Raw genomic sequence first — 109,036 nt, forward strand, 5'->3', positions numbered from 1 at the left:
GACGGCGGACGCGCCCGCGGCCTTCGACGAGACCGTCACGGCCGGCGTCTCCGCGGATCTGTGCAACGCGCTCAGCGTGCTCTCCGGTTCCGACCGGAGAGAGCCCTTCGAGATCGGCTTCCGGTGGGCACGCTCGCAGCCACTCGATGTGCCGTCACGCGTGGTCGCGTTCCCCGAGACCTCGGGGTCGCTGCTGCACGCCGCGTCGATGCGGCTTCGCGACCTCAACGCCTCCGGTGCCGCGGCGGTCACCGGCGCCGCGACGGTCACCGGCGTGATCGAGGGACTGCACGACGACTCCTCGGGCAACGACCGGTGGCGGATCAAGATCCGCGGCGAGTTCCGCACCGAGCACACCGACAGGAGTCGGCGCGTCGTCTGGGTGCGGCTCCCGGACCAGGCCGCGTACGACCGTGCGATCACCGCGCATCGGGAACGGCAAGTGGTCACCGTCATGGGCGAGTTGGCCAGCGTGACAGGCGGGCGGGTGGAACTGGTGCCCGAGCGGGGGTTCGACATCTGACCGGAGTTCGGCTCATCGAGGAGGGGGCATTGTGCCGACGGAGTTGACTGTACGGGATCACGCATCGCTGTTCGCCCTGATGGTGGTCGCACGTCCGGTGACCAACCGTGAACTGCGCGAACTCGCCGGGCTTGAGATCACCGCGGCGGTGCGACGGCGGGTGAACCAGGATGTCGAGCGGATCGTGAGCAGGAAGCCCGGTGCAGTCCACACGCACCAGCTCACTCCGGCGGGCCGGAGCTGGTGCGAGTCCGCTCTGGTGGCCGGACGCCCGGACGGAGCGAGGTTTCCGGCCGGGGTGCTCTACGCGGTGCTGGACAACGTCGGACAGTACCTGGCCCGCTCCGGCACCAAGTTCGGCGAGTTCTTCCAGCCCGACGTCGAGGCCTGGATCCGCGCGGTCTACACGGAACTCACCGCCCGCCGGAAACCGGGCAGTTGGGTCAGACTGTCGGCGCTGCGCCCCTGGCTCGAGGGTCTGCCGCGAGGGGCCGTCGACGCCGAACTCGACCGGATGATCGAGCAGCCCGACGTACAGCTGATGGGCGAGCTCAACCGGCGCACGCTCAGCGACGAGGACCGCGGGGCCGCCGTCGACATCGGCGGCGAACCCCGCCACCTGCTGCGGATCGGGCCGGCGTGAACGGGGAGCTCGCCGCCCTGGAGGCGGTGTACTTCACCACCGCGCTGACGCCGGAAGAGATCTGGACGCCGGTGACTTCGTACCACGTCGACGGCCTTCATCCCGAGGTGTTCCGGCGGCTGGGGAGGACGATGAGCGCCCTCGAGCGTGCCCACTCGCCGGTCGCGACCGTGGTGCGTGGCGAGAGCGGCTCGGGCAAGACGCATCTGCTCGGCTGGACCCGCCACGAGATCCAGGAGCGCGGCGGCTCCTTCTTCTACATCAAGCTCGTCACCGGCCGGAACTTCTGGGAGAGCGCCGCCGACAGTCTGGTCGACAGTCTGTACCGGCAGGACGAGGGCGGCCAGGAACAACTGATCCGCCTGCTCGACGAGCTGTCGCGCCAGGCTCGTCTCGACGCGGACACCCATGCCGCCGTCACCGGCCGCCGCGCGTTGACCCGCGCCCATGTCGATGCGTTCGTCCGGGGGATCCGGAGCATCGACCGGCAGGTGGGCAACGAGGCCGCGGACACGGCCCGCGCGCTGGCGCTCCTCGCCTCATCCGGCGATCCCGTGGAGATCGGCAGGGCCTACTTCGCGCTCAACGACGACGAAGAGGACAAGCGCGCCGCCTGGGGGATGTCGCCGGGCGGGCCGCCGGCTCAACGCGTCGTGCGCGATCTGACGCGCCTGTTCGCCCTGGCCGGACCGCTGGTGTTCGCCTTCGACCAGCTCGACACCCTGGTGTCCGCCGCGGAGACGTCGTCGCTGACGTCGCCCGCCTCCGGCGAGGGCCGGGCCGCGAAACGGCTGAGCGGTGAGATCGCCACCGGCCTGATGGAACTGCGGGAAGAGACCCGTCGGACTCTGATGGTCGTGGCGTGCCACGAGGACACCTGGGAGCAGATCTCCCGGGCGGCGGTCCGGTCCGCCCTGGACCGGTTCGAGGTGCTGCCGACGCTCGGCGCGATACCGGACGAGGCCACCGCCGCCGCCATCGTCAGCAGTCGCTTCCGTGCCTCCTACGAGGAGGTGGGGTTCACCCCGCCGTATCCCACCTGGCCGGTCACCTCGACGGCGCTGGCCGAAGCCCCGCACCGGTACACCGCACGACGGCTGCTCATCCGCATCCAGAAGCACATCGAGGCGTGTCTCCAGAGCGGCACGGCGGCCGAACTGACCTCCCTGACCGGTGCGGAGCCGACGCCGGCCGCATCACCCGCACCGGCGAAGGCCGTCAACCTGAGCACCCTCACGGAGTCCTTCGACAAGCTCCGGGCCGACGCGGACGACCGCGGGCCGATCGACCCCACGACCGAGGACGGGTTGATGCCCGCTCTGCTCGGCGCCGGGCTGCGGAGTCTGGTCAGGGAGCTGGGTGCCGACGAGACGCGGTTCTCCATCGAGACCGACTTCGGCCGCAAGGCGGCGTTGCACGCCCGGTTGCGCTATGTCGTGGACGAGGCCAGCGAGAACGAATTCCACTGGTCCTTCCGTGCGATCGCCGCGACCAACGCCATCGCCGCCCAGAGCCGGATCCGCAACGCGGCAGTGGAGGCCGGCCTGACCGCCGGCCTGGCGAGCCGCCGACTGATCCTGCTGCGGAACATGCCCTACCCGAGCGGCCCCAGGACCAAGGAGACCAAGGACGACTTCGAGGCGCGGGGCGGGGTGTCGTTACCGATCGGCGCCGCCGACCTGCGGACTCTGGCCGCCCTCCGGGGCATGCTCGACGACCGTGTGTCGGGCCTGGACGAATGGCTGCGACAGGAGCGCCCCGCCTCCCGCATCGAGATCTTCGCGTCGGTGCTGGGGGACCTGCGGCAGCAGCTCGGCATCGCGACCACGGAAGTCGGTTCCACGGCGGCGCTGGAGGCGGCGGGCGCACCGGAGGCCGCCGAGCCCGCTCGTACCGAGATCGTCGTCGGAACCACGGTCCGGGGCGGCCGTTCGTTCGCGGTACCCATGGAACACCTCCGGATGCACACCGCCGTGGTGGGTGCGTCGGGGTCGGGCAAGACGGTCCTGATCAAGCGACTCGTGGAGCAGTGCTCTCTGCGCGGCGTCTCAGCGATCGTGCTGGATCCGAACGGCGACCTCGCACGTCTCGGCGACCCCTGGCCGCGCCCGCCGAAGTACTGGACGGACGACCATGAGCGCGACGCCCGGCGCTATTTCGCGGATGTCGAAGTGGTGGTGTGGACTCCGGGGCTCAACCGCGGACGCCCGATCTCCTTCCACCCGATTCCCGACTTCGGCCCCGTCCTCGACGACATGGACGACTTCCCGCGGCTGGTCAGGTCGACGGTGTCCTCACTCGCGCCCCATGCCGGTGTACGGGGCAGCAGTGCGCGCGCGATCCAACAGCTGGGGGTCCTCAAACGCGCCCTCGAACGGTACGCGCGCGACGGCGGCAAGGACCTGGCCGGCTTCGTCGAGCTGCTCGCCGAGCCCCCGAACGACATCGTGAACAGCAGGACCATTCGCTTCGCCGTGCAGATGGCGGACACGCTGGAAGCCGCGATGGAGACCGACCCGCTCTTCGGGGAGACCGGCGCGCCAGCCGATCCCGGCATGCTCCTGATGGCGTCGCCCGGGAAGACCGCCCGTATCTCGGTGATCAGCTTCGTCGGCCTGTCCGGCGCCGGACCGGCCCAATTCGTCAGCCGTCTCCAGGCGACCTTGTTCTCATGGTTCAGGGCACACCCGGTCGGTGATCGTCCGCTGGGCGGACTCCTCGTGATGGACGAGGCGCAGAACTTCGTGCCCTCCGGTGCTTCGAATGCGAGTACGGAGAGCACGGTCGAACTCATCCGCCAGATACGCAAGTACGGACTCGGGATGGTCCTCGCCTCGCAGGCCCCCAGGGGGATCCACAGTCAGGCGCTGGGCAACACCGCGAACCAATTCTTCGGCCGACTCACAGTGAACGCCCACATCGAGGCGGTCACGAGCATGGCTCAGGCGCGGAACGCGGTCCTCGACAACCCCGCCGGTCTTGGGCGCGGCATGTTCAACGCCGCAAGCGAGGGGACCGGATTCAGCAGGATCGAGGTGCCGATCTGCCTCAGTCACCACGACGAGCCGCTCACGGAGGACGAGATCGTCGAGCGGGCACGCCGAGGTACGGGTACCTGAGCGGTCTCGTCCCCACATGCCGAAGTGTGTGTTCTGCCCCAGGCTGGATACGCGGGGTCGTGGACCGGACCACGCTTCGGACGGCGGACGAGGGAGCAGAGCGACCATGGCAAGCGGTGGCATCCACTCGGCAGTGTCACTGACCGTGAACGGCAAGGGCTGCGAGCTCACCGTCGACCACCGGGTCACACTGCTGGACGTCCTGCGTGAGCGGTTGGATCTGACCGGTGCGAAGAAGGGGTGCGATCACGGGCAGTGCGGCGCCTGCACCGTGCTCGTCGACGGGCGTCGCGCCAACAGCTGCCTGCTGCTGGCCGTCGCCCAGGACGGATGCGACATCACCACGATCGAAGGTCTGTGCGACGGCGACGGTGACGGCGGCGACAGCGACGGTGAAGAGCGTCTGCACCCGCTCCAGCGCGCCTTCCTCGCCCGGGACGCCTTTCAATGCGGCTACTGCACACCCGGCCAGCTCTGCTCCGCCGTCGGTGCCATCGCCGAGGCCGAAGCCGGGCATCCCTCGTACGTGACGGATCCCGGCGTGGAACCGGGCGAACCCGTCGCGCTGAGCAGGGACGAGATCCGCGAGAGGCTCAGCGGCAATCTGTGTCGCTGCGGGGCCTACCCACACATCGTCGAGGCCGTCGAGGACGTGACCCGATGAAGGAGTTCCAGTACGTACGCGCCCGCAGCGTCGACGAGGCGACCGCTGCCCACGCGAGTCACCCAGGCGCCCGCTACCTGGGTGGTGGCACCAACCTCGTCGACCTGATGAAGCTGGGCGTGGAGGCGCCCGGGACGTTGGTCGACGTCAGTGGGCTTCCGCTGGACGAGGTCGAGGAGCTCGCGGATGGGTCCGTGCGTGTCGGGGCGACCGTGCGCAACAGCGATCTCGCCGCTCACCCCGCCGTACGCACCCGCTATCCCGTGCTGTCGCAGGCGCTGCTCGCCGGGGCCTCGGGGCAGCTGCGGAACATGGCCACGACCGGCGGCAATCTGTTGCAGCGCACCCGCTGTCCGTACTTCCAGGACCTGGGCAAACCCTGCAACAAGCGCGAGCCGGGCACCGGCTGCGGGGCGCGCGACGGCATCCACCGCGACCACGCGGTCCTGGGGCACTCGCCGCAGTGCATCGCCACCCACCCCTCGGACATGGCGGTCGCGCTCGCCGCGCTCGACGCCCAGGTGGAGCTGCACGGCCCGGAAGGCCGGCGCACCGTGCCCGCCTCCGAGTTCCACCGGCTGCCCGGAGACCGTCCCGACCTGGACACCGAGATCGCGCCCGGGGAACTCGTCACCGGCGTGCTGCTCCCGGCCGCCACCGCCGGGCTGCCCTCCGCCTACCGCAAGGCCCGCGACCGCGCCTCGTACGCCTTCGCGCTCGCCTCTGTGGCGGTCGCCCTGAAGGTGGAGGACGGCGTGGTGGGCGAGGTCCGCATCGCGTTCGGGGGGCTTGCGCACCGGCCCTGGCGGGCCCTGCGCGCCGAGCGCGCGCTGACGGGCCAGGCTGCGGATGATGGGTCGTTCGAGCGGGCCGTCGACGCGGAACTCGAAGCCGCGGAACCGTTGCGCGACAACGCGTTCAAGGTGCGCCTCGCCCGCAATCTGGCCTGCGACATGCTGCGCCGCCTGACGCCGCCGCCCGGAGTCTCCTGACACGGCACACTGCCTCGCCCGACCCGCTCTTCAGGGAGAAGAACCATGCCGGACACCACCAGCGCTCTCGGGTCGCCTGCCGCGCGCAGGGAAGGCCCGGCCAAGGTGACCGGGGCCGCCCGTTACGCGGCCGAACACACCCCCGAGGGGTGTGCCTACGCCTGGCCGGTGCCGGCCGAGGTGGCACGGGGCGAGGTCACCGCCATCGATGACACGGCGGCGCGGGCGCTGCCCGGTGTCGTCACGGTCCTCACCCACCTCAACGCTCCGCGTCTGGCCGAACCGGACGACGCGACGCTCGCCGTGCTCCAGAACGCCCGGGTCCCGCACCGCGGCTGGTACGTCGCGCTCGTCGTCGCCGACAGCCTGGAGGCCGCACGCGAAGGCGCCGCCGCCGTCCGTGTCACCTACGCCGAGGAACCCCACGACGTCACCCTGACCGCCGACCACCCCGACGCCTACGTTCCCGAGGACACCGACGGCACATCGGGCGAGCACACACGCGGCGACGCCGACGCCGCGTACGCCCGCGCCGACGCACGGGTCGACGTCACCTACCGGGTGCCGCCGCTGCACAACCACCCGATGGAACCGCACGCGGCGACCGCCCGCTGGGAGGACGGCCGGCTCATCGCCTACGACTCCAGCCAGGGCGCCAGCACCGTACGCGACGTCCTGGCCGGCCTGTTCGAGCTGCCGAAGGAGCAGGTGACGGTCCTCTCCGAACACGTCGGCGGCGGCTTCGGCTCCAAGGGCACACCACGGCCGCACGTGGTGCTCGCCGCCATGGCTGCCCGTGTCACCGGGCGGCCGGTCAAACTCGCGCTGCACCGAAGGGAGTTGGCGGCCGTCGTCGGCCACCGCTCGCCGACCGTGCAACGGGTGCGGCTCGCGGCTGAGGCCGACGGCACGCTCACCTCCGTGGTGCACGAGGTGACGTCGCACACCTCCCGTATCAAGGAGTTCGTCGAGACGGCGGCCGCCGTCACACGCGTCATGTACCCCTCGCCGCACGCCCGCACCACCCACCGGGTGCTCCCGCTCGACGTGCCCAGCCCCTCCTGGATGCGCGCACCGGGGGAGGCCCCGGGCATGTACGCCCTGGAGTCGGCGATGGACGAACTCGCGGAGACCCTCGGCATCGACCCCGTCGAACTGCGGCTGCGCAACGACACCCGGAACGAACCCGACAGCGCCCGCCCCTTCAGCAGCCGCCACCTCGCCGAATGCCTGCGCGAGGGAGCCCGCCGCTTCGGCTGGTCCGCACGCGACCCGCGCCCCCGCTCGCGCGCCGAAGGGCCCGTCCTGGTCGGCTCCGGCGTGGCGGCCGCGACGTACCCCGTGAATGTGGCGCCCTCGCGCGCGAGCGCCCACGCCGACCCGGACGGCAGCTTCGTCGTCCGGATCAACGCCACCGACATCGGGACCGGCGCGCGCACCGTCCTGGCCCAGGTCGCCGCCGACGCACTCGGCGTCCCGGCGGACCGTGTGCGCACCGAAGTCGGCAACAGCGACCTCCCCACCGCCTCCCTCGCGGGCGGCTCCTCCGGCACGGCCTCCTGGGGCTGGGCCGTCCACGAGGCCTGTACGCGACTGGCGGCGGACCTCGCCGACCGCAAGGGACAGGAGCTCCCGGCGGAGGGGCTCGATGCCACGGCCGACACGGCGGGCCGCGCCGACGCCGACAGCGACTACGCCCGACACGCCTTCGGCGCGCACTTCGCCGAGGTCGGTGTCGACACGGTGACCGGCGAGGTCCGCGTGCGACGACTGCTCGGTGTCTACGCGGCGGGCCGCATCCTCAACTCCCGTACCGCGCGCTCCCAGTTCATCGGCGGCATGACGATGGGCCTGGGGATGGCCCTCACCGAGGGCAGCACGCTGGACCCCGCCTTCGGTGACTTCGTGGAACGCGACCTCGCCGCCTACCACGTACCCGCGAACGCCGACGTGCCCGCGATCGAGGCGCACTGGATCGACGAGGACGACCCCCACCTCAACCCCATGGGCAGCAAGGGCATCGGCGAGATCGGCATCGTCGGAACGGCCGCCGCCATCGGCAACGCCGTGCACCACGCGACCGGCGTGCGGCAGCGCGAACTGCCCATCACGCCGGACCGGGTGCTGGCGGACGGCCGCTGAGGGCTGTCCCCGACGTGCCTACTCCTCGACCTGCTCGGGGTCGATCGGGATCTCGGGTGCCGTGTTCTCGGCGCGCATCTCGGCGCTCAACTCCCGCGCCACGGTCCCGCAGCAGCGGTTGAACTGGTTCTGCCAGTCGTTCATGAACATGTCGTAGCTGGACTGGCCGACCAGCTTCAGGTCCGACTCGTCGTTGTGCCAGACGCCGTTGCTCGTCCAGTTCGAGGAGCCGACGAACACGACTCGGGCGTTGGACGAGCTCGCGTAACCGCCGCTGACCATCATGTACTTGTCGTGCGTGTAGTGCAGGGCGTTGCCGTTCGCGTCGGTGCCGCGGGAGGTGTCGTGCACCTCGATGTTCGCCCGGTCCTTCAGGTAGTCCTCCACGCTGCCGTCGACCTGACCGGCGGTGAAGAGTATCCGTATCTTCACGCCGCTCTTCCCCAGGCTCACCAGCTTCTTCGGCAGCTCCAGATAGTTCCGGTCGCCCGGCTTCCCGTGGGAGGTCCACTGGAACATGGCGATGTTGATCGTGGCCGGCGCCTTGACGTTGTTCAGGAAGTCGACCCAGGTGTCGCTCTTGGAGCGCGCCTTGGGCCACTGGTACGAGGGCGGGGACAGGGTCGTCCTGGCGTCCGTGCCGCTGGTGGTGTTGTAGTAGTCGGGCACCAGCGGGCCAGAGCCGTTGAGCGCGCCCTTCGACATGGCCGTGAAGTAGCGGACGTAGGAGTTGTACAGGTCGACGTTGCCCTTGACGGTGGCGGCGCTGTTCCACGCCGTTCTGGCCTGGGCTGAGGTGGGGTTGGCGCTGCTGACGGTCACCGTCCTGTTCGCGTCGCTCCCGCCGCTGAGCATGTAGTACTTCGCGTGCAGGGCGGACCCGGAGTAGTGGGTCAGGCAGCCGCCCGGGCACAGCGCGGCGAAGCTGGAGGCCTTCGGGTCGTTGCCCAGCTCGGTGACCAGAGACTGCCAGACCGCGTTGTCGCTGTGAGAGTCCATCAGCGCCTTGACGATGACGCCGCGTTGGTGCGCGGCGATCAGGGCGTTGGCGAATTCCGGCCCCGGGTGCGTGCTGCCGATCGAGTACATGGCGACGCGTATGGTCTGCCCGCAACTGGCGCTGTTGATCGAATCGATGATCGGGCCCATGACGTTCATCTGGGCGTCGGGGTCCTCGGGGTCGCTGAAGCTCGGGCCCGGTCTCGAGGTGAACGTCCGGTTCTCGCACGTCAGTGGCGTCTTGGCCTTCTTGACCGCCGCGTGCGCCGTGGTGGGCGACAGCGCGGTGACGGCGAGCGCGGTGATCAGCGTGAGCGTGCGCTTCATGGGCGGGCCTTTCGCAGGGTGGCTGAGATGAGGAGGCGGGTGACCCACCTTTCGGCACACAGGAGACTCGTAAGGGCGCCCGAGGGTTGCACGAGAAACCTGGGGAGTGGGACACGACGGTGCGCACTTGAGGACCCCCGTTTTGATCTCCTCCCGACAAGATCCATAAGATCCGCCGATGATCATCAAAAAACGGCTGGCGGCGGGCCTGTGCGCCCTGCTCGCCGCCCTCGCCGTCGGCGGGCCGGCGCCCACGCAGGCGTACGCCGACGAAGCCGACGAAAGACCGACGCCCCAGGTCGAACTCGTCCTGGACGTGAGCGGGTCCATGCGCGCCCGCGACATCGACGGCGGCTCCCGGATGGCCGCGGCGAAGCAGGCGTTCAACGAGGTGCTCGACGCGACGCCCGACGATGTGGAGCTCGGGATCAGGACGCTCGGGGCCAACTACCCCGGGGACGACCGGAAGACGGGCTGCAAGGACACCGAGCGCCTCTACCCGGTCGGCCCGCTGGACCGCACCGAGGCCAAGACCGCCGTGGCCACGCTCCAGCCCACCGGCTGGACGCCGATCGGCCCGGCCCTGCTCAAGTCCGCGGACGACTTCGCGTCCGGCACCGGCGCGAAGCGCATCGTCCTCATCAGCGACGGCGAGGACACCTGCCAGCCGCTCGACCCGTGCGAGGTGGCTCGCGAGATAGCCGCCAAGGGCATCGGTCTGACCATCGACACGCTCGGGCTCGTCGCCGACGCGAAGACGCGTGAGCAGCTGTCCTGCATCGCGGACGCGACCGGCGGCACCTACACCGCCGTGCACCACAAGGAACAGCTCTCCGACAAGGTCGGCCAGTTGGTCGACCGGGCGGCCGACCCGGTGGCCACGCCCGTGGCCGTCGACGGCGCCGCGCAGTGCGCCGACGCGCCGCAGCTCAAGGCCGGCCTCTACACCGACCGCGAGAAGTTCGGCGAGCACCGCTTCTACCGCGTCGACGTCGAACCGGGGCAGGAGCTGCGCGCCTCGGTGAGCGTCGCGGCCGACCGTGCGGTCAACCGGGACTACGGCGTGCTGCTGCGCGCCGTCACCACGCACGGCCGGGAGATCGTGCGCGGGCAGGAAGCGGGGGACGGACGTACCGACGTCCTCTCCACGGGCCTGCGTTACCCGAAGCCCGAGGGCGACGACGACGCGGACGAGACGCAGGCGGAGCCGGTCTGCCTCCAGGTCTCGAACTCCTTCTCCGCGCCCGCCTCGGTGAAGACGACCCCCGGCCTGCCGGTCGAGCTGTCCGTCGACGTCGTGGACGGCCCGGACCGGGCGTCCGACGTGGCCGCGTTCGGGCTCGGCCACGGCTGGTGGCTGCTGGCCGCCCTGGTCGTGGTCGGCTTCCTCGCGGGTGTCATCTGGGGCTGGCTCTCGCGCTGGCGCGTCTCTGTCTGGAGGACGAACTGATGAGATTCGCGACGCAGTTGACGCGTACGAGGCGGCCGGTCGCGGGGGTGCTGGGCGCCGCTGTCGCAGTGCTGACACTGGCCGGGCCCGTCGCCGCGGACGAGGGCGACGACACCGCCGCCAGGAAGGCCCCGACGGAGGCGGGCACGTCGTTCCGTGCGGCGGCGCGGATGCAGCAGGACCAGAAGGCGACGGCGAGCGCGTCGACGGGCGACTACCTGTACTGGTCGTTCCCGGCCGACGCCGGTCAGCGCCCGACGGTGAAGGCGACCGTCGAGCTGCCCGATCCGCAGGCCCGGCACGGCGCGCAGACCTGGCGCATCGACGTCTACGACGGGCTGAGGCGCCGCCAGCCCTGCCAGTACGGCATGCAGGAACGTGCCGCTGAGGCCGGGGCGAAGCGCGTGGAGCTCGCCTGCACGGTGCGTACGGTGCACGCCTCGGCGGACGCCTGGAGCAACGACCCGCTGCCCGGCACCTACTACGTGCGTCTCACGGCGACCTCGCTCGCCGACGCCGACCTGGGCCAGCCGGTGACGGCGTCGGTGGAGGCCCACTCGAAGGACATGGGCGGCGCGGCTGCGGTCGACGGCAGCCTGTCCACCCCGCTGGTCCCGGGCACGACCGCCTCCGCCGAGCAGTCCGCACCGGCGGACGGCTGGGCCTCGGCCTGGTGGACGAACCGCTGGCTGTGGACGGCGGCGGGCGCGGTGCTCGCGGCGCTGGCGGGTATCGGAGGCTACGCGCTGACGCGAGGGGGAGGCCGCCCGGCGGGAGCCTGACAGGCCGCGGAAACTCCTCGCCCCGCGTCAACGCGGGGCGAGGACTCGTGGTCGTAAGCCGTTCAACGGCATCAAGTCAGCGGGCCTGCCCGGTTCTTGCTCGACCGGTAGACGCCCAGGCCGATGAACCCGACCCAGACCAGCGTGATCAGCCCGACGAGGGCATCCGCGCCCCACCCGTTGATCGCGTAGAAGTGGGTGGCGTCCATGCCGAAGTAGAGCGACGGGACGGCCAGCAGGTTGATGACTCCGACGATGACCGTTCCGCGCAAGGCCCACCCTGGAGCCATCGGCGACGTGGCGGTCGTGAACTGCCGTGCGGCGCGGGCGAATCCGAGCAGGAACATCGCGATCCAGAGGTGCGCGATCGGCCCGTGGGCCAGTGCCATGGCGGCCGCCAGTGGGCCGTCCGTGGTCGGGTCCATCCCCCGGTCCGGGTAGGCCAGGGGAGTGCCGGCCTCGAGCGAGGTGGCGAAGAGGATCACGGCGACGTAGATGAGCAGCGACACGAGGGCGAGCTGACCGGCGATGGTGCGCCGTCCCGTGTCGTCCCTGGGCAGCAGGCGTGCCAGGGCGACGCCGAACGCCGTCAGCACGGCCATGGTCACGAGCGTCAGCAGGCTGCGCGTCAGGACGTTCCACTCCGGAGGTGGCCCGGAGTAGACGAAGTACAGGGCCACCATCGGCACCGCGAGGGCACCCACCGCCATCCCCGCCCGGCCGGTGAAGTGCGGCGTGGTCACAGTGACTCCCGCCCGGTGCGTGACCACTGGTGGCGGACGTGGTCCACGGACAGCAGCGCGGCGTCGACGAGGAGGGCGCTCGCGGGCGTCCACAGCCACCACGGGCCGTCGAGCCGAGCGCTGAAGATGCCGATCAGCAGCCAGACGATGAGCTGTACGGCGGTCGCGAAGGCGGCGATCGTGGTGATGACGAAGCGGGCCCGTGAGGTGGAGCGCCGATCGGTCGGGTCGAGCCCGAGCAGCGTCATCAGGTATCGGCGGTGAGGATGTGTGGTGTTGTCCATGTCCTCAACGGTGTCGGTCCGGCAGCCCGTCGGACGTCTGCCGATCGGGCCTGATGGGGTCCACCAACGGCCAATGGCTCCTACGACTTTCGTTGACTGCCTCGCCGAGGCGGGCGGTCTAGGGTGGTCCGGTGCCGATTCCTCCCCGCGCCGTCGTCGACGGTCGCAGCGACGACGAGCCCCCGGTGCGTCGAGGGCCGTGGATCGCGCGCGGCCGGTCGGCGTTGCTCGTACTCGCGTCGTTCGCCGGTGGACTGGCCATGCTGTTCCTGGTGCTCGAGCAGCGGCCGGGCGGAGGGTGGCGCGTCCTCGACATCGCCGTGGGCGCCGCCGCGAGTCTCGTGCTGCTATTACGTCACCGTGCTCCGGTCGCGATCGGCCTGATGCTGGCGGTTGTCGGGGCGTTCAGTGCCACCGCCGGAGTGGCCAACTACGTAGCCCTGTTCGCCGTGGCGCGCAGCCGACGGATGGAGTTGGCGTTCGTCGTGGCGTTCGCCGACATCGTCGGAGCCCTCGTCTTCTGGCTGCTGTATCCGGCCAACTCCGCGCTGAGCCTCACCGTCGCGGTCAACGCCGCGATCGCGCTCGCCGTCGTGGCCTGGGGCGCGCTGCAGCAGAAGCAGCAGGACCTGGTCGCGGTCTACCGGGACAGGGCGGCCCGTATCGAGCGCGAGCGCGAGCAGCGCGCGGAACAGATCCAGATGGCCGAACGCGCCCGAATCGCCCGGGACATGCACGACTCGGTGGCGCACTACATCTCGCTGATCGCCCTCTACGCGGGCGGGCTCGCGGTCGCCGGGGACAACGTCAAGAACGTCGGCACCACGGCCGCGACGATCCGCACGACCGCGATCAGCGCACTCGACGAGCTGCGCACGGTGATCGGCATGCTGCGCGACGGCACCGTCGTGACACCCCGGGCCTCCGACCACGAGCACACCGTCGCCGGTCTGATCGACGAAGCCAGACAGGCAGGCCAGATGATCGTCGCGCACCTTGATCCGACCGCTGGCGGTGACAGTGCATCGGCGGTGCAGGAACCCGCGAACACCGAGCACATCTACCGAGTCGTACAAGAGGGACTGACCAACGCACGCAAGCACGCCCCTGGCGCCTTGGTGACAGTGAATGTCCGCCGCGAGGGCCGTGACACCCTCGTCACGATCACCAACCCGATCGAGGCGTCCGCGTCGGCGTTGCCCGGGAGCGGTGCCGGCCTGCGCGGTCTCGCCGAACGGATCGCCGCCGTGGGAGGCGTCGCCGAACACGAGGTCGTCGACCGCGGTGAGGACACCCACGAGTTCCGACTGTCTGCGCGGGTGCCCCTGCGATGACCGGCTCCCCGTCCTCCAACAGCGCCCCGGGCGACCCGACTTCGGTGCTCATCGTCGACGACGACGCGATGGTCCGCACCGGTCTGTCGATGGTCCTGTCGATGGACCCCACCATCACGGTCATCGCCGAGGCACCCGGCGGAGCCGAGGCCGTCAGCGAGGCAACCCGGCACCGGCCCGATGTCGTACTGATGGACCTTCAAATGCCGGAGATGGACGGCGTCGAGGCCACCCGCCGAGTCCTCGCTGCGGCACCGTCGGTCGCGGTGCTGATGCTGACCACCTTCCACCTGGACACACACGTCCTCGACGCACTGGAGGCCGGCGCGAGCGGATACCTGCTCAAAGACGTCGCGCCGCAAGAGCTCTGCCACGCGATTCACCTCGCCGCCTCGGGGGAGTCCGCGTTCTCGGCGACGATCACCCGCCAACTCGTGGCACGCCACACCCGCACGGCCAACGACGCAGCCGGCGCCAGAGCCCGGCAGGCATTGGAAGCTCTCACCGACCGCGAGCGCGCCGTGGCCGAGGCCGTCGCCGAAGGCGCGTCCAACGCGACCATCGCGAAGGCCCTCTTCATGAGCGAAGGCACGGTCAAGACCCACATCTCCCGCGCGCTCACCAAGACGGGCCTGGACAACCGGGTCCAGCTGGCACTTCTGGTCTTCCAGACGCAGCGGTACTTCTAGCTGTTGCGGGGGCCAGGTGCGGGCGTCGCCGAGAGTGAAGCCCAGGGCTGAACTCCTGTCCGCCGTCAACTCGCGCCGCAGTATGGCGAGTTGGAGCATGCCGCCACTTCGCCGCCTTGGACCGGGTCCCGCGTTTGTGCACCGCATCGTCGGGCAGGCGAATCAGCCACACCCCCGATGGGCGTACGCGCCGAAGGAGAATCTGTCTATGCCGCAGCGCGAACCGGTCACCAGGAACCCGGACAAGGGCTACGTAGCGCTTCTTGGCTGGAGTCTCAACGCAGTGGAGGCCCTCGACCGGTTCGATCGGAGATATGTCGTGGTGGCCCCGGAGTGGGCCGAGGAGTACTGCGTCGAGCACGACATCCCGTACGTGCCATGGAACTTCGAACGGCTCAACGACCGCTCCATGGAGATCGCCGAGACGCTTCAGAACGAGGGCGTCGACGTCGCGATCCCGCTGTACGAGGAGACGGTCGAATGGGCGGGAGCGATCAACTCGGTCCTTCTCGGCAACCCGCGTCTGTACGGTCAGGCCATGCTGCTGCGGGACAAGGCGCTGATGAAGCGCCGCGCGCAGCTCGGCGGCATCCGGGTCGGTATCTTCGAGGAGGCCCACGACAGGGACGACGTGATCCGCTTCCTCAAGCGCGTCAACCAGACCCTGCTCAAGCTGGACGGCGACCCGAACGACCCGATCCACCTCAAGGCCTTCGACAAGGCGGGCTGCCTCGGCCACCGCGTCATCCGCACCCCGGACGAGATCGACTCGATCCCGGACGAGGAGTTCCCCGTCCTCATGGAATCCCACCTCGACGGCTGGGAGTTCGCGGTCGAGGCGTGGGTGCACAACGGGAAGATCAAGTTCCTGAACATCTCCGAGTACGTCACGCTGGGGTACTCGGTGTTCGTGCCGGCGACCCCCGAGCTGGAGCGCTACCGCCCGCAGATCACGGCGCAGATCGAGAAGCTCATCAAGACGTTCGACATCGAGTTCGGCTTCGTGCACCCGGAGTACTTCGTCACCAGTGACGGAGAGATGTACTTCGGCGAGGTCGCCTACCGGCCGCCCGGCTTCAAGGTGTTCGAACTGCTCGAGCGGGCCTACGGCTTCAACGCCTACCAGGCGCTGGTCCTCGCGTTCGACCCGAAGACGACCGAGGAGGAGATCGACGCCTTCTTCCCGCGCGAGGTCGTCGACGCGTCCGGGGTGGCAGGCTGCTTCGGTGTCTACCCGCGCCGCCGTGTCGTCAGCGACCTCGAGATCCCCGAGGAGACCGAGGACGACGACTACTACGAGTCGCACGACCTCTCGACACCGCTCGAGGAGACCGTCACCAAGAGGACCGCGTTCGGCAACCACTGGGGTCTGGTGTACTTCTTCGGTGACGACCCCTACCGCATGCGCGATCTGTTGAAGAAGCAGGAAGAGCTCGACTTCTACGTCTGACGACCCGTCGACGCAGGAGGCCAACCCGAGGGAAACCCTTTGAAACCGACCGTCGACGTCAACGGTGAGGCCACGACGCTGCACAAGCGCGTGGCCTCGCTCGACGACGCCATCCAGGCCATGGCCGACACCCGCGACTTCGGCAAGCACACGAAGCTGCGGCGGGTCCTGGAAGCACTGCGGCGGGTGCTCAAGCAGCCGGGCGGCGCCGCGGCGATCCAGGAGAGGGCGCAGGCCATCGAGGACGCCGGGCTCTTCCAGGGGACGGACTGGGCGTCGCCGGAGATCCTCCTCCCGGCCCTGGCAGGACCGGGACTGCACAGTGCCGACGCGGACACCGTCGTCATGGAGGCGACCAGCGAGCTGCGGATGCTCGCGGTCGCCCGCGGAGACTACGCGCACCCGACGCTGCCGGCCGAGGACGCCCGCCAGTTCCTCTCCCAGGTGCTGGCGGCCAACCTGGAGCTGTTGTTCGGCGCGCCCAGCGAGGCGGAGCGGGTCCAGCAGGGCCGCACCGCGGAGCTGATCCGCGACCTGTTCCGGCACATCGCCGAGGAGATCGGTTACGACAGCGTCCTGGACGACCTGGTCGACGAGATCTGGCGGATCCTGCGCCAGCGCCCGATCCAGGTCGAGTCGGTACAGGCCCTGATCACCCGGATCGCGGTCTACCGCAACGACCCGGACGTCGCTCTCGGCCCGTCGTCGGGGCAGGGCATCGACCGGCTCATCACGAGCCTGTTCGGGACCACCGAGGCATGCCGCGACGATCCGGGCATCGACGTCTTCCACTCCCGGCTCGAAGCGATGGACGCCGGCGCCCTGCAGTACGAGGCGACCGGATTCGCGCGGGCCATGCACGACACCGGCCTGGTGTCGCCGTACCACGCGGAACTGCTCCGGTTCCTGCTGCGCGAGAGCGACTACCTCCTCGGCGAGGCGCTCGGCCTCTCCGACACCGGCCGCAACTGCCTGCTGCGCTACAGCGACCTGGTGCACCGGCTGATCGAGGTGGCCGTGCACCCGCAGACCGCGCAGTGCGTCTACGGTCTCGCGCTGCTGCTCGACCGAGGCATCCTGTACGAACCACCGGTGGTGCCCGCGCTGTGGCGGCAGCTGTCGCTCGAACTCTCCCCGGTCGCGCGCGAGCGACTGATCGCGGCCTTCGGCGAGACACCTGAGCCGCGGGCGCGCCTGGTCGCCGGAGTGCTCTCGATGTTGGGGCTGCCGCTCGGTGTCGGCCAGGGCGACAACCCCACCTGCCAGTCGGCCCGCGCGCTGTCGATGTGGGCCTACAACGACCCGGACTACCTGCTGCAAGTGGTGGTCTGGGCCGCCCGCGACGACGAGATCCTCATGCACTTCGAGGGCCAGCCGATCTCGTCGAAGGGCAGCGGGGCAGGAGTCGCGAGCACGCTGCCGACGGACCTGGACCCGGTGTCGCTGCTCGTGGTGCCCCACCTGGACCGGATCTACGCCGAAATGGGGCGGCGCTGCGTCGGGCGACCGGGGGACCCGCACCGGTGGGTCAACCCCGAGTTCCACGGCTGGTGGGCGGCCCGCGGGTTCCACATCAACGTCGATGTCGCGACCGGGAACCTGGTCGACCTCGACGACTTCCTGCGGCAGTTCCACGTGAGCTACCACCCGACCTACAACGGCGAGCAGCCGCTGATCCACCCGCAGCCGGCCGGCGTCGCCGTCACCGACAGCGCGGCCCGCTACGTCGGCTGGCACGCCATCACGATCCTGCGGGTGGCGCCGGACCCGCAGGACGTCATGCGGGTGTACTTCTTCAACCCGAACAACGACAGCGGCCAGGACTGGGGCGACGGCGTCGTCGTCTCCACCGCGGGCAACGGCGAGCGGTTCGGCGAGGCCTCCCTGCCGTTCGACCAGTTCGCCTCGCGGCTCTACATCTTCCACGCCGACCCGCTCGAGCACGGCGTACCGGAGCGGGTGCCCGCCGAGGACATCGCACGCATCATCGGCTACATCGAGCGCAGCTGGGGCAACGACCGGCTGCCCGCGGGCACCCTGCAGGCCCAGGAAGGACCGGCGGGCCTGGCGGGGAGCTGACGGAGGCCGTGGCGGGGCGGGGCAGGGTGGCGACAGGCGCGCCCGCACCGGGCTCACCTTCGCTCAGGCGTGCCGGGCCAACAGCGCTCTCGCCGTCGCCGCCATCGCCTCGTCGACCATCTCGCCCTCGAACGTCACCGCGCCCACGCCCCGCGCCTGCGCCGCCTCCACGGCCTCGATCAGACGGGCCGCGTGGGCGAGTTCCTCGGCGCTCGGGGCGAACACCTCGTTGAGGACCGGGACATGGGACGGATGGATGGCCATCATGCCCGTGTAGCCGAGCGCCCGGTTCTGCTCGGCGAAGCCGCGCAGGCCGTCGAGATCGCCGATCCGTGTCCACAGTCCGGCCACCGGGTGCGGCGCCCCCGCGGCCCGGACGTCGAGCAGGACGCGGGCCCGCAGGGCGTACGTCTCGTGGCCCGCGGGGCTCCAGCGGTATCCGACGGCGCGCTCGACGTCCCCGCCTGCCCCCGTGACGGCGCCGAGGTGTGCGACGCGGTCGGCGGCTGCCGTCGCGCAGCCGTAGGCGTCGCGGAGGGCTTCAGCGGTCTCCAGGAGGGGGACGAGCGCCAACGTGCTGTGTGCCAGGCCGTGTTCGTGCTCGCACCAGGTCAGGAGCCGGTCGGCGAAGCGGATGTCGTCGGGCCCCGACACCTTGGGCAGCACGACGCCGCTCAGGCCTGGCCCGCACACCGCGCGCAGTTCCTCGACCGCGGCCCAGCCGTCCAGCGGCCTGACCCGGACGAAGAGCGCGGGGCCGGAGCCCGCGACGGCCCGCGCTGCCAACGCCCCGGCCACCTGACGCACGGCCGCCGCCCGGTCGGTATCGGGCAGCGCGTCCTCCAGGTCGAGGATGACCGCGTCGGCGCCGGCCGCACGGGCCTTCGGCAGCCAGGACGCCGTCCTGTTGCCCGGTACGAACAGCATCGAGCGCAGCGGGGGCCGGTGGTGCGCGGGCCGGGCGCGTGGGGTCCCGGACGGTGACACCGCGCGCGCCGGGGCCGGGTCGGACCGCGAGGACACCTCAGACGACACCGTGCTTCTCCAGATCGGTGAGTTCCGCCTCGCCCACACCCAGCCACTCCCGGTAGACGAGCGCGTTGTCCTGGCCGAGGGCAGGTCCGGTCCGCCACACCGCTCCGGGCCGCTGCCGGAAGTGCGGGATGACCGACTGCATGCGTACCGGTCCGAGGTCGGCGTCGTCGACCGTGACGATGTCCTCGCGCTCCGCGTAGACGGGGTCCGCGGCGATGTCGGCAGCGCTGAACACCCGTGACGCGACGACCTCGGCCCGCGCGAAGGCCTCCAGACACTCGGCGGCCGTGCGCCCGGCCACCCACGCCCGCAGGCCCTCGTCCAGTTCGGCCCGGCGCGCGAACTGCTGCTCCGTGGTGGCGAATTCGGCCTCGGCGTGGCCGAGGAGCGCGGCGACGTTGCGGACCGAGCGGAGGGTCGCCGACGTCACGGTGATCCATTCGCCGTCGTGCGACCGGTAGGTGTTGATGACGGCGGCCGGTGCGACCGCGAGCTGGTTCCCGGTGCGCTCCGGCACCGTGCCGAGCTGATCGTGCACGATGACCTGCCATTCGACGAGCCGGAACAGGGGCTCGAAGAGGGCCAGGTCGATCCACTCGCCGTCGAAGTCCGGGTCGTGGTCGCGACGGTGCAGGGCGGCCAGTACCGCGTAGGCGCCCATCAGACCGGTCACGGCGTCGCCGTGGGAGAAGCCGGTGTGCACGGGCGGGGTGTCCGCGAAGCCGGTCAGGTGCACCACGCCGCTGCGGGCCTCGCCGACCTTGCCGAACCCCGGCTCGTCGGCGCGGGAGGACGTGGCGCCGAAGCCGGAGATCTGCAACAGCACGGCCTTCGGGTTGACGCGGTGCACGGACTCCCAGTCCAGGCCCCACGAGCGCAGCCGGCCGTTTCGCAGCGTGACGATGACGACGTCGGCCCAGGCCACGAGCCGCGCGGCGAGCTCGCGCCCCGACTCCTGGTGGAGGTCGAGCGTCACGGAGCGCTTGTTGCGCCCGGCGACCTTGAACCAGAGGGGCTGCCCGTCCTTCCTCGGCCCCATGGCCCGCGCCGCGTCACCGGCGCCCGGCGGCTCCACGTGCACCACGTCGGCGCCCTGGTCGGCGAGCATGGAACCGGCCAGCGGGCCCGCCACCACATGCGCGAACTCGACCACCTTGAGGCCCTGGAGCTGGCCCCGGCCGCCGGATCCCTGATCGTTGACAGTCACCACGCGCTTCCCCACTCCCGGATGTGTCCGCCGGATCGCGGCACACCTCAGCCTGCCGAGTCGACGGCATGAGCGTCCAGCATGAAAGGGCGATCAATCCTTGCGTTCTACGCATGAATTGCCGGGGTGGGAGTCCCAGGTCAGGCCCACGTGACACCTGGCGGCAGGTCGTGCCGCCGCGCCCGGAACTCCTGCAGCGTCTCCAGGAACCGGTCGGCCGCCCGGGGGAGCGGCCGGCGTGCGCGGACGGCGATGTCGAGCCCGCGGTGCACGACCGGCTCGACCAGCGGCCGGTGCACGAACGGGCCCGTGCCGAGGAGTGGCAGGACCAGCGCGGGCATCGCGGTCACCCCGAGGCCCGCCGCCACGAGCCCGCCGACGGTGGCGACATTGCCCGCCTCCGCTGCCGGCGCCGACCCCGAGCCGAGCTGGGCGAACGCGGCGTCGGTGAGGCGCCGCACGCTGGAGTCGGGGCCGACCGCGAGGAACGGCTCGCGGGCCAGGTCGTCCCACGTGGTCTCCGCGCGCTCGGCCAGGGGATGTTCCCGCGGCAGCACCGCCACGAACCGGTCGCGCACCAGGGGGTGGTGCTCCAGCTGCCCGGACGGCTCGCCCGTGGTGATCGCGAAGTCGGCGTCCCCGGAGAGCACCCGGCTGAGCACGGACTGCTCCAGGCCGTCCATGAGCTGCACCGCCACCTGCGGCCGCTGCCGGCGGAAGTCGAGGATCACCTGGGGCAGCAGCACCGCGGCGACGGACGGGAGGGTGGCCACGGCGACCGTGCCCGACTCGCCGAGCAGGAAGCGTTCCAGCTCCTTCATGCCCGACCGGTGGGCGTTGACTATCTGCTCCGCGATGCGCAGCGCCTCGACGCCCGCGGCGGTCAACTCCACATTGCGGGTGTCACGTTCGAGGAGCCGGGCCCCCAACTGCCGCTCCAGGTCCGCCACCGCGCGGCTGAGCGAGGACTGGGAGACCCGCAGGTGTGTCGCCGCCGCCGTGAAACTGCCCGCCCGGGCCACGGCCGCGTAGGCCGTGAGCTGACGCAGAGTGCTGTCCATGGCGAGGGACCCTACGCGCCCGCCCGGCCTTTGATGCGAGAACCGCATGGATAGATCTCGGTTTGATGCTGGACGCCGATACGTCGCCGCTTCGACACTCATCCGCGAGAACACGCCGACGGAGAAGGTGAGCGACAACCATGCTGGCAGCGCTGGGATTTACCACGATCGGCCTGTTCCTCGTGCTCACCATGACCAAACGGGTCTCCGTCCTGGTGGCGCTCGTGCTGCTGCCGGTCCTCGCCGCCCTCGTCGGCGGATTCGCCGGGGACATGGGCGACATGATCCTGGAAGGCCTTGAGACGGTGGCGCCCACCGGCATCATGATCGCCTTCGCCGTCCTGTACTTCACGTTGATGGTCGACGCCGGACTCTTCGACCCTCTGATCAACGGCATCCTGCGGCTCGCGCGCAACGACCCGGCGCGGATCGCCATCGGCACGGCGGTGCTCACCATGTGCGTGGCACTCGACGGCGACGGGGCGTCCACCTTCCTCATCACCGTCTCCGCGCTGCTGCCCGTGTACAAACGCCTGGGCATGAGCCCACTGGTGCTGTCGGGTGTGGTGTGCCTCGGGGCGGGTGTGATGAACATGGTCCCGTGGGGTGGGCCCACGGTGCGGGCCATGGCCGCGCTGAAGCTGGACGGTTCGGATGTCTTCACGCCGGTGCTGCCCGCGATGGCCTGCGGGATCGTGTGGGTGCTGCTCGCCGCGTACTGGATCGGCCGAAGGGAGCGGCGACGTCTCGGGACGGTGCCGGACCAGCGCGAGGAACGTCAGGAGGCCCCCTCCCACACGGTGGGAGACGGCCCCGGCACCCCCCTCATGTCCTCGGCCGGCCGCCCGCCGCTCCCGCTCACCGTGTTCAACGCGCTGCTGACCGTCGTCCTGATCGTGACGCTTGTCCTCCAACTCATGCCCCTGCCCGTGCTGTTCGCGGTCGCGTTCGCCCTCGCCCTCGTCGTCAACCACCCGCGCTGGGAGCAGCAGCAGGCGCTCCTGGAGAAGCACGCCAAGAGCGTCGTCCTCGTCACGACGATGATCTTCGCCGCCGGTGTCTTCACCGGAGTACTCACCGGCACCAAGATGATCGAGGAGATGGCCGGGGCGCTCGTCTCCGTCGTACCGGACTCCCTCGGCGGCCATCTCGCGCCGATCGTGGCCGTCACGGGCATGCCGTTGAGCCTGGCGTTCACCCCGGACGCCTACTACTTCGGGGTGCTGCCGGTACTCGCCCACACGGCGTCCGGGTTCGGCGCCGATCAGGCGGAGATCGCGCGGGCCGCCGTCCTCGGCCAGATGACCACCGGCTTCCCGCTCAGCCCGCTCACGGCCTCCACGTTCATCCTCGTCAGCATGAGCGGCGTCCAGCTCGGCGAGCACCAGCGGTTCATCTTCCGCTGGGCGTTCGGCACGACGCTCGTGATGACGGCGGCGGCGCTCGTCACGGGCGCGATATCCCTCTGACCGGCCCCACCCGCCCCGCTCTCCCGGCAAGGAGCCCTCACGCATGAAGACCACGCATTCCAGCCCCAGCCGCCGTACAGTGTGCGCCCTCGCAGGGGCCGGCGTGCTGACCGCGGCCCTCGGCCCGGCACGTGCGGCAGCGGCCGCCGGGCCCACCCCCCTCACCGACCCCTTCTTCTCGTACGACAGACCGGCACGCTACGGCGTCGTACGCGAGGACGTGCGGGTGCCGCTGCGCGACGGCGGACATCTCGCGGCCCAGCTGTACCGGCCCGCCGCCCCGGACGGGAAGGCGGCCACGGGCCACTTCCCCGGTATCGTCCACGAGTTCACCGCCTACGCCGCCAACCTGGAACAATTCGGTGCCGCCGCCGCGTACTTCGTCCGGCGCGGTTACAACGCGCTGGTGTGCCAGACCCGCGGCTCCGGCGCGTCACCCGGCACCGTCGACCCGTTCAGCCCCCAGGAGCAGCGCGACAACTACGATGCGATCGAGTGGCTCGCCCGGCATCCCGGCTGCACCGGCGACATCGGACAGATGGGCGTCAGCTACGGCGGTCACACGAGCCTCCTCGTCGCCGTCAACCGGCCCCCGCACCTGAAGGCCGTCATCCCCACCAACGCCCTGCACGACTGGTACGAGAACACCATCTACCGCGGCGGGATCTACTCCCCGCGCATCCGCGCCTGGCAGGAGACCACCGCGCCCGCCACCCTGCGGACCTACGCCGAGCATCCGCTCTACGACGACTTCTGGCGCGGCCGCAGCGTGATGACCCGCTGGGACCGCCTCACCGTCCCCACCCTCGAGATCAACGGCTGGTACGACCGCTACCGCGACGGCATGGTCAAGAACCACCTGGCCCGGCCGGAGAACGTGTGGCTCGTCTCCGGCCCCTGGGACCACGGGGACCCGGCGACCCAGTACGCGGGCATCGGCCCGGGCGCGTATCTGGCTTGGTGGGACCGATGGCTCGGCGGTGACCCGCGGGCGCCGCTGCCGGCCGCACGGGTCACGTCGTACGAGATCCCGGGGCCGGGGGCCGGCGGGGGCTGGCAGCAGTTCGAGCAGTGGCCGCCGCGTGACTCCCGTGCCGTGACGCTGGCCCTGCGCGGGGACGGCTCACTGTCGGCCGCGCCCGGCCCGGCGGGGGAGGCCGTGTTCGAGGTCAACACGGGAACCGACGCACCGCGAGACGACCAGCAACTCCTCTTCGGCACGGCCGCGTTCACGCGTGACGTGGTGCTCGCCGGGGACGCCACCGCGACGGTCCGTGCCGCGTTCACCGCCTCCGACGGCAATGTCGCCGCCGTGCTGTACGACGTGGCGCCGGACGGCACCCGCACCAGGATCACCGCCGGCTGGCTCAAGGCGAGCCACCGCCTGGGGCACTCGGCGCTCGCCCCCGTGACACCGGGCGTCCGCCACGACCTGGCGGTGCACATCTGGCCGACCCACTACCGCATCGCCGCGGGACACCGGCTGGTGCTCCGCGTGTCGAGCGACGACCACCCGGAGATCGCCTCGGACGTTCCGGCGGGACGGGTGGCGCTGGCCGTGGGCGCCCGGGGATCGAGCCTGCGCCTCACGGTGCGGGCGCCGAACCGGTGGTGAGCGCGGCGACGGGGCTGCGTGCCCCCTCAGGACTTCTCGATCTCCCCCGCGAAGACGATGATCTGGTCGATGAGGCTGCGCTGCAGATGCACGACGTCCGTCCCCGCCAGGCGAGGACCTCCGTCCGGTGTGGTGAAGACCCACTGGTAGCGGGCCCATTCGCTGGGCATGTCCACCGCCGAACAGCGCACCATCGTGCCGGACCCCGCCGGGTGGTGCCGGATGTCCAGCACGAACCGCTCGACCGCCGCGATGCCTTCGCTGCGTCCCAACGGCCCCCAGAAGACCACGTCCGTGGTCAGGGCCTGAGAGAGCAGGTCGGCCACGTACGTGTCGTCCGAGGTGTTGAACGCGGAGATGAAGGTGTCGATCGCGGTGCGTGCCGTCTCTTCCTGCATACCCCAGTAATACCAGCCGCCGCGCGTGCGCCTGTATCGCCGGGCGTCGTCTGATCGCGGTGGGCGACCCCGGCCGCAGAGTCGGCTGTTGCGGGGCAGAGCCTTCTCGACGCGTCGGCGGCCGGCGGCGGTCCGCACCGGTCGCGGTCGGCGGTGTGTGTCGGCGGACACTACTGTCGGAGCCATGACTGACAACGACGCGCTGCGCTCCGTGTCCATCGAACGTGCCGGCCCGGGACGGTTCACCGCGACCAACGCCCGTGGGGGCACTGTCACCTTCGGCACCGGGTCGGACGACGACTTCACTCCGGTCGAGCTCCTGCTCGCCGCGCTCGGCGGATGCACCGCGGTCGACGTGGAGGCCGCCACGACCCGGCACGCCGAGCCGACCGGGTTCACCGTCACGGCGTCCGGGGACAAGGTCGAGGACGAGGGCGGCAACCGCATGACGAACCTCGCGGTCACCTTCCATGTCACGTTCCCCGAAGGCCCGGAGGGCGACCGGCCTCGCGCGATCCTGCCGCGCGCCGTCAAGAGCTCGCACGACCGCCTGTGCACGGTGAGCCGCACCGTGGAGGCCGGCACCCCGGTCACAGCGACCGTGTCGCCGGATGCCTAGGGCACGACCCGTGAGCACCTCCGGCGGCGAGGGATCCGCGCCGTGATCCCGTAGCCCGCCGACCCGGGTGGCCGCGCCGCGGTTCGCGGAGGCGGGCACCTCGTCAGTCCATGACCGGTCCGCCCCGGGTGCCGGTCGTGTCGTGGAGGAGGAACTGTCCGCCTGCCTGCTCGGCGAGGTCGGCGCCGAACAGGGCGCCGGGCGTGTAGGCGCCCGGCCGGCCCTCGCCGCGGGCGAGGTGGGCGGCCACCGTGGCGGCCACCGATGCGGTGTAGTCCATGCCGTCGTCGGCGCGCAGCCAGCCCTCCCGGCGGGTGCCGTCCGCCCAGGTGACCACGGCATGCCCCCACGAGTGACGGCGAGGGGCCGGGGATTCCTTCATCTTGGCCTTGGCCATCCCGCTGAGGGCGAAGCGTCGCAGCGGCTCGATGGACAGCAGCTTTCCGACGAGTGGGGCCACGGCCCGCACGGCGCGCGAGGTGGGAGCCATCCCGGTGGTCACCGTGACGGACGGTGCGTTGCTGGCCCGGTGGGCGGCGAGGAGTTCGGCGGTGGGAGCGCCCGCGGACTTCGCCTGTTCCCCGTCGGGGAGGGTGAGTTGTTGGAGATCGGCGCCGAGGCGTGAGGTGACCATGCGTCCGTCGGTGTATCGACGTCCACCGGTGGCGAACATGTCGATCATGGAGGCGGCGAAGGCGGCGCCGACGACTCCGGCACTGAGGGACACCGAGGCCAGCGCGTCGACGCGCACGGTGGCGGGGGTCGGGCGGTCCTCGCACAGCTTGATCACGACGGCTTCGGTGGCCAGTACGACGAAGCCCGATCCGGTCACCAGCGTGCTGCCCGCCTCTTCGGCCTCCCGGCCCAGGTCGAGCAGGCGGGGGACGGCGGTCAGATCCGCGGCCAGGTCGAGGTAGTGCCCACCGGGCATGCACGCCCGGGCGATGACCGGGGCCGTCTCTGCGTAGTTCCCGATGCCGTTGAAGACCACGGCGGGCCGCTGTCGGGTGATCTCGGCCGCGATGCCGTCGACGCCGTTCGCGATGACGACTCGGCTCCCGAGGTCCGCGGCGGTCCTGCGCAGCCGGTCGCCGCCGCTTTCGCGTCCCACCAGTACGGGCTTGAACCCCTGGGCGGCAAGGTTCGCGGTGACGGCGCTTCCGATGCGCCCGCCCGCGCCGAGGATCCAGATCTCCTCGCGTCGCGCGCTCCGGGTGGTGTCGGTCATGAGCCTGCTCCTGTCCTGCCATGAATGAGGCGGTCGCCCGCCTCGTCGAATACAGGGGGCACCCCGCACAGTGATGTCTCACTGTGTCATCACCAACTCTAGCACTGATGACACAGTGAGACATCACTTGCTATCGTTCGACCATGGCCAGATGGGATCCCGGAACCGCGGAGCGCCTCACGCAAGCGGCGCTCGAGCTCTACACGGAGCATGGGTACGACAACGTGACCGTGACGCAGATTGCCGAGCGGGCCGGGATCACCCGCCGCTCGTACTTCCGCTACTTCGCCGACAAGCGCGAGGTCCTGTTCGCCGGCTCGGAGCGGCTGCCCGCCGCCGTGCGTGCGGCAGTCCTGGACGCCGACCCGGCTGCTTCTCCTCTGTCGGCAGCTCTCGAAGCTCTCACTCAGGTCGGCGCCGCCCTCGCCGAGCACATCGACCGCGCCTCTGAACGCCGCGCTGTGATCGCCTCCAGTCCCGAGCTTCAGGAGCGGGAGCGCACCAAGCTCGCTGCAGTCACGAGCGCGATCCAGGACGCGCTCCTGCAGCGGGGCGTCGACGACGACAGCGCGAAACTGGTGGCGCAGATCGCCACCATCGCATCCCAGAACGCCCTCGACCGCTGGGCTGAGGAGTACGGCGACAAGGACTTCGCAACCTGCCTCCACGCAGCCACCGTGTCGCTCCGGGACGTGCTCACCGAGGGCATCGACAGCAGCCGCTCGGAGTGAGGACTCCACCCACTACCGCCTGCCATCGGACTCGCACGCCTGTCGTCAAACCACCCTCAAAGCCGGATGCCCCGCAGCTTCTCCTGAGGGTCCAGGAAGGCGAGCGTCCGGCCCGCGGCCACCGGGGCGCTGTTCCGGACGGTCGCCGCTGCCCTCGGGGGTGACGGCCGTGCCCACGTCGTGCACGGTCACGATGTGCGGATGTTGCAGCGCGGCGGTGATCCGCGCCTCGCGCAGAAGGCGGGCGCGGGCCTCGTCGGCGGCGCTGCCGCCACCGGCGAGCATGGAGATCACCTTGACGGCGACCGGGCGCCCCAGGACCTCGTCGCGGGCCTCCCACACCTCGCCCATCCGGCCTCAAGTCCCCCAGATTGCACCGTGGTTCCAGCGAAGTGACCGCAGCGTAGTCACTGGGAGCTGCTCCACCCGGACGTCCGCGAGTACGCGTCGAGCAGGTCCACCACGAAGACGAGGGTCGAGCCCGGCGGGATCGCCGGGGTCGGAGACTCCTTGCCGTAGCCGAGGCGCGGGGGAATGACGAGCTCGCGGCGGCCGCCGACCCGCATTCCCCGCACCCCGCGGTCCCAGCCCTTGATGACCCTGCCGCTGCCCAGGCCGAACTTGAACGGTTCGCCCCGGTCCCAGGAGGAGTCGAACTCCTTGCCGGTCGCGAAGGTCACCCCGACGTAGTGGACCCTGACCACCATGCCGGGCTTCACCTCGGGGCCGTCCCCGACGACGAGGTCCCGGACGGTCAGCTCGGTGGGAGCGTCACCCTCCGGAACGTCGACCTCGGGCTTCGTCGGTTCCGTAGGTTCTGTCGGTTCGATCCGGTCCGTCGGTTCAGTGCGGTCCGTGGGTTCAGTCATCGCCGTCTCAGTACTCTCCGTCGGGGGCCTTTGGGCGTCCACGCTACCGAGGGCGCGCTCAGGAGAAGACGACGAGCGCGTACAGCAGGAACGCCATCAGGTGTGCGGCGCCGTGCACCGCGGTGACCTTCTTGCCGAAGAAGGAGGTCACCGTCAGGATCAGGGTGACGCCGAGCAGGACGAGGTTCGCGGGGGTCTCGGCGAGGTGGACGGTCTGTCCGGTGAGCAGGCCGATGGTGAGTACGGCCGGGATGGTCAGGCCGACGGTGGAGACCAGGGCGCCGTGGCACAGGTTGCTCACGCGCTGGATCTCGCCCGTGTGGGCGGCGCGGATCGTGGTGATCGTCTCCGGAAGGAAGACGATCATCGCGATGAGGATGCCCGACAGTTCCACCGGGGCGCCGATGCGGCCGAGGCCCTCGTCGAGGAGGGTGGCCATGTCGTGCGAGAGGAGGACGACCGGGATGACGGTGAGGACCAGCACCACGGCGCGCGAGATCACCTCGATGCGGTGGGCCGACAGGACGTCCTTGATGCCGGGCCGCTCCTCCTGGTTCTCCTCGGACGCGGCGGGCACCGACGTGACCTCCTGGAAGTCCGCGCTCTGCGGACCCATCTGGCGCCAGAGGAAGAACGCGTACAGCGCCAGGGTGGCGACGAGGATCGGCACCTCCTGGCCCGCCGTGTACGCGCCGTCGGAACCGATCAGGCCCGGCAGGGCGAAGGCCGTCGCGAGGAGGACCACCAGCAGGGACACGTACGAGGACACACCGGCGCGGTTGGGGCGCAGGCTGCCGTGGCGGATGCCGGCGACGAGCAGGGCGACGCCGATGACGAGGTTGAGGATGATCATCGACACGGCCATCACCGAGTCACGGGCGATCGTCGCGTGTTCCCCGGGGCCGAGCATCACGGACGAGATCAGGATGACCTCGATCACCACGATGGACAGGGTGAGGACCAGGGTTCCGTACGGATCTCCCAGCCGGTGGGAGAGGCGTTCGGCCTGCGTGACCACGCCGAAGGCGCAGGCCACGATCACGAGGACGATCACCGCGAGCAGCCCGAAGAGCACCGGTGTGGAGAGGGGGCCTTCGAGTGCGGGGCCCGCGACGAGCAGTGCGCCGAAGGCGATCCAGCCGAGCAGCAGCTGCGCGAGCGCGCGGGGAGTCAGGACTTTTCGGATGCCAGAGACGACCGACACGGGTCAGATCTCCCAATCTGCGGGCCGTCCCAGCGCGTGTCTCCGCCGTTCGGGTCGTCCCGAACGCACCTACTGCCTCACAGGATACCGGAATGGTGTGCGCCGCGACGGCGACGGCCCGGTACGGGAGCGGTGTCCGTACCGGGCCGCCGCCCGCTCACAGCATCAGCAGCGTGCGGTTCGCCGCCCGGCCCGTGGCCCGCAGCGGGCGGACCGCGAGGCGCATCAGGACCAGGGCGTTGTCGTCGCCCGCGACACGGTTCGTGGACAGCTCGCCGCACGCGAGGCACTCGTGGACGATCAGCCACTCACCGTCCGGGCGGCAGGACACCGTCAGGGCGTCCATCCGGCCCCGGCAGTCCGACGCGCGGTCGCCCGGTATCCGGGCGTCCACGTGCAGGCTGGTCAGGCAGTTCGGGCAGTGGTTGCGGTGACCGCTGCCCGGGGCGTCCAGGGACACGTCGAGCCGGCAGCCCGCGCAGCGGAAGTCGTGTCCGCGATGGCCTTCCCGCTGGTCGTGGAGGACGTCCTTGGTCCGTTGACGGCGCCGCCGGGCGGCGGGCCCTTCGGTCGTCGTCCGGTTACGGCGTGGCATGCCTGGCCTCCCCGCTCACAGCGTTCCGAACGTTTCGAGGGGGAAGGGTGGCTGCGCCAGCGGCCGCACCGCCATCCGCATCAGCACCAGCTGGTTGTCGTCGGGGCTCACCGGGTTCGAGGTGAGCTCGTCGCACCGTACGCAGCGGTGGACGATCATCCAGTCGCCGGTCCGCAGGACGGCGATGGCGATCGGGGACATTCGGCCGTGGCACTCGGAGCGGCCACCGTGGACGTGGTCCACGACGTGCCGCGAGTGCAGGCACGAAGGGCAGTGGTTACGGCCGCGGCCGTCGGGATCGGCGAGGGTCACGGTGAGACCGCACCAGGCGCAGACGAACGTACTGACCTTGAGGGTGGGGCTGGAATTCGGGTTGGGGGTGGTGTGCTCGGACACCTGTGCTCCTTGCTGGGGAGATGGTCATCGACAGCAAGAGCAGGCCGAGCGGCCTCGACGGCTGGTTCGGTCGGTTACCCGCTGTGTGTACGTGCGTTGGATGTCGGCAGTACGTCGCGGTGAGGCGCGCTCGGCGCGGGCCGGGTCATCAAGACACCCTCTCGGTGGGCGCGGGGCCCGGTCGTTCGGAAGCAGCAGGGAAAGGGTAGGCGGGCCGGAGGCGGGCGGGCGAGCGATTATTTCCGGCGTACGCCACGGGCATGCCAAGGCCGGTCACGCCGTCGGCGACGGCAGCTCGGCGGCCGCCCTGATGATCCCGTCGAGGACGGTCGCCACCTCCTTGCGCGGTTCCGCGCGGCTGGTGCGGTGCCGGGCGATCAGGCGGCGCGTGCCGAGACCCGGCACGGACACCGCCTTGACCCCGTCGGGCGGCAGTCCGTGCACGGCCAGGGACGGCAGCACCGCGATGCCGAGCCCGCCCGCGACCAGCGCCAGCGCGGCGTTGTAGTCGTAGTAGCTGTGGGCGGTACGGGCGGCGGTCATGCCGCGGCGTACGTGTTCGGTGGCGCCGTGGGCGGCGGCGTCCGCGTCGACGCCGAGCCACGTGAGGTGTTCGAGGTCGGCGAGGGTGGTGGGCGTCGGGGTCCCGGCAGGCGTGACGACCACCCACGGCTCCTCGAGGATCGGCACGTCCCGCGTCCCCCGCGCCGACCTGCGGCCGATGGGGGTCTCGGCCTCCACGATCAGCAGGTCGACCGTCCCTGCCCGCAGCTCCTGCTGTGCCTTCTCGCCGTCCATCTCGTGGATCTGCAGCTCCAACCCCGGGTATTCGTCGCGTAGTTGATGCACCAGCGGGACGAGCAGGGCCCGGATCACGGTCTGGAACGCGGCGATGACGACGGTGCCGGAGACCTCATCGCGCAGGGCCGCCAACGACCGTGTGACATCGGTCAGTTCCGACTCGATGCGCTCGGCCGCCTCGGTGAGCATCCGGCCCGCGGCCGTGACGACGGCGCCGTGCGGCTGACGGTCGAGCACCGGGGCGCCGACCTCGGCCTCGAGGCGGCTGATCTGCTGCGACACGGCGGAGGGCGTCAGGTGCAGTACGTCGGCGGCCGCGAGGATCCCGCCCGCCCGGTGAACGGCGAGCAGGACGGCCAGTTTCCGCGGGTCCACATCCATTCAATTCAGCTTAACCCCCGGCGTAGCGAACTTCGATTGATCTGTATGCGGTAGGTGTCCACCATGGGGGACATGCAGGCAATCGCGACCTACGCGGCGACGGCGGCGGGGTGGGTGGGCGCCCTGTCCACGGCCGCCGCCTATCTCTTGGTCTCGCGTCGTGTCATCCAGCCGGACGCGCAGACGTTTCAGCTGATCAACATGCTCGGCGGGGCTCTCCTGGCGGTCTCCGCCGCCGCCAGCGGGGCGTGGCCCTCGGTGACGTCGAACTTCGTGTGGGTCCTCATCGGCGTACAGGCGCTGGTCGGGGCGCGCAGCGGCGCACGCGCCGTCGCCGGCCGGGTGACGGCCCGCTTCCCGCGCCGCCGCGGAGCCGAACGGGCGTGGAGTCGCGCACCCGGCAGCTGAACCGTGCCGGGTGCGCGGGGTCAGTCGCCGAACACCGCCTGTACGAGCCGGTCCTGAGCCTTCATGAACGGTTCCGCGAGCGTCATCGCGGCGTCGTCCACGTAGTTTCGGCCGTGGAGTACATCAGGGCCGCGTGGCCGCTGTGGCCGCCGTTGTGGAACAGGAGCGTGCCCGTGTCGGTGTCGCCGGTCTTCTGGATGCGCAGGCCGAGGCCGAATCCGCTGGCCGGGTGCGGCGTGGTCATCTCGGCGAGGAGCGGGGCGGGCACGAGTTCGCCGCGGGCCAGCGCGGAGATGAAGGTGTGCAGGTCCCGGGTGGTGGAGATCATGTCGCCGCCCGCGTCGACCCACGACGGGTTCTGGCGGCTGACGTCGACCGTGTGTTGTCGGCCGGCGTCCTCGTAGCGGTAGTAGGCGTGGGCGTACGGCTCGGGGATGTCCTGCGAAGTGCCGGGCACCACTGTGCCGGTCAGGCCCAGCGGGTCCAGGATCCGCTCGCGTGTCACCTCGGCGCACGACCGGCCGGTGACGTTCTCGACGAGCAGTCTGGCCAGCACGTAGTTGGTGTTGGAGTAGCTCCAGCCCGCGCCCGGCTCGAACCGCGGCGGCTTCGAGAGCGACAGTCGGGCCAGGTCGCGTGGGTGGTGGGTGTGGAAGCGGTTGTCGACCCACTCCTTGCCCGCGATCGTCGAGGTGATCCCGGGGACCACGGTCCCGTCAGGGTCGAACTCGCCGGTGTGGTTGAACACTCCGCTGGTGTGCTGCAGCAGCATGCGCACCGTGATCCGGCGGTCGAGGTCGAACCCGGGGAGGTGGTCGACGGCCGGTGCGTCGAGGTCGACCCTGCCCTCGGCGACCAGTTGCAGCACCAGGGTCGCGGTGAACGTCTTGGTGTTGCTGCCGATGCGGACGTGTCCGTCGGCCGGTGGCGGGCCGCTGCGGTCCAGCTGCGCCGCGCCTGCGGTGGCGACCCATTCGCCCTTCTCGTCGTTCACCCGGAGCTGGATTCCGGTGATGCCGGAGTCCACGATCTCCTGGAGGACGCCGCGCAGGTGCGGGCGGTCCGGGGCGGCGGGGGAGTCGGACGCGGTGTACGGGGCCTGGCTCATGGTCGTCTCCTCTGGTCGGTGCGCGTCTGCCGGAAGGGTCTCCGGAAGGGGTGTCCGGAAGGGGCAGTACGGCGAGCCTGGTCCCTGCCCTAAGGTCAAGGTCAAGCCTCTTCGGGGGAGTTGGGGAAGGGGAGTGGGCGAAGATGCGCGCCAAGGGCGGGCTCACCATCGGTCAGGCGGCGGCGTACGTCGGTGTCACCATCAAGACCGTGCGGCACTATCACCGGCTCGGCCTGGTCGCCGAGCCGGAGCGGGACACGTCGGGCTACCGGCGCTACGGCTCGGCCGAACTGCTCCGTCTCGTACAGGCGCGGACCCTGGCCGCGGCCGGAGTGCCGCTCGCCGAGGTCGGTGACCTGCTCGACGCGGACCCCGAGCGGTTCACCGCCGCCCTGGACGACGTCCACCGCCGGCTCACCGACCAGATCGAGGACCTCGTCGTACGCCGTGACACCCTGCACCGGATCTCCCACGGCGACCGGGCCCTGCTGCCCGACCGGGCCTGCGCGGTCCTGGACCGCATGGCCGAACTCGGCGTCACCACCGCCTACTTGGAGACGCAGCGGGAGGCGCTCGTGCTCACCCGGGCCCTCGTACCGGAGATGCTCGACGCCTTCCTGACCCGCCTTGAGCACCTTCTCGACGACCCCGCGCACGTCGAGCTGACCAAGCGCGCCTGGGACGCGGCGTCCTGGTCGCCCGACGACCCCCGGCTCGACGAACTCGCCGCGGCGCTCGCCGAGAAGGTGCTGGCCGACCGCGCCCTGCTGGCGGCGGGCACCGGGCTCGGCGGAAGCTCCGACGACGCGGCCCGCTACGCGTTGGTCAACCGCCACCGGGAGGACGACGCGCCCGCCGTCGCGCGGCTAAACGCGATGGTCGAGGCCCGACTGCGCGCGGCCGGCGTCGACTTCCCGCGCGGATAGGAGGAGGTTCCGCCGGTTCCCGCCCGACCGGGAATGTTGCGCCGCGCCGAGCCGTTGGGGGTTGGTGTGCGCCGCGTGTGCGCGCCGTTCTCCCGCTGCCACCGCGGTGAGCGCCCGACTCTTGCGAGGTACAGCCCCACATGAGCCAGCCAACCAACGTCGAGAACGTGGACGCGCCCGGGGAGGGCGGCAGACCAGCCGACCCGCCCGCGGGCGGGACCTCGGCGCGCGCAGGCGTCCTCATCGCGGTCCTGGTCGCGTCCGCGTTCGTGATGATCCTGAACGAGACGATCCTGAGCGTCGCCCTGCGCGACCTCACCGTCGACCTGGGGGTCTCCACGACGACCGTGCAGTGGCTGACCAGCGGCTTCCTGCTGACGATGGCCGTGGTCATCCCGATCACCGGCTTCCTCCTGGAACGCTTCTCCGCGCGCCAGATCTTCCTGGCCTCGCTGACGGCGTTCAGCACCGGCACCCTGATCAGCGCCCTCGCGCCAGGCTTCGGCGTGCTGCTCACCGGGCGTGTGGTGCAGGCGTTCGGCACCGCCGTCATGATCCCGATGCTGATGACGACGGTCATGCGCCTGGTCCCCGCGGAGCGCCGCGGCGCGATGATGGGCACCATCACGATCGTCATCGCGGTCGCCCCGGCCATCGGCCCGACGGTCGGCGGCGCGGTACTGTCCTCGCTGGGCTGGCGCTGGATGTTCTGGATCGTCCTGCCGCTGGCGCTGGCGGCGCTGGTGATCGGCGCGATATGGCTGCGCCTGGACAGCGAGACACGGAAGGTGCCGCTGGACGTCCTCTCGGTGGTGCTCTCGGCCGTCGGCTTCGGCGGTGTCCTCTACGGTCTGGCCTCCATCGGCGAGTCCGGTGGCGGGGAGCACACCGTCGAGCCGTGGATGCCGATCGTCGTCGGCCTGCTGTCCCTCGCCGTGTTCGTCGTACGGCAACTGCGCCTCCAGCGCCAGGACCGGGCGCTGCTGGACCTGCGCCCGCTGGCGAACCCCACCTTCTCCATCGCCCTGCTGCTGTCCGCGCTGCTGTTCATGTGCATGCTGGGCGCGGCCGCGATCCTGCTGCCGCTCTACCTTCAGACGGTCATGGGGACGACCACCTTCGTCAGCGGCCTCGCCGTCCTCCCCGGCGGACTGCTCCTCGGCCTCCTCGGCCGCCCCGTGGGCCGGCTCTTCGACCGCGTGGGCGCGCGTCCGCTGGTGATCCCCGGCGCGGCGGCCCTGGCCGCCTCCCTCTGGCTGTTCTCACTGCTCGGCCCGGACTCCTCGCTGACGGCGGTCATCGGCATCCACCTGTTGCTCATGGGCGGGCTCGGCCTGATGATGACGCCGCTGATGACGGCGTCCCTGAGCGCGCTCTCGGACCATCTGCACTCCCACGGCAGCGCGATCCTCGCGACGATGCAGCAGGTCGCGGGTGCCTTCGGCACGGCGGTCTTCGTCACCGTGGCGTCCCGCGCGTCCGACGCCGCGTCCGGCGCGCCCGACGCGAGCGGCCTGAGCGCGGCGTTCGTCCTCGCGGGTGTCATCGGCCTGGCGGCGTTCGCGGCGTCGCTGTTCTTCGGACGCCGCGGCACGGCGGCACAGGCGGAGTAGCAGGAGTAACGGGATCGGGGTCAGCCGCCCGCGCGCTCGTCGACCTTGAAGTCCATGCTGACCCGTCCGCCGAGGAGCGATTTCGCGGTGACGGTCACCCCGTACTGCTTGCCCTCCGAGGTCAGTCGGCAGCGGACGACGGCGCCGACCTCGGCCGGGAGATCCTCGGGGCACGAGAAGGCGTCGGGCTCCTTGCCGACCTGCTCCGTCAGGGCGGCCTTGCCCTGCCGGGCCACCTCGACCCTGCTCACGGCCCCGGCGCTCGGGGCGTCGGTGGCCTCCGGGGCGTCGTCGACCTTGAAGTCCATGTTGACCTTGCCACCGTCGACGGACTTCGCGGTGACCGTCATGCCCAGCTTCCCGCCACCGTCGGTGAGTTGACACCGCACGGTCGCCCCCACCTCGGCCTTGAGATCGTCCTCGCAGACAATGCGGTCGGGCTCACGCCCGATCTTCTTGCCGAGCGCCGCCGACGCCTTCTCGGCGACCTCCTCCTTGCCCACATTCCTCGCCCCCACGCTCGCCGAACACCCCACGGCGAACACGACCACCACCGTCGCTACTGCCGCTCGCAGGGCGATCCGTCGTTGGGGTGTCTGGTGCATGGGGGCTCCTCGTGCGTCAAAGAACGGCTCGGGTGAACGGTGCGGCTCAAGCTCCGGGACGCGCACAGCCGTTGTGCCGGTTCCGGCGGGCACAGTCTGCACCTGCCGTGGGCCATGAACGCCCGCCCGCATGCCGGGAGCGCTCCCGTTGACCGCGGCCCACGGCGCTGTTCCTGCCGGACACATGGATTTCTCGCGCAGCAGATGTCCACCGAGCGACGCGGCGAGAATCACTCGGAACGAGTGCTGGTGCGCTGCGAAAGTGCCGCGCCCAGGAGGATGACCACCGCGCCGACCGGCTGGTGCCACTTCAGGTCTTCGCCGAGGATCGCGACGCCGGCCACGGTGGAGATGACGGGGACGAGGTAGGTGACCATCGAGGCCACGGTCGCCCCGGCGTCGCGGACGAGGCCGTACTGGATGAGGAACGCGATGCCCGTGCCCATCGCCCCGAGGACGACGAGCGAGGCGGTCTCCGCGACGCGCCCAGGGCGAGACCGGCGCCGAGCGGGTAACCCGCGCTGACGCCGTTCCAGATGCCGAAGACGACGAGCACGCCCAGGAAGCCGCAGCCCATACCGGCCAGACGGTTGCGATCGGGGCGCTCGCCCGGCAGTACGCTCACGGCCACCAGCAGCGTGAACAGGGAGCGGAACCCCGCATCGTGCACTCGGTGACCGAGCACCCCACCCAACTCGCCCTGGTCTCCGCCGGATGACGCGCCGCATCTACGCGATATGGCGACCCGAGAGCTCCCGGCGCCCCTCGGTACGGGTCACGGTGCGTGCCCTGGCAGAGGCGGCGCGGGGTGCGTCGGAAGTGGGGACACGGGTGGCGTAGCGCTGGGCGGCACGGACGTCGGTGACGACCGGGGAGTGTGGCTCGGGGGGTGAGGGTGTGAGGTGTGGGGGCGGGGGTCGTGGGGCTTTTCGGATGTGGACGGGGGTGGGGTGGCAGGGGTGCCCGGCGTGCCACTGGCCGGGGAGGGCAGGAGGTGGCCCGTGGCCTCCGTCGCCGCGCCGCAGATGAGGAGGGCCGTGGCCAGGGCGGTCAGGGTGGCGGATGCGCGGTGGTGCCGGGACGGGGCGGCGGGGCGCGGGTCGGTGGTGGGCATCAGTCCACGTACTCCTGCGCCACCTCGACGTAGTTGAAGCCCTGGACGTCCGTGGCGATCTGCATGCGGCCGGTCTTCGACGAGGCGATCAGGGTGTTGAGCAGCCCGGTGATCGCGGCGCTCAGCGCGGACTCCGTGTCCGAGCCGTCGGCGATGAACAGCGCCTTCGTGGCCACCTGTTCGAGGACGTCGCGCTTCGCGTTGCCGAAGCCGTACGCGATCACGTGCGGGTGGCGCGGCCAGTCCCGGTCGACGAGCTTGCGGAAGGAGTCGCGCCAGTGCGCGTCGGTCGGGCTGCCGTCGGTCAGGAAGAAGACGGTCGGCCGCAGCACGTCGAGGTTCTGCATCCGCAGGCCGCTGACGTCCTGTTCGATGCACTCCCGAATCCGGTCGAAGGTCTTGCCGTACTCCGTGCGCCCGCCGCAGATCACCTCGGGCATCGCGGGGACCTGCTCCATGTCCGCCATCGGGATCACCACGTGCACGTCGGTGGAGAAGGCGACCACGCAGACCCGGGCGAACTCCGAGACACGGGGGTTGGTCGCCAGGTTGTAGTGCAGGCGGGACAGGGTCGCGTTGAGCACCGCCTCGTGCGGCTTCATGGACGACGACGCGTCGATCACGACGTAGGTCGGCAGGCAGAGTGACATGGTGCACCTCTGGGCTAGTGGTTGGCGATGATCAAGATCAGCAGGATCACCGCGATGACGGCGACGACGATCCAGGCGGAGTCCGTGCTCTGCTCGGGGCTCTGCCCGGGAGCCGTGGACTCGGGCGATGGTGTCTGCGCCGGCTTGCAGGTGTCGGGCGAGGAGCGCGGGGCCGACGGCTTCGGGGCCGGCGGCTGCTTCGGCAGTGGCGGCAGCTCGGTACGTGCCGGGCGTGGTGTGGCCCGCAGGTACGGGCCGTCGTTCAGCGCCTGGTGCAGCTGCGCGGCCGACGGGCGTCGCTCGCGGTCCGTCGCGAGCAGCATGTCGAGCAGGACGTCGGACACGGCGGGCCCGTTCTGCCAGGGGGAGGCCGCGACCTCGTGGAAGGCGCGCGCGTCGCGCAGGCCGGTCATGCACTTGGCGATGAGCAGTCCGAGTCGGTACCGGTCGGTGTATGTGTCCGCGTCGGTGCCCTGCGGGGTGAGCGGGTCGGCCCAGTTCGGCTGGTGGATGTCGGGCATCTTCTGCGGCTGGCAGCCGTCCACGTCGATCAGGTAGACCGAGCGCCGGGCAGGGCTCCAGAACGCGTTGGAGAACGACCAGTCCGAGTAGACCAGGTCGAGTGTCTCCAAGATGGCGGCCAGGTGGGTCAGTTGGCGGCAGGCGGACAGCCTGCCCTCGGCGCCCGGCGACGGCAGGCCGATCCCGCGGATCGACTCGTCCGACTTCGCCAGCCAGTCGATCTCCACGAAGCGGCGCTCGCTGAACGCGCCGCGCCGCAGTTCGCCGCGGAAGTGCTCGGGCGCCATCGGGATCACGCAGCCGACGGCCGCGTTGCCCGGCTCCTGGATGCGGGCCGCGGGCCAGCACGAGCCTTCGTACAGGAGCGTACGGTCCGCCTCCGGCAGTGTGTCGGGCGCCGAGATCAGCAGGTCGAGTCGCCCGGCGTCGTCGGGATGCTGGTCGGCCTTGTAGAGCTTGGCCAGCCAGCCGGGGTGGTCCGCCAGCGGCCGTACCGCGACGGCCTGGCCGTTGTGCTCCGAGATCGGCGCGGCCAGTCGGCCGAGATCGCCGAGGCTCACGGCCCTGGGCAGCGTCCAGCCGCGCGGGTCGGCGGCCGTGCCGTTGCCGGAGGAGCCGTCGGCGAGGGGTGATCCGGTCATGCCGCGCCCCCGTTCCAGAGCACGACCGCGGTCCTGTCGTCCAGGCACTGCGGCGCGTCGAAGCCGACGTCGGCGATGAAGCGGGTGGCCGGGACCGGCGAGCGCCAGGCGTTCGCGAAGTACTCGTTGACGTTGCCCGCCGGGTCCGCCCACGCGTCGCCCATGCCGTCGGTGACCAGGGCGAGGGCGCTGCCCGGGGTCAGCGTGACGCAGTGGTCCCTGGTGAGTTGAGGTGTGTCGGGCAGGCGTCCTGCGACCTCGTTCGAGACCACGGCGGACGCCCGGTCCTTGGCCTCGCCGGCGGTGAACTGCCACTGCGGTACGTGTGGTTCGAGGGTCCAGGCCGAACTGTCGCCGAGCCATCCGACCCACGCCCGCGCGACACCGTTCGCGTCCGGCTCCTCGATCACCGCGGTGATGAGCACGGTGGCCAGGAGCGAGGTGTCGACGCCGCGGCCGGTGGCGTGCGCGGCGATCGACTGCGCGATCCGCCCGTACAGCTCCTTGGCGTCGAGTCCGTCGATCCCTCCTCCCGCGTCCAGTTGGTCGCGCAGCAGGGTGACGGCCTGGCTGGAGGCCGTGGTGGCTCCGGCGTCGGAACGGGCCGCGCTGGACAGTCCGTCGGCAACGGCCACGATCGCGTACCGGCTGTCGTGGCTGCGACCGATCCGGTACGAGTCCTGGCGCGGTTCGGCGGGCTGGGCGCAGCGGTGTCCTGGTCCGACGACGGAGGCCGCGCGGAGCGTGAAGGCGCCGATGGTGGCCTCGTCGGCGGCGATCCCGTTCTGCACGGTGCGGTCCGGCAGCAGCCAGCGGTAGCCCTGCGCGCGGGCGCCGTCGCCGAAGCGGGGGACGCTCAGGTCCGTCGGCCGCTCGCGGAGGAACGGCCGGGGCTTCGGGGGCTGGGGCGCGGCGGCGGGCCCGGGGGCGTAACGGCAGATCGGAGCCGTCGTACTGGGGTGGGGTTCACGGTCCTGCGGCTCGCGATGCCGGGCCGGGGTCGGAGCGGGCTCGAAGCCTAGGGCGGCCGCCGCGCCGATCACGCCCACGGCCGTGAGGGCGAACGCGTCCACCAGAGGCCCGAACCGCGGGTGCGGCGCGCTGATTTCGAAGAAGGCGCCGATCAGCACGGCCACGAACAGCACCGTCCGCAGCCGTCCGTCCATGAGGACACCACGGCGTCCGTCGTGCCGGCTCATGGCCATTCTCCTTGGCCGGTACGGGAGTTGGGCCCCGAGGCGAAGTGCTGAGAGCCGCGCTGCACGGCGAACACCTCGCCCGAACCGGTGGCGGAGTTGACCTGGATCATGGCGTCCGGCCTTTCCTGGCCGCGCAGCGCGGCCAGGGTCGTCACATCGGCCGCGAACTCCGGGTTGTCGTACAGGAGTTGAGAGAGAGCCTCGGTCCAGTACGCCACGGTCCGGGCGTCGACCACTCCCCTCGCGGTGGTCGACGCCCGGTCCAGGGCGGTGGTCAGTTCGTCGTTGCGGCTGCCGCGGGCCCGTGCGAGCAGCCGGGTCACGAGCCTGCGCGCCTCCTGCCAGAGGTCGGTGCCCATGGCGCCGACCAGGGCGGTGGCGCCGCTCGCGGCCAGTGCGGCGAGTTCCTCGTTCATCAGTGGGTGTCTCACCCTCGGTCGTCGTGGCGGATGTACTGGTTGCCGCGGTGCACGGCGAAGGCCGTGCCGTGTCCCGTGGCCTGGACGAACTGCTCCACGGTGCCCGGCAGGGGGTCGGCGGGTTGATGGTCCGAGCCGGTGTTCTCCCCGGAGCGCGGTCCGACGGGGCTTCCCGGGTACCAGAGCCACGCCTGTGCGGCGTACTCCTTGACCCGTACGTCGACGGCGGTGAAGGCGTCGGCGTCAAGACCCTCGTGCCCGTGCCCGACCGTCTCCTCGTAGAAGTGGGGTGACAGGATCGCCGCCACCGGGGCGCCTTCGGTGCCGGCCTTGACCGCCTCGCGGAGCGGTGCGGAGTCGAGCAGTCGGGCCAGTGCCTCGAAGGGGGCGCCGGAGACGGTGCCGTCCGGGTCGAGCCGGATCTCCCCGGCGTGGATGGCGGCCCGCACCCGTAGCCGTGTCCCGGGCGTCGCCCGCCGGTTGTGCCCACGGATGCGGGCGGCGAGCTCCGGGAGCAGCGGGGTCAGCAGCGCCGCCTTGGGCAGCAGGGGCGGGGCGACGAGCAGGCAGCCGTCACCCGTGTCGACGTGGGTGAAGTCTCGTGCGCCCGGTCCGCCGCCCGCGTCGAGTGCGTCGGTCAGCGCGGTGCGCAGCGCTCCGCGGATCTCCTGGAGCCGCAGTTCGCCGCGGTTCGCCGAGCCGGCGATGTCGAACGACAGCAGGGCTCGGTATTCGTATCTCGCCATCACTGTTCCTCCGCGAGTCGCTGTCGTCCTCGGTGGTCCGGGTGCCCGGGAGCCCGTGGAGCTCGTGAAGTCCATGGAGTTCGTGGCATCCGGGGCGTCCGGGGCGCCCGGTGTGGACAAGATGATTGACGAGACCGTAGGGGAGGGGTCCCCGGGCAGAACCGCTACTAATACGGCTTGTGCGGTTTCCGCCGCACGGGGAAGAGAGATGGGTGGGGCGATGAGCGGCACGCGTCTTCGTGGGGCAGCGGCCTACTGGCCGCCGGCCGGGTTGCTCGGCCGGGTCGACGAGGCCGACCGCGACATCCTCATGCGGCTCGGCCACGGTGTGTCCTATCCGGCGGGGCAGATCACCATCCGCGAGGCGGACACGTCGGACTTCGCGCTGCTGCTGCTCGGCGGCATGGTCAAGGTCACCGCGCACGCGCAGGACGGCCGGGACGCGCTGCTGGCCGTACGGATGGCGGGTGACCTGGTCGGGGAGTTCGCCGGGCTCGACGGCCAGCCGCGCGTGGGAACCGTGACCGCGTGCGGTCGGGTGCTGGCCCGCTACATACTCCGCTCCGAGCTGCTGGAGTGCACGAAACAGCACCCCGCCATCGGACTCGCGCTCAGCGCGAGCGTCGTGGCCAAGCTGCGCACCGCCACCGGCCGGATCGTCGACTTCACCGGATGCGACGTGCTCGGGCGGCTGGCCAGGATCCTGCACCACCTCGCCGTGACCTACGGGCGTCCGGGTGCACCCGAGGCGCAACTCCCGCTGACGCAACCGGAGATGGCCACGCTGGTCGGCGCCGCCGAGTCGTCGGTCCACAAAGCGCTGCGGGCGCTGCGGGAGTCCGGCGCGGTCGTCACCGGCTACCGCAGGGTCACCATCCTCGACCTCGACCACCTCGCCCGGATCGCCCGCACGGCGGGGTCCGCGCCCGACTGATCACCGGCGATCGAGCCGAATACGTAAAAGCACCGGGTCTGCGCCACGCGGCGGCGCCAGCCTGCCCAAGTGCCGGGACCACGGCGCGAGAGAGAACGAGGGAAAGCACATGTCGGAGAACAGTGGTGCCCGGGACGGCTCCGGGCGGATCAGGGCCGGCGACGTGTCGGGAACGATGGTGGTGGGCGACCACAACACCGTGAGCCACCTGAGGATCACCGCCGAGGCCGGAGCGGCCGTCACCGTGCACGGGGGACCGCTGCCCGCCCCCGTCAAGCGCGCGTCGATCGCCCAGCTGCCGCGGCCCGCAGCGGAACCGCTCGTCGGACGCGAACGCGACACCCGAGACCTGCAACAGGCCATCGAGGCGCGGCAGTTGGTGCAGATCTGGGGCGATCCGGGGGTCGGCAAGAGCGCGCTGCTGCGGCACCTCGCGTGCACCGTCGCGCACGGGCCGGACGGCGCCGCATACGTCGAGGCCGGGGGACGTACCGCCGACGACATCGCGCAGGCCATCTTCGACATCAGCTTCGACGCGCCGAACTACAAGCCGTCGTGGGAGGTGATGAAGGAACACCTGAAGACACTGCGGCTGCGGGTCTACCTCGACGACGTGTGCCTCGACGACACGGAACTGCGGCGGCTCGTCGACACCGCCGCCCGGTCCACGTTCGTCTTCACCGCACGGCAGCGGTCCGCCGCCGAGGGGGTGCACGCCGTCCAGTTGAAGGGCCTGGCATCGCCGGCCGCGGCGCAACTGGTGGCGGCGCTGCTCGCCCGCGAACTGCGCGCCGACGAGGTGCCGGTCGTGGACGCGCTGTGCGACGCCGTCGAAGGCAACCCGCTCCGGCTGCGACGCATCGCCCTGTCCGCCGCGATGCCCGGCAAGGGCCTGCCCGGCATCGCCGACCTGCCCGAACTCCTGCCGGCGCTGCTGAACAAGGTCGAGCCGGAGGAACGCGACCTGCTGTACCTGCTCGGTTCGCTGTCGGGCGCCGAGCTGGCACCCCGGCACCTGGACGAACTGCTCGGCAGAACGGACACCGAGGCGCTCGCCGACGGTCTCGTACGACACGGTCTGCTGCTCGCGTCGGAGACCGGGTACAGCTGTCCGCCGGACGTCGCCGAGTGCGCGCTCACCCTGCGCGGCACGGAGTTCCCCGCGGACCGGCTCTGCCGGACCCTCACCTCGTGGGTCGAGGCGCGTGAGACCACACCGGACGACGTCGCGGCACACTTCCAGGCTCTGGACGTCGCCGTGCTGCGCGCCGAGCGGAACGGGCACGCGGCCCTCGGCGTGGCGCTGGCCAGGGCCGCGTCGCCGAAACTGGCCCTGTCCCGGCAGTTCGACGCATGGGGCAGCCTGCTCGGCGTCGGCTGGGCCGCGGCGAGGAGCGCGGGGGACGAGGAGGGCGAGGAGTTCTTCCTGCGCCAGGCGCGCACCCGTCGGAAGGTGATCACGAGGGCCGCTCAGACGACGGCCCTGGCGCTCGAGGCGGGGGTGCTGTGGCATGAACTCACCGCCCTGTCCGCGCAATCGGCGCCGCAGGCGGCCAGTGGTGTGCTGTCGTCCGCGTCGGCGCAGGGGGCGGCGCACGGGGCTGCGCATGGCGCGGGGCACACGGCGGCGCTGGGCCACTCGGCAGCCACCACGTCCGCGACCGCTTCCACGTCCACTTCCGCCGCGGCGGCGCCGGGCCATGCGGCCACCACCGCGGCGGCCCCCGGCCATACGGCCGCCACCACGGCTTCCGGTCATGCGGCAACCGGTCACACGGCCGCCGCCGCCCACGCGCCGCGACCGGTGATCGACCTGTCCGGGGCCTCCGCACAACCGCACGCCGCCGTCCACTCCGCCGCCGCACCCTCGACCACCCCCACGCCCCCGCGCATCGACCTCTCCTCGGCGCACTCGTCCGCCGCGCACTCGGCGCCCGCGGCGAGCACGGGCCACTCGGCGGCCGTCGCCGGTGCGGCGGGCGCCAAGGGCGGGGCGTCGGCACTCGCCGTGGCCTGCGCGATCGGCTTCGCGGCTGTGGTGGGCGTGGGCGCCGTTGTCTACGCGAACGAGGACCGACCGGAGCCGTCGCCGGTCGCGGCATCGAGTTACGCCGTGACGCCGACCCCGGACGACGGTGGTGTCTCGACGGACGACGACACCGTGCCCGCGTACGACGACCCGCCCGCCGAACCCTCGCCGAGCGTCGACCCCGTCTGCGAGACCGTGATCTCCGAGCTGTCGTCGGAGCTCCAGCGGTACTCCACCGACTCGTCCGTGGCGGCCGACTCCGTCGACTCGTACAACAGCGCCATGAACGCCTACAACTCGGGCGCCTCGTCGGTGGTGCCCGACGACAGCACGCTCCGCTCGCAGGTCGGCACCGTCATCAGCGACCTGCAGGCCGTGGAGTCCACGCTGCAGGAGGCCATCGGAGAGGCAGAGGACACGTCCGTAGCGGCGGACCTCCAGGACATGTTGACGGCCACTCAGCAACTGGAGGGCATGTACCGGTCGTACCAGAACAACCCGCAGAACTCCCAGGTCGACCCGTCGGGCCAGGCCGCGGCGATGAACGCGGCGGCCGACAGCCTCGAGTCCGACTGCGGCGCCTGACCTCCCTACCGACCTCGCCGACCCCACCGAGAAAGGCCGACCATGCCCACGGAATCCAGCAACGGTGACATCCACATGGGGGACGTCTCCGGAACCGTCATCGTAGGCGACAACAACAACGTGACGAACGCGCAGCCCAAGCCTCAGTCCGACCCCGACTCACAGGTCAGGCAGCAGAGTTCGGCGCAGGACCAGGCAGCCGTCTTCGCGCTCGAATCCGGCACCATGAACGTCACGTACAACACGGAGCCAGAGGCGCAGTGCTGAGGAACGGAAAGCGCCCCGGCCGACGATCCACGATCGTCGGCCGGGGCGCGTCCCGTGACCTCGCTCAGGAGTTGTCGTCCAGCAGCTCCAGGTCCTGGGCGCTCAGCGTCGCCGTCTTCAGCAGTTCCCTGATCAGGTTGACGCTGAGCGTCGAGCCGACCGGCTCGCCGACCTCGTCGCGCAGCAGCCCGCGCACGCCTCGGCGGTGCAGCCGCTCGCGGACGTCCTCGACCGTGTTCGCCACCGACTTGTGGGTCCAGGACTTCGTCGCGTACGGCGACGAGTTGGCGAGCCGGGCCGTGTCCTCCCAGGCCAGCGGGAGCGGGAAGGCGTCGTGGCCTTCGAGGTAGCGGCGGGCGAGCGCGGTGAGCACCAGCCGTTCCTGCGGGGCGAGTTCGTAGACCGTCTCGGGGTCCACGGTCTCCGCGTCGCCGGCGGAGCGCGGGTTGCTGTCGTCCTCGTCGACGACGCGCACCTCGACGAGATGGGAACGCCGCTTGGACGAGTTGATCACCAGCGGGGTGTAGCCGGACTCGATGAGCCGCTTGTGGCCGGTGAGCATCAGCACGCCGTCGGGCAGCTCGATCGGCAGATTGCCCGTGTTGACCAGCCACCAGTCGCCGTCCGCGGCCGTGCACGTGAACACCCCGTGCCGACGGCTGACGGTCGGGTCGTCGACCCCGACCGGTACGTGCACGTCCTCGCGGTCGCGCCCGAAAAGCAGCGTGTACCGGCGCGGCGGCACGGCGTACCCGCCCTCCGGGCCCAGGACGAAGATCGTCCCCGGCGGCGCCGACGGCACCCGGTCGGAGGGGCTGCCCGGCGGCAGTATCTGCGGGGGAAAGTTTCCGTACACCATGTCGCGTACCTCCGGCTCGGCTCGCGTCAGTGTATGGACGCGTGCCGGGGACCGGTCCCCGACGCGGATGCGTATGCGCGTGCCCGGCACGGGGGAGCGCGCGCGGGGGCGTGTCGCCGTGCGCCCCCAACTTGTGTTGCCTCGCCCCGACTTGATCGATAGCCTGCCCGCCTGGGCGTGAGCGGTCGGGGGACCTTTGATGATGGATGGCGTGATCGCCGAGCCGCTCGGCGCGGACGATCCGCAGGAGATCGGCAGCTTCACCCTCATCGGTCTGCTCGGCGTCGGCGGCATGGGCGAGGTCTACCTCGGAGCGTCCGACAGGGGCTACGCTGCCGTGAAGCGGGTCAGGGCGCGGCTGGTCGCGGGCGAGCGGTTCGAGCGCGAGGTCGGCATCCTCTACCGAGTGCCGCCCGGTGTGAGCCCGCGAGTGCTCGCGAGCGACGGCACGGCTGAGCGCCCCTGGTTCGCCACCGAGTACGTTCCCGGGCTCACGGTCGACGAGGCGGTCAGGCTGCGCGGCCCGCTGCCCGCGGACGCCCTGTGGCTGCTGCTCGCGGAGGCGGCCGGTCATCTGTCGGCCGTGCACGCCCTCCAGGTCGTGCACCGGGACATCAAGCCGGGCAACGTCATGCTGGTGCGCGACGGCGTGCAGCTGATCGACTTCGGCATCGCACGCGCCGCGGACCAGGCGCGACTCACCAAGTCCGGCGGCAGTTACGGCACGCAGGGGTTCTCGGCGCCGGAACAGCAGGCGGGGGACGAGAACGTGGGCGCGCCCGCGGACGTCTACGCGCTCGGGGCGCTGGTGCTCTACGCGGCGTCGGGCCGCACGCCCGGCGTGGTGCCCGACGCCGAGCCGCTGCGCGCCGTGGACACGGACCTCGCGACCGTCGTGGCGTCGTGCCTCGCGAACGATCCCGAAGACCGGCCCATCGCAAGAGAGTTGGCGGAGTCGGCCCGCGCACACCTCTCCGTTCCGCCGCCCGTCTGGCCCTCCGAGGTGATGGCACGCATCGCCGCGCGACGTGACTTCGCGGCGACACCGGTGAGCAAGATGGAGACGGTGCCGCCGGCGGACGCCGAGCCGGAACCGGGCGCCGAGCCGTCGCCCGGCGAGTCGACGGTGCCCTCACCTCGCCGCTCACGAACCCGCCGGATGGCCCTGGCTGCCGCGGTGGTGGTCGCCGCCCTCGGGGCCGCCGCGGCGTTCGTCCTCATGCCGTCCGACGACCGCCGTGACGACGACGCGTCCCCGTCCGCCGGAGAGACCGTGGCCGGGGTCGAGGCCTCCCGCAAGCCCTCCGCCACCCCGAGCCGCTCGACCTCGCCCACCCCGAAGTCCGGGCACCGGTCCCGGCCCCCGGCCGCGCCGACCGGCACACCCACCGACAACGCCGAGCCGAGCGAGTCCGGCACGCGCGCACCCTCCCGCCCCACCGCGACGGCCGCGCCCCCGGCCGCCGCCCCGCGCGTCACCTCGTCGTCGATCAGCGGCATCAACGGCCACGACGACCCCGCGCAGGTAGAGGGCTCCGAGGCGGACACCTCCTGGGTCGGCGACAACGCCACCTGCTCCGCCTGGCTCGACGACAACGGCTCCGGCGAGCTCGCGGGCGTACTGAACACCTCCCTGAACCAGAGCTGCGGCGCGGCGCTCCACCGCAGCGACGGCATCGCGTACACGTTCAGCGCGTCCTGGGGCGCCGAGAAGACCAACTTCATCCCGGTCGGAGGCCACACCATGTGGATCTGCGTCTGGAACGCCGACGACCGCTCCGACGAACAGTGCTCTGCACACTTCGCCATGCGAGGGAACACTCCGGTCAAGCAGTGACGCGGCACGGCCTCCGACTCCCGTCACCGGGAGCCGAAGGCCGCCAGGGCCGCCGACCTCCGGTCCTACTGGTCGAAGCCGGGGGCCTCGGCCGCGATCGTGGTGCTCGGCCCGTGGCCGGTGTGCACGATCGTGTCGAGCGGCAGCGTGAGCAGCCGGCGCCGGATGGAGTCCACGATCGTCGGATGGTCGGAGAACGACCGCCCTGTGGCGCCGGGGCCGCCCTGGAAGAGGGTGTCACCGGTGAACACCACCCCGAGGGCGGGCGCGTACAGGCACACCGCGCCCGGCGCGTGGCCCGGTGTGTGCAGCACCTGAAGCTCGATGCCCGCGACCTCGACGGCCTGTCCGTCGGCGAGTTCGCCGTCCGGCTTGCGGCCGGGGTGGGTCAGCTCCCACACCGGCAGGTCGTCGGGGTGCAGAAGGATCGGGGCGCCGGTCGTCACGGACAGGTTCGGGGCCTCGCGCACATGGTCGTCGTGCGCGTGCGTGCACACGATGGCCTTCAGGGTGCGGTCGCCGACGGCCTCGGCGATCGCCTCCGCGTCGTGCGGGGCGTCGATGACGACGACCTCGGTGTCGTCGCCGACGATCCAGACGTTGTTGTCGACCTCCCAGGTCCCGCCGTCGAGGCTGAACGTGCCGGACGTGGTGAGGTGTTCGATGCGCGCGCTCATCACAGGACCACCACCGAGCGGAGGACGTCGCCGTCGTGCATGCGGGCGAAGGCCTTCTCGACGTCGCCGAGGCCGACGGTCTCCGTCACGAAGGCGCCCAGGTCGAGGCGGCCCTGCTGATGCAGGTCGACCAGCATCGGGAAGTCGCGCTCCGGCAGGCAGTCGCCGTACCAGCTGGACTTGAGCGCGCCGCCGCGGCCGAACACGTCGAGCAGCGGCAGCTCGATGCGCATGTCGGGGGTGGGTACGCCGACGAGGACGACGGTGCCGGCCAGGTCGCGGGCGTAGAAGGCCTGCTCGTACGTCTCCGGGCGGCCGACCGCCTCGACGACGACATCGGCGCCGTTGCCGCCGGTCAGCTCGCGGATGGCCTCGACGGGGTCCTGCGTACGGGAGTTGACGGTGTGGGTGGCGCCCAGGGAGCGGGCGGTGGCCAGCTTGGCGTCGTCGATGTCGACGGCGATGATGCGCGCGGCGCCCGCGAGCCGGGAGCCCATGATCGCGGCGCCACCGACACCGCCGCAGCCGATGACGGCGACGCTGTCGCCGCGGCCCACGTTCCCGGTGTTGATGGCGGCGCCGATCCCGGCCATGACACCACAGCCGAGCAGACCGGCGACGGCGGGCGACACGGCCGGGTCCACCTTGGTGCACTGCCCGGCGGCCACCAGCGTCTTCTCGGCGAACGCACCGATCCCCAGCGCGGGCGACAGCTCCGTGCCGTCCTCCAGGGTCATCCTCTGCTTCGCGTTGTGGGTGGCGAAGCAGTACTGCGGACGCCCGCGCCGACAGGCACGGCACTGCCCGCACACCGCACGCCAGTTGAGGACGACGAAGTCACCGACGGAGACCTCGTCCACCCCCTCGCCGACGCTCTCCACGACGCCCGCCGCCTCATGACCGAGGAGGTAGGGGAACTCGTCGCCGATCCCGCCCTGCTTGTAGTGCAGATCGGTGTGGCACACGCCGCACGCCTCGATCCGCACCACGGCCTCGCCCGGGCCCGGGTCCGGAATCACGATGGTGGTGACTTCCGCCGGTGCGTCCTTGGCGGTGACCACGACTCCACGAACCTGCTGTGACATGTGACGTCCTCAAAGTACGAGATACGAGAAAGGAGACATGGGGCGGTGTGACGGCCGCCGTCCCCGCGACCTACGATCACGCAGCACGCCCGCCGCTCCCAGTCGGCGCGGGAAAAGCGGCAGACACCGGCATCAGCGGAGGGCCATGTGACCGATACCAGCACACCGGACCGGCTCGACCGGCAGCTGCTGCACGCGCTCCAGCTCGACGGCCGCGCTCAGTTCCGCCGCATCGCGCCCGTGCTCGACGTCTCCGAGCACACCGTGGCCCGCCGCTACCGGCGGCTGCGCGGGGCGGGACTGCACATCGTCGGCGAACCCGACGCCGAGCGCCTCGGCCGCACCCGGTGGCTGATCCGTCTGCGCTGCGCCCCGGACGCGGCCCTGCCCATCGCCGAGGCACTGGCCCGCCGCCCGGACACCGGCTACATCAGCCTGGCCTCCGGCGGCACCGAGCTGCACTGCACCATCCACACGGGCGGCGCCGAGGAGGACGAGGAGGTCCTCCTCAGCGCCCTGCCCCGCACGCCGCGGATCATCTCCTTCGACGCCCACTGCTTCCTGCGCACCTTCTGCGGCAACCCGCCCCGCTGGTATACCAAGCTCGGCGCCCTCACCCCGGAACAGCACACCGCGCTGCTGCCGGAGCACACCCCGGCGCCGTCCCCGCCCGTGCCGCCGCTCGCCGCCCTCGGCACCGCCCAGCAGACCGTCGAGCTCGACGAGGCCGACCACGCGCTGGTCGACGCGCTGGCCAAGGACGGCCGCGCGAGCCTGCCCGAACTCGCCGCCGCGACCGGCCTGTCCACGTCCAGCGTCCGCCGCCACCTCGAACGCCTCCGGGAGACCGGCGCGATCCGTGTGAACGTCGACTTCCCACCGGTCCGGCTCGGCTACCGCAAGCGCGCCATGCTGTGGCTGCGGGTGGCACCGGGCGCGCTGCAACGGGTCGGCGAAACCCTCAGCGCCCACCCGCAGACCGACCTGGTCGCCGCCACGACGGGCCCTTCGAACCTGATCGCCACGGTGATCTGCCGCAACGCCACCGAGCTGTACCTCTACCTCAACCACCACATCGGCGCCCTCCCGGACATCCAGTCGGTCGAGACGGCCCCGGTCATCCGCGAGGTCAAACGCCTGACACCACGCGGCCCAGCGTGACACCAGCGGCCGTCGCAGGCCTTGCCGGTCCCGAACCGGTCAGGAATCGAGAAGCCGGGCCCCCGCCTCGGACGTAGCGTGAAGACGTCGCCGGGAGGTCCGGCGGGCACCCGGCGGTCAATGGCCGGGCCGCAGTGTCAGGAGGACGTCATGCCGTACACCGTCGACTTCAAGAACGTGTCCACCGTCGGCCTGGAGTCGTCGCCGGTGACGGACGCGCTCGCCGGGCTGCGCGCCAACGAAGCGCGCTACTTCAAGAACAAGTACGACCACGAGTTCACGGTCCGCCCGGCGAGCGAGGCGTCCGACGTCGTCGACTACGTGTCCCGCATCCTCTCCGAGGAGCGCGGCCTCGTCATCGCCTCCCGCCCGCTGGAGGCGACCTCCTTCGAGGTGGGCGGGTTCCGGATGGCGTACGTGTTCTACGAGTCCGGCCTGGCGATCAACGTGATGTACGGCATCGAGGACGGCGCGAAGCGCGCGGTGGGGTTCAAGCTGTCGGAAGGCATGGAGGTGCCGGAGGAACTGGCGTCGACGTTCAAGTTCGCCCGCCAGAAGTCCAAGCTGGCCGGGGAGATCCGCGGCTCCTTCTTCGTGATCAAGGGCGAGTACTGAGACCGGGAGGGGGCCGCCATCCGTCGATGGGACGGGTGGAGCAGCCGATCGGTTGATGCCGGGCGTCGGGCGGGCCGCCGATGATGGAGGTGACATCCCTCCGACCGTGCCGGGAGACGCCATGGGACTTCGTACTCGACTGCGCGAGCGCACCGCCCGGAAGGCGGACGAGTCGCGCACCAAGGCCTACGAGAAGGCCCGCGCACGCGGCGCCACCGAGCAGGACGCGGTCGCCGCGGGGGAGCGGGCCGCTCGGCGGCGGCGTCGCGCGCGCCGGTCCCTGTACATGTCCTGACAGCGGCGACCGTCGTCAGGATCGGGCCAGCTCGGCGGCCAGGCGTCGCATCGCCGTGTCGTTGGCGCGGCGCATCACGAGGCGGACGACCGGGGCCAGGAGGCGGTCCGCGAGCGGGGCCCGCAGCCATGTGTACGTGAAGGTGACGCGGGTGCTGCCGGACGGCAGGCGGTCCAGGGTGTACGTGCCCTGGGCCAGGCGGCGGCCGGCCGCGCTGACATTGCGCTCCACGATGAGCCGCGGGGCCTCGGCCTCCACGACCTCGATGGAGACGTCGGCCTTCGTGCCGGCCAGGGCGGCCAGGACCGTCGCGCGCGATCCGACGCCGCGGTCGGGGCCGCCGTAGCGCCAGTCCGTCAGGTAGTGGTCGGTGAATCGCTCGTGGTGAGCCATGACATCGAGGAAGTCGTAGACCTCTTCTGCCGTCTGAGGAACGTCGATCGAGACGATGACAGGCTTCATGTACCACACGGTACATCGCGGGTGTACCGATTGGTACACTCGTGGCGTGGTGAAGGTGAATGCGGATGACTCGGCAGCGGATCGCACGTCCGGGCAGGACCGGCGCGCGCAGCTCGTCGACGCCGCCGTCGAGCACGTCGCCGCGCACGGCATCGGAGGCCTGAGCCTGCGCGGCCTGGGCGCGGCCATCGGCGTCAGTCACCGCATGCTCATCCACTACTTCGGCTCCAAGGAGCAGTTGTTCGTCGAGATCGTCCGGGAGTCGGAGCGGCGGCAGCGCGATCTGCTGTCCCGGCTCCGCCTGGAACCCGGGCTCGCGCCCGCCGACGCCGCGCGACGCCTGTGGCGGGAGCTGACCGACCCCCGGCTCGCCGGTCAGGAGCGGCTCTTCTTCGAGATCTGCGGGCACGCGCTGCAAGGGCGTCCCGAGGCGGCTCCGTTCCTCGAGGGGCTGGTCGAGGACTGGCTCGAGCCGCTCGTCGCCGCCGACGTCGCGGCGGGGGCGGATCCCGCCGTGGCCCGCAACCGCGCGCGGGTGGGGCTCGCCACGGTGCGCGGTCTCCTGCTCGACCTGCTCGCGACCGGCGACCGCGAAGGCGTCGACGCGGCGCTCGAGGAGTTCCTCCGGCTGTACTACGGCGAGGAGTGACGGTCGCCCGGTACCTGGACGCCGGTGGGCGGCGTCTCCCGCCGTAGAATGCCTGCTCGCGGCGCGGCCCAACTCTCTCGGGCGGCGGGATGAGGACGTGATGAGTGAACCGGGGGCGGGGCAGCAGGACGCTGTGGCCGCCATGCTGGAGCAGTGGCAACGCGAGTTCCCCGAGGTGGACGCCACCGCGCTGGGCGTGTTCGGGCGGCTGCACCGCAGCTTCAACCGCTACCAGGCCCAGCTGAACGCGTTCTTCGACACGTACGACCTCACCGTTCCGGCCTTCGGCGTGCTGGCAGCGCTGCGCCGCGCGGGCGCCCCGTACCGGCGCACCGTCAGTGAACTGGCCGACGCCAACCTGCTGACCAGCGGCGGCATCACGCAGCGGGTCGACAAGCTGGAGGCCGCCGGGCTCGCCCTGCGCGTACGGGACCCCGACGACCGCCGGATCGTACACATACAGCTCACCGACCGCGGGCTCGCGCTCGCCGAGGAGATCATCGGCGCCCACTTCGCCCACGAGGCGGACATGCTCGCCGACCTCACGGAACCCGAACGCGACCAGCTGGCGGGCCTGTTGAGCCGGCTGGAACGGTCCCTGGACCGGGCGGCCGAGCGGACGTCGGGGCGGGGGAGCGGCGAGGTCGGCGGGTAGGCCCCGGCCTCGTACCTGACGACACATCACATGTGAAGCGGCCGCAATCTCTTGGCGTGGAGGGGTTGTGGCCGCTTCTCGCGGCCTGCTAGAAACCTTAGCGCTAAATCATTTAGAGCTAAGTCATATCCGCAGGGGCCGCCAGGCCCGCAGGAGGGCCGAATGAGTACCAGCGTCACGCCCGACGCCACGGGGCAGGACATCGCGGCACGCCTCGAACGGCTGCCCATGTCCCGCTGGCAGGTCATGGTGCGCCTCGCCATCGGCGTGGTCACCTTCTTCGAAGCCTTCGATCAGCTGCTGATCGCCTACACACTGCCCGTCATCACCAAGGAGTGGGACATCTCCGCGGCGGGCACCACGCTCACCCTCACCATCGGCTCCATCGGCATGCTGCTCGGCGCCTTCGTCTCCGGCTGGGCCGCCGACCGGGTCGGCCGCGTCAAGGTCATCTCGATCTGCGTCGCCCTCACCGCCCTGTGCAGTCTGCTGATGGCCGGCTGCACCTCACTGGCGCCGTTCCTGGTGCTCCGCTTCGTACAGGGCTTCGCCATCGGTGGCGAGGTGCCGACCGCCGCCGCGTACATCAGCGAGATCAGTCGGGCACACCGCAGGGGCCGCTTCGTCCTCTTCTACGAGATCGTGTTCCCGGCAGGCCTCGCGGCGGGCGCACTGCTCGCCGCATGGGTCATCCCGCACTGGGGCTGGCGCGCGCTGTACCTGTTCGCCGCAGCCCCCGGTCTCGCGTCCGTGCTCCTCCAGCGCCGCATCCCGGAGTCGCCCCGCTGGCTCGCCTCCCGCGGCCGGTACGAGAAGGCGCGGGCGACGATGGATCTCATCGAGGATCGCGTACGGCGCGCGAGCGGCGCCGAGCTGCCCGAACCGACCACCCCGGCCGTACGGGAAACGCCGGCCCCGGCACCTGCCCGCGGCTCACTGCGGGACCTGTTCACCGGCCGCTACCGCCGCCGCACCCTGGTCGTCTGGACCATCTGGTTCGTCGGCTACCTCGCCAACTACGGCATCACGTCCTGGCTGCCCACCCTCTACAAGGGCGTCTACGCGATGTCCCTCAGCTCGGCGCTCTGGTACAGCACCATGGCATCGGTCGCAGGACTCGTCGGCTGTGTCCTCGCCGCGCTGCTGGTGGACCGGGTCGGGCGGCGCGGGATCGTCGTGGGCGGCCTCGGCGGGACGACCGCGATGCTCGTGGTCCTGGCCGTGCTCGGCGCCGGAGCGCCCTGGCAACTGGCCGTGTGGTCCTCGCTCGCCGCCATGTTCAACTTCGCGGTCAACATCAGCCTCTACCTCTACACGCCCGAGCTCTACCCGACCCGCGCCCGCGCCCTCGGGTGCAGCATGGGCGGCGTCATGAACCGCCTCGGCCTGATCGTCGGCCCGCTGCTCGTGGGCCTGGTCTACGGCGGTGGCACCCAGCTGTCGGCGGTCTTCCTCCTGCTGGCCGTGTTCACGCTGGCCGGCGCCGTGGTGGCGGGTCTCTTCGCCGAGGAGACCGCGGGCCGCACCCTCGAGGAGGTCTCGCCGTGAGCCACCCGACGTGCGACGGGCAGCCCGCCGCCGACCTGTGCACCTGCGGCACCGCGGCCCCGTCCTCCCTCGCGGTCCCACCCGACCCGGTTCGAGTCACCGGCGACACACCACCGGACGATCCGACCGCGCTCAGTGTCATCCTGCTCGGCACCGGCGCCGGCCCCTACCCCGCGCCCGGACGCCAGGGCGCCTCCACCGCGGTCGTCGTCAGGGACCGTACGTACCTGGTGGACGCCGGGTACGGCGCGCTGCGCAAGTACGCGCAGGCGGGGCTGCGCCTCAGCGACCTGCGGGCGGTCTTCCTCACCCACCTGCACTCCGACCACACCGCCGACCTGTTCAACCTGTTCCTCCTCGGCTGGGGCCCGGCCAACGACGGCGTGAACCAGCCCGTGCACATCGCCGGCCCTGGGCCCGACCACACCGAGCCCGACCGGCCGCAACCCGGCACCGAAGGTCTGCTCACCCACCTCCTCGCCGGTTTCGGCCAGGACATCGCCGTACGCCTGCGCACCAGCACCCGTACACCGCTCGCGGACCTGGTCAGGGCGCACGACCTGGTGTCACCACCGCCCGGTCGGGACGTGCTCGTGTACGAGGACGACCGGGTGCGGGTCACCGCCCGCGAGGTGCCGCATCCGCCGCTGCACCAGAGTTTCGGCTACCGCTTCGAGACCGACGAGGGTGTCGTGGCCTTCTCAGGCGACACCGCGTACAGCGACAGCGTCGGCGAACTCGCCGCGGGCGCCGACCTGTTGGTGCACGAGACCATGGAGCCCGACTTCTACCGCGGCCTCGGCTACTCCGACCGGCTCCTCGACTTCCTCACCGCGTCCCACACCGCGCCCGGCGACGTCGGAAGACTCGCCACCGCGGCCGGAGCGCGGCGTGTCGCGCTCAGCCACATCGGCCCGCCGGACCCGCGCGAGGTCGGCGACGACGACTGGACCCGCAAGGTGGCGGCCACCTACGCCGGTCCCGTCGTCGTCGGCCACGACCTGACCCGCCTCGTCCCCGCCCCATGAACCACCCCACCCCTCCCACGAGTTCCACGGAGCACCGCACCATGCACGAGAAGAACAAGCAGCGCGACCCGAACCGCACGACACCCACCGTCGGCATCGTGGGCGGCGGCGTCGGCGGGCTCGCCGCCGCGATCGCCCTGCGCCAGGCGGGCCTGGAAGCGGTCGTGTTCGAGCAGACGGCACACTTCGGCCGGGTCGGCGCCGACATCAACCTCACGCCCAACGCGGTCAAGGCCCTCGACGGCCTCGGCGTCGGTGACACCCTGCGGCGCACGGCAGCCCGCCCCACCCACCGCCTCAGCCGGAACTGGGACACCGGCGAGGAGACCTCCCGCATCGAGATGGGCGCCGAGGCCCAGAACCGCTACGGATCCCCGCAACTCACCATGCACCGCGCCGACTTGCTCGCTGCGCTCGAAGAGGCGCTGCCGTCCGGAACCGTCCGCTTCGGCAGCCGTCTGACACACACCACCGAGCATGCCGAGGGTGTCACCGCGACGTTCGAGGACGGCACCGAGGCGGACGTCGACGTGCTGGTCGGCGCCGACGGCATCCACTCCGTCGTACGCCACGACCTGTTCGGCCCGGACCATCCTCAGTTCACCGGTCTCGTCGCGTACCGCGCCGTGGTGCCCGCCGGGCGCCTCGAGGTCCCCGGCATGGACACCTTCACCAAGTGGTGGGGCCTGGACCCGGCCACCCAGCTGGTCACCTTCCCGCTCAACCGGGGCCGGGACCTGTTCGTCTTCGCGACCACGGCCCAGGAGAGCTGGCAGCACGAATCCTGGACGACGCCCGGAGACGCCGCCGAACTCCGCTCCCACTACCGTGAGTTCCACCCCGAGGCGCGCGCCGTCCTCGACGCCTGCCACGAGGTCCTCAAGTCCGCCCTCTACGTCCGCGACCCGCTGCCCTCGTGGTCGTCGGCCCGCCGTACCCTGCTCGGCGACGCCTGCCACCCCATGACACCCTTCATGGCCCAGGGCGCCGCGATGGCCATCGAGGACGCCGTCGTGCTCGCCCGTGCCCTGGCCGCCGCCGACCCCGGCTGCCCGGAACCGGCCCTCAAGTCGTACGAGACCACCCGCCGCGACCGCACCGCCCGCGTCCAGATCGGCTCCCGCGGCAACGACTGGCTGCGCACGTCGGGCAACGGTGACTGGGTGTACGCGTACGACGCGTGGACGGTGCCGCTGGGGTGAGGGTGGGGCGGCCAGTCCGTTGCCCCTTCGGGCGCACGGGGCGCACCTGTCACGGGGCTTACCGAAAATCCGTTACTGCGTCATGATCCAGAGCTGTACAGCGCAGCGAAGAGAGATCCGAGCCATGTGCCTGTAGGAGTGATGGATGACGTCTCGCCGCCAGATCCTCGGTGTCCTGGGAGCCGCTCCCGCGATCGCCGCCCTCGGGAGCGCCGGAGCGTACGCGGCCGGCGGCGGGGGCCGCGCCCGCCCCGCCTCGATCGTCCCGGTCACCGGGAACGACACCCCGGAACAGATCATCGCCAAGGCCGCCGACGTGGTCCCGCGAAAAGGCCAATTTGCGTGGCAGCGCCGCGAGATCACGGCGTTCACGCACTTCGGGATGAACACGTTCACCGACCGTGAGTGGGGGTCGGGCGCCGAGGACCCGGCGACGTTCGCGCCGACCGCCGTCGACGCCGACCAGTGGATTCGCACGTACCGGGCCATGGGCGCCGAACTCGCGATGATCACCGCCAAGCACCACGACGGATTCACCCTCTTCCCCAGCCGCTACACACCCCACTCGATCCTCAAGAGCCCGGGCCGGCCGAACGTCGTCCGCGCGTACGTGGACGCGGCGCGCGCACAGAGGATGCGCGTGGGGATCTATCTCTCGCCGTCCGACGGCGGGGAGTTGCCGCACGCCTGGCACGCCGAGTGGATCGAGTCGCTGCGGAAGAAGCAGGCGGAGGGCGGGAAGCTGACCTCGGTGGAGCAGACCGCGCTCGACGACGGCGATCGCGCGCCCGGTGGCCTCGGCCGCTTCGGCAACGGCAGCGCGGTCAGGGAACACACCATCCCCACGCTCGTCGACGGCGACGACCGGGCGGACGCCGTGCGCTCCGGGAAACTGCCCACGTTCACCGTGCACGTCAACGACTACGACGCGTACTACCTGAACCTGGTCTACGAACTCTTCACGGAGTACGGGCCGTTGGACGAGTTCTGGCTGGACGGCGCCAATCCGTGGGCCGACGCCGGGATCACCCAGGAGTACCGCTTCGAGGAGTGGTTCCGGGTGATCGAGGCGCTGTCGCCCGACACCGTCGTCTTCGGCGGTCCGGCGGGTGTGCGCTGGGTCGGCAACGAGGGCGGGGTCGCCCGCGAGACCGAGTGGAGCGTCGTGCCGACGACCGCGGACCCGCGGACGTACCACGGCGAATGGCTGCTGCCGCACGGACCGACCGCGGCCGACATCGGCTCCCGCGACCGGCTGACCGAGCCCGGCGTCACTCATCTGTCCTGGTTCCCCGCGGAGGCCGACGTCTCCAACCGGCCGGGCTGGTTCCACCACGCGGACGAACAGCCCAAGTCGGCGGCCGAGCTCTTCGACCTGTACGAGAAGAGCGTCGGCCGCAACGCGACGCTCCTCCTCAACGTGCCCCCGTCGAAGGCGGGGACGATCGACGCCGCGGACGTCGCCGAACTGACGGCGTTCGGCGACCGGGTCCGCAAGGTGTACGGCCGCCCGGTGGCCGCGAACGCCGACGGCACCACCACGTTCGACCGGGTCGCGGTCCGCGAGGACATCGAGCACGGTCAACGGGTGGAGAGCTTCGCCGTGGAGGCCGAGACCGATGGCACGTGGCGCCGGATCGCCACCGGCACGACCATCGGCCACCAGCGGATCCTCCCGCTCGACACCCCGGTCACCGCGACCCGCGTCCGCGTCAAGATCCTCGCCGCCCGCGGGGAGGCCCACCTGGGCCGCACGACGCTCCACAGGGCGACCGACTGACCTCACGCGGCGCCCGCCGGTAACGGCATATGCGTGCTTCGTCATGTCATGGCCAGGAGTTGGCGGGCGTCGCTACGATTCTGCACATGTCCGCCACTCGATCCCCTGATGGCATGCGGTCCGTTGAGGAACTCAACGAGCAGATCCGCAGCCTCATGCTGGCTTCCGGCGGTTGGCTCAGCGAGGAACAACGCGTCGTCTACGCGGACCTCGTCACCGCCTGGGCCCTCGCGTCACGGCACTCCACGCCGACCGACGCGCCCGCCCAGGACGAGCGCTGCCCGGGTCCGACAAGGAGCAGGACCCCGCGCCGCGCCCGCCCCGGACACGGCCCGGTGGCGCCGATCCCTCATCCGTCGCACGAGTCACGGCCCGAGGACCCGGTGACGGCGTAGCGGCGGGCCCGGCTCCGTCCGCCCGGGAGGCCGGATGGTGATCGCCGGGTTTGGTCGTGGAGGCGAGGGGCATGCGGTGGATCAGTGCTTGGGACAACAGGCGCGTACCAGCGGCGGTGCCGTGTGAGAGCGCTCTGCTGCTGGTGATCTGACGTCCAGCAACATGAGGAGCACGCGGACCATGCCTACTCACCACCCTCATGACGACGCCCCCGACACCGAGCAGGACTTCCGGCGTCTCGCGGAGGCCGCTGAAGGCCCGGAGTACGACGTCTTGCTGGAAGAACTGGTCGAGGCGTGGCTGCCGATGGCCGAACGCCTCGCGGGCCGGTACCGGAACAAGGGCGAGAGCCTCGACGACCTCCGGCAGGTGGCCGCGCTCGGCCTGGTCAAGGCCATCGAGCGCTACGAGCCGGGGCGCGGCGCCTTCGAGTCGTACGCGGTGCCCACCATCACGGGTGAGCTGCGCCGGCACTTCCGTGACCACAGCTGGGACGTGCACGTCCCGCGCCGGGTGCAGGATCTGCGCAACAAGGTCAGGAAGGCCCGTCGTGAGTTGCAGGACCGGCCCGGCACGGGCGAGGAGCCCTCGATCGAGGAGATCGCCGCGCACGCGGAGCTGACCGTGGAGCAGGCCCAGGAGGGCATCGAGGCCCTCGACAGCCACAGCACGCTGTCCCTGGAGGCACAACTCCCTTCGGCGGACGAAGGGTTCAGCCTGGCCGACACCATCGGAGCGCCGGACGAGGCCTATGACATCATCACCGACCGTGAGGCCGCCAAGGAGGGGTTGCGGCTGCTGCCCGAGAGGGAGCGGGAGGTCCTCTACATGCGGTTCTTCGAGGACATGACGCAGTCCCGCATCGCGGAGAAGATCGGTGTGTCGCAGATGCACGTCTCGCGCCTGATCACACGCAGTTGCGAGCGCGTGCGCGACGTGGCCACCGGGCCCGCCGAGCACGCCGAGCACGCCCGAGCCGCCTGACAGAGCCCCAGGTGCTCGGCCCGACCGAGGCTCGGGAGCCGAGGCTCAGGAGTCGCGGCTCAAGAGTCGGGGTCGAGCACCTGGGCGGCGACGCTCGACAGCGGCTGCCCGCCCGCGAAGGCGCGGGCGCGCAGCCGGGCCAGTGCCTCCTCGACGGGCAGGCCCAGGCGCCCGGCGAGCCGGTCGGACGCGGCGTGGGTGGTGGCCCAATGCGTTTCGAGGAGGTCTCTGGGCTCCCACGGCGGCAGCGTGCCATGTGCCAGAAGCCGCCAGAACGACGGCAGCAGTACCTGGGCGGTGGCCGCGACGGCCTGCGTGGCGTCCCGCATCGTCTGCGGGGTGATCGGGCCCGGCCGCTCGCACAGCAGCGCGACGACGCCGAACACATCGGCCTCGAAGCGGAGCGGGAAGGCGTACACGGCCCGGTAGTCACCCTGCTCCAGGCAGGTCTGGAACATCGGCCACTTCGGCAGCTGCCGAGCCATGTCGTCGACCAGCACCGGCTGACCCGTCACCGCGGCGGTGACACACGGGCCCTCCCCGGCCAGGTACTCCGCCTCCTCCAGACATACGGCGCGCCGATCGCTCACTCCCAGCAACTGCCGGTAAGGGGTGTCGGTGAGCAGCACGATCGCCGCCGCGTCGACCGGAAGGGCCTCGCAGAGGGCCTGGCACAGCGCCGTCGGCAGCCGCCGTCCCGCCTCGGGTCGGCGCGCGGCGTCCAGGACCTGGTCGGCTGCGGTCGGCCTCTCGCTCATCGGGCTGCTCCCCGCATCGGCAGTCGTTCTCAGCCAGTCGGGTACCCGGCTGCGGCACAAGATTCTCTTCGGGGGCGGTGCCCGGATCGGGGAGATCCCGTAACCGGGACCTTGGGCCCGCCCGGGCGGGCCCAAGGGCGGATCCGCAGGTGGCCGCGCCCATGGTGCACTAATTGAATGGTGAAGCACCTGCTGGAGCATCTCTGTGACACGGCCCCCGCCACGGGCCCGCGCCCCGGTGGCCGGGACACGACCGTGCTCGCCGATCCGGCCCACGACGACGGAGGCGTCCCGCTGCGCCACTGCGGCTTCCACCGCCCCTGACGGTGGAAGACCTGATCAGTTGAACCAGTTCAGAAGCCGGGCATGCGCCGACCCACAGGCACCGTCTGCCACTGCCGCGTCGTATACCCGCTGATTCGCCGCGGCCAGCTCCTCGGGAGAGGCGTCGCGGGCCACGTAGCTCCCGGAGAAGACGACGCACGATGACGGGTGGACCGGCTGAGCGGCGTACCAGCCGAAGCCAACGGCAGCGATCAAGACCGAAAGGGTCGTGAGCATGCGTCGGGGTGTGCCGAGGAGACGGGTGATCATCGCGTGATCATACGGAGCGGCCGGGAGCGCATGCCGCGGCAGGGCGCCCGGCCTCTGGGGTCCCGCGGCGCCCATCCCCCGTCCGGGCGACTCGCTCGCTCGGCACGCCCCGGCTTACCCGCGAGTAAGGTGCATGCCAGAATGGAACCAGTGCCCCGCGGTGCATCCCCCGTCGCCGCGGGGCACTCACCTGCGCACACCCTGTTGCGGCATCCGGATTCGAGCAATACTTGGAAACGCTGCCAGGCCGAACCGCTACCGACTCGCCCGCGCGCCAGAGGCGCCTCAGCGAGGGCTGCCGTAACCACGGCTTCGGCCTCGGGTGATTTACACCGGCGAGACCTGCGGCCAGTGCTCTCGCCTGGCCGTCCCTGATCCTCGCCGCCTGTCTCCGCCTCGCGAAGGCGGGCGGCGCAGCGTTCGTCTCCACCGACTGGTGGCACAAGCCCTCGGCGCGGCTGCAACCCGGACGCCTCAAGCAGGACTGCGGGTTCTGCGCTCAGGGAGGTGCGCTCGTTCGTTGGAGCCGAGCAGTCCTCGCAGCGGGCTGATGTGGCCCGCACGCGCCTGCGCGAAGAAATTGCGTGTGCCCTGCCCGGGGTCAGGACTTCCGCTCCAACGCAGCGACGGATTCGTTGAATTGTTCTTTGCTGATCATCCCGCTCGTCAGCTTCCTGCGTAGCTCGTCCAGACTGTTGTTGATACTCGTACGTCGAGCGGCTTCAGCGCTGCGTCGCCCCACGGCTCCAGCCCGCCGGCGTGCCTCGCGCTTGCGGTCATCCAGTATTCCGTCCGCCTGCCGAGCCAGCATCGCGGCGCAGTCCATGAAGAAGCTCGGCATGTGAGTGGCCCCTTTCCAGCGTCTTGTATGGCAAGTCTCGTCTACAGCAGCAGGAGACCGGAAGGGGGCGCCGCGCCACCATCGCCACCGCCGCCCTCGCGGTCGCCGCCGCCGGGAGCGGGCTCGGCATCTGGCTCGCCCAGGACGACTGCACCACCGGGACACGCTCGACTACTACGACGACGGCACGATCAACGGCAGCCTCGATTGACGACGGTGAGGGCTTCTGCTCGTGCGAGGTGCCTGCGCGCAGCGTCCGTTGAGTCAACGGGTGAACGGAAGGAGGTCAGTGAGTCCGGAGGAAGCCAGAGCCTCGCGAACGCATTCGCTTGCGACCGTGAGAGCGAGGCTGCCCCCGACATGGCTGGCGGCATGACGTATCCCCACCAGGGTGAACAGACTCCCGTTGTCGCAGTATGTGATCCCGTCGAGGTCGAGCAGCAAGTGCCGGTGGCCTGACTCCAGTTCGCGGACAACCGTGTCGCTGAGCTTGCCGATGTTGATCACATCCAGCTCTCCGAAGAGTGTCAGCGTGAGGAACGTCGGGCTCCCGCCAGAGGAGGTCTCGTAGATGGCCAATCTGTCCACGAGGCTATCTTTGCATAGTGCAAAAGCGGATGTCACCCAGAACGGTCAAACCGCCAGTTCCTGAGCATGGAGTGTCGCTCAGCCAGAAACTGAACCTCTTCTCTCTGGTGCTTTGGTACGTCAGGGAGAACGAAGCCAAAACCTGATCGTTGCGACGGCGATCGCGCCACGAAACACGAGCGCTCTCGTGTCGTACCGGCCGATCCATCGGCGTCGACCTGCACGGCCCGCAGAACCCGCTCATGGGTGCCATCGGCCGACCGCCGCCGACGGCGATCACGCACTGGCTTCCAACTCCCGCCTCGACCGACATTCCTCGGCAGATGCGGCTCCAGCCGAGCCCACTCGCCGTCCGACAGAACGGGGCTCCGGGGCGGGCCGCCGGCATCTCGCTCGGCGGCCCGAGGTGGCCACGACCGGCCGTTGCGCGAATCGAGGTATTTTGCACAGTGCAAACAAGCGCGCCTTCAGGCCCCGTCCGGGCGGTTGCGGTAGTCGTCGACGCCTCGGTCCCGCGTACGACATCGTTTCTGGAGGCATTCCATGGCCGCAGCCCGCCGCTCTCCCCTCAAAGCCCGCAAGACCTGGCTCGGAGCGGGAGTCGTCCTGGTTCTTGCCGGCCTCAACGCGCCTGCCGTGATCGGCGTGGCCAACGAGAAGTACCGTGACTGGGAGGCCAACCAGCCCTCGTACAAGGCGAAACGGGGCCACTGGGCTCTGGCCGACCTACCTGACGGCCACCAGCTCAACTCGATCCACGCGATCCTGCTGCACACTGGCAAGGTGTTGCTGATCGCCGGCTCCGGCAACAACGTCAAGCTGTTCAACGGCGGTGTCTTCAAGTCCACCCTCTGGGATCCGAGAACCGACACCTTCAAGAAGATCGACACACCGAAAGACATGTTCTGCGCCGGTCACGCCCAACTGCCCGACGGAAAGGTGCTGATCGCCGGCGGCACCGCCCGCTACGAGGTCCTCAAGGGGGACGTGAAGCGCGCGGGTGGCGCGATGCTGGTCAAGAACGAGGACCCGGACAAGGCGCGTAGTTTCCCCAAGGGCACGGTCTTCCGCGCGGCGGACGGCACCGAATACCGAAGCCGGTTCCCGGTGCACGTACCGGCGGCGAGAAAGACGACCACCGGTGGCACCGTCAAGGTCACCGCCAGCCAGGCGCGCGTCTACGTCGAGTCCTCCGTCGAAGGCGCGAAGGGTGTCACCAATACCACCAAGCAGTACGAGATCGAGGGCCTGCGCGGCACCGATGCCGACAACGTCTACGGCATGGCCAACAAGCTCGGGCTCGACAAGAAGGACTTCCAAGGCATCAAGGAGGCCTACGAGTTCGACCCGGTCACCGAGAAGTACACCAAGGTCGGATCCATGCGCGAGGCCCGCTGGTACCCGACGCTGACCACGCTCTCGGACGGGCGGGTGCTCGCCGTATCCGGCCTCGACGACGTCGGACAGATCGTGCCGGGGGAGAACGAGATCTATGACCCGTCCACCAAGAAGTGGTCGAAGGCACCCAGCCGCTACTTCCCCACCTACCCCTCCTTCTTCGTCACCGGGAAGAACAAGCTCTTCTACTCGGGCTCCAACGCCGGATACGGGCCCGCCGAGAAGGGACGCAAGCCCGGCCTGTGGGACCTGGACACCAACTCCTTCACCCCCGTCGGCGGGCTGCAAGAGCCTGACATCCTGGAGACCTCGTCGTCCGTGCTGCTACCTCCGGCACAGGACAACAAGGTCATGCTCCTCGGCGGAGGCGGCGTGGGCGAATCCCCGAAGTCGACCGCACGCACTGCCGTCGTCGACCTCGACGACCCTCACCCCGCCTTCCGGCCCGGACCCGACCTCCCCGAGCCGACCCGCTATTTGAACAGCGTGCTGATGCCGGACGACACCGTGTTCACCACCGGCGGCAGCCGCGGATACCGCGGCCGCGACGCGAGTGACATCCTCCGGTCACAGATCTACGACCCCAAGAAGAACACCTTCACCCCGGCCGCCGCCCCGACCGTCGGCCGCAACTACCACACCGAAGCGCTCCTGCTGCCCGACGGACGCGTCGCGGTCTTCGGTTCCGACCCGCTCTTCTCCGACAAGGCCAACTCCCGCCCCGGACACTTCGAGCAGCGCGTCGAGGTGTTCGAACCGCCCTACCTCCACCGCGGGGACCACCGCCCGCGGCTCACCACGGCGACCGCGTACACCAAGCGCGGGGCCCGGTTGACAGTGAGCAGCGCGGACGCCGCGCGCATCCGGCACGTGCGCCTGATGCGCCCGGGATCGGCCACCCATGTCACCGACTTCGATCAACGTTCTGTCGCCCTCGGCATCACCGGCAGAGGCAAGGGCGCACTGACCGTCACCGTGCCCGACGACGCCTCCCTCGTCCCGTCAGGCTGGTACATGCTCTTTGCCACCGACCGGAACGGCATCCCCTCGCAGGCCACCTGGGTGCGAGTGCAGTAGCCCCCTCCGTGCCCCCCATTCGCGACGGAGAGCGGAACCGCGGCTCGCCACCCGCGGACGCCGGGCCACATCCGGGGCGCAGGTGCTCGGCGAGCCCTGGTGCGGCTGCGGCAGGGCTCAAGGGGACCACCATGTGCCGGGGCCGCCCCCACGCCATTCGATCAGAGGCGAAGCCGCCGCTTCATCGACGTCCAGGGCTACGCCCGCCAGACGGAGCATCTCGACCACGTCGGTCAGTGAGCGGGCGACGCCGGCCTGCTTTCCGCGGAGTGTGACGCGCCGACCGGCGTTGCCGTGCGCGGCATGCACTATTACAGGACGCGGCCCGTCAGCGCGGGGAGACAATGACCATGCCGGTCCGACGCATGCCGCGGAACGGCCGTACTGGGGGCGGTGTCGTGTGGACCATCCGCTCATGAGTTCAGCTCTCCTGTCCCTTGGCAGCCGGCAGGAGTCCCGGGCTCGTGCCGGTCAGCCTGCTGCTGGTGATTCGCCCCAGCCCAGGGGGTGAAGGGCGTCGCCTTCGGCAAGGGACGGAGCGTTTGGTTCGCCCCCCACCTGGTTGAAGTCGGTCAACGCGTCGATGAGTGCCACCCGTTGCTGCGGGGCGAGTCGTTCGACGATCGAGGCGATCTCCCGTCGGCGTCGGGAGGTGACGTCTTCCACCGTTCGTCGGCCCTCGTCGGTGAGCCGGAGCAGGTTCTCGCGGCGGTCTTCCGGGTTGGTCTGCCGGTCCGCGAGACCGGCGGCGATCAGACGGTCCACCATGCGCATCGCTGTGGAGGGGGCGACGCCCAACTGCTCTGCCAGGACGACAAGTTTCGTCGCGCCGCGCGAGGAGAGCACCACCAGCATGCGGAACTGTGGGAGCGTCACCCGCTCCTCGACCTCGGCGAGGGAGCGCGCGGAAACCGCCACCAGTACACGGGAGGCGGTCAGGACCGCCCGGGTCACCGCGTCCACATCGTCCATGCGCTCCGCTGGAGCCGCTTTCCTGGTCATGGCCTCTTTGTACCCTGCCCACGCCGTGCTGCGCCCTCCGCCTCTCGGTGTTCACGCCTCATCGCTCCCGGTAGCGCAGCAAGAGCATGGCGGCGTCGTCATGCAGTGGGCCGCTGGCGTGCCGCACCACGTCCTCGCGCAGCGCCTCGAGGGCGTGTTCGGCCCCGGGCGTCTTGAGCAACGAGGCCCGGTCCTCCAAAGGGAAGAAAGTGCCGTCCGCGTCGCGGGCCTCGGTGACCCCGTCGGTGTAGAGCAGGAGTTGGTCGCCGGGAGCGAAGTCGATGCGGTGGGTGCGAGGGGGCTCGCCCCCGTGTATGCCCAGGCCAAGCGGGAGGGAGTGGACGGGTGGGTGCGGGAAGTCGACCGAGCCGTCGGCCCGAACCAGCATCGGGGCCGGGTGCCCGCAGTTCAGCACCATGGCGGCACGCTCCTCGGCACGGACCTCGACCAGTACCGCGGTCACGAATTTCTCGCCGTTCACCTCCCTGGCGACCCTGCGTTCCAGCCGGGCGGCGAGAGCGACGAGGTCGGGCTCGTCGTGCGCCGTCTCGCGGAAGGTCCCCAGGACGACGGCGGCCGTCTCGACCGCGGCGAGGCCCTTGCCCTGCACATCGCCGACGATCACCCGCACTCCGTACGGCGTGGCGACGACCTCGTAAAGGTCACCACCGATCCGTGCCTCCGCGACCGCGGACGTGTAGGACACGGCGACCTGCAGTGGCCCCGCGCTGCGCGGGACCGGGCGCAGCAGCACGCGCTGCGCGACCTCGGCAATCGAGCGTACGCTGGCCAGTTCCGCCTCCCGCCGCGAGCGCGTGCTCGCTGCGATGGCACCCGCCAGCGTCACACCGGCGACCGACGCCATCGCCGTGTACCCGCGCCGGGTCTCGAACAGACCGTCGTAGGTGCCGAGGCCCGCACACAGCAACAACGCCACGAAACCGATCAGCGCCGTGCGCCGCCACGTGCCGATCAGCCCGGCGAAGGCCGGCCCGAGCGACACCAACGGGAGGAACCCCACCCCAGGACCGGCCGTGAGGTCCACGACGGTGACCACCGCCATCACCACGGCGGGCAGCCAGGACAACACCCAGTTCCTTCTGCCCTGGCGTGCCTGCATGGCCATGGCACTCCCACATGCGTCGTATCCGAACCGGTCGCCTTCGCCGGGCGACCCCCCTGCCTTTAGACTATGCAAAGATTGCGTCGCCCAAGTGAAGCTTCAGCGCACCTTGTTACCCAATCGAGTCGGACATCAGCGCCAGAAAGGGCTCTGCGATGACGGCCCATCAGCACCCCGCACCGCGCCGTCCACCGCTTCCGCGCGGCTGGCGGCGACGCCTCGCACGCCTGCCGATCGGCCTCTACCGGGTAGGGCTGGGGTCGCTCTTGGGACGCCGGCTCCTGCTGCTGCACCACACCGGACGGCTGAGCGGCCTCGACCGGCGTGTGACCCTCGAGATCGTCGCCCGCGACCCCCTGCGCGGCACGTGGACCCTGGCCTCCGGCTTCGGGCCCAAGGCCGCCTGGTATCAGAACCTGCGCGCCTGCCCCAAGACCACCATCCAGGTAGGCAACCGCTACCACGCCGTCACCGCACACTTCCTCGGCGAGGACGAGGGGAGCGACATCATGGCCCGCTACGCACAGGAGCACCCCCGCACCGCACGCCGGCTGTGCTCCTTCATGAGGATCGATGTCGACGGCAGCGAACACTCCTACCGGCGCGCGGGACGACAGATCCCATTCGTCCGCCTGGAAGGCTCGCCAGGGAAGCGGGCGGTATGACGGAGCGCGAGCCGCACATACCCGACGCGGAGTGGCACAAGTTCCTCGCCGACAGCGAGCGTGCCATCCGCCGCACCGCCCCGAGGGAACCTTCCGCCCGCGAACGGTCGGCCTCGATACCGCCCGAGGAGCAGGCGGTCGGCGAGCTGTGGACGCCCAAGGACCACAACCCGGTGCGCCGTTGGCACGAGTTGAGTCGCCGTGAACGCTCCCGCCGCTGCGCACGGCTGGCCGGCTCCCTCGCCGCGCTCATCGTGCTCCTGGTCCTGACGGGACGCGGTCAGGAAGGACGCCCTCTCACGGACGACGACCGACCCGGAGGCGTCATGCTGCAGGAATCCGGCGCCTCCCCGGGCATGACACCCACTGCAGCGGCGACGCCGTGATCACAGCCCCTGCCTACAGGTGACGCCCCTCGCCGGCCCCGACCGAACTGGCCGCCTCCCTTCGCTCGTCGGCGAGACGCGCACTGCCCAGTCCTCTGGGGCGGATCAGGCACGGCAACCGACTGGCTGGTCGGCGTCAACGCCGAGAGCCGAGAACTGCGCGCTGGTCCAACCACCTGACAGGCCAGCTCCACGGCTGAGTGTGACAGTGGCCAACCGGACCGCTACGTGGCCAACTGCAGCGCTCGGCTGTCCTGTGGCGGCGAACCGTGAGCGCGTGCCATCGAACACAAAGCGATTTCCAATGCCGGTAGTCGTGCGAGCTCTTAGGGGTCGGTCGCCACTCACTTCGACTGCTTCGCCGGCTGCGACCGACGAGACGCACCTGCTGAGTCGGAGGCGCCGAGCAGGCGGAGCAGGCTGGTGCGCAGGGCGTCCCGCGCCACCGCCGCGGGCAGCCTGCCGGCGTCCTGCTCCGTGCTCGCCGTGTGCCCGAGTGCCATGGTCGAGGCAACGAGCCAGTCGACGGGAAGCCTGTCGTCGAATTCTCCGGCCTGCCGGCCCCGTTCGATCACCCGTCCGATCCGGTCCGTGACAGGCAGGTGCCGGTCGCGGTCGGCCTCTGCGCTGACGGGTTGCGCGCTGATCATCTTCAACAGTACGGGGTAGCGCTCTGTCACCTGGGCGCTGGCGTCGATCATGCGGAGCAGTGTGTCCGTTGCGGTATCGGCGTCCAGGGCGATGTCGTCCATGGCGGCGACGGCTTCGTTGGTGATGCGCTCGACGACCGCGAGCAAGAGCTGTTCCCGGGAGGGGAAGTGGGCGTAGATCGTCGGGCGAGTCACGCCCGCGGCCCCGGCGATGGTCTCCAGGCCGGCGTCGGGATCCACGTTGAGGACCTGGGTTGCGGCATCCAGGATGGCGGCCCGGCTGCGGCGGGCGTCAGCGCGGCGGTTACGGGGAGGGGACGACTTCACCTCTTACATATTGCCAAACTTATCCGCGACTGTATATTTGACAGCTCGTAAAAGATAACGTCCGTACGTCAACGACGGGAGCCGATATGCGACCTCTTGACAGCACAGACCCCGGACAGTTCATCGCGGACTTCTACACCTCGTTGACCGAGGAGTTGCTGCAGTCGGACGAGGATGCAGCGGTGATCATCGATCGCTATCACACGCCGGATGTCGTGGAGATCGCCGACGGACACCGGATGGACCGCGACAAGCTCATCGCGCATTGCCGACCCGTGCGGAAGAACCGCCCCACTCTGTACATGGAGGTGCACGAGGCCATCGCCGACGGCACCCGACTTGCCGCCCGGTACACCATGCACTCCTCACAGCGCGGCAAGGACCTCGTCACCGAGGTGTACTTCTTCGGCCGGTTCGCGCCGGACGGGCGTATGAGCCAAGCACACATGACCACCCGCACTCTCCGAGACAACGAGTGCGGCGAGCAGCAGACAATGGCGCCGTGACCGAGCACACCTACGCCGTCAGAGGCATGGTCTGCGGCCGCTGCGCAGAGTCGGTTGGTGAAGAACTCGAAGGAATCGCGGGGGTTACGGCTGTCAACGTGGACATCGACAGCGGCACGGTTGTGATCACGAGCGAAGAGGCGTTGGACACCGCGAACGTACGCGCGGCGATCGAGGAAGCTGGCTACGAGCTGTCTGCCGAAGGCGCGTAGATCTTGTCAGCAGCCACGGTCACACTGAGAGGGGTCAAACTTGTGTGAGGGCGAAGCCTCCGACGGACACCACGACCAGGCTGACGCCGAAGAACACTTTGTGCCAGGTCGGGACAGTGATCTCGGGGTTCTCCTCACCGTTGCGCCCGCGCTCGAACACTTCCTTGAACAGTCGTCGCTGCGGCAGGATCCCGATGCTCAGGGCGAGGTGGGCGCTGGTGTACAGGACGAGCATGGAGGGCAGGTCCATGCCCTTGATCTTGCACACGAGATACAGAGGTGCGCTGAGCACGACCATGATCGTCGGGTAAGCGATGCGGAACTTGCGCAAGGGGATCCAGGAGCCGAGATGGCAGCTGGACAGGATCAGGGATCCTATGGCTGCCAGCCACAGCCAGCCGAGTGGTACGGATGCGAGCACGTTTGTGGGGTTTCCTTTCAGGCCGGTGGGGGGGGGGCGGCCCCACCCGTTGATGCGGACCAGCTGTCTGTCACCCGAGGAGCGTGCGAGCCGCCACAGGTACCACAGGATGCGGTGGCCGGGCCGCGTCCCGCGATACTGGTAGGCGATGCGGTCGCCGATCGGCATCTCCGGTACGCCAGGCAGCACGGTCCCACGCGATGCGTTGGCAGCGGGAGCTCCGTCTCGACGGCCGCGCTCTCGCCACCATTGCGGCCCACCGGACCGGGGCCAGGTGGCCGTCTTCCGGGCGGCCTCCCGCCGCTGACGCCGGGCCAGCAGGCCGCGGAGTCAGCGGCGTGTGCCCGAAGCCCGGCGATGAGTGCCTCGCGGGGGGAGGGGCGGAATAGTCCCGGTGTCCACGGGTTTCTACTGCTTTGGGTGAATCCTCGCCATGGTGCACGTCGAACTCCGCGAAGGCTTCGGAGGCGAGTGGCTGTTTTGCTGGGGTCGTGCCGCCACCGCGTTCGCCGGTTTCGGTGGAGGCCTTGTTGCCGCAGTTCAGAGCGTTCTCCGCTGCTATCTGGCAATAGCGAAGACGATCAGCAACGGCGTGTACAGACTTGCCACAGCAACTAGCGGTCGGCGCCAGTCGATCGAGTGCTGGATCTCGACGTCGCCGGCCAGTCTCCTGCGGCGGCCGCCGCCTGCGCGTTGCTGGGCATCTCGCAGTAGTCGATATGCACGTCGGTGGGACGGGTATCCCGTGAACGCCCCGATGAGCGATCCGCCAAATGCAATCGAACCGAGTTCGTTTCCGTCCCTGAGGTGGATGCCAAGACCGTCGTCCATCGTCACCTGCTCGACGTCCGTCCACGCCACGGTCGTTGTCACGACGAAGTTGGTGATCGAAACATGGGTGTGGGTGATCCGGACTGCCGAATTCCAGCCGAGCGCCCAGAGGAAGAGTGCCATCGCTGTCACGAGCAGCGATGGCGCAAAGCCAGCTTGCGGCATGAAGGCGGCGACCCCGAGGGCACACGCATAGAATCCGGCCCCTGCGGCAACTGGAAACCAGGTGAACAGCGGCCGCCGTATCGTCTTGTTCGACACCGATACCCCCTGGTCGGATCTTTGACGCTGGGCCTGCGTTGGTCAAGGGGTGGATCTTTGCGTGCGGGTGTGCGGCTGCTGAGCGCCCTGCGCCGCGCCGACCATATCCGGGAGATCGCCGAGACCACCCGCCGCACCGTCCTGCGCCCGCTGCCCTCCTACTGGGCGGGCCTCGAGCAGGCCGCCGCGTACACCAAGGCGGACCTCCGCGACGTGGCCCTCCGCATGGACCAGCGGCTGCGCCGCCACCAGGTCCACGTGCGGGCGCTCGGCGGTGATGAGAGCGAACGCTTCGCCACCGCCGCGCTCATCAACGTGCCCACGCATGACGCGGCGGAAGGACGTGACATCGACGTCGAGCTCGTGAACTGCGGACACCTCACCCCGCTCGCCGTCGGCCCGGACGGCGTCCGCACCCTGACCGGCGACGCCACCCTGCCCCTGGGCATGCTCGGCCTGACGGGCGAGACACCGGCCTCGGACCTCGTCCCGGTCCGGGCGGGCGAGACACTGCTCCTGGTGTCCGACGGTGTCACCGAGGCCCGCGACGCCGACGGCGCCTTCTACCCCCTGTCCGACGACCTGACCTCCGCACTCCGCGACGACCCGGCCCTGTCCGAGCCCCGGCGACTCGTGCGGTACGTGCGCGCCGCCGCCGCACGGCACGCCGCGAACGGTCTCACCGACGACACCACCGTCCTGGCCGTCCGCCACAGCCCGGGACAGGGTGCGTAGGGCGGAAGCGGGGGAGACGGGCCGCTTGCGATCGGCTGCCACGGGGTACCAGAGGCCCATGATCAGCGACGACTCCCGCACCCCGGCGGACCAGCAGGCCGCGCCGCCCGCCATCGACGTCCCGGCCCTCACCGCGCTCCTCGACGGCGAGTACGCCGAGATCCGCGACCTGGTGCGGACGAATCTGGCGGCGCACGCCTCCGTCCTCGAAGAGGCCGAGGAACTCGGCGTCGACGCGTTCCGTGAGCGGGTGCGCGAGCTCGCCGTCGACCTCGCGGCGACCGGGCAGACGGGCATGGGGTTCCCGAAGGAGTACGGCGGCGGTGGTGACATCGGCGCGTCGATCGCCGCCTTCGAGACACTCGCTTACGGGGACCTGTCGCTGCTCGTGAAGGTGGGTGTGCAGTTCGGCCTCTTCGGCGGCGCGATCCTGCACCTCGGCACCGAGCGCCACCACCGTGCCCACCTGCCGGACCTCATCACCGGGAAGCTGATGGGCTGCTTCGCGATGACCGAGACCGGACACGGCTCCAACGTCCAGGCGCTCGGCACGGTCGCGACGTACGACACCGGGACCCAGGAGTTCGTGATCACCACGCACGGCGACGCCGCGCGCAAGGACTACATCGGCAACGCCGCCCGGCACGCCGAACTGGCCGTCGTCTTCGCCCAGTTGGAGGTGGACGGCGAGCGGGAGGGCGTGCACGCGTTCGTCGTGCCGATCCGTGTCGACGGGGCCCCGGCACCCGGCGTACGGATCGAGGACGCCGGGCGGAAGATGGGGCTCAACGGCGTCGACAACGGCCGCCTCTGGTTCGACGGTGTGCGGGTGCCGCGCGAGGCACTCCTCAACCGCTTCGCCGACGTGACACCCGAGGGTGTGTACCAGAGCCCCATCGAGAACCCCGGCCGCCGCTTCTTCACCATGCTCGGAACCCTGGTCCAGGGCCGTGTCAGCGTCGGCGGCGGCGCGATCAACGCGGCCAAGGTCGCCCTGGCCGTCGCCACCAAGTACGCCGTGCGCCGACGGCAGTTCGAGGCGGCGTCGGACGCCGGCGGGGAACAGCTGCTGCTCGACTACGGGATGCACCAGCGGCGCCTGCTGCCGCTGCTCGCCCGCACGTACGCCCTGCACTTCGCCCAGGACGTGGTGCGAGGTCAGCTGCACGAAGTCTTCTCCGGGAACCGGCCGGGGGGTCGGGGCGACGACGAACAGGCCCGGCGGGAACTGGAGTCACGGGCGGCCGGTACGAAGGCGCTCGGCACCTGGCACGCGACGCGGACCATCCAGGAGTGCCGCGAGGCGTGCGGCGGCGCGGGCTATCTGTCCGTCAATCGGTTCGCCGCGCTCAAGGCCGACAGCGACGTCTTCACGACGTTCGAGGGTGACAACCACGTCCTGCTGCAACTCGTCGCGAAGGGGCTTCTCACCAACTACGCCCACGAGTTCGAGGACCTCGACCAGCTCGGCATGGTCCGGTTCGTGACCGGACAGGCGGTCGAGGCGGTCATCGAGAAGACATCGGTGCACAAGCTCTTCGAGCGCGTACGCGATCTGCTGCCCGGCGGCGACGAGTGGGACCAGGAAGCGGGGCTGCTCGACCCGGACTACCAGCTCGCCATGGTCCGCTTCCGCGAGGAGCACATGCTGGCCTCCCTCGCCCGGCGGCTCAAGCGCGGGGTGGACGAGGGGCGCGATCCGGGTGCCGTCTTCTCGCACGTCCAGGACCATGTGATCGCTGTGGCGCGTGCGCATGTGGAGCGGCTGGTGCTCGAGGCGTTCGTCGAGAAGGTGCGGTCGCTGCCGGACGCCGACGGCGGGGCGCGTGACGGCGGGGCGGGCGACGGGAACAAGGTTGCGCTGAGGATGCTGTGCGACCTGTTCGCCCTGTCCACGATCGAGGCCGACCGGGCGTGGTTCATGGAGCACGGCCGGCTGACCGTTCAGCGATCCAAGACGATCAGCCGCGAGATCAACAACCTCTGCCGGAGGATCAGGCCGATCGCGGTCGACCTCGTCGACGCGTGGGGCATTCCGCCGGAGATGCTGCGCTCCCCGGATCTGGTGGGCTGACCGGCAGCCCTCCGCCTCAGCGTTCGAGTTCGCGCTTGAGGTTCCGCAGCGTCAGCTCGATGTTGCGCTTCTGGAACGTGGCGAACGTCTTCCCCGAGGTCGCGACCCGGTCGAAGGCGTTCGCCACGAACGTCGGCCAGGCGCGCCGGTCGTCGGTCCACGTCTCGGTCACCCGGGTGCCGTCGCCGACCGGCTCGAACGCGTACTCCCAGGTGGCGATGGGCCCGCGCAGGAACGGCCGCTTGACCCCGATCGCGTGGACGCGGAACGCGAAGCGGCGGCCCGGCTCGGCCGCCGTGACCGTGCACCGGGTCGACCAGCGGAACGCCCCGCGCTTGTTGCGGCCGACGAACGTGGTGCCGACGGCGGCGGGGCCGGCGGGGGACCCGGCCGTCGTACCGAGGTTCTCCGGGCTCCAACGCCCCATGTCGGCGGGGCGGCTGACGGCGTCGTAGGCCGCCTCGGGCGACACGGCGACGGTCACGCTGTCGCTCACGGTGAAGACGCGGGCCACGGGCTCCTCCAACGGACGGCATGCGATGGCTACTGCTCAGTAGGATCATGGCATGCCGGGACCTTGAGGCGTACCCCGAGGGCCGGTGGACGAGGCCGGGGCCTACTTCCGGCGCAGCCGTGCGAGCCACGCCCGCGCCTGCGCCTGCCTGCGGGGATCCGACGCGGTCCTGCGCGCCGTCGCGATCGCCCGCCTGCCCTGCGGGCTGCGGCTGAACCGCTTGATCCGGTCGAGAATGCCGGGCATGACGCCTCCGTGGTGTCCGTCGTAGTCGTTCTTCTTCCGTCTACCCGGAAAATTCTCGCTACCCGAGAATTCTCGCTGTCCGAAAATTCTCGTACGGGCGCGGCAACCTGACGCGGGTCCGCGCGTCGTGTGGGGGTGAAGGGTGCCGCCCGGCTTCCTTCACCCCGACCGTGGAGTACGAACGTGAAGCACCTTGTTCCTGTACGCAGTGCCGTCGTGGCGGCGGGCCTGTTGGCCGGCCTGTCCGCGATTCCCGTCGCTCAGGCCACGCCGCAGCCGACGGCGACACCTTCGGCGGCCCCCGCCACGGCCACGCCTTCGCCCGCGCCCACCACGGCGACGCCGAGCGCGGTGCCCACGGCGCCCGCCACCAGCGTCCCGGCCCCGGCCGAGAGCGCCCCGCCGTCGGCAGAGCCGGCCCCCGCCGACGACGAGCTCGCCCATACTGGGTCCTCGGACACGACCACCACCGTCCTGGGCGCCGGGGCCGCCGTGCTCGTCGCGGCGGGCGCGGGCACCCTCTTCGCCGTACGCCGCCGCTCGCACCGCTGACGTACCCGCTCCGTCCGAGGAAAGCCCGGCACACCCGAGGAAGCCCGTGCACGCCCACGCAGTCGACGAACTCGCCCCGCTCTCAAGGCCGTTCACGCTCCCGCGCGGACGCCCGCGTTCCGCGTGGCGGGAGGTGCTGCGTGGGCTGCTGCGCCGTGACCGTGCCACGGTCGCCGCGCCTTCGGTGTTCGAGGACACCTCCGGGCCGTCCGGCAATGCGCCCTCGTACGCATACGCACACCCGCCGGGCCCCGACCAGCCCCCACCCACCATCGGCGAGCTGTACCACGCACACCGGCTCCGCATGGTGCGTCTCGCGGTGCTGCTCGTCGACGACCAGGCCACGGCCGAGGACGTGGTGCAGGACGCCTTCACCGCGCTCTACCGCCGCCACGGCGAACACATCTCGGAGGTCGACAACGCGCTCGGCTACCTGCGCACCGCGGTCGTCAACACGGCCCGTTCCGTGCTGCGTCGGCGCCGCACGGCCCGCGCGTGGACCCCGCCACCTGCGGGCGAGGCACCGTCCGCCGAGGACTCGGTCGTCCTCGACGAGGCGCACCGTGAGGTCCTCGCCGCCCTGTCCCGCCTCACGCCGCGCCGCCGCGAGGTCCTCGTCCTGCGCTACTGGGCCGACCTCAGCGAGGCCGAGATAGCCGCCACCCTCGGCATCAGCAAGGGCGCGGTGAAGTCGAACGCCAGCCGCGCGCTCGACGCACTGGAGAAGAGCCTGGAGGGCCGGATATGACACCCCCTGTGCGCTCGACGGAAGACCGGTTGCGCGAGGCACTCGCCGCACGCGCGGACACCGTCACCGTACGATCCCTGCGCCCGGCCCGACCGCCGGGCCCGCACCTGCCCCGCCTGCCCCGCCTCCGCGCGATCCCGCGGCGCTACGCCCTCCCGGCGGCCGGGCTCGCGACGGCCGCGGCGCTTGCGATCGGCTACGTCACGCTGGCCCCTGACCCGCCCTCGCACCGCGCCCCCGTGCCTCCGGCGGCCCCTTCGCCGTCCTCGTCGCCCGCGCCGGACCGCCACCCGAGTCCGAGCCCGTCGGTGCCGAACCCGTCCCGCACGGCGGTCCCCAGCCCGGCGGTTCCGACCCCGACGTCACCGTCCGTTTCCTCGCCACCCACGGAGACACCGTCCGACGCGGGGTGAGCCGGGTGGGTCGCCGTCGGCGGCGACGGATAGCGTGCGACGGACGGGGACGGTCCGTCGGAGGAGGAAGAAGAAGAAATGAAGGCGCTGCGCTACCACCGCTTCGGCGGCCCTGTCGCCGTCGAGACGGTACCCGACCCGGAGGTTCCGGAGGACGGCGCCGTGATCCGCGTCGCCGCGTCCGGCCTTTGCCGCAGCGACTGGCACGCGTGGGCGGGGCACGACGACACGGTGGGCCTGCCGCAGATCCCCGGGCACGAGTTCGTGGGCCGCGTCGAGGCCGTCGGCGCGAAGGTGCGGAACTGGTCGGTCGGCGACCGGGTGACCGCGCCGTTCGTCAACGGGTGCGGGAGCTGCGAGTGGTGTCGGAACGGGAACGCGCAGGTGTGCCCCGACCAGACGCAGCCCGGCTTCACCCATCTCGGTTCGCACGCCGAACTGGTCGCCGTGCGCGCGGCCGACCTGAACCTGGTGGCGGTGCCCGCGACGGTCTCGGACGCCGCGGCCGCCGGCCTGGGCTGCCGGTTCGCCACGGCGTACCGTGCGGTGTCCGCGCGCGGGCAGGTGCGGGCCGGGGAGTGGGTGGCCGTCTTCGGGGCCGGCGGAGTCGGCCTCAGCGCCATCATGATCGCCGCGGCGCTGGGGGCGCGGCCCATCGCGGTCGACCGCTCAGACGAAGCGCTGGCACTCGCGGCGAAGGCGGGCGCCGAGCACGTCCTGAAGGCCTCGGACGACACACCCTCCCGGATCGCGGACCTCACCGACGGCGGAGCCCATGTCTCCGTGGACGCGGTGGGCGCGGAACGGGTCATCGCCACGGCCGTCCGTTCGCTGCGCCGACGCGGACGCCATGTGCAGATCGGGCTCCTGGCGGGCCCGCCCCCTGCGATCCCGATGGACCGCGTACTGGCCTGGGAACTCGACGTGCTCGGCAGCCACGGCATGGCGGCGACCGACTACCCCGAACTGCTCGACCTCGTCGAGCGCGGGGTGCTGCGCCCTGCGGATCTGGTGACACGCACGGTCGGCATGGAGGAGGCGGCGGAGCTGGTGTTCACCGACGACCCCGCACGCCGCTCGGGCATGACGGTGCTGTGCCCGCAGAGCGAGGGCCCGACGCCGGCCTGAGCCACGTCAATCAACCGGGTGCCCCGGGTCGATGCCTTCGGCATCGGAAAGCCTGAACACCTGCCGTTCGGTCCCTTCGTCCTCGCCCGCGACCTCCGGGGCGAGGACGAACCCCACGTGATCGCCCCCGTCGAGGTGACTCACCACCCGCCCCACCAGCCAGGCCCGCGCCGCCCCGAGCACCACGGTCCCGTGCGGCCCGCGACGCCAGTCGACCGCCGCGAACTTGTCCGTCTCGTGCCCGGTCTCCCCGCCGAACAGCCGGGCCAGGCCGTACTGATCGCGGCCCAGCAGGTGCACGGCGAGATGGCTGGCGCCCCTGGCCACCTCGTACGTCCGGTTGACCTTGGAGAGCCACACGACGTACCGGACCGGCCGGATCGAACACTGCGAGGCGAACCCGACCAGACACCCCGCCCGTTCCCCGCCGCCTTCGGCAGTGACGACGCACAGCTCCGGATCCAGCCGATCGACGAACGCGTCCGCGTCGCTCATGACGGCAACAACTCCCTCGGGTGTCGACGACGCCTGTCCTGCTCCCAGCTGACCATGGGGAGGGCGGGGCGGCGCTACGGCGCGCGGGTACCCCCGGGTGCGTGCCCCGGCGGCACCTCGGTCACTCCGTCGAGTTCGCGGTGTTCGCGTCCCGGCACTCGGCGAGGAGTTCCTGGGCGGTACGTGTCCAGGGGTGGGCCGGGCCGAGCACCCGGAGGCGGCCGGCCACCAGGACCTCGCCCTGCTCGACCGCTTCGGAATGCCGCCCGAGGGCTGCCAGGATCCGGCAGAGCGCCTGGCGCGTGTTCAGGACCAAGGGGTAGTCCGAGTCGAAGACCCGCTCGTACCCGGCCAGCGCCGTGAACGCGTGGGGCAGGGCCTCGGCGTACCGGCCGGCGCAGCTGAGGGCTGCGGCGTAGTTGAGTTCGGCCGTGAGCGTCAGTGGATGCAGGTCACCGGCGGCCTGGTAGAAGTCCGCGAGCAGCTCGGGTCCCGTGGCGATGAGATCGGCCTGCTCGGGAAGGCCGGCGAGACCACGGTTCGCCGCGATCTCCATGAAGGCGGAGCGTGCCATCAGGGTGAGCGGGTGTTTCCTCCCCAACGTCGTCTCCCGCACCTGTACGACCCGGCGCCTAAAAGGGATCGCTTCCTGGATCCGGCCGAGGTTGGCGAGCGGGCTCCCGATCTTCAAACACGCTTCCAGCGTTTCGGGAGCATCGGGCCCCAGACTCTCCTCACAGGTCGCGAGAACCTGCTGGTACAGGGCTTCGGACTCCTCGAAGCGACCGAGGCGGAAGAGGGCGCGGCCCACGCGCAGGCGGAGCCGGAGAACGTGGACGTTGTCGCCGGGCAGGGACGCGGTGGCGAGGGTGACGGCGTCGGTCGCCAGCGTGAGGGCCGAGGCGTAGTCGCCCGACCGGTGCACGGCGACGACCAACCGGTGGGCGCAGTCGGCCGCGCTCTCGATCGTGGCGGAGCTGACGCCCCATCTGGTCGCCCGCTGGAGCAGCGCAATGACGTGTGGAGCGAGCAGGAGCATCGCGGGGTCCTGCGCTCCGCGTTCGGGTACCTCCGGGAGTAAGCCGTGAAGCACCCGGGCGGCCGTCGTGGCGAGTTGCTCCCGCTGATCGTCGGGGGTCACGTGAGCGACGCTGTCCAGCAGGATTCCGTGGACGCGCAGGCAGCGCACCTGCCCGGGAACGAGTTCGGCGAGGGAGTGGTCGAGGAGACCGCGCAGGGCGGACTCGACACGGGATCTCTGCAGTTCGGGGCCGAGTTCGGCGTGTGCGAGGAGCTTGAGAGGGAGCGGGTCGCCGGCCCAGCACGCGAGCAGACGCAACAGAGGTGTGGCCTCGGGGAGTCCCTGAGCGGTGAGGGCGTCGAGGGACAACTGCCAGGTGCGGTTGAGCAGATGCCTGGGGTCGAAGTGGCTTTCATCGACGGAATCCAGCAGCCCGGTCGCCCCGTCCTCGTCCCCGCCGCCGTCGAGCCGCTGACGGTAGTCCGCGAGGCTCCAGGGGTCGATGACCTGGTGGGCGAGGAACCCGCCGGCGAGGGTGAGCGCCAAGGGGAGGTGTCCGAGCCGATCGGCGACCTTCGCGGCATCGTCGAGGGTGCCGGCATGAGGCGCGATGTCCTGGAGGACGAGGGCGGCGTCCTGGCGTGGCAGCACGCCGAACTGAAGCAGCTCGGCCCCTGGCCACCAGTGGGTCGCGGCCTGGCGGGTGGTGACCACGACCGTGCCGGCGGGACTTGTGCGCAGCCACCCTCCGGCGCGCAGGATCGCCGGCGTATCGGCGTTGTCGAGAACGAGCAGCCAGGGCTCGCTGGAACGGTGGAGATAGTGCCAGACGAGGTCGGCGGCAGGGCGAAGACCGCCGCGAGCGCCGGTGAGTTCGGCGTCGGTCGCGCCGCGGTCGGCGGCGACGGCCAGCATGCCGGAGCGCAGGGAGGCCGGGTCGGACGCGTTGACCCAGAGCCCGACGCGGCCGACGTTCTCAGTGGCATGGCGGAACAGGGTGTACGCCACGGCGGTCTTGCCACAGCCCCCGAGGCCGTGCAGGACGTAGACGCCGTTGCCGACGCCCGGCTCGACCGCGGCGCGCAGCCGGTCCATCTCGCCCACGCGGTCGCGGAGTGTGACGGGGGCCCGGCCGACGGACGGGTGACGCACCGAGTCGGGGCCCGACCACTCCGGGGCGTGATGATGGTGTTCGACGATGTGCTGGTCGCCGGAGGCCTGGTACACGCGGCCGTGGCCGACGGCACGTGCTTCGTTGGGCCCGCTCATCGGCCGTCGATGTGCTGGTCGCGGCCGGCCTGGTAGACACGGGCGTGTCCGGAGGCCGTGGCGTGCTGGGTGACGGTGACCGAGGTGACGTCGGGCACGAGCGGCCGCAGCTCGTCGACGAGCGCGCGCAGGGCCTGGGCCTCTTCGGGGTGTGCCACGAGCAGCCGCCGGATCCGGCCCTGCCATTCCGCGCCCAGTTCGGTGGGGGAGTCGGTGTCGCCGTCGCTCTGCGCGGCCAGCAGATCTGCCCTGGTGATCTCCAGCTCGGCGGATATCGCGTCCGCGCGAGCGGGTTCGGCCCGACGCCACAACGCGGCGACGCCGTCCCTGGCCCGCTGCCAGGCCTCGGTCGTCAGCAGGCCGATCAGCGTCGTGCCTGCCGTGCCCGCGAGCGCGACGATCTCGGGATCCATGAACTCTCCCCCTGGGAACCGATGTTGTTGGTGATCCAGGGTAGCCAGACGTGCGGCCCCGACACACACACCTTTACGGGCTCGCCCGGTCGAACCCGTACCGCAGCGGTTCCTCCTGTACGTGCAGGTCGCGCCGGTAGACGTACAGGGCCTCGGCCCGCAGGAGGCCGGGTGGTTGGGGCGAATCGTCCACCTCGCACGGCTGGGTCACCTGGACCACGGCGGGGCGATCGGTGACGCGTAGGCGCAGGCCGTCGGCGGGGCCGCCTTCGAGGACGGCGAGTTCCTTGCGGCCGGTGGTGGCAGGTGGTGGCTTCGGCATGACACGTTCCCTGAACTCTGGTGTTACGGGCATGACTCGGGTCAGGTGGCATCGGGGTCGTAGGCGGAGTGGCCGCGCTTCGCCAGGCCGACGGTGGCGGTGTCGTCGGTTCCGGTCTGCTCCTGGCGGAGGTCGAGCGCCTCCCGGAGCTCGCCGATCTCACGGCCGATGTCGCTGTCGCCGCTCAGCACGTGCTTGCGCACGAACGTCTTCGGGTGCAGGTCCCGCACGTCGAAGTCCTGGAACTCCGGGCCCAGATCGGACCGGATCTCCTGCTGGGCGCTGTCGGAGAACTCACGGATCTTCCGTACGGTTCGGGCCACGTTCTGCAGGAACTCCGGCAGCTTGTCCGGCCCGAACAGGAGCACGCCGAGCACGGCGATCGTGACCAGCTCCAGCGGTCCCACGTCCGAGAGCATCCGACACTCCTTGCCCAACGCTTTAGAGGTTGCGCAACCAATGGAATCATTGGTGGTGCGTCGACGTTGCGCCGGGGGTCTCCACGGGGGCGGGTCGTACGCTGATCGTGTCGTGCCGTGCGATTCCAGGCGTCAGGGGGAGAGGCCGGCGAAAATTGCGTTGCCTGGTGGGACGAGTCAGGCGGGCGGTGTACTGCGGCGGGCATTGACTCCGCCCGGATCGTGGGACGCCGCGGACGCGCAAGGTGCTCTGCGGGCGGCGATGGTGATGAGCCCCGACCGAGAGCGTGGGTGTTCCGTACTCCTAGTCACCCCGCCGCGGTTCGAACTCCGCGGTGAACTCCTCCCAGAGCCCGCCGATGTCCTCGTGCAGGCCGTCGACGTGGCGGTCCGTGTGTTCACCGGTCGGTGTGGACTCCACCAGGCACCAGCCAGGAAGTTCGGCGCGAAGCTCCATGGGCGGGAATCCGTCGGGATCCTCCGGGTCGTGGTCGACAAAGTCGGAGTCTGCCAGCCGATACGCCAAGTCGAAGGCGGTGGCATGGGCGACGCGACTGGCGAAGAGCGCCAACGTCCGTGGCTCGATGCCCGCAGCCTCGAACTGCGCCAGTGCGTCGGGGCTTCGCGGGTCGGCGAGCAGCTGCTCCACGGCGCCGGGCTGCTCCCAACGCGCCACCGCCTGCCGGACACCGCGCAGGAACAGGAAACGGGCCAGCTGCGGAATGTCCTCACTGATTTCGGAGTCCGCCCAGGCCTGAGGATCCGCTGCGCCCAGAGCCGTGAAGACCCGGACCAGGTGGGCGCGGCGCTCCTCAGGGTCTTGATGAATGTCACCAGTCACGTGCTCAGCATGCCAGTGCCGGATACGGGCAGACCGCGCCTTGACCAGGCCGCCGGCCTCCCGCCCCGGGCGCAGGAGCTGCCCCGCTTCGCCCTGCGCAGTACGGCTTCTGGCACATCGTCCTGCCAACCACCGGTAGAACCCCGCCGATCTGCCCGCCGAACACTTGCCCGCAACAGACAGCAGGCACGGGGCCCGGACCGCATCATGGGTCGGTGAGCAACATCTTCTCCGGCGGCAGCCACCACCTGGACCTGTCCAATGGCGCCACCGCCGTCTTCATCGACGTACTGATGCTCGCCGTGTCCGACCTCGCGTCCCAGGACTGGGACTTCCGCTTCGCAACGCTGCTGACCCTGCAGGATCAGAACGTCATGGGGCGCGGCGCCGTGGGGTTCGACCTGGCGGAGTTCGACTGGGGGGCCACGGAAGAGGAACGCGCCCACGCGAAGGGCTTCATCAAGCGCGCCACAGCACTGGCGGCGAGCGGACATCGATGGAGCGAACTGGGCTACCACCCGCCCCGCGTCCATGAATACCTGCACCGGTTCACGGCCATGGTGGACGCCTTCACCCCGCCGACCGACAGCAGCACCGCACGCGACTTCCCCGGCCCCGACGAGGCCGCGATGGCCTCGTGCGTGCGCCACCGCGTTCTGAGCGCACTCCCGCTCTGGGACGGCTGCTTCCTCTGCACTCGGCCGCACTGAGGACCGTCCGCAGATCAGGGCGGACCCCCATGGCACGCGCCTTGGACATGGACGGCCAGGCTCGCCGCCGCCCCGGCCGTCGACGCTTTCCTCACGTCCGGCTGCGACGACTCGGCCAGATCCTTGGTACTCGACAGTGAGCGACCAGCCCTGGCCCCGAGAGGACGGAGGCGCGGCTCAACAGGAGCGCACCACCACGGCCGCCCACGGCATGCCGCACGGATTCTGTGTGGGGCCCTGCATTCGGACGAACCGGTAGAGCTTGTGCTTGTCACAGACCCGCATCCGTGACAGATCCAGGCAGGGATCGTTGTTGAACTCAAGTGCCTGAGCCGATCCGGACCCCATGAAGACGGCGATACCGGCGATGCCGGTAGCGAATGCAAGACCGATCTTGCGCATTGTTCTCCCTAATGTTTCGCTGCGTGCCAAAAGGAGCGTTCTCCCCCGTGATGCTCCCCTCGGCCGCTGGAACGCGCCTGTGCGCCCGCCGTCGCAGGTAGTGCATCGCTCGCAGAGAATGCGTCAGGCGTACAGTAAACGCACCCTGCGGCCTTTGCCTGTCCACTCCCCGCCGAACGACCGAAATGCAAGGGCCGGACCTGGGCGGGCCGTTCGGAGTACGCGCCCAGGGGGATCGCGTCACTCGTCGACGCCCCTGCGGCATGCGCAATGTTCCTGGTACACGGCCAGCGCGAATTACGCCCAGTGGCGAATGGAACCTGCGCCGGGGGCTGGGCAGAGTGGCCACACCACCTCAAGGCGGCAGATGATGGGGGCGTCACATGTTGAAGACCGGACGCGCCCGCACGGTGGTGACACGCGTGACGATGGCTGTGGTCACAGCTCTCGCCCTGCTGGTCCCTCTGTCGCTGGTGGAGCAAACACCCGCGGTGGCGGCCCCGGCACCGGCAGCGGACACCTGCAGCCCTGGGACGGACTGCGTCGAGCTGGGAGAGCCCTCGGGGCACGGGCTCACGACGATCAACAACGGCGGCCTGCGGTGCACAGTCACCTGGTCCGTCGACTGGGGTGACGGTTCCGCGCCCACTCAGGTCACTCTGCTCCCGGGCGCGCAACAGCTGGTCTGGCACACGTATCCGGCAGTAGGCACCTACACGGAGACCGACACTCCGACCATCGCCCCGTCGTCGGATCCCGACTGCTTCAACGTCCCCGGCGGCTGGTACGAGCAGCGCACCCACCAGGTCGTCAACGGTCTGACGGCCAGGATCGCCCCGGTCGCCCCCGTGTTACGCGCGGGCCACGCATTCCTCGACGCCTCTGCCTCCACCGGGCCGAGGCAGATCGATACCTACACGTGGGACTTCGCACCCGAGGGTGACTGCCCCAGCAACCTCAGCCTGGCGAACCCGTCGGTGACCTCCTCCAGCCCGACGCTGGACATTGTGGTGTTGTGCGACCTCTCCGTACGGCTGACGGTCAGCGATGTCCGAGGGCGCACCGCGCAGCAGAGCGCTCACGTGTCCGTCAGTCCGCGGACAGCCGGCCAGTGGAAGCCCACCACCGTCGATCTGGTACCCGAAGGCTCCTCAGCCGACCCACGCACCCCCGCGGAGGACTTCGCCCTGCCCAAGGGGGAGTTCCGGTTCGCGCTCACAGCGTCGCGCTGCCGACGTGACACCCGACCCCTACTCCTGTGCCCGCCCACCGACGGGCTCGGCACCCTCGAGGGCAAGGCGTACAACCTGGCAGACGTGAACGACCCCAACGGCCCCTTCCACGGCTTCTGGTTCGTCGTCCACAACAACGTCACCGTGAAGATGACGGGGCTGTTCAACCCGAACCTGTTCAAGAGCTCGGCGACCAAGCATCCTGACCCGGACCACCGCGGCAAGAAGGTCAACTGGTTCACCCTCAACCAGCGGCGCGGAAAGCCCGTCAGCGCGCTGACCAAAGCAGTGCGAGCACACGAAGGCTGGGGGAGGAGCGGGTCCGCCGCCCGCCCCAACAACAGTGGCCACGCGGGCGCGACAGCCTGCTACCTCCGCAAGGACAAGACCCGTCACAACCCCGCGGTGGCCCTCGAAATGGGCTTCGACCAGCAGAAGGCCAACCTCGTCTCCCATACCAACGACAACCTGCGCCGCATCAGCGGTGAGCTCCGTAGCGCGGCGGCTGACCCACTGCCTCTCATCTGGACGGGAACCGTGCTGTTCTGGAACAGCACGAAGCACCGCTGGCAGCCCGCCGTGCACAACGTCGGAGCCGCAGGCCGCACACCAACTTGCTGACCCCTTCCCCACGAGGCGACCGCCGATCGCAGCCGGGGAGGTGACGGCGTACTCCGCCACGCTCGACACGATGAGGTCCTGGCCCCGGAGCCCGCCGCCGCGCCGTACTCCATGCGACGTGACAACGGTCAGATCCGGTCAGCTGGTGCGGCGACCAGCGCGGCGAGCGGGTCGCCGTCGGCGCCGGTGACGACGAAGCCCTCCGCCACCGGCCCCCGGGAGACCTCCACCAGCCGGGCCAGAGCCTCCGCTTCAGACGGAAGGTCAGCCGCTTCGAGACCGAGCGCTCGCATCGCGCGTTCACGCCGCAGATCGAAATCGGGAACACTCTGCCGGTACTCATCGGCGACAGCCCGAAGCTCCTCGCCCGTCAACTCGGCCCCTTCCTGCCACCATGGGGCCACCAGGCACAACGTCACCAACTCCGGTAACCCCAGGGCCACGAGCCCGGCCTCCCCGTCGAGACTCACGTAGACCACGGGGCGCTCCTCCCCGCCTTCGCCGACGAAGCAGAACGCGTCGCCGGAGCCGGCGCGCGCGAACTGCTCCAGGGGCGCCCCGGAGGTGAGCTCCACGCCGTCCTCGAGTTCGTGCGACGCAGGATCGGTCGCGTCGAGGTCCGCGATCCCGGCGAAGTAGCCGACGGCATCGCTGTCGGCACGCAGGACAGGCAGCAAGTCGCCGTGCGGTGCACCCACAACGGCCGGGGGAGTGAAGTCGCTCATCCGGCAACCGTAGTGAGTGCCTGGACCTGAACCTCTGACCGCACCTGCTGACGCGTACTGCACACGGCCCGCTCGAGTCTCCGAAGGGGAGGGGAGCCCCGACGGAGTGCACACCAACCGGCCACACGACAGCATGCCGGGTCAGCCGCCAGATCCGACCTGACCCGGTCCACCGCAGCCCGGAACTCGCTGGTCTGCGCGCAGGGCGTCCCGGTGAGCGTCGGCCGGTGCCCACCGGCCGACGGGCCAGATACCAGGTGCACTGCGGCGTGCAGCTCGCGGGCGCGCTCGGTCACAGCAGCTGAAGGCCGAAGTCGCGGCACTCCGGCTTGAAGTCCGTAGGGCCGTCGGCCAGTGCGTTCATGGTGATCTGGAGGGTCGGGTCGTCGTTGAAGAGGCCCATGTGGCCCGCGCGGTCGTTCGGGCAGACGTCCTGGAGGAGCACGTTGTCGACCTTGTCGCCCTTGAGCGCCTGCGTGGCGTACGGCGTGACCACCGTGTCGTACTTCGTCATCACGACCGTGTAGCGCGGCCCGGAGGGCACGGTGTCTCCGTCGGCCCACAGCTCGCGGGTGTAGTCCGACGTGTTCGTCTGCTCGATGACACCGGGGAAGCCCGCCACGTTCGACAGGTGGGTCACGAAGCCCATGAGGTTGAGTTTCGTGCCGAGGCCGACGATCCCGTTGAGGTCCGTGCCGTGCGAACTCGGCGCCCAGCCCACGTAGTTGTCGACCTTCTTCGCGCCGTCCATCTTCTTCATCCACCACATCGGGACATTGCCGCCGAGCGAGTGACCGACGATGTCCACCTTCGAGGCGCCGGTGGAGGCCAGGACCTTGTCCACGAACGCGTCGAGCTGAGCCGCCGATTCGCGGTTCGGGCCGAGTCCGCCGACGCGGCCGAGGGAGGCCGGGGTCTGGCCGTAGTTCAGGGCGTAGACGCAGTAGCCGGCGTTCTTCAGGCGAGGCGCCGCCTTGACGAAGTTGGCGCCGAGGTTGAAGAAGGTGCCCGGCAGCATGACCACCGGTTCGGGGTGCTCGGCGGTCGGCCGGCACGACCAGTCGTTGGCTCCGGAGACGGCGCCGGGGGAGTTCACGTAGTTCCACAGGGCCTCGGGGACTCCGCCCTCGCGCAGCTTCGGTGTCTCGTCGGCGCGGCTGTCGGCCTGGGCGGGGGAGGCCGCCGAGAGGGTGAGCGCGGTGGCGGCGCAGGCGGCAGCCACGGTCAGGGCCGTGCGGAACGTGCGCGTGTGCTGCTCGGTCACTGACATGCGGGCCTCCTGGAGAGCCGGGTGGGGGACTGGCGGCGGACGGACGGCGAGCGCGCCACGTCACACACCGGCGCGGCGCCCTCATTCGCAGCTTGAGGCATCAACCGCCTCGGCGACCCCGGCTGAGGTCCAAACGTGAACGGCCCCGTTTGTGAGCCGTCACAAACGGGCGGGCACCGAGGCACCCTGTCGGGGGAGTGCTCCTTCTGCTACGTCTACGCGTGGACGATCACGAAGCGCGGGCGACGACGAACAGTGAGGGACGGCGATGACCCAGCGGGCCGTACGCGGCGGCACACCCCAGCCACCACCCACCTTCGACGGCGTCATGCTCCACGAACGCCTCCGCGACGCCCTCCCCACGCTCACGGCCCGGGTCCTCGACCGCCTCGTCGACCAGGTCCCCGTCTACGACACCATGCCCGGCGAGCAGCTGCGGGGCGAGATCCAGCGCGTCGTGGAGCAGGGCATCGGCTCCTTCGTCGACATGCTGCGCTCGGGCCGGGCGCCCGACGAGAACCGGCTCCTGGCGCTGCGTCAGTCCGCCGCCAAACGGGCCGAGGAGGGCGTCCCCGTCGAGGCCGTCGTCCGGGCGTACCACGTGGGCGCGCAGGAGTGCCTGCACCAGATGCTCGCGCACGCGACGGCGGACGACCTGGAGCAGGTGCGGACCGCGACCCAGTTGGTGTTCCAGTTCCTGGAACGCATGACGGTCACCGTCGTCTCCGGCTTCTTCGCCGAGCGGCAGGCGGTGCTCGGGGAGGAGCAGTCGGCGCGGCAGGCCGTGCTGACCGCGCTCGTCGAGGGCGCCGACGTGCCCGCCACGGCCGCCCGCTGGGGTCTGGACGTACCACCCTGCTACCTGGTCCTCGACCTCGCCGTCGGCGCACACCCAGACGAGGCGCTCGACGGCGTCAGCCCGGCCATCGCCGCCAAACGCAAACTGCGCCGCCTGCGGGTCGAACTGGACCGGCACGTCGACGGCACCGCGCTCACCGCCCTCTCCGGCGACGGCGGCCTCGCCCTGATCCCGTGCCGTACCGACCCGGACCATGTCACCACCCGCGACTGGTCACGCCTGGCCACCGCCGTGGCACACATGCAACGGGTCGCCGGAGCCGACATCATGGCGGGCGCGACGGCCGCCGCCCCGCAGGACGTCCCCGCCGCCGTGACCCTGGCCCGCGAGGTGCGCCAGGTGGCGACGGCGTCCGACCGCCCGCCGGGACTGCATCGACTCCCGGACGTGCTCCTGGAATACCAGCTGATGCGCCCGGGCCCGGCCCGCGACGAACTCGCCGCTCTGATACGCCCGTTGACCGACCGCCCCGAACTCCTGGACACCGTCCGCGCCTACCTCCACTGCGGCCTCGACCGCCGCCGCACCGCACACACCCTGCGCGTCCACCCCAACACCGTCGACTACCGCCTGCGCCGCGCCGCCGAGATCACGGCCCTCGACGTCACGACGGGCACGGACGCACTCCGCGTCCGCGCGGCGCTCGCCGCGCTGGACGCGGAGGCCGCCGGTTCCGCTCCTCCCGCTTGACGTATGCCGTTATGGGAATATGATCTGTGGCATGGCACGAGCAGCGACCACCTCCGACGTCTTCAATGCGATCGCCGAGCCGCAGCGCCGGGAGATTCTGGCGTTGCTGCGGGCGGGGGAGCGGCCGGTGAACGATCTGGCCGAGGAGCTCGGGATGAGCCAGCCGGGGGCGTCCAAGCACCTGCGGGTGCTCCGGGAAGTGGGGCTTGTGCGGGTCCGTGGGGCGGGGAAGCAGCGTCTCTACGGCCTGGACGCCCGCGGGCTGCGGCCGGTCCACGAGTGGGTCGGCGGGTTCGAGCGGTTCTGGAGCGAGAGCTTCGACCGGCTGGATGCCTACGTGCAGGACCTGAAGCAGACACGGCAGGAGGGCTGACCGATGGTGGGAACAGGGCATGAGGTGGCGGACCGGGAGATCGTGGTCGCGCGGGGGATCGACGCCCCGCGGGAGCTGGTCTTCGAGGCGTTCACCGAGGTGCGGCACCTGTCGCGGTGGTGGGGGCCCGAGGGGTTCACGACCACCACGTCGTCCTTCGAGTTCCGCGAGGGCGGGGAGTGGGTCTTCGTGCTGCACGGGCCGGACGGGACGGACTACGCCGAGTGGATCCGCTGGCAGCGCATCGTTCCGCCGGAGCGGATCGCGCTGCTGCACGGCGAGGTGCGGGACGACCCGAACGCCTTCGAGTCCGTGCTGACCTTCGAGCCGGACGGCGAGGCCACCCGGATCGAGATGCGCACCGTGTTCCCCACCAAGGAGCTGCGCGACGAGGCCGTCGAGAAGTACCACGCGGTCGAGGGCGGTCGGCAGACCCTGGGCCACCTCGCGGACTATGTCACCGAGCTCGTGCGGAAGGGGGCGGAGGGCTGATGGCCGGGAAGGTGTTCTTCAGTGTGTCGATGTCGCTCGACGGATTCGTCGCGCCCGTGTCCGTCGGCGAGTTGATGGGGCGTCAGTGGATGGAGCTCCAGCAGTGGATTTTTCCGCAGCGGTACTTCCGGGAGAACCTGAAGCTGGGCGGGGGCGGCGAGGAGGGGCGCGAGAACGACATCGTGCGCGAGACGTTCGAGCGCACGGGCGCGAGCGTCATGGGCAAGCGCATGTTCGACGCCGGTGAGCAGATGTGGCCCGAGGACCCGCCGTTCCACACCCCCGTGTACGTCGTGACGCACACCAAGCGCGACCCGTGGGAGCGACAGGGCGGGACGACGTTCCACTTCGTCAACGACGGCATCGAGGCCGCGCTCGAACAGGCCCGCGCCGCCGCAGGCGACCGTGACGTACGGATCGCGGGCGGCGGCGAGACCATCCTGGAGTACCTGAACGCGGGCCTGGTCGACGAGTTCACCATCGCCCTGGCGCCGGTGCTGTTCGGCTCCGGCATCCGGCTCTTCGAAGGTGTGGACGCGTCCAAGGTCGCCCTTGAGCAGGTGGGTTCCGAGTCGTCGTCGGCGCGGGCGACACACGTGACCTACGCCGTCCGCCCGCGCTAGGTCAGGCCGCGACGGGCGTCTTGGCCCGGGACGCTTCCGGGCCGGTGCCGTCCGCGGCGGTCCGGCCGGTGCGGACGTACAGCTGCTCCTCGCGCAGGCGCGACGTCGCCCAGACGCTGCCCACCGCCGACAGCACGAGGTACCCGCACGCCAGCCACGGTGTGCCGGAGCCGAGGGTGAGGAAGGCGGTGACCAGGAGGGGTGTGATGCCGGACGCGAAGATGCCGGAGACCTGGTAGACCGCCGACATCCCCGTGTAGCGCACCTCCACCGGGAACAGCGCGGCGAACAGCGTGCCCTGCGCCCCGTAGAAGCAGGCGTGCACGATGCCCAGGGCGAGCACGAGCGCCACCGCGAAGCCCAGCACACCACCGGTCTGGAACAGCAGGAACGCGGGGAACACCGACACACCGAACGCGGCCATGCCCGTCATGTACGTGCACCGCGCCCCGAACCGGTCCACGAGCCGCCCCGACACCGGGACCAGCACCGCCATCACCAGCGAGGCACCGGTCACCGTCAACAGCACCTCCGTACGCGGGAGTTCGAGCGTCCCGGTCGCGTACGTCAGCGCGAACACGCCCCAGGTGTTGAAGGCGACGCCCTCGCCCCAGCGAGCCACCATGCCGAGCAGCAGATGACGGCGGCTCCCGCGGTCGCGGACCACCTCCACCAGCGGCACGGAACGGGGTCCTTCGCTCGCTCCCAGCACCGCGCGGAAGGCGGGTGTCTCGTCGATCTTCAGTCGTACGGTCAGGCCGACCGCCACCAGGACGAGGCTGGCCAGGAACGCGACCCGCCACCCGTAGCCGAGGAACGCCGCGTCGCTCAGTACGTTGCTCAGAAGCGCGAACACGCCCGTGCCCAGGGCGAGTCCGAGTGCCAGGCCGATCTGCGGATAGCTGCCGAACCGCCCCTTGCGGCCCTCAGGCCCGTGCTCCACGGCCAGCAGCACCGCGCCCGCCCACTCGCCGCCGAGCGCCACACCCTGCGCGACACGCAGGACGAGCAGCAGGATCGGGGCGAGCGCGCCCACCTGCTCGTACGTGGGAAGGAGCCCGATCAGCGCGGTCGACACACCCATCAGGCCCATGGTGAACGCGAGGGTGCGCTTGCGGCCCACGCGGTCGCCGATGTGCCCGAAGAGCAGACCGCCCAGCGGACGGGCGACGAAGCCCACCGCGAACGTGGCGAAGGCCAGCATGGTGCCGACGGTGCCGTTCGTCTCCGGGAAGAAGAGTTTCCCGAAGACCAGGCTCGCCGCCGTGCTGTAGAGGAAGAAGTCGTACCACTCGACGGTGGTGCCGAGGAGGCTGGAGAGGACGACCGTGCGCAGTTTGCGACTGGAGGCGGATGCCGCCTCACCGGCATCCGTAGTGCCTGTGGTCATGTCCGCTCACACTCCCGCGAACGCCACGGTGCCCGGCTCGACCGGAGCCGGCGCGGCCGGGTGGCGCCACAGGCCGCGGCGCTCGAGCAGCGGCAGCACGCCCTCGCCGAACCAGTACGCCTCCTCCAGGTGCGGCACACCCGACAGGACGAACTCGTCGAGGCCGAGCCGGTGGTACTCCTCGATCCGGTCGGCGACCTCGGCGTGGCTGCCGACGAGCGCGGTGCCCGCGCCGCCGCGCACCAGGCCGACGCCCGCCCACAGGTTGGGGTAGATCTCCAGGTCGGAGCTGGTGCCGCTGGCGTGCAGCGCGCGCATCCGCTTCTGGCCCTCGGACTCGGAGGTCGCGAGGCCGCGCTGGACGGCGGCGATGCGCTCCGGATCCATGCCCTGGAGCAGCCGCTCGGCCTCCGCCCACGCCTGCTCGGAGGTGTCACGCGCGATGACGTGCAGCCGGATGCCGAACCGGACGGTGCGGCCCACGAGTTCGGCGCGCCTGCGCACCTCGGCGATCTTCTCGGCGACGGCCTGCGGGGGCTCGCCCCACGTGAGGTACGTGTCCGTGTGACGGGCGGCGACGTCCAGTGCGGCGGGCGACGAGCCACCGAAGTAGACCTGCGGCACCGGGTCGGGCAGCCGGTTCAGACGGGCGCCCTCCACGCGGAGGTGTTCGCCGTGGTGGTCGACGGTCTGGCCGTCCCAGAGGCGGCGCACGATGTCGAGGAACTCGCCGGTGCGCGCGTACCGCTGGTCCTTGTCGAGGAAGTCGCCGTAGGCGCGCTGCTCGGCGCTCTCGCCGCCGGTCACCACGTTCAGCAACAGGCGTCCGTGGGACTGTCGTTGGTACGTGGCGGCCATCTGGGCGGACAGCGTGGGTGAGATCTGGCCGGGCCGGAAGGCGACGAGGAACTTCAGCCGCTCGGTGACCTGCGTCAGCATCGCCGTGGTCAGCCACGCATCCTCGCACCAGGCTCCGGTGGGCGTCAACGCCCCCTCGAAACCGAGCTGTTCGGCGGTGCGGGCGATCTGACCCAGGTACTCCACGGACGCCGGACGGTCGCCACTCGCGGTGCCGGGCAGCGAACCGTGGCCGCCGCCGACGACGTGGCGGCTGTCGCCGGTGGTGGGCAGGAACCAGTGGAAGGTGAGTGCGGACATGACGGGGCGAGGACCTCACAGTGAGCGGAGCCGGGTGGGGGTGTGCTGGATGTGCGCCGCGGAGGGGCGCGCGGGGGGCGGTGTCAGCCCCGACAGCAGGCGCTCTTGTGCCGGCAGAGGTCGATGTGCCGACGGGAGACGAGCGGTTGCACGGACCCCTCCCTCACTGTTCGCGTTACCTATAATTCCTACTGGATTACTAGGGAAATGTGCCGTGCGACGTGCTCGCAGGTCAAGTTCCGTCTCATCAGGCGGACGTGGCGGCCCTGACCGCCGCCGCCACGAAGGCCGGTACGAGGGGGTGGTCGGTCTGGGCCGGCCAGGCGAGGACCAGACGGCTTTCGGGTGCGTCCGTGACGGGGACGCACACCACGCCCGGCGGGGTGGGATGGACGAGGGAGCGGGGCAGGACGGCGACGACCCGGCCGACCGCCACCAAGGGGATCAGCTGGGACACGTCCTTGACCTCCGGGCCGCCGCCGCTCGCGTCCTCGATCCCGGGCACACCGCGCCAACGCGGCATCGGCTCGCCCTTCAGGTCCGCGAGCCGGATCGCCTCGCGGCCGGCCAACCGGTGATGCGCAGCGAGGAGGGCGACACGGCCCTCGACCCGCAGTGTCTCGTGGGCCAGGCCTTCCAGGTCGTCGAACGGCGTGTACAGCAGGCCCACGTCCGCGCGGCCGTCCCGCAGCTGCTCCGCGCGGTCGGTGGGCCCGCTGAACACGATCTCGACCCGGCGCGCGTCGGACTCCTCGGCGTACGCGCCGAGCATCGCGGACAGCAGATCGGCGTCGCCGCCCGGTTTGAGTACGAGCCGCAGCCCCGCCCCGTCGCCCGCGGCCCGGCGGGCCCGTTCCGCCGCCGCGTCGACCGCGTCCAGCGCGTACCGCCCGTACCGCAGCAGCGCCTCGCCCGCAGGCGTCGGCGAGACCTGGCGGCTGGAGCGGACGAAGAGGTCCACGCCGAGCCGGCGCTCGACGCGGCGGATCGCCTTGGAGAGGGCCGGCTGCGCGACGGCGAGGCGTTCGGCGGCGCGGCCGAAATGCAGTTCCTCGGCCACCGCGACGACGTACTCGATCTCTCGTGTCTCCAGCTCAGCCATGCCTCCAGGTTATCGATCGAGGCCGAGCGGGTCTTGGACGCGGCGGTGTGCGGCTTGTTTCGATGGACGCATGATTCACCACACGATGCTCGTATCCTTCGTCGACGCCATTCCGGACGCCGACCTCGACCAATTCCTCCAGGACATCGAAAAGGTCATGCTCGACTCGGGCCACGTCCTGGCGACCACCGCCCGGCGCCACGTCCCGGTCCCCGGCGAGGACGCCATCCCCGCGCTGATCGCCACGGCGGTGATCCGGTTCGACGTGGCCGATCTCGAGGCGCTCGGGGCCGCCTTCGCGGCGCCCGGCGTCGAGGGGATCATCCACCGGTGGCAGGGCCGGTATCCGTACAAGGTCGCCTTCGTGAATCACGAGCCGCTGGACTGAGCAGCTCAGTCCCCGGCCACCTGGATGACCGTCTTGCCGGAGACGCGCTTGGCCGGTGCGAAGGCGTCCGGGGACTCCTCCAGCGGGCGTACGGAGCCGATGACCGGCCTGAGGCGGCCCTCGCGGACGCGGGTGGCGAGGGCCGCAAGACCGGCGCGGTCGGGTTCGACGACGAAGAACACGGCCCGGCCGTCCGCCGGGTGCACGGTGACGGGGTGGGCGATGGTGACGAGTGTGCCGCCGGGGCGGACCAGCGCGGTCGACCGGTCGAGGATCTCGCCGCCGATCACGTCGAACACCACGTCGACGTGCCCGACCTCCTCGAGGCGTTCGGCCTCCAGGTCGACGAAGGCGTGCGCGCCCAGGTCGTGGGCGGTGTCGCGGTCCGCGGCGCGGCCGGTGCCGATGACCCGGGCTCCCGCCTCGCGCGCCAGTTGCACCGCCAGGGAGCCCACGCCTCCCGCCGCTCCGTGGATGAGCACCGTCTGGCCGGTGGTCAGGTGGGCGTGGTCGAACAGGGCCTGCCGGGCGGTGAGCCCCGAGATCGGCAGGGCGGCCGCCGTGACGTGGTCGATGTCGGCCGGGAGCGGAGCGAGATTGCGGGCTTCCACCGCGACGTACTCGGCGAGCGTGCCGTCGCGGGTCCAGTCGGCGAGGCCGAAGACGCGTTGCCCGACACTCAGTCCCGTCGTGCCGTAGCCCAACTCGGTGACCACGCCGGACAGTTCGTGCCCCGGCACGCTGGGGGTGCGGTCGCGGCCCGCCCGGTCCGTCCAGGTGCCGGGCCAGGTCAGCTCGCCCGGTGTGAAGCCGGCGGCGTGGACGCGCACGATCACGTCGTTCTCGGCGGCGTGGGGGTGGGGGAGGTCGGTGAGGGTCAGGCCGGAGATTCCCGCTTCGCGGTCCTGGACGGTGATGGCTCGCATGAGGTGATCCCTTGGAGGTGGGGAGGCGGGCATGCGGTGACGTGAGGACCCTGATGCGGACTGGTTCCGATTCTGGTTCTGTCGTCGCCGTATGTCCGACCCTAGGAGGGATGTGGCCCATGTGTCGGGGCCAATCGCCGTCGGGATCGTTGGGCCAATCGCTGGTTGTTTCGTGCGCGCAGGGGCCGTCCATGGGTGGCCGGCCCCCGTAGCCCCTCGTTACGACGTCGCCCCGGACAGCGCCAGGAACTCGCTGCGGGAGCGGGCGTCCGAGCGCAGGATGCCGTGCAGGGTGGACGTCATCGTGGTGGAGCCCGTGGCCTGGACGCCGCGCAGTGTCATGCAGGAGTGCTCGGCCTCGATGACCACGCCGACACCCTTCGGTTCGAGCTGGGTCTGGAGCCAGTCGGCGACCTGCTTGGTGAGGCGTTCCTGGACCTGGGGGCGGCACGCGAAGTGCTCGACGACGCGGGCCAGTTTGGACAGGCCCAGGATGCGGGCGCCGGGCAGATAGCCGACGTGGGCGGTGCCGGTGAACGGCAGCAGGTGGTGCTCGCACACCGACCGGACCGGGATGCGGCGGGCCAGGACCAGCTCGTCGTAGCCCTCGTCGTTGGGGAACGTCGTCAGGTCGAAGGGGCGCGGGCTGAACAGCTCGGCGTACGCGCGTGCCACCGCCTTCGCCTGCACAACTGCCCGTTCCATCCGCTCGCCGCGCAGGCCCCCGACCTCGTCTGCGGCATGAACCACGCGTTCCTCAGCGGGTACGTGCACGGGCTCGAGGCCCCGTCCGTCGAGGCCGTCCTGGCGCCCCGGCCGGGGCAGTGCTGCGTCGAACTGCGCCACGCGACGGCGTCCGACGAGACCGCGCCCGACGCGGACGCCGGGACCGGCTGAGGGTCACGCGTTCGGTGACCCTTGGCACCGGAGCCTCCACACACCACCCGATTCCCCGTCGTCACGGGTCGCCGGAGGCCAGGCCGGGCGGTGTTCGACGGGCAGGGCCATCAGGGCGCGGCTCACCGTGGGATGACAGGGGAGCAGCTCCGTGGCGGAGGTCTGCGCGAGCAGGTCGGTGAGGCGGCGTCCCGCGCCCGCGAGGAGCAGCAGTCCCTCGCGGCGTTGCAGCAACCAGCGTGCGGCGAGCAGGCAGTTGAGGCCGCGTGAGTCGCAGAACGCCAGCGCCGTCACATCGAGCACCAGGTGCCGGTGCCCGGCCAGCACGCGGGTGCCGATCGAGCGGAGGAAGAGCTGCTCGCAGTCCTGGTCGAGCTCCCCGCTCACGCGCAGCACCGCGCAGTGCTCACAGCGCGTGAGTTCCGTGACGGACAGGCGACTGGTGTGCGTGGACATCGCGCCTCCTCGAACCGTCGGTCCCGTGCGCGCGGTGGGGCTGCCGGGGCTCGTCGCGCGCTGTTCCTTACGGTTGCCCCGCGCCGACCCTTCGTACGCGCGCCCGTCCGCCAACCGGCGGAGCCTTCGCGTCCGTAACGGAGCGTCAAGTCACGGGTGTGTAACGGAGGATCGGGGGTAGGAGTCCCGCACGCCGCACTTCCACCGGGGGAGTGCATCCGGATCGCGGGAGCGATGATGATGCCCCAGGCCAGCAGAGAAGTGGTACGCATGACGGAGCTCCACGAGCGACATACCACCGGCCTCGGCGGCGCCGCCGCGTCCGTCGAGGTCTCAGGCCCTTCGTCACCGAATGTCACCGGCCCGCTCACGGCGGCCGACATCCGCGACCTGTCGAAGTCGCTGTTCGCCAGGCTCGCCGACCTCGAAGAGGGCACGCGGGAGTACTCCTACGTGCGCAACAGCCTCGTCGAACTCAACCTCAACCTGGTGCACTACGCGGCCCGGCGCCTCCGGGTGCGCGGCGACTCGTACGAAGACGTGGTCCAGGTCGGCACGATCGGCCTGATCAAGGCCATCGACCGCTTCGAGCTGCAACGGGGCGCGGAGTTCACGAGCTTCGCCCTGCCCACCGTCATGGGCGAGATCAAGCGCTTCTTCCGCGACACCACGTGGGCCGTCCACGTCCCCCGTCGCATGCAGGAACTGGGCCTGAACGTCGAACGGGCGAGGACACGCCTGGAGCAGGCCGACGGACACACACCGACCGTCCCCGAACTCGCCGCCCATCTGGGCCTGGACGAGGGCCAGGTGGAGGAGGGGCTGACGGCGGCCGGGTGCAGCACGGCCGCCTCGCTCGACTGGTCCACCGCGGACGACCCGGACGATTCACTGGCCGACCGCATCGGCTGCCACGACGCGGAGTTGGCCAAGGCCGAGAACGTACAGGCGCTCAAGCCGATGATCGCGGCCCTGTCGCCCCGGGAGCGCAGGCTGCTCGCGCTGCGGTTCGTGGAGGAGCTGACGCAGGCCGAGATCGGACGCGAGCTCGGTGTCTCGCAGATGCATGTGTCGCGACTCCTCGCCCGCGTCCTCGAACGGCTTCGGGCGCAGCTCAGCGCGTAGGTACGTGGATGTGAGGGGCGGCCGGTGGCCTAGGGTCTGTCGTTTGGATCAGGCCGGGCTCGCGGGGTCTGGCACGCACGCTCGCGGCGTTGTCGTCGGTCGACGACGCTCCGCGTCGCCTCCCTCCTCCGCCTTGCGATCGCACGCTTCCCCAAGCTCTCGGCTTCGCTCGAGCAGGGGGAGACCCCATTACCCCGCTCCCTGATCCGGCCTGATCCAAACGACAGACCCTAGCGCGGGCCCCGGCCGCTCCCGCGTGGCACCGTGGCGCGCACCGACTTGCCGCCCGGTGCCGGTGTGACGGTGACCGTCCGAGAGAGGCGGCGGACCATGGGCCAGCCGAAGCCGCCCGTGCCGTCCAGCAGGTCGGGCGCGCGCTCGTGGGGCGGACGCCGGTCGGCGTCGCCCACCGTGACCACGATGCCGTCCGGGAGCGCCCGCAGTTGCAGGGTGCAGAAGGGGCCGCGCGCGTGGCGGACGGCGTTGGTGACGAGTTCCGAGACGACGAGCTCGACGTTCGCGGCGTCCTCTCCGGACATCGGCGGCCGCAGCCGGTCGAGGAAGCGGCGCGTACGCCGCCGGGCGTGGGCGGCGGCCTCCGGACGCTTGCGCAGCGCCGTCCGCTCGTGAGGTTCGTGGACGTCGTGAAGGTCGGTGTGCGGGTGGCCGGTGTGCTGCGTACGCACGATTCGTCCCTCCGTGGGGTGAGGTGACGGGTGGTCAGGAAGTGGTGACGCCCGGCCGCGCATCGGCCGGTTGAAGCACCAGGTCGCAGGTGTCGAGCAGCGATTGGTGGCGCCGTGTGCTGGTGGTCTGGAGCCAGGTCAGTGCCTCGCGCACGTCGCAGTCCTCGCGCGCGGCGAGGCAACCGGCGGCCCGGTGGATGCGCCGCCAGCGGGCCGCGCGGGTGTCGGTGGCCCATACGGGCTCGGTGTCCGCGGCGCCTGCGTGCACGGGCCGCCAGCGCAGCAGCTCCTCGTGGGCGAGCGCGGCGGCCCGTTCGGCCTCGGTGAGGTGTGCGGCGGTGAGGGCGGCGGGGCGGGTGAAGTAGAGACAGATCACGCCGACCGTGCGGCCGTGCCGGTGCAGCGGGAGCGCCAACGCCTGCCGGGCACCCGGCAGTTCATCGGCCCACCGCTCCCCGCCGCCTTCTTCCACCAGGACCGTCCGCGCCTCCAGCGCCGCGTGCACCGAGGGCCCTGCGGCGTGGGCGAACTGGGCGGCCTCGGCCCGCAGGGCGATCTCGTCACTGGCGTACAGCAACTGCCACTGCTCGAGGCAGGGCAGCAGCGACATCGTCGCGTGCTGCGCGCCCAGCGAGCGGGCGAACGCCGAGCACAACCGCATCGGCAGGGCGCGCCGCCCCACGGCCGCCGCGAGCGACACCTCGTGAACGACCGACGGATCTTCCTCCAACATTGCACATCACGCCCTTTCCGGCGGGCCCCTGCCCGTCCGGTCCCTCTCCTCCGATCCGGCGGCCCGTGTCCGCCGTGACGAAACGGTGGGAGTCCGTCTACCACTCCCTTGGGGGTCTCACGCACCCGATCTGTGAGCGTTCGAATCCGGTCCGTCGCGGACGTCTCAGCGTGCCTCCACCGGATGCCGCAGCGGCACGATCCCCGTCGTACGACCCGCGTGGTCGAGGAGGTGACCCATGTGCTTGACCGTGTGGAGGACCACCGAGCGGTCGTGGATCGTCAGGCGCGGCAGCCTGCGTGACAAGTGCGCCTCGAACGGGTGCACGTCGCCGAGCGAGCGGAGCCACACGTCGACGACGAGGTTGTGCGGGCCCGCCGTGATCGCGCAGGAGCGCACCTCGCGTATCCCGGCCATGACCGTGGCCGCCTCGTCGAGGTGGGCGGCCGGCACCGAGGCGAAGTAGACGGCGGAGAGCGGCCAGCCGGAGAGCGGCCGGGCGAGGTCGCAGCGGAGGTTCAGGCGCGCGGCGAGCAGGGCCTGGACCCGGCGGCGCACTGTGGTGGGGCCCGCGCCCGTGGCCGACGCCAGATCGCGCAGCGACATGCGGCCGTCCGCGCTGAGGAGTTCGAGGAGCCGCGCGTCCAGGGCGTCCCACGGCGCCTCAGGGGCGGGTGGCCGCGGAACGGGGTGGGCGGCCGCGGCCTCGACGCGGGCCGACTGGTCGGCGTCCAGGCTGCGCAGCCGCCATCTGCTGCCCTCGATGGGCGCTCCCGTGGACACATGGGTCCGGGTGGCCCGTACGCCGGTCGTCGCGCGGAACAGTTCCGTCGTCAGGTGAGTGAGTTCGTGCAGGTCGGCGGCGTGCACCGTCACCACGAGGTCGCGCCCACCGGCGGTGTGCTTGATGTTCGCCACCGCCGGCTCACCCGCGAGCGTGCGAGCCACGTCCTCCGCCCTGCCCGGCTCGGTGTCCACCTCGACGACCCCGGAGACCACCACACGCGGATCCGAGACCCGCGGATAGGCGGTCACCCACGCGAGACCCGCCTCCCGCAGGCGCTGCCACCGCCTGGCCGCCGTCACCGGGTTGATCCCGAGCACGTCGCCGACCAGCTTCCACGGGGCACGCGGGTGGATCTGGAGGGCGTGGACGATGCCGCGGTCCAGCTCGTCCAGCGCAGGTGGGTCCCACGGCGTGGCGCTTTCGTGCATCCGTACGGGCGGCCCATCCGTGCGTCCGCCCGCCGAAGCGGGGCCGAAAGCTGCGCAGCCGCACCGCGTTCCCGAGCCCGTTCCAGACTCCGTGTCCATCGTCGGCACCTCGCCCGCCCCCATCCCGAACCAAGGAGTGGTCCCACCCCATGTCGCACGCCCTCGCGCCCGAGGCCTCCCGCGGCCCGCTGCGCATCACCAACGCCCGCCTGATCGACGGCACCGGCGCCGCGCCCGTGGACGGCGCCGTCGTACTCGCCGACGCCGAGGGAGTCCTCACGTACGCGGGGCCTGCCGCAGGAGCGCCCGCCACCGCCACCGACACACCTGGCACCCGTGTCGTCGACGTCGCCGGTCGCACGGTACTTCCCGGCTTCTTCGACTGTCACGTACACATGGCGTACGCACACGGCGCGAACCCCGCACGACGCGGCGAACTCGACCCGGTGCTCGTCACCTACGACACCGCGACCCGGCTGAAGGACACCCTCGATGCCGGCATCACCAGCGCCCGCGACCTGGGCGGCCTGCCCGCCGGGTACCGCACGGCCGTCGAGACCGGCCGGATCGTCGGGCCGCGCCTGCACGTCGCGGTGCGCATCCTGTCCCACACCGGCGGCCACGCCGACGTCCGGCTTCCCGACGGCCACGACTTCAGCTGCAGCATGTCCGAGATCGTCGACACCGCCGACGAGGCACGTGTCGCCGTGCGCAAGGTGTTCCGCGACGGCGCCGATCTGGTCAAGGTGTGTGCCACCGGCGGTATGGGCTCCCCGTACGACCAGCCCGAGGACGAGGGGCTCACCGAGGACGAGATCCGCGCCGTCGTCGACGAGGCGGGGCGCCACCGCGGCAAGCCGGTCGCCGCACACGCGCAGGGCACCTCCGGCATCCTCAACGCGATCCGCGGCGGAGTCACCTCCATCGAGCACGGCTACGGGCTGACCGACCAGGCCATCGAGCTGGCGGGGGAGCGCGGAACGTTCGTCGTCCCGACGCTGTCCACCGTCTACGCGGGGATCGACAAGGAGACCATGCGGCCCTTCCACTACGAGAAGAAGGTCCGCTGGTCCGGCATCACCAAGGAGAACATCGCCCGCGCCATCGAGCAGGGCGCCCGCATCGCGCTCGGCACGGACGCCGCCGTCGGCCCGCACGGCGTGAACCTGATGGAGCTCAGCTACCTCAACGACCTCGGCATGGACCCCATGTCCGCGATCGTCGCCGGCACCCGCACCGCCGCCGAACTCCTCGGCGTGGACGACAGGTTGGGCACCCTCACGGCCGGTCGCCTGGCCGACATCGTCGTCTGCGACGGCGACCCGCTCAGCGACATCGGGATCCTCGGCGACCCCGGCAACATCGTCTGCGTCGTCCAGGACGGCGTGGTGCGCAAGGACCTGCTCCCGACGGAAGCGGCCGCCTGACCGGCCCCAGAGTGCGAAGGAGCCACCGTGGCCTCCTTGACCGACCATCCCAAGGCACCCGACGGCGGGCGCGGAACCGTCACCGACCGGGTGCTCGCACTGATCGAACGGGCCGGCAACGTCCTGCCCAACCCGGTGATCCTCTTCGTGGGCCTGTTCGCGCTCATCGCGGTGGTCTCCACCGCGCTCGGGTGGGCCGATGTGTCCGTCGCCGTGCCCGGGACGGACGACACCAAGCACATCACCGGCCTGCTCACCGGCGAAGGTGTGCGCTGGCTCGTGCAGAACCTGGTCACCAACTTCGCGTCCTTCCCGCCGATCGCCGCCGTACTGCTCATGATCATGGCGGTCGGTGTCGCCGAGAAGGCGGGTCTGCTCGAGACGGCGATGCGGGCCACCCTCGCCCGCGCCCCGCGCGCCCTGCTGCCGTACGTGGTGGCACTCGTCGCCTGCCAGGCGCACATGATGAGCGACGTGGCGGCGATCGTGCTTCCACCGCTCGCCGGGGTCGTCTTCAAGAGCGCGGGCCGCCACCCGGTGGCCGGCCTGATCGGCGGCTTCGCGTGTGTCACCGCCGGATACGCGGCCGGGTTCACGATCGGCTCCCTCGACGCCCTGTACGTGGGCATCACCCAGCGAGCCGTCGAGGCGCTGCCGGGCCTCCACCACGTCGACGTGAACATCCTCGCCAATTACTTCTTCACCGCCTCCAGCAGCCTCGTCCTCGGCCTCATCGGCGGCTTCCTGATCAGCAGGGTGCTCGAACCGCGGCTGCCCGCATGGGAGTCGGGGACCGAGGACGCGTCGGACGAGCCGGTGTCCCTCACCCCCGCCCAGCGCCGCGGCCTGCTCCTCACGGCGCTCGCCGTCCTCGCGTACGCGGCGGTGGTGCTGCTTCTGTGGCTGCCCGAGGGCGCGCCGCTGCGCGGCGACGGCGGTGCGCTGGTGCCTTCGCCGCTGCTCGACGGCATCGTCCCGGTCCTGTTCGGCGCGTTCCTGCTCGCCGGGGTGGTGTACGGGGTCACGGTGAAGGCGCTCACCGGCTCCGAGAGCGTCGTCGAGGCGATGACCGAATCGGTGCGGGGCATGGCCGGCTACGTGGTCATGATGTTTGTCGCGGCGCAGGTCATCGCCGTCTTCAACTGGACCAACGTGGGCGTCCTGATGGCCGTGAAGGCGGCCGCGCTGCTCGACTCGATCGGCCTGACCGGCTTCGGCGCCCTGATCGCCTTCGTGGCCGTGGTGGCGGTGCTCAACCTCTTCGTCCTCTCCGGCTCCGCCCTGTGGTCCCTGATCGGCCCCGTGTTCGTCCCGGCGTTCATGCTGCTCGGCATGAGCCCGGCGTTGACCCAGGCGGCGTTCCGCATCGGCGACTCGGCCACGGCCGTCATCACCCCGATGAACCCGTACGTCTTCCTCCTCCTGGCCCTGATCCAGCGCTACGAGCCCGAGGCCCGCCTCGGCACCCTCATCGCACGGCTCGCGATCTTCGTCCTCCCGTTCATGGCGGCGTGGCTGGCGATCCTGGCGATCTTCTACGGCTTCGACGTACCGCTCGGGCCGGGGGCGGGGATCGGCCTCAAGTAGCCGAGACACCTTCGCTGTCCGCCCCCGGCCCTCAGCTCAGCGGCGCTGCGTCAACAGCCCCGGCCGATAAGGCAGAAGGCCGTAGTCCCCGCCCGAGGAGGGGCTGCGGCCCTGGTAGAGGAGTTGGAGGTTGCAGGGGTCGACGGTCATGGTCTGGTCGGGGCCGGTGCGGATCAGTTCGCCGTGGCTGATGTCGTTGGTCCAGGTGGCTCCGCTGTTGGCCTTGCCGGCGAAGGGGTTGCTCTCGGTCGCGGCCTGGGGCGTCCAGGAACCGCTCAGGCTGGTGGCCGTGAACGAGCGGAAGTAGCGGCCCTGCGAGCCGATCGCCTCGACGATCATGAGGTAGCGGTTCTGTCCCCGCAGCTTGTAGACCTGTGGGGCCTCGAACAGGTTGTTCGTCGTGTCGCTCATGACCACGGTCGAGTTCGTGCCGAAGCTGCCCGGGAAGTTCCCGATGGGCATGGTCGCCCGGTAGATCTTGCCGTTGTCACCGGCGAAGAACAGGTACATGTTCGTCCCGTCGCCGATGAGTGTCTGGTCGATGGGCCCCGTCCCGGAGTCGGCGATGGTTCCGGAGAAGAGCACCTGCGGCGACGACCAGCCGTTCGGGTCTGCGGGGTTGGTCGACGTACGGTACGAGAAGGCGCTGCCGCCCCACTGGTACGTGAGCACCCAGATGTTCTTGGGCGCGAAGTAGAACAGCGTGGGCGCGACGGCGGAGTTCGACATCTTGTTCTGGCCGGCCGACGCCATGTCCGGCCAGTCGCTGAACAGGTCGAAGTTCATCGAGCCCCAACTCGTCCCCGTGTCGTGCGTCGTGGCGTACACGAGCTGCTTTCCCTGGTACGGGACGACGGTGAAGTCCTTGAGCGATACCCACCCGGACTTCGGCTGTGCGAGTGCGCCCGTCGAGGTCCAGCTGTACGACGAGGGGAGCGCGCAGGAGCCGGAGTCGCCGCCGACCTTGACGAGCTCCCACTGCTGGTTGGCGCCGCCCCAGTCGTCGTACTGGACGATGTTCGCGCCGTCCGCGGTGGATCCGCCCTGCACTTCGAGGGCCTTGCCGCTGTGGCGCGCGACGAGCCGCACGTAGCCGTCCGCGCTGTCGGCGAGGCGCCACTGCTGGTTGGTGGCGTTCTGATCGGTCCACTGGACGATCGCGGCGCCGTTGGCGGTGGACTTGCTCTGGACGTCGAGGACCTTGCCCGAGAGGCGCGACTTGACGCGGTACCAGCCACCGCCGGAGTCCACGAACTGCCACTGCTGCTGGCTCTGGTCGTTCCTGGACCACTGGGTGATGCGGGCGCCGTCACCGGTCGCCATGTTGTAGACGTCGAGGGCCTTTCCGCTGTTGCGATTGACCAGGACGTACGAGGCGTTGGGGTCGACGGTCGCCGCTTGCGCGGGCTGCGCGCCGAGGAAGGCGGCGACGAGCAGCAGGGGTGAGAGGACGGCGAGCAGACGTCTGAGGCGGACGGGCGTCGACGGGCGGCGTAACCACATCGGAGGGACTCCTTGCAGAGGTGGGGGTTTCGAAAACTTCCGGAAGATTCCGGGAGGCGTTGACGCCACAAGCTAGGAATCGGGTCCCCTTCGGTCAAGGTGTGTCGCGGAAGTGGCCGCAATTCGGCGTCCGTGGCCTTCCGGCAGTACTTCGGAAATTTCGGCCGCGAGTATTGACGAGTCACCGTCAATCCCTCGACCATCCCTGTCTGAGAAGCCGGTCATGGTTCGACATCTCGGACCGCGACCGGCCCCCGTGTCTACCGTGGAGGCACCGTCATGGGCTCGTACGCCCTGTTCAGACCCCTTGTCAGCCGAAGGCTCCGCGCACTGCTCTTATCGCTGACCGTCTGCGTGGTCAGTGCCGCGGCCGCACTCCTCGTGCCGCAGCCCGCACACGCCGCCGAGAGCACGCTGGGCGCCGCCGCGGCGCAAAGTGGCCGCTACTTCGGCACGGCCATCGCCTCGGGCAAGCTCGGCGACTCGACGTACACGTCGATCGCCGGCCGCGAGTTCAACATGGTGACGGCCGAGAACGAGATGAAGATCGACGCCACCGAACCGCAGCGCGGCCAGTTCAGCTTCACTGCCGCCGACCGCGTCTACAACTGGGCCGTGCAGAACGGCAAGAAGGTGCGCGGGCACACCCTCGCCTGGCACTCCCAGCAGCCCAGCTGGATGCAGAACCTGAGCGGCAGCACCCTCCGCCAGGCGATGATCGACCACATCAACGGCGTGATGGGCCACTACAAGGGCAAGATCGCCCAGTGGGACGTCGTCAACGAGGCCTTCGCCGACGGCAGTTCGGGCGCCCGACGCGACTCCAACCTTCAGCGCACCGGCAACGACTGGATCGAGGTCGCCTTCCGCACGGCGCGCGCCGCCGATCCGTCCGCCAAGCTCTGCTACAACGACTACAACGTCGAGAACTGGACCTGGGCGAAGACCCAGGCCATGTACAACATGGTCAAGGACTTCAAGCAGCGCGGCGTGCCCATCGACTGCGTCGGCTTCCAGTCGCACTTCAACAGCGGCAGCCCGTACAACAGCAACTTCCGCACCACGCTGCAGAACTTCGCCGCGCTCGGCGTCGACGTGGCCATCACGGAGCTCGACATCCAGGGTGCCCCCGCCTCGACGTACGCCAGTGTCACCAACGACTGCCTGGCCGTGGCGCGCTGCCTCGGCATCACCGTGTGGGGTGTGCGGGACACCGACTCCTGGCGCTCGAGCGACACACCACTGCTGTTCAACGGTGACGGCAGCAAGAAGGCCGCCTACACCGCCGTCCTCAACGCGCTCAACGGCGGCTCGACCACGACACCTCCCACGGGCGGCGGGCAGATCAAGGGCGTCGGCTCGGGCCGCTGCCTGGACGTCCCCAACTCCAGCACCACCGACGGCACCCAGGTCCAGCTGTGGGACTGCTCGGGCGGCACCAACCAGCAGTGGACGTACACCGACGCCGGTGAACTCCGGGTCTACGGCAACAAGTGCCTGGACGCGGGCGGCACCGGCAACGGCGCCAAGGTCCAGATCTACGGCTGCTGGGGCGCCGACAACCAGAAGTGGCGCCTGAACTCCGACGGCTCCATCGTCGGCGTCCAGTCGGGCCTCTGCCTCGACGCCGTCTCGGCCGGCACCGCCAACGGCACACAGATCCAGCTCTACTCGTGCTCGGGCGGCAGCAACCAGCGGTGGACCCGCACCTGATGCACGTCAGGGGGCGCCGCCCCGGCGGCGCCCCCGTCCGGCCAGTCACCCGCTTCCGGCCCACTCCACCACGGCGGCGGCGAACTCGGCGGGTACCTGCTCCGGCGCCGCAACATGACCGTCGGACAGCACACGGGTCGCGCAGCCGAGCGCCGCAGCGAACTTCGCCAGGGACGGCCGCGAGTACGTGTCATGGGGCGCGCACACGGCGAGCGTGCGGGCCGTGATGTGTGGCAGGCGGGGCTCCATGGCGTACCGGCGCACGGCTTCGTGGCCCTCCTCGACGCGGTCGATGACCGTCAGCGCGTCGACGACATAGCGGCCCAGCGGCGCCTCCTCGCCGGGGCGGTAGAAGCGCCGTCGCCTGTCCCACAGGTCCTGGAGGTGCGTGCCGTCGGGCCTCGGAACCACGTGATCGACCCGGCTGTGGGGTCCCTCGCGCTTCTCGTCGTCGACGAACGGGGTCCCCGACAGCATCATGCTCGCCACCCGGCCCCCGAAGCGGGCCGCGAGCTCCACGGCGATCACCCCGCCGGTGTGGTGGCCCACCAGGTGGAAGCGGTCGAGGCCGAGCGCCTCGATCAGGTCGGACGCGCCGTCGGCGAAGCGCTCGACGGTGTGCGGCCCGGTGGGTTTCGTGGACGCGCCGTAGCCCACCGTGTCCATGGCGATCGCCCGGTACCCGGCGCCCACCAGAGGGAGGACGTCGAGGTACTCCGTCCAGGAGCGTGGTGTCTGGTGGAGCAGCAGCACGGGCTCGCCCGCACCGCACTCCGCATAGTGCAACTGGCCGAAGCGGCTGGGCACATAGCCCTTCCGCAGTGTGGTCGGGTCCTTCATGGGTGACTCGCTCTCGTCACAGGGCCGGCAGCACCGAGGCACCGACGGCCTCGATGAGCTCGGTGGGCGGGTCGTACGAGCCGACGTGCTGGAGGAAGACCCCGCCGACGCCGTCGGCGTGCAGGGCGCGCAGCCGGCGCGCGATGTCGTCGGCCGTGCCGAAGAGACAGAACTCCTCGGCGAACCGCAGCGCCGTGACGTCGTCGACCCACGCGGACGCCACCTTCACCGCGGC

General features: G+C 70.8%; 116 protein-coding genes and 1 pseudogene (2 of these 117 running past the window's edge). 57 read left to right on the forward strand and 60 right to left on the reverse strand.

Annotated elements, in window-relative coordinates:
- The 6 genes from ACTWJ8_RS33050 to ACTWJ8_RS33075 all read left to right on the forward strand — a co-directional run.
- On the forward strand, positions 1-523 hold the 3' end of the coding sequence (locus tag ACTWJ8_RS33050) for a hypothetical protein (protein WP_443261228.1). The gene continues 584 nt to the left of window position 1, outside the view; 523 of the gene's 1,107 nt are visible here — the last part of the coding sequence; the start codon falls outside the window, past its left edge; the stop codon is at positions 521-523.
- A 97-nt stretch (positions 524-620) separates the two neighbouring features.
- Positions 621-1,166: a hypothetical protein gene (locus tag ACTWJ8_RS33055; RefSeq protein WP_443261229.1), complete on the forward strand. Its 546-nt coding sequence runs from the start codon at positions 621-623 to the stop codon at positions 1,164-1,166.
- A complete protein-coding gene (locus tag ACTWJ8_RS33060) occupies positions 1,163-4,285 on the forward strand; it encodes a helicase HerA-like domain-containing protein (protein WP_443261230.1) in 3,123 nt (1,040 codons plus the stop codon). The genes ACTWJ8_RS33055 and ACTWJ8_RS33060 overlap by 4 nt, the downstream gene beginning before the upstream one ends.
- Positions 4,286-4,391: 106 nt before the next feature.
- Positions 4,392-4,949, forward strand: a complete 558-nt coding sequence (locus tag ACTWJ8_RS33065; RefSeq protein WP_443261231.1) for a 2Fe-2S iron-sulfur cluster-binding protein — start codon at positions 4,392-4,394, stop codon at positions 4,947-4,949.
- Positions 4,946-5,941, forward strand: coding sequence for an FAD binding domain-containing protein (locus tag ACTWJ8_RS33070; RefSeq protein WP_443261232.1), 996 nt, complete (start codon positions 4,946-4,948; stop codon positions 5,939-5,941). The genes ACTWJ8_RS33065 and ACTWJ8_RS33070 overlap by 4 nt, the downstream gene beginning before the upstream one ends.
- Before the next feature lie 45 nt (positions 5,942-5,986).
- Positions 5,987-8,083 carry a xanthine dehydrogenase family protein molybdopterin-binding subunit gene (locus ACTWJ8_RS33075; RefSeq protein WP_443261233.1) on the forward strand — a complete coding sequence of 699 codons (2,097 nt, stop codon included), beginning with the start codon at positions 5,987-5,989 and terminating at the stop codon, positions 8,081-8,083.
- 18 nt (positions 8,084-8,101) lie between these two features.
- Here the strand turns inward: ACTWJ8_RS33075 and ACTWJ8_RS33080 are convergent, their stop codons facing one another.
- Positions 8,102-9,409, reverse strand: coding sequence for a phospholipase D-like domain-containing protein (locus tag ACTWJ8_RS33080; protein WP_356373584.1), 1,308 nt, complete (start codon positions 9,407-9,409; stop codon positions 8,102-8,104).
- Positions 9,410-9,587: 178 nt separating this feature from the next.
- Between ACTWJ8_RS33080 and ACTWJ8_RS33085 the strand changes: the two genes are divergently transcribed.
- Both ACTWJ8_RS33085 and ACTWJ8_RS33090 read left to right on the forward strand, forming a co-directional pair.
- The gene (locus tag ACTWJ8_RS33085; protein WP_443261234.1) at positions 9,588-10,859 is read left to right on the forward strand and encodes a VWA domain-containing protein; all 1,272 of its coding nucleotides are present in this window, start codon (positions 9,588-9,590) and stop codon (positions 10,857-10,859) included.
- Positions 10,859-11,641, forward strand: a complete 783-nt coding sequence (locus ACTWJ8_RS33090) for a hypothetical protein (protein WP_443261235.1) — start codon at positions 10,859-10,861, stop codon at positions 11,639-11,641. The genes ACTWJ8_RS33085 and ACTWJ8_RS33090 overlap by 1 nt, the downstream gene beginning before the upstream one ends.
- Before the next feature lie 71 nt (positions 11,642-11,712).
- Here the strand turns inward: ACTWJ8_RS33090 and ACTWJ8_RS33095 are convergent, their stop codons facing one another.
- Positions 11,713-12,384 (reverse strand): hypothetical protein, encoded by a 672-nt coding sequence (locus ACTWJ8_RS33095; protein WP_443261236.1) that lies wholly within the window; start codon positions 12,382-12,384, stop codon positions 11,713-11,715.
- Entirely contained in the window at positions 12,381-12,668 is a 288-nt protein-coding gene (locus ACTWJ8_RS33100; protein ID WP_443261237.1) for a hypothetical protein, read from the reverse strand. Before ACTWJ8_RS33100 ends, ACTWJ8_RS33095 begins: the two co-directional genes overlap by 4 nt.
- Before the next feature lie 131 nt (positions 12,669-12,799).
- Between ACTWJ8_RS33100 and ACTWJ8_RS33105 the strand changes: the two genes are divergently transcribed.
- The 4 genes from ACTWJ8_RS33105 to ACTWJ8_RS33120 all read left to right on the forward strand — a co-directional run bounded on the left by ACTWJ8_RS33105 (position 12,800) and on the right by ACTWJ8_RS33120 (position 18,220).
- Entirely contained in the window at positions 12,800-14,002 is a 1,203-nt protein-coding gene (locus ACTWJ8_RS33105; protein ID WP_443261238.1) for a sensor histidine kinase, read from the forward strand.
- Complete coding sequence (locus tag ACTWJ8_RS33110) at positions 13,999-14,691, forward strand: response regulator (RefSeq protein ID WP_443261239.1); 693 nt, start codon at positions 13,999-14,001, stop codon at positions 14,689-14,691. The genes ACTWJ8_RS33105 and ACTWJ8_RS33110 overlap by 4 nt, the downstream gene beginning before the upstream one ends.
- Positions 14,692-14,899: 208 nt before the next feature.
- Positions 14,900-16,141, forward strand: coding sequence for an ATP-grasp domain-containing protein (locus tag ACTWJ8_RS33115; RefSeq protein WP_356373576.1), 1,242 nt, complete (start codon positions 14,900-14,902; stop codon positions 16,139-16,141).
- 39 nt (positions 16,142-16,180) lie between these two features.
- The gene (locus tag ACTWJ8_RS33120) at positions 16,181-18,220 is read left to right on the forward strand and encodes a hypothetical protein (RefSeq protein WP_443261240.1); all 2,040 of its coding nucleotides are present in this window, start codon (positions 16,181-16,183) and stop codon (positions 18,218-18,220) included.
- A gap of 63 nt (positions 18,221-18,283) precedes the next feature.
- Here ACTWJ8_RS33120 and ACTWJ8_RS33125 read toward each other — a convergent pair whose 3' ends face one another.
- The 3 genes from ACTWJ8_RS33125 to ACTWJ8_RS33135 all read right to left on the reverse strand — a co-directional run bounded on the left by ACTWJ8_RS33125 (position 18,284) and on the right by ACTWJ8_RS33135 (position 21,523).
- Positions 18,284-19,255, reverse strand: a complete 972-nt coding sequence (locus ACTWJ8_RS33125) for an HpcH/HpaI aldolase/citrate lyase family protein (protein ID WP_443261241.1) — start codon at positions 19,253-19,255, stop codon at positions 18,284-18,286.
- The gene (locus ACTWJ8_RS33130) at positions 19,245-20,462 is read right to left on the reverse strand and encodes a CaiB/BaiF CoA transferase family protein (protein ID WP_443261242.1); all 1,218 of its coding nucleotides are present in this window, start codon (positions 20,460-20,462) and stop codon (positions 19,245-19,247) included. The genes ACTWJ8_RS33125 and ACTWJ8_RS33130 overlap by 11 nt, the downstream gene beginning before the upstream one ends.
- Before the next feature lie 140 nt (positions 20,463-20,602).
- Positions 20,603-21,523, reverse strand: a complete 921-nt coding sequence (locus tag ACTWJ8_RS33135; RefSeq protein ID WP_443261243.1) for a LysR family transcriptional regulator — start codon at positions 21,521-21,523, stop codon at positions 20,603-20,605.
- 140 nt (positions 21,524-21,663) lie between these two features.
- On the opposite strand from ACTWJ8_RS33135, the gene ACTWJ8_RS33140 reads away from it, so the two are divergent.
- On the forward strand, positions 21,664-22,992 hold the full coding sequence (locus ACTWJ8_RS33140; RefSeq protein ID WP_443261245.1) for a CitMHS family transporter: 1,329 nt from the start codon (positions 21,664-21,666) through the stop codon (positions 22,990-22,992).
- 43 nt (positions 22,993-23,035) lie between these two features.
- Positions 23,036-24,607: a CocE/NonD family hydrolase gene (locus ACTWJ8_RS33145; RefSeq protein ID WP_443261246.1), complete on the forward strand. Its 1,572-nt coding sequence runs from the start codon at positions 23,036-23,038 to the stop codon at positions 24,605-24,607.
- 26 nt (positions 24,608-24,633) lie between these two features.
- Here ACTWJ8_RS33145 and ACTWJ8_RS33150 read toward each other — a convergent pair whose 3' ends face one another.
- A complete protein-coding gene (locus ACTWJ8_RS33150; protein ID WP_356373569.1) occupies positions 24,634-25,005 on the reverse strand; it encodes a nuclear transport factor 2 family protein in 372 nt (123 codons plus the stop codon).
- 184 nt (positions 25,006-25,189) lie between these two features.
- On the opposite strand from ACTWJ8_RS33150, the gene ACTWJ8_RS33155 reads away from it, so the two are divergent.
- Positions 25,190-25,624, forward strand: coding sequence for an OsmC family protein (locus tag ACTWJ8_RS33155; RefSeq protein ID WP_443261247.1), 435 nt, complete (start codon positions 25,190-25,192; stop codon positions 25,622-25,624).
- A 103-nt stretch (positions 25,625-25,727) separates the two neighbouring features.
- Here ACTWJ8_RS33155 and ACTWJ8_RS33160 read toward each other — a convergent pair whose 3' ends face one another.
- Complete coding sequence (locus tag ACTWJ8_RS33160) at positions 25,728-26,852, reverse strand: hypothetical protein (protein WP_443261248.1); 1,125 nt, start codon at positions 26,850-26,852, stop codon at positions 25,728-25,730.
- Between the two features lie 143 nt (positions 26,853-26,995).
- Here ACTWJ8_RS33160 and ACTWJ8_RS33165 point away from each other — a divergent pair, with 143 nt between their 5' ends.
- Entirely contained in the window at positions 26,996-27,583 is a 588-nt protein-coding gene (locus ACTWJ8_RS33165) for a TetR/AcrR family transcriptional regulator (RefSeq protein WP_443261249.1), read from the forward strand.
- Between the two features lie 45 nt (positions 27,584-27,628).
- On the opposite strand, the gene ACTWJ8_RS33170 is transcribed toward ACTWJ8_RS33165, so the two are convergent.
- The 6 genes from ACTWJ8_RS33170 to ACTWJ8_RS33195 form a co-directional block, all read right to left on the reverse strand.
- Positions 27,629-27,934 (reverse strand): hypothetical protein, encoded by a 306-nt coding sequence (locus ACTWJ8_RS33170; protein WP_356373565.1) that lies wholly within the window; start codon positions 27,932-27,934, stop codon positions 27,629-27,631.
- Positions 27,935-27,990: 56 nt separating this feature from the next.
- Positions 27,991-28,452, reverse strand: a complete 462-nt coding sequence (locus ACTWJ8_RS33175; RefSeq protein ID WP_356373564.1) for an FKBP-type peptidyl-prolyl cis-trans isomerase — start codon at positions 28,450-28,452, stop codon at positions 27,991-27,993.
- Positions 28,453-28,510: 58 nt separating this feature from the next.
- On the reverse strand, positions 28,511-29,656 hold the full coding sequence (locus ACTWJ8_RS33180; protein WP_443261250.1) for a calcium:proton antiporter: 1,146 nt from the start codon (positions 29,654-29,656) through the stop codon (positions 28,511-28,513).
- 157 nt (positions 29,657-29,813) lie between these two features.
- Positions 29,814-30,251: an RNHCP domain-containing protein gene (locus ACTWJ8_RS33185; protein ID WP_443261251.1), complete on the reverse strand. Its 438-nt coding sequence runs from the start codon at positions 30,249-30,251 to the stop codon at positions 29,814-29,816.
- Positions 30,252-30,266: 15 nt separating this feature from the next.
- On the reverse strand, positions 30,267-30,647 hold the full coding sequence (locus ACTWJ8_RS33190) for an RNHCP domain-containing protein (protein WP_356373561.1): 381 nt from the start codon (positions 30,645-30,647) through the stop codon (positions 30,267-30,269).
- 273 nt (positions 30,648-30,920) lie between these two features.
- On the reverse strand, positions 30,921-31,829 hold the full coding sequence (locus ACTWJ8_RS33195) for a LysR family transcriptional regulator (RefSeq protein ID WP_356373560.1): 909 nt from the start codon (positions 31,827-31,829) through the stop codon (positions 30,921-30,923).
- Between the two features lie 72 nt (positions 31,830-31,901).
- Between ACTWJ8_RS33195 and ACTWJ8_RS33200 the strand changes: the two genes are divergently transcribed.
- The gene (locus ACTWJ8_RS33200; RefSeq protein ID WP_356373559.1) at positions 31,902-32,237 is read left to right on the forward strand and encodes a CBU_0592 family membrane protein; all 336 of its coding nucleotides are present in this window, start codon (positions 31,902-31,904) and stop codon (positions 32,235-32,237) included.
- Positions 32,238-32,319: 82 nt separating this feature from the next.
- Here the strand turns inward: ACTWJ8_RS33200 and ACTWJ8_RS33205 are convergent, their stop codons facing one another.
- The gene (locus ACTWJ8_RS33205) at positions 32,320-33,345 is read right to left on the reverse strand and encodes a serine hydrolase domain-containing protein (protein WP_443261252.1); all 1,026 of its coding nucleotides are present in this window, start codon (positions 33,343-33,345) and stop codon (positions 32,320-32,322) included.
- A gap of 143 nt (positions 33,346-33,488) precedes the next feature.
- Between ACTWJ8_RS33205 and ACTWJ8_RS33210 the strand changes: the two genes are divergently transcribed.
- Together ACTWJ8_RS33210 and ACTWJ8_RS33215 are read left to right on the forward strand one after the other, a co-directional pair.
- A complete protein-coding gene (locus ACTWJ8_RS33210) occupies positions 33,489-34,271 on the forward strand; it encodes a MerR family transcriptional regulator (RefSeq protein WP_443261253.1) in 783 nt (260 codons plus the stop codon).
- 140 nt (positions 34,272-34,411) lie between these two features.
- Positions 34,412-35,884 (forward strand): DHA2 family efflux MFS transporter permease subunit, encoded by a 1,473-nt coding sequence (locus tag ACTWJ8_RS33215; RefSeq protein WP_443261254.1) that lies wholly within the window; start codon positions 34,412-34,414, stop codon positions 35,882-35,884.
- Between the two features lie 20 nt (positions 35,885-35,904).
- Here ACTWJ8_RS33215 and ACTWJ8_RS33220 read toward each other — a convergent pair whose 3' ends face one another.
- The 7 genes from ACTWJ8_RS33220 to ACTWJ8_RS33250 all read right to left on the reverse strand — a co-directional run bounded on the left by ACTWJ8_RS33220 (position 35,905) and on the right by ACTWJ8_RS33250 (position 41,780).
- Positions 35,905-36,489, reverse strand: a complete 585-nt coding sequence (locus ACTWJ8_RS33220) for a DUF4333 domain-containing protein (RefSeq protein WP_443261255.1) — start codon at positions 36,487-36,489, stop codon at positions 35,905-35,907.
- 230 nt (positions 36,490-36,719) lie between these two features.
- Entirely contained in the window at positions 36,720-37,217 is a 498-nt protein-coding gene (locus tag ACTWJ8_RS33225) for a DMT family transporter (RefSeq protein WP_443261256.1), read from the reverse strand.
- Between the two features lie 385 nt (positions 37,218-37,602).
- Positions 37,603-38,253, reverse strand: coding sequence for a vWA domain-containing protein (locus ACTWJ8_RS33230; RefSeq protein ID WP_356373553.1), 651 nt, complete (start codon positions 38,251-38,253; stop codon positions 37,603-37,605).
- A gap of 14 nt (positions 38,254-38,267) precedes the next feature.
- Entirely contained in the window at positions 38,268-39,416 is a 1,149-nt protein-coding gene (locus ACTWJ8_RS33235) for a hypothetical protein (RefSeq protein ID WP_443261257.1), read from the reverse strand.
- Positions 39,413-40,615, reverse strand: coding sequence for a protein phosphatase 2C domain-containing protein (locus ACTWJ8_RS33240; RefSeq protein ID WP_443261258.1), 1,203 nt, complete (start codon positions 40,613-40,615; stop codon positions 39,413-39,415). Before ACTWJ8_RS33240 ends, ACTWJ8_RS33235 begins: the two co-directional genes overlap by 4 nt.
- On the reverse strand, positions 40,612-41,031 hold the full coding sequence (locus ACTWJ8_RS33245) for a hypothetical protein (RefSeq protein WP_356373550.1): 420 nt from the start codon (positions 41,029-41,031) through the stop codon (positions 40,612-40,614). Before ACTWJ8_RS33245 ends, ACTWJ8_RS33240 begins: the two co-directional genes overlap by 4 nt.
- 11 nt (positions 41,032-41,042) lie before the next feature.
- Entirely contained in the window at positions 41,043-41,780 is a 738-nt protein-coding gene (locus ACTWJ8_RS33250; protein WP_443261259.1) for a hypothetical protein, read from the reverse strand.
- 220 nt (positions 41,781-42,000) lie between these two features.
- Between ACTWJ8_RS33250 and ACTWJ8_RS33255 the strand changes: the two genes are divergently transcribed.
- The 3 genes from ACTWJ8_RS33255 (at position 42,001) to ACTWJ8_RS33265 (ending at position 45,595) form a co-directional block, all read left to right on the forward strand.
- The gene (locus tag ACTWJ8_RS33255) at positions 42,001-42,714 is read left to right on the forward strand and encodes a Crp/Fnr family transcriptional regulator (RefSeq protein ID WP_356373548.1); all 714 of its coding nucleotides are present in this window, start codon (positions 42,001-42,003) and stop codon (positions 42,712-42,714) included.
- Between the two features lie 109 nt (positions 42,715-42,823).
- Positions 42,824-45,328, forward strand: coding sequence for a hypothetical protein (locus ACTWJ8_RS33260; RefSeq protein WP_443261260.1), 2,505 nt, complete (start codon positions 42,824-42,826; stop codon positions 45,326-45,328).
- A 42-nt stretch (positions 45,329-45,370) separates the two neighbouring features.
- Positions 45,371-45,595 (forward strand): hypothetical protein, encoded by a 225-nt coding sequence (locus ACTWJ8_RS33265; RefSeq protein ID WP_443261261.1) that lies wholly within the window; start codon positions 45,371-45,373, stop codon positions 45,593-45,595.
- A gap of 64 nt (positions 45,596-45,659) precedes the next feature.
- On the opposite strand, the gene ACTWJ8_RS33270 is transcribed toward ACTWJ8_RS33265, so the two are convergent.
- Positions 45,660-46,454 carry an FHA domain-containing protein gene (locus tag ACTWJ8_RS33270; RefSeq protein WP_443261263.1) on the reverse strand — a complete coding sequence of 265 codons (795 nt, stop codon included), beginning with the start codon at positions 46,452-46,454 and terminating at the stop codon, positions 45,660-45,662.
- 202 nt (positions 46,455-46,656) lie between these two features.
- Between ACTWJ8_RS33270 and ACTWJ8_RS33275 the strand changes: the two genes are divergently transcribed.
- Positions 46,657-48,291 carry a serine/threonine-protein kinase gene (locus ACTWJ8_RS33275; protein ID WP_443265077.1) on the forward strand — a complete coding sequence of 545 codons (1,635 nt, stop codon included), beginning with the start codon at positions 46,657-46,659 and terminating at the stop codon, positions 48,289-48,291.
- A 65-nt stretch (positions 48,292-48,356) separates the two neighbouring features.
- Here ACTWJ8_RS33275 and ACTWJ8_RS33280 read toward each other — a convergent pair whose 3' ends face one another.
- Together ACTWJ8_RS33280 and ACTWJ8_RS33285 are read right to left on the reverse strand one after the other, a co-directional pair.
- Positions 48,357-48,968: an MBL fold metallo-hydrolase gene (locus ACTWJ8_RS33280; protein ID WP_443261264.1), complete on the reverse strand. Its 612-nt coding sequence runs from the start codon at positions 48,966-48,968 to the stop codon at positions 48,357-48,359.
- Complete coding sequence (locus tag ACTWJ8_RS33285) at positions 48,968-50,053, reverse strand: S-(hydroxymethyl)mycothiol dehydrogenase (RefSeq protein WP_443261265.1); 1,086 nt, start codon at positions 50,051-50,053, stop codon at positions 48,968-48,970. The genes ACTWJ8_RS33280 and ACTWJ8_RS33285 overlap by 1 nt, the downstream gene beginning before the upstream one ends.
- Positions 50,054-50,200: 147 nt before the next feature.
- Here ACTWJ8_RS33285 and ACTWJ8_RS33290 point away from each other — a divergent pair, with 147 nt between their 5' ends.
- From ACTWJ8_RS33290 to ACTWJ8_RS33300, 3 genes are all read left to right on the forward strand, one after another.
- Positions 50,201-51,214, forward strand: coding sequence for an Lrp/AsnC family transcriptional regulator (locus tag ACTWJ8_RS33290; protein ID WP_443261266.1), 1,014 nt, complete (start codon positions 50,201-50,203; stop codon positions 51,212-51,214).
- A 150-nt stretch (positions 51,215-51,364) separates the two neighbouring features.
- The gene (locus ACTWJ8_RS33295; RefSeq protein WP_443261267.1) at positions 51,365-51,829 is read left to right on the forward strand and encodes a hypothetical protein; all 465 of its coding nucleotides are present in this window, start codon (positions 51,365-51,367) and stop codon (positions 51,827-51,829) included.
- Between the two features lie 121 nt (positions 51,830-51,950).
- Positions 51,951-52,124: a hypothetical protein gene (locus ACTWJ8_RS33300; RefSeq protein WP_443261268.1), complete on the forward strand. Its 174-nt coding sequence runs from the start codon at positions 51,951-51,953 to the stop codon at positions 52,122-52,124.
- Between the two features lie 15 nt (positions 52,125-52,139).
- On the opposite strand, the gene ACTWJ8_RS33305 is transcribed toward ACTWJ8_RS33300, so the two are convergent.
- Positions 52,140-52,586: an SRPBCC family protein gene (locus ACTWJ8_RS33305; RefSeq protein ID WP_443261269.1), complete on the reverse strand. Its 447-nt coding sequence runs from the start codon at positions 52,584-52,586 to the stop codon at positions 52,140-52,142.
- 46 nt (positions 52,587-52,632) lie between these two features.
- On the opposite strand from ACTWJ8_RS33305, the gene ACTWJ8_RS33310 reads away from it, so the two are divergent.
- The 8 genes from ACTWJ8_RS33310 (at position 52,633) to ACTWJ8_RS33345 (ending at position 60,828) form a co-directional block, all read left to right on the forward strand.
- Positions 52,633-53,235 (forward strand): TetR/AcrR family transcriptional regulator, encoded by a 603-nt coding sequence (locus ACTWJ8_RS33310; RefSeq protein ID WP_443261270.1) that lies wholly within the window; start codon positions 52,633-52,635, stop codon positions 53,233-53,235.
- Between the two features lie 100 nt (positions 53,236-53,335).
- Positions 53,336-53,890: a MarR family winged helix-turn-helix transcriptional regulator gene (locus ACTWJ8_RS33315; protein WP_356373537.1), complete on the forward strand. Its 555-nt coding sequence runs from the start codon at positions 53,336-53,338 to the stop codon at positions 53,888-53,890.
- Positions 53,891-54,052: 162 nt separating this feature from the next.
- The gene (locus tag ACTWJ8_RS33320; RefSeq protein WP_443261271.1) at positions 54,053-55,438 is read left to right on the forward strand and encodes an MFS transporter; all 1,386 of its coding nucleotides are present in this window, start codon (positions 54,053-54,055) and stop codon (positions 55,436-55,438) included.
- Positions 55,435-56,466, forward strand: coding sequence for an MBL fold metallo-hydrolase (locus ACTWJ8_RS33325; protein ID WP_443261272.1), 1,032 nt, complete (start codon positions 55,435-55,437; stop codon positions 56,464-56,466). The genes ACTWJ8_RS33320 and ACTWJ8_RS33325 overlap by 4 nt, the downstream gene beginning before the upstream one ends.
- Before the next feature lie 41 nt (positions 56,467-56,507).
- Entirely contained in the window at positions 56,508-57,668 is a 1,161-nt protein-coding gene (locus ACTWJ8_RS33330) for an FAD-dependent monooxygenase (RefSeq protein ID WP_443261273.1), read from the forward strand.
- 145 nt (positions 57,669-57,813) lie between these two features.
- Positions 57,814-59,448: an alpha-L-fucosidase gene (locus ACTWJ8_RS33335; protein ID WP_443261274.1), complete on the forward strand. Its 1,635-nt coding sequence runs from the start codon at positions 57,814-57,816 to the stop codon at positions 59,446-59,448.
- Between the two features lie 113 nt (positions 59,449-59,561).
- Complete coding sequence (locus tag ACTWJ8_RS33340) at positions 59,562-59,843, forward strand: hypothetical protein (RefSeq protein WP_443261275.1); 282 nt, start codon at positions 59,562-59,564, stop codon at positions 59,841-59,843.
- 181 nt (positions 59,844-60,024) lie between these two features.
- Positions 60,025-60,828: a SigB/SigF/SigG family RNA polymerase sigma factor gene (locus tag ACTWJ8_RS33345; RefSeq protein ID WP_443261276.1), complete on the forward strand. Its 804-nt coding sequence runs from the start codon at positions 60,025-60,027 to the stop codon at positions 60,826-60,828.
- Positions 60,829-60,887: 59 nt separating this feature from the next.
- On the opposite strand, the gene ACTWJ8_RS33350 is transcribed toward ACTWJ8_RS33345, so the two are convergent.
- The gene (locus ACTWJ8_RS33350) at positions 60,888-61,586 is read right to left on the reverse strand and encodes a GAF and ANTAR domain-containing protein (protein WP_356373530.1); all 699 of its coding nucleotides are present in this window, start codon (positions 61,584-61,586) and stop codon (positions 60,888-60,890) included.
- A 177-nt stretch (positions 61,587-61,763) separates the two neighbouring features.
- Between ACTWJ8_RS33350 and ACTWJ8_RS33355 the strand changes: the two genes are divergently transcribed.
- Positions 61,764-61,910, forward strand: a complete 147-nt coding sequence (locus ACTWJ8_RS33355) for a hypothetical protein (RefSeq protein WP_356373529.1) — start codon at positions 61,764-61,766, stop codon at positions 61,908-61,910.
- Between the two features lie 15 nt (positions 61,911-61,925).
- On the opposite strand, the gene ACTWJ8_RS33360 is transcribed toward ACTWJ8_RS33355, so the two are convergent.
- From ACTWJ8_RS33360 to ACTWJ8_RS33375, 4 genes and pseudogenes are all read right to left on the reverse strand, one after another.
- Entirely contained in the window at positions 61,926-62,180 is a 255-nt protein-coding gene (locus ACTWJ8_RS33360) for a hypothetical protein (RefSeq protein WP_356373528.1), read from the reverse strand.
- 601 nt (positions 62,181-62,781) lie between these two features.
- Positions 62,782-63,021: a hypothetical protein gene (locus tag ACTWJ8_RS33365; protein WP_443261277.1), complete on the reverse strand. Its 240-nt coding sequence runs from the start codon at positions 63,019-63,021 to the stop codon at positions 62,782-62,784.
- 264 nt (positions 63,022-63,285) lie between these two features.
- A complete protein-coding gene (locus tag ACTWJ8_RS33370) occupies positions 63,286-63,600 on the reverse strand; it encodes an STAS domain-containing protein (RefSeq protein WP_356373526.1) in 315 nt (104 codons plus the stop codon).
- A gap of 215 nt (positions 63,601-63,815) precedes the next feature.
- Positions 63,816-63,968 (reverse strand): annotated as a pseudogene (locus ACTWJ8_RS33375) (IS5/IS1182 family transposase); the annotation flags it as partial.
- A gap of 184 nt (positions 63,969-64,152) precedes the next feature.
- Between ACTWJ8_RS33375 and ACTWJ8_RS33380 the strand changes: the two are divergent.
- Positions 64,153-66,084 (forward strand): galactose oxidase-like domain-containing protein, encoded by a 1,932-nt coding sequence (locus ACTWJ8_RS33380; RefSeq protein ID WP_443261278.1) that lies wholly within the window; start codon positions 64,153-64,155, stop codon positions 66,082-66,084.
- 471 nt (positions 66,085-66,555) lie between these two features.
- On the opposite strand, the gene ACTWJ8_RS33385 is transcribed toward ACTWJ8_RS33380, so the two are convergent.
- Together ACTWJ8_RS33385 and ACTWJ8_RS33390 are read right to left on the reverse strand one after the other, a co-directional pair.
- Positions 66,556-67,086, reverse strand: a complete 531-nt coding sequence (locus tag ACTWJ8_RS33385) for a MarR family winged helix-turn-helix transcriptional regulator (RefSeq protein ID WP_443261279.1) — start codon at positions 67,084-67,086, stop codon at positions 66,556-66,558.
- Between the two features lie 58 nt (positions 67,087-67,144).
- A complete protein-coding gene (locus ACTWJ8_RS33390; protein WP_356373867.1) occupies positions 67,145-68,206 on the reverse strand; it encodes a PP2C family protein-serine/threonine phosphatase in 1,062 nt (353 codons plus the stop codon).
- A gap of 158 nt (positions 68,207-68,364) precedes the next feature.
- Here ACTWJ8_RS33390 and ACTWJ8_RS33395 point away from each other — a divergent pair, with 158 nt between their 5' ends.
- Together ACTWJ8_RS33395 and ACTWJ8_RS33400 are read left to right on the forward strand one after the other, a co-directional pair.
- Positions 68,365-68,874: a nitroreductase family deazaflavin-dependent oxidoreductase gene (locus ACTWJ8_RS33395; RefSeq protein ID WP_443261280.1), complete on the forward strand. Its 510-nt coding sequence runs from the start codon at positions 68,365-68,367 to the stop codon at positions 68,872-68,874.
- Positions 68,871-69,260 (forward strand): hypothetical protein, encoded by a 390-nt coding sequence (locus tag ACTWJ8_RS33400; protein WP_356373522.1) that lies wholly within the window; start codon positions 68,871-68,873, stop codon positions 69,258-69,260. Before ACTWJ8_RS33395 ends, ACTWJ8_RS33400 begins: the two co-directional genes overlap by 4 nt.
- Before the next feature lie 344 nt (positions 69,261-69,604).
- Here ACTWJ8_RS33400 and ACTWJ8_RS33405 read toward each other — a convergent pair whose 3' ends face one another.
- Complete coding sequence (locus ACTWJ8_RS33405) at positions 69,605-70,237, reverse strand: TetR/AcrR family transcriptional regulator (RefSeq protein WP_443261281.1); 633 nt, start codon at positions 70,235-70,237, stop codon at positions 69,605-69,607.
- An 86-nt stretch (positions 70,238-70,323) separates the two neighbouring features.
- Here ACTWJ8_RS33405 and ACTWJ8_RS33410 point away from each other — a divergent pair, with 86 nt between their 5' ends.
- Positions 70,324-70,743 (forward strand): nuclear transport factor 2 family protein, encoded by a 420-nt coding sequence (locus tag ACTWJ8_RS33410; protein WP_356373520.1) that lies wholly within the window; start codon positions 70,324-70,326, stop codon positions 70,741-70,743.
- Entirely contained in the window at positions 70,740-70,955 is a 216-nt protein-coding gene (locus tag ACTWJ8_RS33415; protein ID WP_356373519.1) for a heavy-metal-associated domain-containing protein, read from the forward strand. Before ACTWJ8_RS33410 ends, ACTWJ8_RS33415 begins: the two co-directional genes overlap by 4 nt.
- A gap of 34 nt (positions 70,956-70,989) precedes the next feature.
- Here ACTWJ8_RS33415 and ACTWJ8_RS33420 read toward each other — a convergent pair whose 3' ends face one another.
- Together ACTWJ8_RS33420 and ACTWJ8_RS33425 are read right to left on the reverse strand one after the other, a co-directional pair.
- Positions 70,990-71,544 (reverse strand): hypothetical protein, encoded by a 555-nt coding sequence (locus tag ACTWJ8_RS33420; protein ID WP_443261282.1) that lies wholly within the window; start codon positions 71,542-71,544, stop codon positions 70,990-70,992.
- 390 nt (positions 71,545-71,934) lie between these two features.
- Positions 71,935-72,468, reverse strand: a complete 534-nt coding sequence (locus ACTWJ8_RS33425; protein WP_356373517.1) for a hypothetical protein — start codon at positions 72,466-72,468, stop codon at positions 71,935-71,937.
- 57 nt (positions 72,469-72,525) lie between these two features.
- Between ACTWJ8_RS33425 and ACTWJ8_RS33430 the strand changes: the two genes are divergently transcribed.
- Both ACTWJ8_RS33430 and ACTWJ8_RS33435 read left to right on the forward strand, forming a co-directional pair.
- The gene (locus tag ACTWJ8_RS33430; RefSeq protein ID WP_443261283.1) at positions 72,526-73,203 is read left to right on the forward strand and encodes a PP2C family protein-serine/threonine phosphatase; all 678 of its coding nucleotides are present in this window, start codon (positions 72,526-72,528) and stop codon (positions 73,201-73,203) included.
- 58 nt (positions 73,204-73,261) lie between these two features.
- Positions 73,262-75,277, forward strand: a complete 2,016-nt coding sequence (locus tag ACTWJ8_RS33435) for an acyl-CoA dehydrogenase family protein (RefSeq protein ID WP_443261284.1) — start codon at positions 73,262-73,264, stop codon at positions 75,275-75,277.
- A 16-nt stretch (positions 75,278-75,293) separates the two neighbouring features.
- On the opposite strand, the gene ACTWJ8_RS33440 is transcribed toward ACTWJ8_RS33435, so the two are convergent.
- Together ACTWJ8_RS33440 and ACTWJ8_RS33445 are read right to left on the reverse strand one after the other, a co-directional pair.
- On the reverse strand, positions 75,294-75,791 hold the full coding sequence (locus tag ACTWJ8_RS33440; protein ID WP_443261285.1) for an SRPBCC family protein: 498 nt from the start codon (positions 75,789-75,791) through the stop codon (positions 75,294-75,296).
- Between the two features lie 102 nt (positions 75,792-75,893).
- Positions 75,894-76,037: a hypothetical protein gene (locus tag ACTWJ8_RS33445; protein WP_443261286.1), complete on the reverse strand. Its 144-nt coding sequence runs from the start codon at positions 76,035-76,037 to the stop codon at positions 75,894-75,896.
- 183 nt (positions 76,038-76,220) lie between these two features.
- Here ACTWJ8_RS33445 and ACTWJ8_RS33450 point away from each other — a divergent pair, with 183 nt between their 5' ends.
- Both ACTWJ8_RS33450 and ACTWJ8_RS33455 read left to right on the forward strand, forming a co-directional pair.
- Positions 76,221-76,589 (forward strand): LAETG motif-containing sortase-dependent surface protein, encoded by a 369-nt coding sequence (locus tag ACTWJ8_RS33450; protein WP_443261287.1) that lies wholly within the window; start codon positions 76,221-76,223, stop codon positions 76,587-76,589.
- Positions 76,590-76,635: 46 nt separating this feature from the next.
- Entirely contained in the window at positions 76,636-77,337 is a 702-nt protein-coding gene (locus ACTWJ8_RS33455) for an RNA polymerase sigma factor (protein WP_443261288.1), read from the forward strand.
- A 196-nt stretch (positions 77,338-77,533) separates the two neighbouring features.
- Here the strand turns inward: ACTWJ8_RS33455 and ACTWJ8_RS33460 are convergent, their stop codons facing one another.
- Positions 77,534-77,725 carry a hypothetical protein gene (locus ACTWJ8_RS33460; protein ID WP_443261289.1) on the reverse strand — a complete coding sequence of 64 codons (192 nt, stop codon included), beginning with the start codon at positions 77,723-77,725 and terminating at the stop codon, positions 77,534-77,536.
- Positions 77,726-77,828: 103 nt separating this feature from the next.
- On the opposite strand from ACTWJ8_RS33460, the gene ACTWJ8_RS33465 reads away from it, so the two are divergent.
- The gene (locus ACTWJ8_RS33465) at positions 77,829-78,878 is read left to right on the forward strand and encodes a zinc-binding dehydrogenase (RefSeq protein ID WP_443261290.1); all 1,050 of its coding nucleotides are present in this window, start codon (positions 77,829-77,831) and stop codon (positions 78,876-78,878) included.
- 6 nt (positions 78,879-78,884) lie between these two features.
- On the opposite strand, the gene ACTWJ8_RS33470 is transcribed toward ACTWJ8_RS33465, so the two are convergent.
- The 6 genes from ACTWJ8_RS33470 to ACTWJ8_RS33495 form a co-directional block, all read right to left on the reverse strand.
- Positions 78,885-79,373 carry a flavin reductase family protein gene (locus ACTWJ8_RS33470; RefSeq protein WP_443261291.1) on the reverse strand — a complete coding sequence of 163 codons (489 nt, stop codon included), beginning with the start codon at positions 79,371-79,373 and terminating at the stop codon, positions 78,885-78,887.
- Between the two features lie 121 nt (positions 79,374-79,494).
- Positions 79,495-81,663 (reverse strand): tetratricopeptide repeat protein, encoded by a 2,169-nt coding sequence (locus tag ACTWJ8_RS33475; RefSeq protein WP_443261292.1) that lies wholly within the window; start codon positions 81,661-81,663, stop codon positions 79,495-79,497.
- Complete coding sequence (locus ACTWJ8_RS33480; protein WP_356373506.1) at positions 81,660-82,076, reverse strand: hypothetical protein; 417 nt, start codon at positions 82,074-82,076, stop codon at positions 81,660-81,662. Before ACTWJ8_RS33480 ends, ACTWJ8_RS33475 begins: the two co-directional genes overlap by 4 nt.
- Before the next feature lie 73 nt (positions 82,077-82,149).
- The gene (locus ACTWJ8_RS33485) at positions 82,150-82,398 is read right to left on the reverse strand and encodes a hypothetical protein (RefSeq protein WP_356373505.1); all 249 of its coding nucleotides are present in this window, start codon (positions 82,396-82,398) and stop codon (positions 82,150-82,152) included.
- 41 nt (positions 82,399-82,439) lie between these two features.
- On the reverse strand, positions 82,440-82,817 hold the full coding sequence (locus ACTWJ8_RS33490) for a sec-independent translocase (RefSeq protein ID WP_443261294.1): 378 nt from the start codon (positions 82,815-82,817) through the stop codon (positions 82,440-82,442).
- A 304-nt stretch (positions 82,818-83,121) separates the two neighbouring features.
- Positions 83,122-83,658 carry a hypothetical protein gene (locus tag ACTWJ8_RS33495; RefSeq protein ID WP_356373503.1) on the reverse strand — a complete coding sequence of 179 codons (537 nt, stop codon included), beginning with the start codon at positions 83,656-83,658 and terminating at the stop codon, positions 83,122-83,124.
- A gap of 215 nt (positions 83,659-83,873) precedes the next feature.
- Between ACTWJ8_RS33495 and ACTWJ8_RS33500 the strand changes: the two genes are divergently transcribed.
- Positions 83,874-84,368: a hypothetical protein gene (locus ACTWJ8_RS33500; protein WP_443261295.1), complete on the forward strand. Its 495-nt coding sequence runs from the start codon at positions 83,874-83,876 to the stop codon at positions 84,366-84,368.
- Between the two features lie 177 nt (positions 84,369-84,545).
- Here ACTWJ8_RS33500 and ACTWJ8_RS33505 read toward each other — a convergent pair whose 3' ends face one another.
- On the reverse strand, positions 84,546-84,770 hold the full coding sequence (locus ACTWJ8_RS33505) for a hypothetical protein (protein ID WP_443261296.1): 225 nt from the start codon (positions 84,768-84,770) through the stop codon (positions 84,546-84,548).
- 383 nt (positions 84,771-85,153) lie between these two features.
- Here ACTWJ8_RS33505 and ACTWJ8_RS33510 point away from each other — a divergent pair, with 383 nt between their 5' ends.
- Complete coding sequence (locus tag ACTWJ8_RS33510) at positions 85,154-86,623, forward strand: hypothetical protein (RefSeq protein WP_443261297.1); 1,470 nt, start codon at positions 85,154-85,156, stop codon at positions 86,621-86,623.
- A gap of 128 nt (positions 86,624-86,751) precedes the next feature.
- Here the strand turns inward: ACTWJ8_RS33510 and ACTWJ8_RS33515 are convergent, their stop codons facing one another.
- Positions 86,752-87,348, reverse strand: coding sequence for a hypothetical protein (locus ACTWJ8_RS33515; RefSeq protein ID WP_443261298.1), 597 nt, complete (start codon positions 87,346-87,348; stop codon positions 86,752-86,754).
- A 292-nt stretch (positions 87,349-87,640) separates the two neighbouring features.
- Positions 87,641-88,618: an esterase/lipase family protein gene (locus ACTWJ8_RS33520; protein WP_443261300.1), complete on the reverse strand. Its 978-nt coding sequence runs from the start codon at positions 88,616-88,618 to the stop codon at positions 87,641-87,643.
- 268 nt (positions 88,619-88,886) lie between these two features.
- On the opposite strand from ACTWJ8_RS33520, the gene ACTWJ8_RS33525 reads away from it, so the two are divergent.
- The 4 genes from ACTWJ8_RS33525 to ACTWJ8_RS33540 are packed head-to-tail and all read left to right on the forward strand — an operon-like array spanning position 88,887 to position 91,655.
- Positions 88,887-90,167, forward strand: a complete 1,281-nt coding sequence (locus tag ACTWJ8_RS33525; protein ID WP_443261301.1) for a PucR family transcriptional regulator — start codon at positions 88,887-88,889, stop codon at positions 90,165-90,167.
- A gap of 31 nt (positions 90,168-90,198) precedes the next feature.
- Entirely contained in the window at positions 90,199-90,540 is a 342-nt protein-coding gene (locus ACTWJ8_RS33530) for an ArsR/SmtB family transcription factor (RefSeq protein WP_356373496.1), read from the forward strand.
- 3 nt (positions 90,541-90,543) lie between these two features.
- Positions 90,544-91,032 carry an SRPBCC family protein gene (locus tag ACTWJ8_RS33535; RefSeq protein WP_356373495.1) on the forward strand — a complete coding sequence of 163 codons (489 nt, stop codon included), beginning with the start codon at positions 90,544-90,546 and terminating at the stop codon, positions 91,030-91,032.
- Positions 91,032-91,655, forward strand: a complete 624-nt coding sequence (locus ACTWJ8_RS33540; protein ID WP_356373494.1) for a dihydrofolate reductase family protein — start codon at positions 91,032-91,034, stop codon at positions 91,653-91,655. Before ACTWJ8_RS33535 ends, ACTWJ8_RS33540 begins: the two co-directional genes overlap by 1 nt.
- Position 91,656: 1 nt before the next feature.
- On the opposite strand, the gene ACTWJ8_RS33545 is transcribed toward ACTWJ8_RS33540, so the two are convergent.
- The 3 genes from ACTWJ8_RS33545 to ACTWJ8_RS33555 form a co-directional block, all read right to left on the reverse strand.
- The gene (locus tag ACTWJ8_RS33545; RefSeq protein ID WP_443261302.1) at positions 91,657-93,045 is read right to left on the reverse strand and encodes an MFS transporter; all 1,389 of its coding nucleotides are present in this window, start codon (positions 93,043-93,045) and stop codon (positions 91,657-91,659) included.
- 6 nt (positions 93,046-93,051) lie between these two features.
- Positions 93,052-94,203 carry an LLM class flavin-dependent oxidoreductase gene (locus ACTWJ8_RS33550; protein WP_443261303.1) on the reverse strand — a complete coding sequence of 384 codons (1,152 nt, stop codon included), beginning with the start codon at positions 94,201-94,203 and terminating at the stop codon, positions 93,052-93,054.
- A 247-nt stretch (positions 94,204-94,450) separates the two neighbouring features.
- Positions 94,451-95,305 (reverse strand): LysR family transcriptional regulator, encoded by an 855-nt coding sequence (locus tag ACTWJ8_RS33555; RefSeq protein ID WP_443261304.1) that lies wholly within the window; start codon positions 95,303-95,305, stop codon positions 94,451-94,453.
- Positions 95,306-95,375: 70 nt separating this feature from the next.
- Between ACTWJ8_RS33555 and ACTWJ8_RS33560 the strand changes: the two genes are divergently transcribed.
- Complete coding sequence (locus ACTWJ8_RS33560; RefSeq protein ID WP_443261305.1) at positions 95,376-95,693, forward strand: hypothetical protein; 318 nt, start codon at positions 95,376-95,378, stop codon at positions 95,691-95,693.
- A 5-nt stretch (positions 95,694-95,698) separates the two neighbouring features.
- Here ACTWJ8_RS33560 and ACTWJ8_RS33565 read toward each other — a convergent pair whose 3' ends face one another.
- Together ACTWJ8_RS33565 and folE are read right to left on the reverse strand one after the other, a co-directional pair.
- Positions 95,699-96,619, reverse strand: coding sequence for an NADP-dependent oxidoreductase (locus ACTWJ8_RS33565; RefSeq protein ID WP_443261306.1), 921 nt, complete (start codon positions 96,617-96,619; stop codon positions 95,699-95,701).
- 219 nt (positions 96,620-96,838) lie between these two features.
- A complete protein-coding gene (gene folE, locus ACTWJ8_RS33570; RefSeq protein WP_356373488.1) occupies positions 96,839-97,369 on the reverse strand; it encodes a GTP cyclohydrolase I in 531 nt (176 codons plus the stop codon).
- Between folE and ACTWJ8_RS33575 the strand changes: the two genes are divergently transcribed.
- On the forward strand, positions 97,361-97,516 hold the full coding sequence (locus ACTWJ8_RS33575) for a hypothetical protein (protein WP_356373487.1): 156 nt from the start codon (positions 97,361-97,363) through the stop codon (positions 97,514-97,516). The two genes, folE and ACTWJ8_RS33575, sit on opposite strands and share 9 nt — an antisense overlap.
- 3 nt (positions 97,517-97,519) lie before the next feature.
- Here the strand turns inward: ACTWJ8_RS33575 and ACTWJ8_RS33580 are convergent, their stop codons facing one another.
- On the reverse strand, positions 97,520-97,972 hold the full coding sequence (locus tag ACTWJ8_RS33580) for an STAS domain-containing protein (RefSeq protein ID WP_356373486.1): 453 nt from the start codon (positions 97,970-97,972) through the stop codon (positions 97,520-97,522).
- 270 nt (positions 97,973-98,242) lie between these two features.
- On the opposite strand from ACTWJ8_RS33580, the gene ACTWJ8_RS33585 reads away from it, so the two are divergent.
- Positions 98,243-99,097: a SigB/SigF/SigG family RNA polymerase sigma factor gene (locus ACTWJ8_RS33585; protein WP_443261307.1), complete on the forward strand. Its 855-nt coding sequence runs from the start codon at positions 98,243-98,245 to the stop codon at positions 99,095-99,097.
- Between the two features lie 230 nt (positions 99,098-99,327).
- On the opposite strand, the gene ACTWJ8_RS33590 is transcribed toward ACTWJ8_RS33585, so the two are convergent.
- From ACTWJ8_RS33590 to ACTWJ8_RS33600, 3 genes are all read right to left on the reverse strand, one after another.
- A complete protein-coding gene (locus ACTWJ8_RS33590; protein ID WP_356373484.1) occupies positions 99,328-99,783 on the reverse strand; it encodes an ATP-binding protein in 456 nt (151 codons plus the stop codon).
- Positions 99,784-99,817: 34 nt separating this feature from the next.
- On the reverse strand, positions 99,818-100,516 hold the full coding sequence (locus ACTWJ8_RS33595; protein ID WP_356373483.1) for a GAF domain-containing protein: 699 nt from the start codon (positions 100,514-100,516) through the stop codon (positions 99,818-99,820).
- A gap of 165 nt (positions 100,517-100,681) precedes the next feature.
- On the reverse strand, positions 100,682-101,731 hold the full coding sequence (locus ACTWJ8_RS33600; protein ID WP_356373482.1) for an Lrp/AsnC family transcriptional regulator: 1,050 nt from the start codon (positions 101,729-101,731) through the stop codon (positions 100,682-100,684).
- 149 nt (positions 101,732-101,880) lie between these two features.
- Between ACTWJ8_RS33600 and ACTWJ8_RS33605 the strand changes: the two genes are divergently transcribed.
- Together ACTWJ8_RS33605 and ACTWJ8_RS33610 are read left to right on the forward strand one after the other, a co-directional pair.
- Positions 101,881-103,158, forward strand: coding sequence for a metal-dependent hydrolase family protein (locus tag ACTWJ8_RS33605; protein WP_356373481.1), 1,278 nt, complete (start codon positions 101,881-101,883; stop codon positions 103,156-103,158).
- A gap of 36 nt (positions 103,159-103,194) precedes the next feature.
- A complete protein-coding gene (locus ACTWJ8_RS33610; RefSeq protein WP_443265079.1) occupies positions 103,195-104,745 on the forward strand; it encodes an AbgT family transporter in 1,551 nt (516 codons plus the stop codon).
- Positions 104,746-104,781: 36 nt separating this feature from the next.
- Here ACTWJ8_RS33610 and ACTWJ8_RS33615 read toward each other — a convergent pair whose 3' ends face one another.
- Entirely contained in the window at positions 104,782-106,248 is a 1,467-nt protein-coding gene (locus ACTWJ8_RS33615) for a non-reducing end alpha-L-arabinofuranosidase family hydrolase (RefSeq protein WP_443261308.1), read from the reverse strand.
- A gap of 279 nt (positions 106,249-106,527) precedes the next feature.
- Between ACTWJ8_RS33615 and ACTWJ8_RS33620 the strand changes: the two genes are divergently transcribed.
- A complete protein-coding gene (locus ACTWJ8_RS33620) occupies positions 106,528-107,961 on the forward strand; it encodes an endo-1,4-beta-xylanase (RefSeq protein WP_443261309.1) in 1,434 nt (477 codons plus the stop codon).
- A gap of 45 nt (positions 107,962-108,006) precedes the next feature.
- On the opposite strand, the gene ACTWJ8_RS33625 is transcribed toward ACTWJ8_RS33620, so the two are convergent.
- Positions 108,007-108,801: an alpha/beta fold hydrolase gene (locus ACTWJ8_RS33625; protein WP_443261310.1), complete on the reverse strand. Its 795-nt coding sequence runs from the start codon at positions 108,799-108,801 to the stop codon at positions 108,007-108,009.
- A 16-nt stretch (positions 108,802-108,817) separates the two neighbouring features.
- Positions 108,818-109,036, reverse strand: partial view of an LLM class flavin-dependent oxidoreductase gene (locus ACTWJ8_RS33630; RefSeq protein WP_443261311.1) — the final stretch only. 822 nt of this gene lie beyond the right edge of the window; the window shows 219 of its 1,041 coding nt (coding positions 823-1,041); its start codon lies off the right edge, out of view — the gene reads right to left on this strand; its stop codon occupies positions 108,818-108,820.

The organism is Streptomyces sp. SDT5-1 (genome assembly GCF_052245995.1).
Taxonomy (GTDB): Bacteria; Actinomycetota; Actinomycetes; order Streptomycetales; family Streptomycetaceae; genus Streptomyces.

Bases quoted from the DNA above. Each gene is read 5' to 3' on its own strand.
- ACTWJ8_RS33445 (WP_443261286.1), bottom strand. From the start codon at position 76,037: ATGCCCGGCATTCTCGACCGGATCAAGCGGTTCAGCCGCAGCCCGCAG.
- ACTWJ8_RS33480 (WP_356373506.1), bottom strand. From the start codon at position 82,076: ATGGATCCCGAGATCGTCGCGCTCGCGGGCACGGCAGGCACGACGCTG.
- ACTWJ8_RS33295 (WP_443261267.1), top strand. From the start codon at position 51,365: ATGCCGTACACCGTCGACTTCAAGAACGTGTCCACCGTCGGCCTGGAG.
- ACTWJ8_RS33345 (WP_443261276.1), top strand. From the start codon at position 60,025: ATGCCTACTCACCACCCTCATGACGACGCCCCCGACACCGAGCAGGAC.
- ACTWJ8_RS33385 (WP_443261279.1), bottom strand. From the start codon at position 67,086: ATGACCAGGAAAGCGGCTCCAGCGGAGCGCATGGACGATGTGGACGCG.
- ACTWJ8_RS33395 (WP_443261280.1), top strand. From the start codon at position 68,365: ATGACGGCCCATCAGCACCCCGCACCGCGCCGTCCACCGCTTCCGCGC.
- ACTWJ8_RS33100 (WP_443261237.1), bottom strand. From the start codon at position 12,668: ATGGACAACACCACACATCCTCACCGCCGATACCTGATGACGCTGCTC.
- ACTWJ8_RS33585 (WP_443261307.1), top strand. From the start codon at position 98,243: ATGACGGAGCTCCACGAGCGACATACCACCGGCCTCGGCGGCGCCGCC.
- ACTWJ8_RS33510 (WP_443261297.1), top strand. From the start codon at position 85,154: ATGTTGAAGACCGGACGCGCCCGCACGGTGGTGACACGCGTGACGATG.
- ACTWJ8_RS33080 (WP_356373584.1), bottom strand. From the start codon at position 9,409: ATGAAGCGCACGCTCACGCTGATCACCGCGCTCGCCGTCACCGCGCTG.
- ACTWJ8_RS33410 (WP_356373520.1), top strand. From the start codon at position 70,324: ATGCGACCTCTTGACAGCACAGACCCCGGACAGTTCATCGCGGACTTC.
- ACTWJ8_RS33620 (WP_443261309.1), top strand. From the start codon at position 106,528: ATGGGCTCGTACGCCCTGTTCAGACCCCTTGTCAGCCGAAGGCTCCGC.
- ACTWJ8_RS33505 (WP_443261296.1), bottom strand. From the start codon at position 84,770: ATGCGCAAGATCGGTCTTGCATTCGCTACCGGCATCGCCGGTATCGCC.
- ACTWJ8_RS33170 (WP_356373565.1), bottom strand. From the start codon at position 27,934: ATGGGCGAGGTGTGGGAGGCCCGCGACGAGGTCCTGGGGCGCCCGGTC.
- ACTWJ8_RS33160 (WP_443261248.1), bottom strand. From the start codon at position 26,852: ATGACCGACACCACCCGGAGCGCGCGACGCGAGGAGATCTGGATCCTC.
- ACTWJ8_RS33145 (WP_443261246.1), top strand. From the start codon at position 23,036: ATGAAGACCACGCATTCCAGCCCCAGCCGCCGTACAGTGTGCGCCCTC.
- ACTWJ8_RS33115 (WP_356373576.1), top strand. From the start codon at position 14,900: ATGCCGCAGCGCGAACCGGTCACCAGGAACCCGGACAAGGGCTACGTA.
- ACTWJ8_RS33235 (WP_443261257.1), bottom strand. From the start codon at position 39,416: ATGACCGGATCACCCCTCGCCGACGGCTCCTCCGGCAACGGCACGGCC.
- ACTWJ8_RS33380 (WP_443261278.1), top strand. From the start codon at position 64,153: ATGGCCGCAGCCCGCCGCTCTCCCCTCAAAGCCCGCAAGACCTGGCTC.
- ACTWJ8_RS33560 (WP_443261305.1), top strand. From the start codon at position 95,376: ATGATTCACCACACGATGCTCGTATCCTTCGTCGACGCCATTCCGGAC.
- ACTWJ8_RS33390 (WP_356373867.1), bottom strand. From the start codon at position 68,206: ATGCAGGCACGCCAGGGCAGAAGGAACTGGGTGTTGTCCTGGCTGCCC.
- ACTWJ8_RS33090 (WP_443261235.1), top strand. From the start codon at position 10,859: ATGAGATTCGCGACGCAGTTGACGCGTACGAGGCGGCCGGTCGCGGGG.
- ACTWJ8_RS33330 (WP_443261273.1), top strand. From the start codon at position 56,508: ATGCACGAGAAGAACAAGCAGCGCGACCCGAACCGCACGACACCCACC.
- ACTWJ8_RS33335 (WP_443261274.1), top strand. From the start codon at position 57,814: ATGACGTCTCGCCGCCAGATCCTCGGTGTCCTGGGAGCCGCTCCCGCG.
- ACTWJ8_RS33595 (WP_356373483.1), bottom strand. From the start codon at position 100,516: ATGTTGGAGGAAGATCCGTCGGTCGTTCACGAGGTGTCGCTCGCGGCG.
- ACTWJ8_RS33285 (WP_443261265.1), bottom strand. From the start codon at position 50,053: ATGTCACAGCAGGTTCGTGGAGTCGTGGTCACCGCCAAGGACGCACCG.
- ACTWJ8_RS33230 (WP_356373553.1), bottom strand. From the start codon at position 38,253: ATGTCACTCTGCCTGCCGACCTACGTCGTGATCGACGCGTCGTCGTCC.
- ACTWJ8_RS33150 (WP_356373569.1), bottom strand. From the start codon at position 25,005: ATGCAGGAAGAGACGGCACGCACCGCGATCGACACCTTCATCTCCGCG.
- ACTWJ8_RS33470 (WP_443261291.1), bottom strand. From the start codon at position 79,373: ATGAGCGACGCGGACGCGTTCGTCGATCGGCTGGATCCGGAGCTGTGC.
- ACTWJ8_RS33140 (WP_443261245.1), top strand. From the start codon at position 21,664: ATGCTGGCAGCGCTGGGATTTACCACGATCGGCCTGTTCCTCGTGCTC.
- ACTWJ8_RS33260 (WP_443261260.1), top strand. From the start codon at position 42,824: ATGTCGGAGAACAGTGGTGCCCGGGACGGCTCCGGGCGGATCAGGGCC.
- ACTWJ8_RS33155 (WP_443261247.1), top strand. From the start codon at position 25,190: ATGACTGACAACGACGCGCTGCGCTCCGTGTCCATCGAACGTGCCGGC.
- ACTWJ8_RS33530 (WP_356373496.1), top strand. From the start codon at position 90,199: ATGGCACGAGCAGCGACCACCTCCGACGTCTTCAATGCGATCGCCGAG.
- ACTWJ8_RS33350 (WP_356373530.1), bottom strand. From the start codon at position 61,586: ATGAGCGAGAGGCCGACCGCAGCCGACCAGGTCCTGGACGCCGCGCGC.
- ACTWJ8_RS33365 (WP_443261277.1), bottom strand. From the start codon at position 63,021: ATGCCGAGCTTCTTCATGGACTGCGCCGCGATGCTGGCTCGGCAGGCG.
- ACTWJ8_RS33540 (WP_356373494.1), top strand. From the start codon at position 91,032: ATGGCCGGGAAGGTGTTCTTCAGTGTGTCGATGTCGCTCGACGGATTC.
- ACTWJ8_RS33165 (WP_443261249.1), top strand. From the start codon at position 26,996: ATGGCCAGATGGGATCCCGGAACCGCGGAGCGCCTCACGCAAGCGGCG.
- ACTWJ8_RS33520 (WP_443261300.1), bottom strand. From the start codon at position 88,618: ATGTCAGTGACCGAGCAGCACACGCGCACGTTCCGCACGGCCCTGACC.
- ACTWJ8_RS33110 (WP_443261239.1), top strand. From the start codon at position 13,999: ATGACCGGCTCCCCGTCCTCCAACAGCGCCCCGGGCGACCCGACTTCG.
- ACTWJ8_RS33085 (WP_443261234.1), top strand. From the start codon at position 9,588: ATGATCATCAAAAAACGGCTGGCGGCGGGCCTGTGCGCCCTGCTCGCC.
- ACTWJ8_RS33355 (WP_356373529.1), top strand. From the start codon at position 61,764: ATGGTGAAGCACCTGCTGGAGCATCTCTGTGACACGGCCCCCGCCACG.
- ACTWJ8_RS33220 (WP_443261255.1), bottom strand. From the start codon at position 36,489: ATGCACCAGACACCCCAACGACGGATCGCCCTGCGAGCGGCAGTAGCG.
- ACTWJ8_RS33175 (WP_356373564.1), bottom strand. From the start codon at position 28,452: ATGACTGAACCCACGGACCGCACTGAACCGACGGACCGGATCGAACCG.
- ACTWJ8_RS33360 (WP_356373528.1), bottom strand. From the start codon at position 62,180: ATGATCACCCGTCTCCTCGGCACACCCCGACGCATGCTCACGACCCTT.
- ACTWJ8_RS33600 (WP_356373482.1), bottom strand. From the start codon at position 101,731: ATGCACGAAAGCGCCACGCCGTGGGACCCACCTGCGCTGGACGAGCTG.
- ACTWJ8_RS33215 (WP_443261254.1), top strand. From the start codon at position 34,412: ATGAGCCAGCCAACCAACGTCGAGAACGTGGACGCGCCCGGGGAGGGC.
- ACTWJ8_RS33305 (WP_443261269.1), bottom strand. From the start codon at position 52,586: ATGAAGCCTGTCATCGTCTCGATCGACGTTCCTCAGACGGCAGAAGAG.
- ACTWJ8_RS33185 (WP_443261251.1), bottom strand. From the start codon at position 30,251: ATGCCACGCCGTAACCGGACGACGACCGAAGGGCCCGCCGCCCGGCGG.
- ACTWJ8_RS33465 (WP_443261290.1), top strand. From the start codon at position 77,829: ATGAAGGCGCTGCGCTACCACCGCTTCGGCGGCCCTGTCGCCGTCGAG.
- ACTWJ8_RS33545 (WP_443261302.1), bottom strand. From the start codon at position 93,045: ATGACCACAGGCACTACGGATGCCGGTGAGGCGGCATCCGCCTCCAGT.
- ACTWJ8_RS33200 (WP_356373559.1), top strand. From the start codon at position 31,902: ATGCAGGCAATCGCGACCTACGCGGCGACGGCGGCGGGGTGGGTGGGC.
- ACTWJ8_RS33490 (WP_443261294.1), bottom strand. From the start codon at position 82,817: ATGCTCTCGGACGTGGGACCGCTGGAGCTGGTCACGATCGCCGTGCTC.
- ACTWJ8_RS33400 (WP_356373522.1), top strand. From the start codon at position 68,871: ATGACGGAGCGCGAGCCGCACATACCCGACGCGGAGTGGCACAAGTTC.
- ACTWJ8_RS33255 (WP_356373548.1), top strand. From the start codon at position 42,001: ATGAGCGGCACGCGTCTTCGTGGGGCAGCGGCCTACTGGCCGCCGGCC.
- ACTWJ8_RS33240 (WP_443261258.1), bottom strand. From the start codon at position 40,615: ATGAGCCGGCACGACGGACGCCGTGGTGTCCTCATGGACGGACGGCTG.
- ACTWJ8_RS33280 (WP_443261264.1), bottom strand. From the start codon at position 48,968: ATGAGCGCGCGCATCGAACACCTCACCACGTCCGGCACGTTCAGCCTC.
- ACTWJ8_RS33580 (WP_356373486.1), bottom strand. From the start codon at position 97,972: ATGTCCACGCACACCAGTCGCCTGTCCGTCACGGAACTCACGCGCTGT.
- ACTWJ8_RS33625 (WP_443261310.1), bottom strand. From the start codon at position 108,801: ATGAAGGACCCGACCACACTGCGGAAGGGCTATGTGCCCAGCCGCTTC.
- ACTWJ8_RS33575 (WP_356373487.1), top strand. From the start codon at position 97,361: ATGAACCACGCGTTCCTCAGCGGGTACGTGCACGGGCTCGAGGCCCCG.
- ACTWJ8_RS33550 (WP_443261303.1), bottom strand. From the start codon at position 94,203: ATGTCCGCACTCACCTTCCACTGGTTCCTGCCCACCACCGGCGACAGC.
- ACTWJ8_RS33210 (WP_443261253.1), top strand. From the start codon at position 33,489: ATGCGCGCCAAGGGCGGGCTCACCATCGGTCAGGCGGCGGCGTACGTC.
- ACTWJ8_RS33225 (WP_443261256.1), bottom strand. From the start codon at position 37,217: ATGCGGCGCGTCATCCGGCGGAGACCAGGGCGAGTTGGGTGGGGTGCT.
- ACTWJ8_RS33615 (WP_443261308.1), bottom strand. From the start codon at position 106,248: ATGTGGTTACGCCGCCCGTCGACGCCCGTCCGCCTCAGACGTCTGCTC.
- ACTWJ8_RS33300 (WP_443261268.1), top strand. From the start codon at position 51,951: ATGGGACTTCGTACTCGACTGCGCGAGCGCACCGCCCGGAAGGCGGAC.
- ACTWJ8_RS33245 (WP_356373550.1), bottom strand. From the start codon at position 41,031: ATGAACGAGGAACTCGCCGCACTGGCCGCGAGCGGCGCCACCGCCCTG.
- ACTWJ8_RS33515 (WP_443261298.1), bottom strand. From the start codon at position 87,348: ATGAGCGACTTCACTCCCCCGGCCGTTGTGGGTGCACCGCACGGCGAC.
- ACTWJ8_RS33435 (WP_443261284.1), top strand. From the start codon at position 73,262: ATGATCAGCGACGACTCCCGCACCCCGGCGGACCAGCAGGCCGCGCCG.
- ACTWJ8_RS33275 (WP_443265077.1), top strand. From the start codon at position 46,657: ATGGATGGCGTGATCGCCGAGCCGCTCGGCGCGGACGATCCGCAGGAG.
- ACTWJ8_RS33555 (WP_443261304.1), bottom strand. From the start codon at position 95,305: ATGGCTGAGCTGGAGACACGAGAGATCGAGTACGTCGTCGCGGTGGCC.
- ACTWJ8_RS33485 (WP_356373505.1), bottom strand. From the start codon at position 82,398: ATGCCGAAGCCACCACCTGCCACCACCGGCCGCAAGGAACTCGCCGTC.
- ACTWJ8_RS33420 (WP_443261282.1), bottom strand. From the start codon at position 71,544: ATGCCGATCGGCGACCGCATCGCCTACCAGTATCGCGGGACGCGGCCC.
- ACTWJ8_RS33270 (WP_443261263.1), bottom strand. From the start codon at position 46,454: ATGGTGTACGGAAACTTTCCCCCGCAGATACTGCCGCCGGGCAGCCCC.
- ACTWJ8_RS33205 (WP_443261252.1), bottom strand. From the start codon at position 33,345: ATGAGCCAGGCCCCGTACACCGCGTCCGACTCCCCCGCCGCCCCGGAC.
- ACTWJ8_RS33070 (WP_443261232.1), top strand. From the start codon at position 4,946: ATGAAGGAGTTCCAGTACGTACGCGCCCGCAGCGTCGACGAGGCGACC.
- ACTWJ8_RS33605 (WP_356373481.1), top strand. From the start codon at position 101,881: ATGTCGCACGCCCTCGCGCCCGAGGCCTCCCGCGGCCCGCTGCGCATC.
- ACTWJ8_RS33195 (WP_356373560.1), bottom strand. From the start codon at position 31,829: ATGGATGTGGACCCGCGGAAACTGGCCGTCCTGCTCGCCGTTCACCGG.
- ACTWJ8_RS33525 (WP_443261301.1), top strand. From the start codon at position 88,887: ATGACCCAGCGGGCCGTACGCGGCGGCACACCCCAGCCACCACCCACC.
- ACTWJ8_RS33075 (WP_443261233.1), top strand. From the start codon at position 5,987: ATGCCGGACACCACCAGCGCTCTCGGGTCGCCTGCCGCGCGCAGGGAA.
- ACTWJ8_RS33475 (WP_443261292.1), bottom strand. From the start codon at position 81,663: ATGAGCGGGCCCAACGAAGCACGTGCCGTCGGCCACGGCCGCGTGTAC.
- ACTWJ8_RS33135 (WP_443261243.1), bottom strand. From the start codon at position 21,523: ATGGACAGCACTCTGCGTCAGCTCACGGCCTACGCGGCCGTGGCCCGG.
- ACTWJ8_RS33250 (WP_443261259.1), bottom strand. From the start codon at position 41,780: ATGGCGAGATACGAATACCGAGCCCTGCTGTCGTTCGACATCGCCGGC.
- ACTWJ8_RS33315 (WP_356373537.1), top strand. From the start codon at position 53,336: ATGAGTGAACCGGGGGCGGGGCAGCAGGACGCTGTGGCCGCCATGCTG.
- ACTWJ8_RS33265 (WP_443261261.1), top strand. From the start codon at position 45,371: ATGCCCACGGAATCCAGCAACGGTGACATCCACATGGGGGACGTCTCC.
- ACTWJ8_RS33065 (WP_443261231.1), top strand. From the start codon at position 4,392: ATGGCAAGCGGTGGCATCCACTCGGCAGTGTCACTGACCGTGAACGGC.
- ACTWJ8_RS33340 (WP_443261275.1), top strand. From the start codon at position 59,562: ATGCGGTCCGTTGAGGAACTCAACGAGCAGATCCGCAGCCTCATGCTG.
- ACTWJ8_RS33565 (WP_443261306.1), bottom strand. From the start codon at position 96,619: ATGCGAGCCATCACCGTCCAGGACCGCGAAGCGGGAATCTCCGGCCTG.
- ACTWJ8_RS33535 (WP_356373495.1), top strand. From the start codon at position 90,544: ATGGTGGGAACAGGGCATGAGGTGGCGGACCGGGAGATCGTGGTCGCG.
- ACTWJ8_RS33320 (WP_443261271.1), top strand. From the start codon at position 54,053: ATGAGTACCAGCGTCACGCCCGACGCCACGGGGCAGGACATCGCGGCA.